122 protein-coding genes, 1 other RNA gene, 1 pseudogene and 1 riboswitch (1 of these 125 running past the window's edge) are annotated in these 115,343 nt (G+C 37.7%); of the genes and pseudogenes, 22 read left to right on the top strand and 102 right to left on the bottom strand.

The window, feature by feature from the left end; translation table 11 throughout:
* From FXW34_RS08960 to FXW34_RS08995, 8 genes and pseudogenes are all read right to left on the bottom strand, one after another.
* A partial coding sequence (locus tag FXW34_RS08960) for a T7SS effector LXG polymorphic toxin (RefSeq protein WP_342780705.1) occupies positions 1 to 550 on the bottom strand: 550 nt, incomplete at its 3' end.
* Entirely contained in the window at positions 551 to 1,006 is a 456-nt protein-coding gene (locus FXW34_RS08965) for a hypothetical protein (protein ID WP_147533648.1), read from the bottom strand. It abuts the gene before it with no gap.
* A 152-nt stretch (positions 1,007 to 1,158) separates the two neighbouring features.
* Positions 1,159 to 1,460 (bottom strand): annotated as a pseudogene (locus FXW34_RS08970) (contact-dependent growth inhibition system immunity protein).
* Positions 1,461 to 1,478: 18 nt separating this feature from the next.
* Positions 1,479 to 1,778, bottom strand: coding sequence for an RNase A-like domain-containing protein (locus tag FXW34_RS08975; protein WP_187118898.1), 300 nt, complete (start codon positions 1,776 to 1,778; stop codon positions 1,479 to 1,481).
* A 271-nt stretch (positions 1,779 to 2,049) separates the two neighbouring features.
* The gene (locus FXW34_RS08980) at positions 2,050 to 2,502 is read right to left on the bottom strand and encodes a YrhA family protein (protein ID WP_147533649.1); all 453 of its coding nucleotides are present in this window, start codon (positions 2,500 to 2,502) and stop codon (positions 2,050 to 2,052) included.
* Positions 2,503 to 2,506: 4 nt separating this feature from the next.
* A complete protein-coding gene (locus tag FXW34_RS08985) occupies positions 2,507 to 4,483 on the bottom strand; it encodes a T7SS effector LXG polymorphic toxin (RefSeq protein WP_147533650.1) in 1,977 nt (658 codons plus the stop codon).
* A gap of 16 nt (positions 4,484 to 4,499) precedes the next feature.
* Positions 4,500 to 4,775 carry a YwqI/YxiC family protein gene (locus FXW34_RS08990; RefSeq protein ID WP_147533651.1) on the bottom strand — a complete coding sequence of 92 codons (276 nt, stop codon included), beginning with the start codon at positions 4,773 to 4,775 and terminating at the stop codon, positions 4,500 to 4,502.
* Complete coding sequence (locus FXW34_RS08995) at positions 4,775 to 5,203, bottom strand: hypothetical protein (RefSeq protein WP_147533652.1); 429 nt, start codon at positions 5,201 to 5,203, stop codon at positions 4,775 to 4,777. The genes FXW34_RS08990 and FXW34_RS08995 overlap by 1 nt, the downstream gene beginning before the upstream one ends.
* 320 nt (positions 5,204 to 5,523) lie before the next feature.
* Between FXW34_RS08995 and FXW34_RS09000 the strand changes: the two genes are divergently transcribed.
* On the top strand, positions 5,524 to 5,715 hold the full coding sequence (locus FXW34_RS09000) for a hypothetical protein (RefSeq protein WP_147533653.1): 192 nt from the start codon (positions 5,524 to 5,526) through the stop codon (positions 5,713 to 5,715).
* Positions 5,716 to 6,398: 683 nt separating this feature from the next.
* Here FXW34_RS09000 and FXW34_RS09005 read toward each other — a convergent pair.
* The 25 genes from FXW34_RS09005 to FXW34_RS09120 all read right to left on the bottom strand — a co-directional run bounded on the left by FXW34_RS09005 (position 6,399) and on the right by FXW34_RS09120 (position 26,966).
* On the bottom strand, positions 6,399 to 6,836 hold the full coding sequence (locus tag FXW34_RS09005; protein ID WP_147533654.1) for a DUF5085 family protein: 438 nt from the start codon (positions 6,834 to 6,836) through the stop codon (positions 6,399 to 6,401).
* A 1-nt stretch (position 6,837) separates the two neighbouring features.
* Positions 6,838 to 7,287 carry a DUF5085 family protein gene (locus FXW34_RS09010; protein WP_147533655.1) on the bottom strand — a complete coding sequence of 150 codons (450 nt, stop codon included), beginning with the start codon at positions 7,285 to 7,287 and terminating at the stop codon, positions 6,838 to 6,840.
* 5 nt (positions 7,288 to 7,292) lie between these two features.
* Positions 7,293 to 8,150: a hypothetical protein gene (locus FXW34_RS09015; protein WP_147533656.1), complete on the bottom strand. Its 858-nt coding sequence runs from the start codon at positions 8,148 to 8,150 to the stop codon at positions 7,293 to 7,295.
* A 15-nt stretch (positions 8,151 to 8,165) separates the two neighbouring features.
* Positions 8,166 to 9,677: an LXG domain-containing protein gene (locus tag FXW34_RS09020; RefSeq protein WP_187118899.1), complete on the bottom strand. Its 1,512-nt coding sequence runs from the start codon at positions 9,675 to 9,677 to the stop codon at positions 8,166 to 8,168.
* A gap of 11 nt (positions 9,678 to 9,688) precedes the next feature.
* Positions 9,689 to 9,961, bottom strand: a complete 273-nt coding sequence (locus FXW34_RS09025; RefSeq protein ID WP_147533658.1) for a DUF5344 family protein — start codon at positions 9,959 to 9,961, stop codon at positions 9,689 to 9,691.
* 13 nt (positions 9,962 to 9,974) lie between these two features.
* The gene (locus tag FXW34_RS09030) at positions 9,975 to 10,364 is read right to left on the bottom strand and encodes a YwqH-like family protein (protein WP_147533659.1); all 390 of its coding nucleotides are present in this window, start codon (positions 10,362 to 10,364) and stop codon (positions 9,975 to 9,977) included.
* An 830-nt stretch (positions 10,365 to 11,194) separates the two neighbouring features.
* Complete coding sequence (locus FXW34_RS09035) at positions 11,195 to 11,482, bottom strand: hypothetical protein (protein WP_147533660.1); 288 nt, start codon at positions 11,480 to 11,482, stop codon at positions 11,195 to 11,197.
* 15 nt (positions 11,483 to 11,497) lie between these two features.
* Positions 11,498 to 12,637 carry a T7SS effector LXG polymorphic toxin gene (locus FXW34_RS23155; RefSeq protein ID WP_222705322.1) on the bottom strand — a complete coding sequence of 380 codons (1,140 nt, stop codon included), beginning with the start codon at positions 12,635 to 12,637 and terminating at the stop codon, positions 11,498 to 11,500.
* Positions 12,638 to 12,934: 297 nt separating this feature from the next.
* Positions 12,935 to 13,252, bottom strand: a complete 318-nt coding sequence (locus FXW34_RS09045; RefSeq protein WP_147533662.1) for a hypothetical protein — start codon at positions 13,250 to 13,252, stop codon at positions 12,935 to 12,937.
* Positions 13,253 to 13,273: 21 nt separating this feature from the next.
* Positions 13,274 to 14,344 carry a hypothetical protein gene (locus FXW34_RS23325; RefSeq protein WP_246140949.1) on the bottom strand — a complete coding sequence of 357 codons (1,071 nt, stop codon included), beginning with the start codon at positions 14,342 to 14,344 and terminating at the stop codon, positions 13,274 to 13,276.
* Entirely contained in the window at positions 14,341 to 14,787 is a 447-nt protein-coding gene (locus FXW34_RS09055) for a T7SS effector LXG polymorphic toxin (RefSeq protein ID WP_147533663.1), read from the bottom strand. Before FXW34_RS09055 ends, FXW34_RS23325 begins: the two co-directional genes overlap by 4 nt.
* Before the next feature lie 16 nt (positions 14,788 to 14,803).
* The gene (locus FXW34_RS09060) at positions 14,804 to 15,079 is read right to left on the bottom strand and encodes a YwqI/YxiC family protein (RefSeq protein ID WP_147533664.1); all 276 of its coding nucleotides are present in this window, start codon (positions 15,077 to 15,079) and stop codon (positions 14,804 to 14,806) included.
* The gene (locus FXW34_RS09065; protein ID WP_147533665.1) at positions 15,079 to 15,279 is read right to left on the bottom strand and encodes a hypothetical protein; all 201 of its coding nucleotides are present in this window, start codon (positions 15,277 to 15,279) and stop codon (positions 15,079 to 15,081) included. The genes FXW34_RS09060 and FXW34_RS09065 overlap by 1 nt, the downstream gene beginning before the upstream one ends.
* Before the next feature lie 77 nt (positions 15,280 to 15,356).
* Positions 15,357 to 15,506 (bottom strand): hypothetical protein, encoded by a 150-nt coding sequence (locus tag FXW34_RS22890; protein WP_187118900.1) that lies wholly within the window; start codon positions 15,504 to 15,506, stop codon positions 15,357 to 15,359.
* Positions 15,507 to 15,664: 158 nt separating this feature from the next.
* Positions 15,665 to 15,946 (bottom strand): YokU family protein, encoded by a 282-nt coding sequence (locus tag FXW34_RS09070; RefSeq protein ID WP_147533666.1) that lies wholly within the window; start codon positions 15,944 to 15,946, stop codon positions 15,665 to 15,667.
* Between the two features lie 10 nt (positions 15,947 to 15,956).
* The gene (gene kamA / locus FXW34_RS09075) at positions 15,957 to 17,375 is read right to left on the bottom strand and encodes a lysine 2,3-aminomutase (RefSeq protein ID WP_147533667.1); all 1,419 of its coding nucleotides are present in this window, start codon (positions 17,373 to 17,375) and stop codon (positions 15,957 to 15,959) included.
* Positions 17,376 to 17,494: 119 nt separating this feature from the next.
* Positions 17,495 to 18,877, bottom strand: a complete 1,383-nt coding sequence (locus tag FXW34_RS09080) for a sigma-54 interaction domain-containing protein (protein ID WP_147533668.1) — start codon at positions 18,875 to 18,877, stop codon at positions 17,495 to 17,497.
* 165 nt (positions 18,878 to 19,042) lie between these two features.
* Positions 19,043 to 19,894, bottom strand: a complete 852-nt coding sequence (ablB, locus tag FXW34_RS09085; protein WP_147533669.1) for a putative beta-lysine N-acetyltransferase — start codon at positions 19,892 to 19,894, stop codon at positions 19,043 to 19,045.
* Positions 19,895 to 19,948: 54 nt separating this feature from the next.
* Positions 19,949 to 21,217, bottom strand: coding sequence for a peptidase (locus FXW34_RS09090; protein ID WP_147533670.1), 1,269 nt, complete (start codon positions 21,215 to 21,217; stop codon positions 19,949 to 19,951).
* A gap of 15 nt (positions 21,218 to 21,232) precedes the next feature.
* Positions 21,233 to 21,895 carry a 3-oxoacid CoA-transferase subunit B gene (locus FXW34_RS09095; RefSeq protein WP_147533671.1) on the bottom strand — a complete coding sequence of 221 codons (663 nt, stop codon included), beginning with the start codon at positions 21,893 to 21,895 and terminating at the stop codon, positions 21,233 to 21,235.
* Positions 21,865 to 22,572 (bottom strand): CoA transferase subunit A, encoded by a 708-nt coding sequence (locus FXW34_RS09100; RefSeq protein WP_147533672.1) that lies wholly within the window; start codon positions 22,570 to 22,572, stop codon positions 21,865 to 21,867. The genes FXW34_RS09095 and FXW34_RS09100 overlap by 31 nt, the downstream gene beginning before the upstream one ends.
* Complete coding sequence (locus FXW34_RS09105; RefSeq protein ID WP_147533673.1) at positions 22,573 to 23,934, bottom strand: aspartate aminotransferase family protein; 1,362 nt, start codon at positions 23,932 to 23,934, stop codon at positions 22,573 to 22,575.
* A 144-nt stretch (positions 23,935 to 24,078) separates the two neighbouring features.
* Entirely contained in the window at positions 24,079 to 25,062 is a 984-nt protein-coding gene (locus FXW34_RS09110) for a S66 family peptidase (RefSeq protein ID WP_147533674.1), read from the bottom strand.
* Between the two features lie 100 nt (positions 25,063 to 25,162).
* On the bottom strand, positions 25,163 to 26,632 hold the full coding sequence (locus FXW34_RS09115) for an NAD(P)/FAD-dependent oxidoreductase (RefSeq protein WP_147533675.1): 1,470 nt from the start codon (positions 26,630 to 26,632) through the stop codon (positions 25,163 to 25,165).
* 175 nt (positions 26,633 to 26,807) lie between these two features.
* Entirely contained in the window at positions 26,808 to 26,966 is a 159-nt protein-coding gene (locus FXW34_RS09120; RefSeq protein ID WP_281292927.1) for a YjcZ family sporulation protein, read from the bottom strand.
* Positions 26,967 to 27,173: 207 nt separating this feature from the next.
* On the opposite strand from FXW34_RS09120, the gene FXW34_RS09125 reads away from it, so the two are divergent.
* The gene (locus FXW34_RS09125) at positions 27,174 to 27,746 is read left to right on the top strand and encodes a DUF502 domain-containing protein (protein WP_147533676.1); all 573 of its coding nucleotides are present in this window, start codon (positions 27,174 to 27,176) and stop codon (positions 27,744 to 27,746) included.
* A 269-nt stretch (positions 27,747 to 28,015) separates the two neighbouring features.
* Here FXW34_RS09125 and msrB read toward each other — a convergent pair whose 3' ends face one another.
* Positions 28,016 to 28,453 (bottom strand): peptide-methionine (R)-S-oxide reductase MsrB, encoded by a 438-nt coding sequence (gene msrB, locus FXW34_RS09130; protein WP_147533677.1) that lies wholly within the window; start codon positions 28,451 to 28,453, stop codon positions 28,016 to 28,018.
* Positions 28,443 to 28,985: a peptide-methionine (S)-S-oxide reductase MsrA gene (gene msrA, locus FXW34_RS09135; protein WP_147533678.1), complete on the bottom strand. Its 543-nt coding sequence runs from the start codon at positions 28,983 to 28,985 to the stop codon at positions 28,443 to 28,445. Before msrA ends, msrB begins: the two co-directional genes overlap by 11 nt.
* Before the next feature lie 146 nt (positions 28,986 to 29,131).
* On the opposite strand from msrA, the gene FXW34_RS09140 reads away from it, so the two are divergent.
* Positions 29,132 to 29,896, top strand: a complete 765-nt coding sequence (locus FXW34_RS09140) for a DUF4397 domain-containing protein (protein WP_147533679.1) — start codon at positions 29,132 to 29,134, stop codon at positions 29,894 to 29,896.
* Positions 29,897 to 30,014: 118 nt separating this feature from the next.
* Here the strand turns inward: FXW34_RS09140 and FXW34_RS09145 are convergent, their stop codons facing one another.
* The 3 genes from FXW34_RS09145 to FXW34_RS09155 all read right to left on the bottom strand — a co-directional run bounded on the left by FXW34_RS09145 (position 30,015) and on the right by FXW34_RS09155 (position 32,213).
* Positions 30,015 to 30,599 (bottom strand): YpmS family protein, encoded by a 585-nt coding sequence (locus FXW34_RS09145; protein ID WP_147533680.1) that lies wholly within the window; start codon positions 30,597 to 30,599, stop codon positions 30,015 to 30,017.
* A gap of 76 nt (positions 30,600 to 30,675) precedes the next feature.
* A complete protein-coding gene (locus tag FXW34_RS09150; protein WP_147533681.1) occupies positions 30,676 to 31,260 on the bottom strand; it encodes an SCO family protein in 585 nt (194 codons plus the stop codon).
* Positions 31,261 to 31,370: 110 nt separating this feature from the next.
* On the bottom strand, positions 31,371 to 32,213 hold the full coding sequence (locus tag FXW34_RS09155; RefSeq protein ID WP_147533682.1) for a DegV family protein: 843 nt from the start codon (positions 32,211 to 32,213) through the stop codon (positions 31,371 to 31,373).
* Between the two features lie 210 nt (positions 32,214 to 32,423).
* Here FXW34_RS09155 and FXW34_RS09160 point away from each other — a divergent pair, with 210 nt between their 5' ends.
* A complete protein-coding gene (locus tag FXW34_RS09160) occupies positions 32,424 to 32,984 on the top strand; it encodes a class D sortase (RefSeq protein WP_147533683.1) in 561 nt (186 codons plus the stop codon).
* A gap of 53 nt (positions 32,985 to 33,037) precedes the next feature.
* Here the strand turns inward: FXW34_RS09160 and hypE are convergent, their stop codons facing one another.
* The 14 genes from hypE to ilvA all read right to left on the bottom strand — a co-directional run bounded on the left by hypE (position 33,038) and on the right by ilvA (position 45,986).
* Positions 33,038 to 34,039, bottom strand: coding sequence for a hydrogenase expression/formation protein HypE (gene hypE / locus FXW34_RS09165; protein ID WP_147533684.1), 1,002 nt, complete (start codon positions 34,037 to 34,039; stop codon positions 33,038 to 33,040).
* Positions 34,039 to 35,151, bottom strand: coding sequence for a hydrogenase formation protein HypD (gene hypD / locus FXW34_RS09170; protein ID WP_147533685.1), 1,113 nt, complete (start codon positions 35,149 to 35,151; stop codon positions 34,039 to 34,041). The genes hypE and hypD overlap by 1 nt, the downstream gene beginning before the upstream one ends.
* A complete protein-coding gene (locus tag FXW34_RS09175) occupies positions 35,123 to 35,359 on the bottom strand; it encodes a HypC/HybG/HupF family hydrogenase formation chaperone (protein ID WP_147533686.1) in 237 nt (78 codons plus the stop codon). Before FXW34_RS09175 ends, hypD begins: the two co-directional genes overlap by 29 nt.
* On the bottom strand, positions 35,350 to 37,644 hold the full coding sequence (hypF, locus tag FXW34_RS09180) for a carbamoyltransferase HypF (protein ID WP_147533687.1): 2,295 nt from the start codon (positions 37,642 to 37,644) through the stop codon (positions 35,350 to 35,352). Before hypF ends, FXW34_RS09175 begins: the two co-directional genes overlap by 10 nt.
* Positions 37,616 to 38,287: a hydrogenase nickel incorporation protein HypB gene (gene hypB, locus FXW34_RS09185; RefSeq protein WP_147533688.1), complete on the bottom strand. Its 672-nt coding sequence runs from the start codon at positions 38,285 to 38,287 to the stop codon at positions 37,616 to 37,618. Before hypB ends, hypF begins: the two co-directional genes overlap by 29 nt.
* A gap of 5 nt (positions 38,288 to 38,292) precedes the next feature.
* Entirely contained in the window at positions 38,293 to 38,643 is a 351-nt protein-coding gene (locus FXW34_RS09190; RefSeq protein ID WP_147533689.1) for a hydrogenase maturation nickel metallochaperone HypA/HybF, read from the bottom strand.
* Positions 38,644 to 38,679: 36 nt separating this feature from the next.
* Positions 38,680 to 39,090 (bottom strand): hypothetical protein, encoded by a 411-nt coding sequence (locus FXW34_RS09195; protein WP_147533690.1) that lies wholly within the window; start codon positions 39,088 to 39,090, stop codon positions 38,680 to 38,682.
* Positions 39,087 to 39,575: a HyaD/HybD family hydrogenase maturation endopeptidase gene (locus tag FXW34_RS09200; RefSeq protein WP_147533691.1), complete on the bottom strand. Its 489-nt coding sequence runs from the start codon at positions 39,573 to 39,575 to the stop codon at positions 39,087 to 39,089. Before FXW34_RS09200 ends, FXW34_RS09195 begins: the two co-directional genes overlap by 4 nt.
* Positions 39,565 to 40,359 carry a Ni/Fe-hydrogenase, b-type cytochrome subunit gene (gene cybH / locus FXW34_RS09205; protein ID WP_147533692.1) on the bottom strand — a complete coding sequence of 265 codons (795 nt, stop codon included), beginning with the start codon at positions 40,357 to 40,359 and terminating at the stop codon, positions 39,565 to 39,567. The genes FXW34_RS09200 and cybH overlap by 11 nt, the downstream gene beginning before the upstream one ends.
* Before the next feature lie 12 nt (positions 40,360 to 40,371).
* A complete protein-coding gene (locus FXW34_RS09210) occupies positions 40,372 to 42,093 on the bottom strand; it encodes a nickel-dependent hydrogenase large subunit (RefSeq protein WP_147533693.1) in 1,722 nt (573 codons plus the stop codon).
* Entirely contained in the window at positions 42,090 to 43,163 is a 1,074-nt protein-coding gene (locus tag FXW34_RS09215) for a hydrogenase small subunit (RefSeq protein WP_147533694.1), read from the bottom strand. The genes FXW34_RS09210 and FXW34_RS09215 overlap by 4 nt, the downstream gene beginning before the upstream one ends.
* A 255-nt stretch (positions 43,164 to 43,418) precedes the next feature.
* A complete protein-coding gene (gene tatC / locus FXW34_RS09220; RefSeq protein WP_147533695.1) occupies positions 43,419 to 44,216 on the bottom strand; it encodes a twin-arginine translocase subunit TatC in 798 nt (265 codons plus the stop codon).
* A 133-nt stretch (positions 44,217 to 44,349) separates the two neighbouring features.
* Positions 44,350 to 44,544, bottom strand: a complete 195-nt coding sequence (locus FXW34_RS09225; RefSeq protein ID WP_147533696.1) for a twin-arginine translocase TatA/TatE family subunit — start codon at positions 44,542 to 44,544, stop codon at positions 44,350 to 44,352.
* 173 nt (positions 44,545 to 44,717) lie between these two features.
* Entirely contained in the window at positions 44,718 to 45,986 is a 1,269-nt protein-coding gene (gene ilvA / locus FXW34_RS09230; protein WP_147533697.1) for a threonine ammonia-lyase IlvA, read from the bottom strand.
* A 170-nt stretch (positions 45,987 to 46,156) separates the two neighbouring features.
* On the opposite strand from ilvA, the gene FXW34_RS09235 reads away from it, so the two are divergent.
* Positions 46,157 to 46,399 (top strand): hypothetical protein, encoded by a 243-nt coding sequence (locus tag FXW34_RS09235; RefSeq protein ID WP_147533698.1) that lies wholly within the window; start codon positions 46,157 to 46,159, stop codon positions 46,397 to 46,399.
* A 308-nt stretch (positions 46,400 to 46,707) separates the two neighbouring features.
* On the opposite strand, the gene FXW34_RS09240 is transcribed toward FXW34_RS09235, so the two are convergent.
* From FXW34_RS09240 to FXW34_RS09255, 4 genes are all read right to left on the bottom strand, one after another.
* Positions 46,708 to 47,424: a lysophospholipid acyltransferase family protein gene (locus tag FXW34_RS09240; RefSeq protein ID WP_147533699.1), complete on the bottom strand. Its 717-nt coding sequence runs from the start codon at positions 47,422 to 47,424 to the stop codon at positions 46,708 to 46,710.
* A gap of 140 nt (positions 47,425 to 47,564) precedes the next feature.
* The gene (locus tag FXW34_RS09245) at positions 47,565 to 48,053 is read right to left on the bottom strand and encodes a dihydrofolate reductase (RefSeq protein WP_147533700.1); all 489 of its coding nucleotides are present in this window, start codon (positions 48,051 to 48,053) and stop codon (positions 47,565 to 47,567) included.
* A complete protein-coding gene (locus FXW34_RS09250) occupies positions 48,050 to 48,844 on the bottom strand; it encodes a thymidylate synthase (protein WP_147533701.1) in 795 nt (264 codons plus the stop codon). Before FXW34_RS09250 ends, FXW34_RS09245 begins: the two co-directional genes overlap by 4 nt.
* A 78-nt stretch (positions 48,845 to 48,922) precedes the next feature.
* Complete coding sequence (locus FXW34_RS09255; protein ID WP_147533702.1) at positions 48,923 to 49,624, bottom strand: anthrax toxin lethal factor-related metalloendopeptidase; 702 nt, start codon at positions 49,622 to 49,624, stop codon at positions 48,923 to 48,925.
* 34 nt (positions 49,625 to 49,658) lie between these two features.
* On the opposite strand from FXW34_RS09255, the gene FXW34_RS09260 reads away from it, so the two are divergent.
* Complete coding sequence (locus FXW34_RS09260) at positions 49,659 to 50,063, top strand: GIY-YIG nuclease family protein (protein WP_147533703.1); 405 nt, start codon at positions 49,659 to 49,661, stop codon at positions 50,061 to 50,063.
* 34 nt (positions 50,064 to 50,097) lie between these two features.
* Here the strand turns inward: FXW34_RS09260 and FXW34_RS09265 are convergent, their stop codons facing one another.
* From FXW34_RS09265 to FXW34_RS09310, 10 genes are all read right to left on the bottom strand, one after another.
* Positions 50,098 to 50,862 carry a TerC family protein gene (locus FXW34_RS09265; RefSeq protein ID WP_147533704.1) on the bottom strand — a complete coding sequence of 255 codons (765 nt, stop codon included), beginning with the start codon at positions 50,860 to 50,862 and terminating at the stop codon, positions 50,098 to 50,100.
* A 95-nt stretch (positions 50,863 to 50,957) separates the two neighbouring features.
* Entirely contained in the window at positions 50,958 to 51,584 is a 627-nt protein-coding gene (locus tag FXW34_RS09270; RefSeq protein WP_147533705.1) for a YpjP family protein, read from the bottom strand.
* A gap of 30 nt (positions 51,585 to 51,614) precedes the next feature.
* A complete protein-coding gene (locus tag FXW34_RS09275; RefSeq protein ID WP_147533706.1) occupies positions 51,615 to 52,787 on the bottom strand; it encodes an LL-diaminopimelate aminotransferase in 1,173 nt (390 codons plus the stop codon).
* Between the two features lie 89 nt (positions 52,788 to 52,876).
* A complete protein-coding gene (locus FXW34_RS09280) occupies positions 52,877 to 53,650 on the bottom strand; it encodes a class I SAM-dependent methyltransferase (protein WP_147533707.1) in 774 nt (257 codons plus the stop codon).
* A gap of 52 nt (positions 53,651 to 53,702) precedes the next feature.
* Positions 53,703 to 54,137, bottom strand: coding sequence for a BrxA/BrxB family bacilliredoxin (locus tag FXW34_RS09285; RefSeq protein WP_147533708.1), 435 nt, complete (start codon positions 54,135 to 54,137; stop codon positions 53,703 to 53,705).
* A gap of 129 nt (positions 54,138 to 54,266) precedes the next feature.
* On the bottom strand, positions 54,267 to 55,406 hold the full coding sequence (locus FXW34_RS09290; RefSeq protein ID WP_147533709.1) for a conserved virulence factor C family protein: 1,140 nt from the start codon (positions 55,404 to 55,406) through the stop codon (positions 54,267 to 54,269).
* Between the two features lie 127 nt (positions 55,407 to 55,533).
* Positions 55,534 to 57,423, bottom strand: coding sequence for an ABC-F family ATP-binding cassette domain-containing protein (locus tag FXW34_RS09295; protein WP_147533710.1), 1,890 nt, complete (start codon positions 57,421 to 57,423; stop codon positions 55,534 to 55,536).
* Entirely contained in the window at positions 57,420 to 58,070 is a 651-nt protein-coding gene (locus FXW34_RS09300; RefSeq protein ID WP_147533711.1) for an HD domain-containing protein, read from the bottom strand. Before FXW34_RS09300 ends, FXW34_RS09295 begins: the two co-directional genes overlap by 4 nt.
* 93 nt (positions 58,071 to 58,163) lie before the next feature.
* Positions 58,164 to 58,694 carry a hypothetical protein gene (locus FXW34_RS09305; RefSeq protein WP_147533712.1) on the bottom strand — a complete coding sequence of 177 codons (531 nt, stop codon included), beginning with the start codon at positions 58,692 to 58,694 and terminating at the stop codon, positions 58,164 to 58,166.
* A 43-nt stretch (positions 58,695 to 58,737) separates the two neighbouring features.
* Positions 58,738 to 60,435 carry a formate--tetrahydrofolate ligase gene (locus FXW34_RS09310; protein WP_147533713.1) on the bottom strand — a complete coding sequence of 566 codons (1,698 nt, stop codon included), beginning with the start codon at positions 60,433 to 60,435 and terminating at the stop codon, positions 58,738 to 58,740.
* Between the two features lie 171 nt (positions 60,436 to 60,606).
* Here FXW34_RS09310 and metA point away from each other — a divergent pair, with 171 nt between their 5' ends.
* Positions 60,607 to 61,512 (top strand): homoserine O-acetyltransferase MetA, encoded by a 906-nt coding sequence (metA, locus tag FXW34_RS09315; protein ID WP_147533714.1) that lies wholly within the window; start codon positions 60,607 to 60,609, stop codon positions 61,510 to 61,512.
* Positions 61,513 to 61,655: 143 nt separating this feature from the next.
* On the opposite strand, the gene FXW34_RS09320 is transcribed toward metA, so the two are convergent.
* From FXW34_RS09320 to FXW34_RS09335, 4 genes are all read right to left on the bottom strand, one after another.
* Positions 61,656 to 62,336, bottom strand: coding sequence for a class I SAM-dependent methyltransferase (locus tag FXW34_RS09320; RefSeq protein WP_147533715.1), 681 nt, complete (start codon positions 62,334 to 62,336; stop codon positions 61,656 to 61,658).
* Between the two features lie 137 nt (positions 62,337 to 62,473).
* Positions 62,474 to 62,908, bottom strand: a complete 435-nt coding sequence (gene mntR / locus FXW34_RS09325; protein WP_147533716.1) for a transcriptional regulator MntR — start codon at positions 62,906 to 62,908, stop codon at positions 62,474 to 62,476.
* 81 nt (positions 62,909 to 62,989) lie between these two features.
* Positions 62,990 to 65,155, bottom strand: coding sequence for a DNA topoisomerase III (locus tag FXW34_RS09330; RefSeq protein WP_147533717.1), 2,166 nt, complete (start codon positions 65,153 to 65,155; stop codon positions 62,990 to 62,992).
* A 141-nt stretch (positions 65,156 to 65,296) separates the two neighbouring features.
* Positions 65,297 to 65,593, bottom strand: a complete 297-nt coding sequence (locus tag FXW34_RS09335) for a hypothetical protein (RefSeq protein WP_147533718.1) — start codon at positions 65,591 to 65,593, stop codon at positions 65,297 to 65,299.
* A 383-nt stretch (positions 65,594 to 65,976) separates the two neighbouring features.
* Between FXW34_RS09335 and cspD the strand changes: the two genes are divergently transcribed.
* Entirely contained in the window at positions 65,977 to 66,177 is a 201-nt protein-coding gene (gene cspD, locus FXW34_RS09340; RefSeq protein WP_147533719.1) for a cold-shock protein CspD, read from the top strand.
* A 73-nt stretch (positions 66,178 to 66,250) separates the two neighbouring features.
* Here the strand turns inward: cspD and FXW34_RS09345 are convergent, their stop codons facing one another.
* A complete protein-coding gene (locus FXW34_RS09345) occupies positions 66,251 to 66,424 on the bottom strand; it encodes a zinc-finger domain-containing protein (RefSeq protein WP_147533720.1) in 174 nt (57 codons plus the stop codon).
* Positions 66,425 to 66,451: 27 nt separating this feature from the next.
* The gene (locus FXW34_RS09350; RefSeq protein ID WP_147533721.1) at positions 66,452 to 67,108 is read right to left on the bottom strand and encodes a reverse transcriptase-like protein; all 657 of its coding nucleotides are present in this window, start codon (positions 67,106 to 67,108) and stop codon (positions 66,452 to 66,454) included.
* 121 nt (positions 67,109 to 67,229) lie between these two features.
* Between FXW34_RS09350 and FXW34_RS09355 the strand changes: the two genes are divergently transcribed.
* Both FXW34_RS09355 and FXW34_RS09360 read left to right on the top strand, forming a co-directional pair.
* A complete protein-coding gene (locus tag FXW34_RS09355) occupies positions 67,230 to 67,625 on the top strand; it encodes a reverse transcriptase-like protein (protein ID WP_147533722.1) in 396 nt (131 codons plus the stop codon).
* Between the two features lie 45 nt (positions 67,626 to 67,670).
* The gene (locus tag FXW34_RS09360) at positions 67,671 to 68,588 is read left to right on the top strand and encodes a DMT family transporter (RefSeq protein WP_147533723.1); all 918 of its coding nucleotides are present in this window, start codon (positions 67,671 to 67,673) and stop codon (positions 68,586 to 68,588) included.
* A 59-nt stretch (positions 68,589 to 68,647) separates the two neighbouring features.
* Here FXW34_RS09360 and FXW34_RS09365 read toward each other — a convergent pair whose 3' ends face one another.
* Positions 68,648 to 68,917, bottom strand: a complete 270-nt coding sequence (locus FXW34_RS09365) for a DUF6123 family protein (RefSeq protein ID WP_147533954.1) — start codon at positions 68,915 to 68,917, stop codon at positions 68,648 to 68,650.
* A 38-nt stretch (positions 68,918 to 68,955) separates the two neighbouring features.
* A complete protein-coding gene (locus FXW34_RS09370) occupies positions 68,956 to 69,444 on the bottom strand; it encodes a divergent PAP2 family protein (RefSeq protein ID WP_147533724.1) in 489 nt (162 codons plus the stop codon).
* A gap of 110 nt (positions 69,445 to 69,554) precedes the next feature.
* On the opposite strand from FXW34_RS09370, the gene sspL reads away from it, so the two are divergent.
* Positions 69,555 to 69,695 carry a small, acid-soluble spore protein L gene (sspL, locus tag FXW34_RS09375; RefSeq protein ID WP_147533725.1) on the top strand — a complete coding sequence of 47 codons (141 nt, stop codon included), beginning with the start codon at positions 69,555 to 69,557 and terminating at the stop codon, positions 69,693 to 69,695.
* Positions 69,696 to 69,760: 65 nt separating this feature from the next.
* On the opposite strand, the gene FXW34_RS09380 is transcribed toward sspL, so the two are convergent.
* Both FXW34_RS09380 and FXW34_RS09385 read right to left on the bottom strand, forming a co-directional pair.
* A complete protein-coding gene (locus tag FXW34_RS09380; protein WP_147533726.1) occupies positions 69,761 to 71,074 on the bottom strand; it encodes an alpha/beta hydrolase family protein in 1,314 nt (437 codons plus the stop codon).
* A 194-nt stretch (positions 71,075 to 71,268) separates the two neighbouring features.
* Positions 71,269 to 72,153: a cupin domain-containing protein gene (locus FXW34_RS09385; protein WP_147533727.1), complete on the bottom strand. Its 885-nt coding sequence runs from the start codon at positions 72,151 to 72,153 to the stop codon at positions 71,269 to 71,271.
* 255 nt (positions 72,154 to 72,408) lie between these two features.
* Here FXW34_RS09385 and srtB point away from each other — a divergent pair, with 255 nt between their 5' ends.
* Positions 72,409 to 73,092, top strand: coding sequence for a class B sortase (gene srtB / locus FXW34_RS09390; protein ID WP_281292930.1), 684 nt, complete (start codon positions 72,409 to 72,411; stop codon positions 73,090 to 73,092).
* Positions 73,093 to 73,102: 10 nt separating this feature from the next.
* Entirely contained in the window at positions 73,103 to 74,560 is a 1,458-nt protein-coding gene (locus FXW34_RS09395) for a carboxypeptidase regulatory-like domain-containing protein (RefSeq protein ID WP_147533729.1), read from the top strand.
* Positions 74,561 to 74,656: 96 nt separating this feature from the next.
* Here the strand turns inward: FXW34_RS09395 and FXW34_RS09400 are convergent, their stop codons facing one another.
* The 4 genes from FXW34_RS09400 to FXW34_RS09420 form a co-directional block, all read right to left on the bottom strand.
* Positions 74,657 to 75,556, bottom strand: coding sequence for a 5'-3' exonuclease (locus FXW34_RS09400; protein WP_147533730.1), 900 nt, complete (start codon positions 75,554 to 75,556; stop codon positions 74,657 to 74,659).
* A gap of 478 nt (positions 75,557 to 76,034) precedes the next feature.
* Positions 76,035 to 79,691 (bottom strand): dynamin family protein, encoded by a 3,657-nt coding sequence (locus FXW34_RS09410; RefSeq protein WP_147533732.1) that lies wholly within the window; start codon positions 79,689 to 79,691, stop codon positions 76,035 to 76,037.
* A 727-nt stretch (positions 79,692 to 80,418) separates the two neighbouring features.
* Positions 80,419 to 81,732 carry a nucleobase:cation symporter-2 family protein gene (locus FXW34_RS09415; RefSeq protein WP_147533733.1) on the bottom strand — a complete coding sequence of 438 codons (1,314 nt, stop codon included), beginning with the start codon at positions 81,730 to 81,732 and terminating at the stop codon, positions 80,419 to 80,421.
* Positions 81,729 to 82,325 carry a xanthine phosphoribosyltransferase gene (locus FXW34_RS09420; RefSeq protein WP_147533734.1) on the bottom strand — a complete coding sequence of 199 codons (597 nt, stop codon included), beginning with the start codon at positions 82,323 to 82,325 and terminating at the stop codon, positions 81,729 to 81,731. The genes FXW34_RS09415 and FXW34_RS09420 overlap by 4 nt, the downstream gene beginning before the upstream one ends.
* A 131-nt stretch (positions 82,326 to 82,456) precedes the next feature.
* A riboswitch (purine riboswitch) is annotated at positions 82,457 to 82,558 on the bottom strand.
* Positions 82,559 to 83,021: 463 nt separating this feature from the next.
* Here FXW34_RS09420 and FXW34_RS09425 point away from each other — a divergent pair.
* The 3 genes from FXW34_RS09425 to FXW34_RS09435 are packed head-to-tail and all read left to right on the top strand — an operon-like array spanning position 83,022 to position 85,333.
* The gene (locus FXW34_RS09425; protein ID WP_147533735.1) at positions 83,022 to 83,177 is read left to right on the top strand and encodes a cytochrome c oxidase subunit 2A; all 156 of its coding nucleotides are present in this window, start codon (positions 83,022 to 83,024) and stop codon (positions 83,175 to 83,177) included.
* A 27-nt stretch (positions 83,178 to 83,204) separates the two neighbouring features.
* A complete protein-coding gene (locus FXW34_RS09430; RefSeq protein WP_147533736.1) occupies positions 83,205 to 83,681 on the top strand; it encodes a cytochrome c oxidase subunit II in 477 nt (158 codons plus the stop codon).
* Complete coding sequence (locus FXW34_RS09435; RefSeq protein WP_187118901.1) at positions 83,681 to 85,333, top strand: b(o/a)3-type cytochrome-c oxidase subunit 1; 1,653 nt, start codon at positions 83,681 to 83,683, stop codon at positions 85,331 to 85,333. The genes FXW34_RS09430 and FXW34_RS09435 overlap by 1 nt, the downstream gene beginning before the upstream one ends.
* Before the next feature lie 49 nt (positions 85,334 to 85,382).
* Here the strand turns inward: FXW34_RS09435 and FXW34_RS09440 are convergent, their stop codons facing one another.
* Positions 85,383 to 86,888, bottom strand: coding sequence for a carboxypeptidase M32 (locus FXW34_RS09440; RefSeq protein WP_147533738.1), 1,506 nt, complete (start codon positions 86,886 to 86,888; stop codon positions 85,383 to 85,385).
* 334 nt (positions 86,889 to 87,222) lie between these two features.
* A complete protein-coding gene (locus FXW34_RS09445) occupies positions 87,223 to 89,571 on the bottom strand; it encodes a nitric-oxide reductase large subunit (protein WP_147533739.1) in 2,349 nt (782 codons plus the stop codon).
* 244 nt (positions 89,572 to 89,815) lie between these two features.
* Here FXW34_RS09445 and FXW34_RS09450 point away from each other — a divergent pair, with 244 nt between their 5' ends.
* Positions 89,816 to 90,046: a DUF2249 domain-containing protein gene (locus FXW34_RS09450; protein ID WP_147533740.1), complete on the top strand. Its 231-nt coding sequence runs from the start codon at positions 89,816 to 89,818 to the stop codon at positions 90,044 to 90,046.
* Between the two features lie 74 nt (positions 90,047 to 90,120).
* Here the strand turns inward: FXW34_RS09450 and FXW34_RS09455 are convergent, their stop codons facing one another.
* The 8 genes from FXW34_RS09455 to FXW34_RS09490 form a co-directional block, all read right to left on the bottom strand.
* Positions 90,121 to 92,046, bottom strand: a complete 1,926-nt coding sequence (locus FXW34_RS09455) for an ATP-dependent DNA helicase (RefSeq protein ID WP_147533741.1) — start codon at positions 92,044 to 92,046, stop codon at positions 90,121 to 90,123.
* 105 nt (positions 92,047 to 92,151) lie between these two features.
* Positions 92,152 to 93,294, bottom strand: coding sequence for a THUMP domain-containing class I SAM-dependent RNA methyltransferase (locus FXW34_RS09460; RefSeq protein ID WP_147533742.1), 1,143 nt, complete (start codon positions 93,292 to 93,294; stop codon positions 92,152 to 92,154).
* A gap of 158 nt (positions 93,295 to 93,452) precedes the next feature.
* Positions 93,453 to 93,847, bottom strand: an RNA gene (gene rnpB, locus FXW34_RS09465) — RNase P RNA component class B.
* 79 nt (positions 93,848 to 93,926) lie between these two features.
* Positions 93,927 to 94,232 (bottom strand): cell division regulator GpsB, encoded by a 306-nt coding sequence (gene gpsB / locus FXW34_RS09470; protein ID WP_147533743.1) that lies wholly within the window; start codon positions 94,230 to 94,232, stop codon positions 93,927 to 93,929.
* An 81-nt stretch (positions 94,233 to 94,313) separates the two neighbouring features.
* Complete coding sequence (locus FXW34_RS09475; RefSeq protein WP_147533744.1) at positions 94,314 to 94,868, bottom strand: SLOG family protein; 555 nt, start codon at positions 94,866 to 94,868, stop codon at positions 94,314 to 94,316.
* 137 nt (positions 94,869 to 95,005) lie between these two features.
* Positions 95,006 to 95,311 (bottom strand): CotD family spore coat protein, encoded by a 306-nt coding sequence (locus FXW34_RS09480; protein WP_425457417.1) that lies wholly within the window; start codon positions 95,309 to 95,311, stop codon positions 95,006 to 95,008.
* A 407-nt stretch (positions 95,312 to 95,718) separates the two neighbouring features.
* Positions 95,719 to 96,981 (bottom strand): ribonuclease H-like domain-containing protein, encoded by a 1,263-nt coding sequence (locus FXW34_RS09485; RefSeq protein WP_147533745.1) that lies wholly within the window; start codon positions 96,979 to 96,981, stop codon positions 95,719 to 95,721.
* 15 nt (positions 96,982 to 96,996) lie between these two features.
* A complete protein-coding gene (locus FXW34_RS09490) occupies positions 96,997 to 99,276 on the bottom strand; it encodes a DEAD/DEAH box helicase (protein ID WP_147533746.1) in 2,280 nt (759 codons plus the stop codon).
* Between the two features lie 209 nt (positions 99,277 to 99,485).
* Between FXW34_RS09490 and FXW34_RS09495 the strand changes: the two genes are divergently transcribed.
* Entirely contained in the window at positions 99,486 to 100,178 is a 693-nt protein-coding gene (locus tag FXW34_RS09495; RefSeq protein ID WP_147533747.1) for a Crp/Fnr family transcriptional regulator, read from the top strand.
* 55 nt (positions 100,179 to 100,233) lie between these two features.
* Here the strand turns inward: FXW34_RS09495 and hcp are convergent, their stop codons facing one another.
* A complete protein-coding gene (hcp, locus tag FXW34_RS09500; RefSeq protein WP_147533748.1) occupies positions 100,234 to 101,523 on the bottom strand; it encodes a hydroxylamine reductase in 1,290 nt (429 codons plus the stop codon).
* Between the two features lie 205 nt (positions 101,524 to 101,728).
* Here hcp and FXW34_RS09505 point away from each other — a divergent pair, with 205 nt between their 5' ends.
* Entirely contained in the window at positions 101,729 to 102,202 is a 474-nt protein-coding gene (locus FXW34_RS09505; protein ID WP_147533749.1) for an Hsp20/alpha crystallin family protein, read from the top strand.
* Positions 102,203 to 102,348: 146 nt separating this feature from the next.
* On the opposite strand, the gene FXW34_RS09510 is transcribed toward FXW34_RS09505, so the two are convergent.
* On the bottom strand, positions 102,349 to 102,921 hold the full coding sequence (locus tag FXW34_RS09510; protein ID WP_246140954.1) for a YppG family protein: 573 nt from the start codon (positions 102,919 to 102,921) through the stop codon (positions 102,349 to 102,351).
* A 221-nt stretch (positions 102,922 to 103,142) separates the two neighbouring features.
* Between FXW34_RS09510 and FXW34_RS09515 the strand changes: the two genes are divergently transcribed.
* Complete coding sequence (locus FXW34_RS09515; protein WP_147533750.1) at positions 103,143 to 103,355, top strand: YppF family protein; 213 nt, start codon at positions 103,143 to 103,145, stop codon at positions 103,353 to 103,355.
* A 143-nt stretch (positions 103,356 to 103,498) separates the two neighbouring features.
* Here the strand turns inward: FXW34_RS09515 and FXW34_RS09520 are convergent, their stop codons facing one another.
* Both FXW34_RS09520 and FXW34_RS09525 read right to left on the bottom strand, forming a co-directional pair.
* The gene (locus FXW34_RS09520) at positions 103,499 to 103,774 is read right to left on the bottom strand and encodes a hypothetical protein (RefSeq protein ID WP_147533751.1); all 276 of its coding nucleotides are present in this window, start codon (positions 103,772 to 103,774) and stop codon (positions 103,499 to 103,501) included.
* Positions 103,775 to 104,161: 387 nt separating this feature from the next.
* Positions 104,162 to 105,154, bottom strand: coding sequence for a DUF2515 domain-containing protein (locus tag FXW34_RS09525; protein WP_147533752.1), 993 nt, complete (start codon positions 105,152 to 105,154; stop codon positions 104,162 to 104,164).
* A 111-nt stretch (positions 105,155 to 105,265) separates the two neighbouring features.
* Between FXW34_RS09525 and recU the strand changes: the two genes are divergently transcribed.
* Together recU and FXW34_RS09535 are read left to right on the top strand one after the other, a co-directional pair.
* Positions 105,266 to 105,877 (top strand): Holliday junction resolvase RecU, encoded by a 612-nt coding sequence (recU, locus tag FXW34_RS09530; RefSeq protein WP_147533753.1) that lies wholly within the window; start codon positions 105,266 to 105,268, stop codon positions 105,875 to 105,877.
* A 45-nt stretch (positions 105,878 to 105,922) separates the two neighbouring features.
* Positions 105,923 to 108,526: a penicillin-binding protein 1A gene (locus tag FXW34_RS09535; protein WP_147533754.1), complete on the top strand. Its 2,604-nt coding sequence runs from the start codon at positions 105,923 to 105,925 to the stop codon at positions 108,524 to 108,526.
* A gap of 69 nt (positions 108,527 to 108,595) precedes the next feature.
* On the opposite strand, the gene FXW34_RS09540 is transcribed toward FXW34_RS09535, so the two are convergent.
* The 8 genes from FXW34_RS09540 to dinG form a co-directional block, all read right to left on the bottom strand.
* A complete protein-coding gene (locus FXW34_RS09540; protein WP_147533755.1) occupies positions 108,596 to 108,970 on the bottom strand; it encodes a YpoC family protein in 375 nt (124 codons plus the stop codon).
* A complete protein-coding gene (gene nth / locus FXW34_RS09545) occupies positions 108,957 to 109,628 on the bottom strand; it encodes an endonuclease III (RefSeq protein ID WP_147533756.1) in 672 nt (223 codons plus the stop codon). The genes FXW34_RS09540 and nth overlap by 14 nt, the downstream gene beginning before the upstream one ends.
* A gap of 62 nt (positions 109,629 to 109,690) precedes the next feature.
* Positions 109,691 to 110,386 (bottom strand): DnaD domain-containing protein, encoded by a 696-nt coding sequence (locus FXW34_RS09550; RefSeq protein WP_147533757.1) that lies wholly within the window; start codon positions 110,384 to 110,386, stop codon positions 109,691 to 109,693.
* A gap of 139 nt (positions 110,387 to 110,525) precedes the next feature.
* Positions 110,526 to 111,818, bottom strand: a complete 1,293-nt coding sequence (asnS, locus tag FXW34_RS09555) for an asparagine--tRNA ligase (RefSeq protein WP_187118907.1) — start codon at positions 111,816 to 111,818, stop codon at positions 110,526 to 110,528.
* Positions 111,819 to 111,969: 151 nt separating this feature from the next.
* On the bottom strand, positions 111,970 to 113,154 hold the full coding sequence (locus FXW34_RS09560) for a pyridoxal phosphate-dependent aminotransferase (RefSeq protein WP_147533957.1): 1,185 nt from the start codon (positions 113,152 to 113,154) through the stop codon (positions 111,970 to 111,972).
* 30 nt (positions 113,155 to 113,184) lie between these two features.
* Positions 113,185 to 113,658 (bottom strand): cell wall elongation regulator TseB-like domain-containing protein, encoded by a 474-nt coding sequence (locus FXW34_RS09565; RefSeq protein ID WP_147533759.1) that lies wholly within the window; start codon positions 113,656 to 113,658, stop codon positions 113,185 to 113,187.
* A 188-nt stretch (positions 113,659 to 113,846) separates the two neighbouring features.
* Positions 113,847 to 114,680, bottom strand: a complete 834-nt coding sequence (locus tag FXW34_RS09570; protein ID WP_147533760.1) for a ComEC/Rec2 family competence protein — start codon at positions 114,678 to 114,680, stop codon at positions 113,847 to 113,849.
* Between the two features lie 77 nt (positions 114,681 to 114,757).
* Positions 114,758 to 115,343, bottom strand: partial view of an ATP-dependent DNA helicase DinG gene (gene dinG / locus FXW34_RS09575; protein WP_147533761.1) — the end only. Its footprint extends 2,219 nt past the window's final position; the window shows 586 of its 2,805 coding nt (coding positions 2,220–2,805); the start codon falls outside the window, past its right edge; it ends in the stop codon at positions 114,758 to 114,760.

Raw genomic sequence — 115,343 nt, forward strand, 5'->3', positions numbered from 1 at the left:
AACCTAACTCTTTCACATTTCTGGTTCGATCTTTTTTGGGGATCTTCTCAACAATTTCATATTGGGTAACGAACTTCCCATTAATCCTAGCAGTATATTTCCTGACAATCTGCCCATTGTCAAAAACATAAAAATCTCCACCATATTCCCCATACTCATCAATGATTTGAACTTGGTAGGCTAATTTATGCTGGATGTTTTCAAACTCTTCTTTACTAATTGACCGCGGCTTTTTCGCCCGATAGATTTCGCTACTGTGATAGGCATTTGTATTAAAATGAATCGGTGATATGATGCCGTTTTTCGTTGATGACTGTAATAACTGTTGAAATAACAATTTCGCATAGGATTCGGCGGGTTGGGACTTTTGGTATTGATTGACAAGATCATAGTCCAGTTCATGAACCTTCTCAAGTGTATCCTTTCGCTCTTTTTCTGCTAGGTACATTTGATAATCAAATTCGGCACTCGAGAATACATCTAAAGAAATAATATCATCAATGTAATCAACGTTTTGGATATTGCTGGTTGTAATATCTTTAACGGGGATTTACCGTTTTTTATGGGATTGCGTTAGCAAAATGTTAGCAATTTCAAGCAGATAGACTTTACCGTTGTTCGAGTTTAATACATTTTTGCTATTGCTCAAAGTCTTTGCATTTTGAACCGCTTGAACAGCTTGTTTTAATGTAATTTGGACTGGCTTGTTTTTAAAAAATTGAACAATCTTTGCTTTTTGATTGCTGAAATTTGTTTTTACTTTATTATAGATGAAACCCTTTAAGCCAATAATCGAAACAGATGCATAGGAGAAAAACTCGCTTCGGCTGCGGGCATTTCCATTTATCACATCCCGTTTCCAGGCCGTTTCAATTCCGTTCCACAGATATTTAGCGGTGTCAATCGGGTGAGTTACTGCATTCATAATTCCTTTGAAAAAATCTACCGGGTTAGTGATTAATGATATGGCAAGATCAGTTAGCCCTTTAAAAATATCAACAACCACTTTCCACTCCCACGCTTATTCTAAAGTAATATCACCTGCAGGTTTGGTCTTTTTATAAAATTATCTTGATTTGTTTGTTTACTTATTATTGTGTTAGAACAATAAAAACCCTGAGAGGTATATAGCCAATCAAGGTTTTCTTAATAAGAATTCTATTTTGTTTTAACAGCTTCTTTTATATGTTCAATTAGTTCATAGAGCCACTGAAGTGGATCTAAACCAAGTTCGGGAAAGTACACACCATCTGCACAAGATTGAATGTATTCACTTTTTTCGAAATCTGAATACTCACTTCGAATAAAATCTGATAAAAAGGCAATAGCGGATTCCAGATACTCTTTACTTTCCTCTGCTAATAATTCTTCTAATGCTTCTTCTGGAGAATCAATATCCTGATGAAAAGTTCAGCCAAGAACTGAAATACAGGTTCATCTAATTTGTTCGAAGACAACATAATATCTCACCCTTTAATTTAATTTGGATAACCAGTTAGAATGTAATTCCCTTCTCTATCCTTTTTCAACACAATTCTAGCATTTGTCATATTTTCAACAGTTTTAGAACCTCTTTTTACACCTCGTCCAATGACTTCGGTTCCTTCATAAATCAAGACTAAGTTTGACTTGCTTTTGGGATTACTTAGCCAAGATTCAATCGCTTTTTTATTATTTATATCGTTTAAGACCTTACTAGCAACTTTCTCAGCAATAGACCTATCTTTAAATGTTGAAGAGGCGTTAATTCTAGGATTATTTCTAATTCTATCTAACAATTCCTCATCTTTACAACTTCATCCGTACCATTATTAGTGGTCGTTATATCATTTTTAATTGCTGTATTAAAATCAAATTTAGGCGTTGATGTTCCTTGGTAATTTGATTTGGTTGTGTTACTTCATATTACAAAAAAGCCGTCACCTGCAAAATGCAAGCAACAGCTTCAACATTTCCCCCATACTTTTTCAAGTGTCCAAACCACAGGGGAATTGCAAATTTGCATGTATTTGTCCGTAGGTATAAATCCATTTGTAATAAGTAAATTAATTATAATAATGAATCAGATAATATCTTATCAAGCATTTCATAAAGTTCTTTGAATACAACCATTTCTCGTCCTGATGGATTATCTAGTTCAATATATCGCTCATTATTTGTATCATATACATACCAGCTAATGTTACTTTCACCAATAAATAAATACTTTTCCTGGTCTTCATTTTCATACCATATTTGATTATTAGATATTAATCCATGAATTTTTTGATTCGGTTTTTTTTCTAAAAATACTTCATCTATTCCGTACAAAATAAACCCGTTAAACTCTAAACCATTTACCTTTTTCAAAACATTACTATATTCTGATGGTAAATCTTTTTGTAACTCCTTCTTAATACTTTTTTTAAATTTAACTAACTCAACTTCACTAGCACCCAAATTTATTTGCTCATTATATAAATTTTTTTCCTTTATTATTTCTTCTAATTTGATTTTCCACATATTTTTAACCTCCTAATGTTTTTTCGGGATATAATTTCCCTTCAGGAATTGGCCAATTAACTATTTGTTTTTCATCTGGAGCTAGTTGCTTAGCAAAGCTATTTTGAAAATTTGTTATTACTTTATGATAAGGTTCATTTTGGATTAATATTAGGTTATCAAAACTATTTGTTCCACTATCATCTATTGGTACTTTATGATGAACTTGCCAACCATCAGGAACTCTGCCTTTTTGTAATTTTAAAATATCAGTATCAGAAAAACCTGCATCTTTTAGATTCTCTGTATTTTTTGATATGTCAATCAAAAATTGTTTTCTTATAGAATTATCAAACTCTTTTCTTAAATTTTCTAATTCCTTTCTATCTCGTTTTACATAGATTATTTCTTTTGTTTTTATTCCTTCTAGAGTAACATTTACACCTCGTAGTTTTCCTGTAAAATCAGCCTTTGTTTCTCCTTGGTTAACATCACCCGTACCCTTAATTCCATTAGTATTTATATCTCTTTGTTCTTGTTTCACACTAAACTTCTGAACTATGTCTTTAAGCGGGGCACTTTCTGTAGAAACATTTATAAAATTGAATCCACCCGAAATCTCAACTTGATTTATCTTGAAACTCGTTGGAACCTTGACTTCACCAATTTTCTGATTAATGGCTGCCTTTGTTTTTTTCAGTGGGCTTTTAATAACATCTCGATATGTATTTTCAAAAACGTTTTTGAGTGCATTTGAGTTTAATACATTTTTGATAGTGCTCAATGTCTTTGCATTTTGAACAGCTCGAACAGCTTGATTTAAGGTGATTTGGACGGGTTTGTTTTTAAAAAATTGAACAATCTTTTCTTTTTGAGTGCTGAAATTTGTTTTTACTTTATTATAGATGAAACCCTTCAGTTTCTCTGTGTTTAGAACATTATATGGAAGAGTAGGTTTGGCCTTGGAAACCTTGTCCAGTTTGCTTAGCTTGCCGACTTTATCGAATCCCTTTAAGCCAATAATCGAAACAGCTGCATAGGAGAAAAACTCACTTCGGCTCCGGGCATTTCCATTTACCACATCCCGTTTCCAAGCCGTTTCAATTCCGTTCCACATATACTTGGCAGTATCAATCGGATGAGTTACTGCATTCATAATTCCTTTGAAAAAGTTTACCGGGTCAGTGACTAAAGAAATGGCAAGATCGATTAGACCTTTAAAAATATCAACAACCGCTTTCCACGCACCCTCGACGATACCAAGTGAAATATCTCCAACCATTTTGTACCAGGATGAACTTGGCTCTTTTTTGGCTTTCGACCCTTTCTCTAATTCAGCTTTTTTCGTCCGATAAATTTCACTGTTATGATAGGCTTTCGTATTAAAATGAATCGGTGAAATACTGCCGTTTTTCGTTGATGACTGTAATAACTGCTGAAATAGCATTTTCGCATAGGATTCGGCGGGTTGGGAATTTTGGTATCGATTGACTAGATCATAGTCCAGTTCATGAACCTTCTCAAGTGTATCCTTTCGCTCTTTCTCAGCTAGGTACATTTGATGGTCAAATTCGGCACTCGAGAATACATCCAAAGCAATAATATCATCAATATTACGAAAAATCCTTTTTAGTTCTCTTTCCTTTTCGGAAACAATCTCGTTAGATTTCTGCGCTGCTTTCGTTAAAGTTTCTTCTAAGAATGGTACATGAACAAGCGTGTTTCCGGATAAGTTCCGATCATCCACAGAGCCCTCTATACTTGTTAAGAATGACAGATGTTGCTCACTAAAATCTTCCCAGGCATTGACGACATCTATTTGGGCACGATAAAAGCCTTTGATTGCCTCAGAAGCCTTCCCTTTAAAATCAGACAGTTGGACAATTTCTAGAAAAGCTCCCTTTAAATCTTCCAATTGTTTCTGTAAATTTTGATAGTCCTTAATCCGTTCACTTATAGACGATAGCAAAGTGCTTGCTTCATAGATTTTTAGATATGACATTCTTCTAATTCCTTCTTTATTTTGGTGTACTGTTTGCAATTGCTTCGTCTTGTTGTTTAATAGAATCTATATTTGATCGGGTATCTTCAATATTTTTCGTTACAATTTCTATGTATGAGGCAATGTCAGATGAAATAGTACTCTCCCTTGTTTTCCACTGGTCTGTAAAATCAAGCTTATTATTGCCCATTACCTGTTCGTTAGGATTGGGAAGGTTCAGAGCAGCTAAAGCTTCTTTGACCTTTGTTAATCGTTTCATGACTTCATCATGTTTTACTTGGATCGTACTCATTAAGACAATTGCCTCCTGATTTGCTTGATTTTACGTTGCAAGTCTTCTGTTCCCTCTTCACCCTTTGTCAAAAGTCGTTCTGCTTCGCGGGTTAAGCTTTGGGCAAAGGATAATCCTGATTTTTCCTGTTCCAAAATATAAAGTTTTGAATCTATCTTTTCAATATATCTGTCGTATTCAGAATGAAAAATATGTTGCATTTCACTTTGTGCACGAGAACGGGATTCATCGAATGTCATAGCTCGATTTCCTTCCCAATAAGCTTGAAGATTTAGGGTTAGATTGGTATTCCACTCTGCCAGAGCATTGTTTTGTTCCCTTCTAATTTCCTGTTTTGCTTGTTCAAGCCTGTGTATTTGATCTGCTAGATTAGTAGATTGATGGTTTATGTATGAGGAAAGTTGCGTCAATATAGTTGAAAACCCCATCCTTTTCCCCCTCCTCACATGCAATAAGTTCCATATTGTTAATTATAAGTCGAATTGTGGTAGCTGCTAAATAAGTAGTTATACCTATTTTAAATACATTAGAAGAAGGAGAAAGTTCAGAGATTTATGGTATTTAATTAGATTCAGAATTGTGAAAATCATAAATTATGTTAATATTTAACAGGTGGGAATTCCTTTGAAACTTATAATTCGTGAATCCTATAACACGTTTTATCAAAGCTTGGAAGACAAATCTTTGAAAATTTTGGAAATAGTTTTGACTTTTAATAATTTATTAAACTAAAGGAGGATGGACTAAAATGCAGGCGTTTAAAGTTGGGAAATTTGTTACATTCGTTGCAATAATTGTACTTTTATTAATTGCATTAATATCTCCTTATAACTTACCGAAAAAGATATATTTTATAATTTGTGTTCTTATGCTTGGCGTAATTTCATTAGGCATAAACAAAATATTTGCACGAGTGTACAGTAAATTTAACAAAAATTGATATCCTCTTTTCCTAAGGTATTATCTATTATCTCATTTGTAAATTTAGAAAGTGCGGAACTAATCATAAAGGTTTTCGAGCGATGGAATCTTCCCGAACGAGATTAAATTTTTTATCATTCATAACTGCGAATATATCAACTTTGGATCGATACTTTTTTTCCTCACTCTGTCCAGCTCTGTACCACTAACAATAGTTAAAAATTTACTTAGACTCAACCCTCGAAAATCATGATTTGACTCGCCATTCAGATTTCCAATAAATTAAAAATTCCGGCTGCCTTCTTGTTACTCAAGATAAAAAAAGAGGCTTCCCAAAAGTTTATTCAACTAATGAGAAACCTCTTTTATATATCTGATGTTAGCATTTTGTTAGCAACAAGGACATAAACCCTTATGTATCAAGGGTTTCGTCAGCTATCACATCATGCCGCCCCTATGGTGAGAGTGTGTAATATCTTTAATGTTGTGTGCAGGAAGTGCGTTATATCAAGGTTTTGCTAATTTTTGGCTGTAACACCTTTAATGAGAATTTATTGGGTTTCACAGAATAGCGTTAGCAAAATGTTAGCATTTCCAGGCAGATTGACTATTATCATTGTTCTATCACTTCACATGGCTTGAGTGGTGATTGCAGATATATACCGACGTGTTGCTAACATAGCGCCCATGGCTATTGCCGTTTTAGAAAACACCTACTTTAATAAAAATATATTGTAAACTTTCATCGCCTGTTATGATATGAAAGAACGGTGTAGTTTGATTCAATCCATTTCGCTCCATATAATCCAGCAACATATGATAGGCTATTTCTGTATCGCGTTCAAAATGGTCAAATAAACAAATCGAGAGCATATCCTCAATGTCATAATAACTATGAAAATAGTAGTCTTTCATTACTTCAACACTATCTTCTTCAATTGGCATGAAGAAATCGGCTTCTACCATTTCATCCATGGGGACATTGTTAATGGAATAGAATAATGGTCCCTTAATCGTTGCCTTTTGCTGAATCACTTCATTCAAAAACTGCTTCATGATACTATCAATATCTATATAATGGAAACGAAAGTTCTTGGATAAAACATTGGTATAACGGATCGCATCATTGGGATTGATCATCTTATCCCTCCTTTACGATGGGAGCGTAAATATCAATGATTCCTTCCCCATACACATCTAGGTAAATATGATAAAACGATTCCTCTAATTCAAATTTATTAGCTTTGGCAGCAGCCTGAAGTAATTCATAAGACACTTCCAAGTCATCGTCTAAATCCGCATGTCTAAACGCTAAACCATCATCAAATTTCCACAATTCATAAAAACAATATTTATCGTTATCTTCCATTTCTAAAGGAGTATTAATCGGTATATAAAATGTGTAATCTGCTTCATTCAAAGACTCGTCAAAATGAGAGATTTTATAAATAATCGGACCGGTGCTGTATAATCCATTTTTAATAATGGCATTTCTGAACTCCCTAGCCGTAATATGCCATTCATTTGTCTTGCATCTTGTTGAGGTACTTATCACATTTTGAAAAATAATCGGGCAACGTTTGATTTTCATTTGTGTCATCCCCTAGCTTTCTTTCGTTTTTGTTTCTTCTTATGATTATTATGGCTGTTCACCGGGGCTGTTTGTTTTTTCTGCGGCTTCCTGCGCTTGGCAGTATATTTATCTTCTAATGGGCGCCTTGGCATTGGAATGATGAACGATTCAAATCTGAATTTACAATAAGTGAACAAGAAGAACTCCGGCCAGGCGAAGGCAATGGTGTATTGCAGAGCAACCGCAATGAAAAGAAAAAAGAATAACTCAAGAAATGGTGCAAAATAAACAGATGAATCAGATATTGTTCTTACAATGGTCCCTGAAATCATAGTCACCCCAAAAACAATAGGTAAGCTAACGTGTCCTTTTGATTTAGCAAAATTGTTTAAGCCTTCACCATCTTTGCGGAATTTCCCTTTTGCCAATTTATTAATTGCTCTTATGGTGGAATAAATTAAATATATTAGCCCGCCTATTAATAGATATACTGCCGCATGAATCATATAACTTGGTGCTGATCGGTCTACAGACGATAAAAAAAATATCGGATACATATCCAATGACAATTTAATTGAAAAAATACTTAAGAATATAGATTGTACCCTTTGAAATTTATAACAATTTTTTTGAAAACTAAAGAAAAGAGCAACAATAAGCTGAATAGCTAAAAAGATCTTGCTAATGTTCACAAGAGTTTGCCAAATTGGTTGAGTGGAGGCCTGAATACTCTTACCTGCTCCAAAAATAAAAATTGCCGTCATCACGCCACTAATTATAAATGTGCTCCAAAAAAATCCAGAAAGATTATCAGGGCGTAATCGCCCCGATGAGACTGATTCTATTTCATAGAAGTCATCTTCATTATATTTTTTTAACATACAAAACTCCTTTCTTCACCAAAAAATCTTACCCAACGTTTTTCCTACACTTTCAATACATCCTCCAACTTTATAAACGGTTTTATTAGCTATACTTTTTGTTGCATCTACAATACTTTCAGGTGGATTTCCTATAAACTTTAAATTTGCACCTGCGAAAATACCTGCTCCTACCACTGCTCCAACTACTGTACCAGCTGGAGGTAAGAAAAAAGAACCTGCAGCCGCTCCGGCAGCCATTGCCCCTGCTCCGGTAGCTAAGTCAACCGTTGTATCTACTGCAAATTTTTGAATTTGTTTTCCACCTGTGTACTCCCATTTACCAGTTTTTGAGTTATAGAAGTTCCCAACAGCATCATCGTAGACTGTAAGACCAATACCTAATGCTCCGGCCCCCTTGCCAAGTTTGGTTAATGTAGAGGCTTCCTTCCACCCTATAAAGCTTCCCCAGATTTTCATTTCGTCTTTAAAGGTCTTCCCAGCAACTTCATGGAAAGGTTGGTCTAGTCTTTTCACATAATTGCCTAAATCTGAGAATTGACTATTGATAAATTTGTTACTATTGTTTCTCATTCTCAATATGCTTTTTTCATCATATAAGGAAATACCACCATTAACGAGCTCAGTTACCAACTTACGATCCCATTTCCACTTACCACCTAGGCTTTCTACCAATAATTTGCGGTACCTTTCGTAATCACGAAGACTTTTCAGTTCTTCCCCTTTAATCTTTATTAAAATATTTCCATTTTCACGAAACATCTTAAATCTCAAGTTGCCAATTTGCAGCAGTTTCCCTGAGTTCATTATGGCAGAGCCAAAACTTACCGCTGTGTTTCTAAATAACATGACAAGTCCATATTCCTCAATCATTTTTCGGAGTGTATCTCCACTAAGCGCTTTACCAGCTTCACCAGCTTCTGTTTCACTCAGGGCAATGCCGTTCTTAGTACAGTTTTTTATTTTTTCAGAAAATTGATGGATATCACGCAATTTTTCTGAGGATGGTTTCAGCTTTGATGTACTGTTATGATCAAACTGATTTAAATCTTCAATCATTTTACGAAGATGTGCCTTAGCATCGCTAATATGTATATCAAATGACCTTGTACTCAGAGGTGAAGCTTCAACCAAATCATCGACCGAACTCAAATGAGCATTAATATTTTGGACGATGCTGTGTGTCGTCTGCTCTGCTTTTATGAGTCCGCGGGTGACATCCTGCTCAATAAAGTCTTCACGAACAAGTCCAGTTTGTGATTCATATTGTCCTACGATATCTATAATTCTTTGCAATTCCTCAATATAACGATCGAGAAATTCCTCAAATAACAATAAAGTCGGGATGTGGAGGATTAGGAAATTCTCCCGAATGGCATTTCCCCCCTTCCCTTTTAAGGCATCCTCTAATCCAATCACTTTTTTCATTGCATTACGAATGGCAAACAGCTGCTTTTTTTCCACCTTCTTTTTCAAAATGATACTTTCAATTGCTTGATTCATCTCAGATACTTTCAACACTTTCATCATACTGTCTCCTATTTAAAGGTACTTTCAGCTAATTTTTTCTCCGCTTCAATAAACTCTTCTATCGCAGTCCATACTTGATCTTCTGTTGCTAACAAAAGATTCTTATACATATTAAGGAGATTATAATAACGTTGTTCAATATCCTGGATTTTATTGACTAAGCTAAGGGAGGAAATGGAGAAATCCGGGTTTGTTTGAGTTGAATCCAGCCTGCCCGTTACAGCCTTTAATTCTCGAATAACAGATTCTATTTCACTTTTTACTACTTTAATCTCCGGCATTGCTTTCCCCTTTCTACTGATTCTGCAATCTTATTATTTCTTTTCTTTTCGTGCCAATAGAGCTCATCAGATGATAATTTTCACTTTCTAATTTTCGAATCTTCCATTCTATAGCATCAAGTATCACATCAACCTGGTAATTTGCTATCTGTTTATAACTTTGGACTGTGCTATCAATTATGTTTAAGTGTATAGCAGCATGCTTTCCTGCCCATGTGAAGGATGAAAAATCCGGCTTATATAAATCTCTTTGATATTGAAAAAGGTCTTCCCGATCATTTTCAATATTGTTTTTTGCTTTCCGCAACCGATTTAATTTCATTTCATTTTCATAATTCAAATCAGAAAGTCTGGAAATATCCTGATATAAAATGTTAACAGCCCTTTTATTGGAATTTACCATTCCTTCACCCCCATTAATCAAAGGGATAGTTTAATGCCTATCTTCATGTATGACAGAAGATAAAAAGAATACTCCCCCTGCTATCCATCGACATATTCATCATCTCTATTAACACATTTTAACAAATTTGTCGAAATACTAGGAGAGTCCTTTGTGCCCAGGACTTTTAAACTAGATGAAAGCGAGGTGGCAGGAGGGAAGACTGCGGAGTTGAACAGACTAATTTCATAATCGAGTAGAAGGCAAATCATTATTTGATTAGCCGACCTCTCACACCACCGTGCGTACGGTCCCGGAGTAACACAAGGTCGGTTCTTGTGAATCAAAAAAATACGCAAGAACTATTTGCCCCTTCTAACACAAAAAGAAAAGGGCCTTCTAGCAGTTATAAAACTGAAGGAAGGCCTTCTCTCTTAATACTATTTATGTCATTTATGCGGACAATCGAAACAATTCTTTGCTAAAGAGTTGATATAATAAGGTTTTTTCTCTATTACATCATGCCGCCCCTAAGGCGAGAGTGTGTAATATCGTTAACAAGAGGTGCAAAAAACGCAGTAAATCAACGTTTTGGATATTGCTGACTGTAATATCTTTAACGGTGATTTACCGTTTTTTACGGGATTGCGTTAGCAAAATGTTAGCAATTCCAAGCAGATATACTTTTTCCGTTGTTCACGCACTCAACGTGGCTTGAATGTTGGTCGCAGACATAAATAGGATTATTCAGAAATTCACCCTATGGGGGTACACTCATGAAAGTTTACTAAAGCAGGTTACTCTTTTCAATGAGACTACGTTTTCGAACTGTATTCATTTCTTAGTAACTACTAATTTACATCAATTACTTGTAATCCTTTAACCTGAGCACAGTCATTTATCTCTTTGATTAAATTGTTTCTATAAACTGATATCGCTCCGTGTATTTCTCTTTCACCATCTGTATCTACATATTCCGGAAATAAAATAAAATTGGTTTGATCCATTTTTTTTATTATATATTCATTTCCTTCAAATTCTCCACATCTGATATGATATGAAGTTATAAAAGACATTATATCTTCATATAATTCCTGTGTATTAATTTCTGCCTGCAAAAATCCTTCTAAAACATTCATAATAATCTCACCTTTCTATTTTATTGGGTAAGCAGATAACATGCCTCCATCTTCTGATAATACAACTTTAATTAAGTTTTCTCCTTTTGTTCCTATAGTTTTGCCAGCGTCAATTATTACTGAATAACTCTGTATTCCCATTTTAGTTAATCCATTATCTGTTATTGACTGGACTGTTCCATTTTTCATTGAATCCTTCAATATTTGTTCGGAAGCACCTTTAGAATCTCCTAAAAACTTTGCCCTATTACCTTTAGTTGTTGATAAATGCTTTGGTTTGATATATGCGTCATCAAGATTAAATTTATCAACTACCTTTTTGCCTTGTTTAAAAATATCATCAGCTACACTGGCTCCCTTAGTATCATCTCTTAAACCACCCACACCTTTATTCACTACACGGCTACTTACTTCATCAGATTTCTTAATATGTAGAAAGTTTTCGCCATAACCACTATGTGCCCAGGCATTGGATAGTTCGGGTTTTTCCAATTTGATGGACAGGCGTTCTCCAATGTCATTCACGCCTTTACCAAATAGTTTTTTCCCACCCTTAATCGCTAACGATTTAGGATTGACCAAGTATTCTAAAGGTTCAAGTGGAGTTCCCTCATATGAAGAACCTAACTCATTCATCCCACCAGTTCGATCCTTTTTTGGGATTTTTTCAACAATCTCATAACGGGTAACGAACTTCCCTTTAACCCTAGCTGAATATTTCCTGACAATCTGCCCATTGTCAAATACATAAAAATCTCCACCATATTCCTCATACTCATCGATGATTTGAACTTTGTAGGCTAATTTATGCTGAATGTTTTCAAACTCGTCTTTACTAATTGACCGAGGCTTTTTTGCCCGATATATTTCGCTGCTGTGATAGGCCTTAGTATTAAAATGAATCGGTGAAATGATGCCGTTTTTCGTTGATGACTGTAATAACTGTTGAAAAAGCAATTTCGCATAGGACTCAGCTGGTTGGGTCTTTTGGTATAGATTGACAAAATCAATGTCCAGTTCATGAACTTTCTCAAGTGTATCCTTTCGCTCTTTTTCTGCTAGGTACATTTGATGGTCAAATTCGGCACTCGAAAATACATCTAAAGAAATAATATCATCTATGTTACGGAAAATCCTATTTATGTACCAGTGTATTTCCTACACCCACCACGAGCTATGGTTCTCTTGCGCAAATATAATTCGTATAATACTTGTGGTCCTTTTTATTTAATGTCATTGCAACCATTCTCGTTAGATTGTTAACCATCATGAGTTTTTGATACAAAAGTCACATTGGTTTTTACCACAAAGGTCTTAATATTAAAAAACCTTGAAAGGCATATAGCCATTCAAGGTATGACAACAATAACATTATCTTTATAAGGATTTACTGCTACTCCTACTGATTTCGGTGATAATATCATGTGTTTTTTCTTATAGAATAAGGCTATATTAAAGTAACTCCACTCCAACTTGTTTATAAAATTTTACTTTAAGTCTCTCTTCTTCCCCCACAAACATTACCATAGCTTTGTCATCTTTTTTTATACTTGTTACATTATAAAAATCACCTGTAAATACTATAGAATCATTAAATGTAATACTTAGACTACTAGTTTGTTTATATACATCTAAAGTTAAAATCACCTTGAAATTTTGCTCATCTTTATAAATATAAATTAATTCTCCATCATCTATATTGCCTGTTATACTCATTGGCTCACTTTGAAAAAGTTCTAATAGATCATATTCATCAAACTTTATAAACATTGGTTTTCATCCTTTTGTTAATTATTTTGGTATAACTGTGATAACATCGCCTGCTTCATTTATTATTACTTTGACATCCTGTGTTTCATGAACAAACGTTCCGTTTCTATTACCTGGTATCTTTTTCGTATTAATTATAGCGTCTTCAATAACTAAAGGTGGTATATCTCTTGGATCAACATATTTTTTGATAAAGTCACTAAATTCCTTTGTTTGTGGTTTAAACCCTAAATCTTCAGCTCGTTTAATTGCTCTATTTGTTAAAGTAGCTCTTACTTCAGGTATGTCAGGCGCCATTCTTTCCAAAGCATGCTGAGAATACTTTCTTCCATTTATTCTTCCTCCACCTTTTGATATACTCCAACCAATTTCACCCGTACCCTTAGCAACATCTCTTACATCATCCACACCTTTTTTCACTACAGGGCTACTTACTTCCGCAGATTTTTTTATATGTACAAAGTTTTCACTATTACCATTATGTGCCCATGCATTGGATAATTCCTGTTTTTCTAATTTAATGGACAGGCGCTCTCCAATATTATTCAAGCCTTTGCCAAATAGCTTTTTTCCACCGTTTAACGCTAACGATTTGGGATTGACCACGTATTCTAGTGGTTCAAGTGGAGTTTCCTCAAATGAAGAACCTAACTCTTTCACATTTCCAGTTCGATCTTTTTGGGGGATTTTCTCAACAATTTCATATCGGGTAACGCACTTTCCATTAACCCTAGCTGTATATTTCCTGACAATCTGCCCATTGTCAAAAACGTAAAAATCTCCACCATATTCCTCATACTCATCGATGATTTGAACTTGGTAGGCTAATTTATGCTGGATGTTTTCAAACTCTTCTTTACTAATTGACCGCGGCTTTTTCACCCGATAGATTTCGCTACTGTGATAGGCTTTTGTATTAAAATGAATCGGTGATATAGCACCGTTTTTCGTTGATGACTGTAATAACTGGTGAAACAGAAGTTTCGCATAGGATTCAGCTGGTTGGGACTTTTGGTATTGATTGACAAGATTATAGTCCAGTTCATGAACCTTCTCAAGTGTATCCTTTCGCTCTTTTTCAGCTAGGTTCATTTGCTGGTCAAAATCGGCACTCGAGAATACATCTTAGGAATAATATCATCAATATTACGAAAAATTCTTTTTAGTTCCCTTTCTTTCTCGGAAACAATTTCATTAGATTTTTGTGCTGCTTTCGTTAGGGTTTCATCTAAAAATGGGACATGAACAAGCGTGTTTCCAGATAAATTAAGTTCTGAGACGGAACCTTCAACACTTTTTAAAAATGAAAGATGTTGATCAATAAAATCTTCCCAGGCATTGACAACATCTATTTGAGAACGATAAAAGCCTTTGATTGCCTCAGCTGCCTTCCCTTTAAAATCAGACAGCTGGACGATTTCTTGAAAAGCTCCCTTTAAATCTTCCAATTGTTCCTGTAAGTTTTGATAGTCTTTAATTCTTTCATTTATAGACGAAAGCAATGTGCTTACTTCAAAGATTTTTAGATATGACATTCTTCTATTTCCTTCTTTATTTTGGTGTACCGTTTGCAATTGCTTCGTCTTGTTGTTTAATAGAACCTACATTTGAGCGGGTGTCTTCAATATTTTTTGCGACAATTTCAATGTATGAAGCAATGTCAGAAGAAATAGTACTCTCCCTTGTTTTCCACTGGTCTGTAAAATTAAGCTTATTATTACCAAGTACTTGTTCGTTGGGATTGGGAAGGGTCAAAGCAGCTAAAGCTTCTTTGACCTTTGTTAATCGTTTCATGACTTCATCATGTTTTACTTGGATCGTACTCATTAAGACAATTGCCTCCTGATTTGCTTGATTTTACGTTGCAATTCTTCTGTTGCCTCTTCACCTTTTTTCAAAAGTCGTTCCGCTTCACGGGTTAAGCCTTTAGCAAAGGATAATCCTGATTTTTCTTGTTCCAAAATATTCAGCCTTGAATCTATCTTTTCAATATATCGATCGTACTCAGAATGAAAAATATTTTGCATTTCACTATGTGCACGAGAACGGGATTCATCGAATGACTTTGCACGATTACCTTCCCAATAAGCTTGAAGATTTGGGGTTAGATTGGTATTCCACTCTGCCAGGGCATTTTTTGTTCCTTTTTAATTTCCTGTTTTGCTTGTTCTAGCCTGTTAATTTGGTCTTCTAGATTAGCAGATTGATGGTTTATGTATGAGGAAAGTTGTGCCAACACCTCTGTAAAACTCATTCTTTTCTCCCTCCTCACATGAAATTATTTCCATATTTTTTATTATATGTCGAATTATGGTAGCTGCTAAATAAGAAAATATACCTATTTAAGTTATGGGTGATTTACTTCAAAAATAAATAGCACCCATTTTTTAGGGTGCCATTATGAAGTGCAACCTATGAAGAAAAATCAAAATAATTCCTCTTCAACAATCTTGGTAAGTCCATAAGTTCCTTAAAGGTTATCGAACTATCGATTTTTTTATTATCAACCAAAAACAATTGATCTTCAATTTCTTTAATAATGTTATCTGTCTGATACACCATGTCACATTCCTGACAGATAACCGCAGGTGTCATCGAAATTTCAATTGCCCTTGACCCATCAGGTAGCTCCCAGTAAACCGTGTTCTCACCGTTGCTTGCGTTTCCTCCACACCACTCACATTTAAACTCCAACACGAATCACCTACTCATTTTCAGATGGTTTGGATTCACCTATATCAATTGATTTTTGCTGCGCTTTAAATTTCTTTTCCTTTAATTCGTCCCGCTTTTCACGTTTATCCTTTAAAGAAGAATGGGTTGGGTCTTGCTGATACTTTTGCCTTCTATCCAGGCGCTGAAGGTCTTCCGGAACGAGATTAAATTTTTTATCATTCATGACAGCTGAGATGCCCACATTGGATCGATACTTCTCATAATCCGGATATACACCTTTAAAATAATCTTCCGCTGTACCTGGTTTATAATTCTGAGGTTCTGGGTAGGTTGTTATTACACCTTCAAAATTCCTCAACACCACTTTTTCCGCACTTTGTGAAATCAAATAATTCGGCTGTAACGAGATTTTCCCTCCTCCACCAGGAGCGTCGCAAACGAAGGTCGGGACGGCATATCCCGAAGTGTGTCCTCTTAAGCCTTCAATAATTTCAAGTCCCTTTGAAATCGGAGCACGAAAATGACCGATACCTTCAGAGAGGTCGCATTGATAAATATAATATGGTCTGACTCGGATTTTAACGAGGTCATGCATGAGCTTCTTCATGATTGGCACACTGTCGTTAATTCCTGCTAATATAACAGATTGATTTCCAATTGGAACACCGGCATTTGCCAGCATTTCACAAGCACGTTTTGACTCTTCGGTGATTTCGATTGAGGTATTAAAATGGGTATTTAACCAGATCGGATGATATTTCTTTAAAATATTACACAAGTTCTCGGTAATCCGCTGCGGGAATACGACAGGTGCTCTTGTGCCAATTCGGATTATTTCAACATGATCAATTTCACGAAGTTTCTTTAGGATATACTCTAGAATATTGTCATTGATTAATAGACCATCTCCTCCTGAGAGAAGTACATCCCGGATGACTGGAGTTTGGGCAATATAAGCAATGGCCCCATCAATTTGCTTTTTCGGAACCCCCATCCCGATTTGACCTGAGAATCTTCGTCTTGTACAGTAACGGCAATACATTGAGCACTGATTTGTGACGAGGAACAATACACGATCTGGATAACGGTGCGTTAAGCCTGGGACAGGAGAGTCCTCATCTTCATGGAGAGGGTCCTCTAGGTCGTATTTCGTTTTGTGAATTTCCTTTGAAATAGGAACAGACTGCATGCGGATTGGGCAGCGGTGATCATCCGGGTTCATTAAGGATGCATAATAGGGGGTAATGTTTAAAGGAATTGTTTTGGTTGAAATGCGAACTCCTTCTTCCTCATCTTTCGTCAAACTTATTACCTTTTTTAAATCATCGAGAGTTCTTATCGTATTGGTAAGCTGCCATAGCCAATCATTCCATTGATCCTCACTTACATCTTTCCATAATTCTATATCCTTCCAGTGCCGAGTTGGTTTATATAAAAAAGATTTCATATTCATTCCTCCCACCCTATTACATGCAAAAATCATGCCAAAGGTGAAAGCTGTACGCGAACCTAAGTGGGTGTGCAGAAACAAGCTAATTCTGGTTGTATAACAAAAAAACGTGCCGATTATTCGGCACGGTATTTTTTGAGTTTATATTGTAGCGTTTGTCTAGGAATTTCAAGTAAGCTAGCAGCCTGTTTTATATTCCCTTTCGCTAATGTAAGTGCCTGTGTAATGAGATCCTTCTCCAGTACCTCGACATTTTCCTTTAATGCCAAACTTGCTAGAGAATTCTCCCTCAACTGTTGTTTTTTTTGCAAAAAAATCGGCAAATCCGCTTCATTTAACATGGAACATTCAGAAACATTCATCATATATTCAATACAATGCTTTAATTCTCGAACATTACCTGGCCAATGATAAGCTAGAAATAGCTTTTCGGTATTTGTATCTAATCCAACAATTTGCTTGTGAAATAAATGATTATAATACGAAATAAAATGTTGCGAAAGAAAAAGAATATCCTCCTTTCGTTCACGAAGGGGTGACAGCTCAAACGAGAGGACATTGAGGCGGTAAAATAAATCATGGCGAAGCTTTTGTTCCTCCACTGCAGTTAACGGATTCACATTCATCGCAGCAATGACGCGGACATTTACGACAACATCTTTCACTCCGCCAATCCTCCGAACAATTCCATCCTCTAATACTCTTAAGAGTTTTGCTTGAAGTTCAATTGGCATCGCATGGAGTTCATCTAAAAATAGTGTACCACCATTTGCCAATTCAAATAATCCTGGACGATCCAGAGCCCCGGTATAGCTCCCTTTTGCAGTCCCGAACAGTATGCTTTCGAGCAAATTTGCCGGGATTGCTGCACAATTTTGTGCTATAAACGGGGCATCCCGTCGTGCCGATGCATGGTGTATTCCTTGAACAAAAAGTTCTTTTCCGGTTCCGCTTTCGCCGTAAACAATTATCGGTGAGGTGGAACGAGCCAATTTTTCAGCAACAGCTTTCATCCTTTGAAATGTTGGATTAACTGACAAAAGATCATCCAATGTATAACGGACTTTCTTTTTATTCTGCGCACCAGCTTTTTTTCCTGTTTTTATATCTAGCAATCTTTCATAAAGTTGCCTAATACGAGAATAATCCTTACCAATTTCAACAGCACCAACAATTCTTTCCTGATCAAAAATCGGCAATGTCGTGTTCAATGTCTCGATGATTTTCCCATGCAAATTCATATAGGACTGGGGCTGATTGATAATAGGTTGTTGTGTTGATAAAACCTTAAGAAGGGTACTGGTTCTTTCCGTTAGGGAGGGAAATACCGTGAGAATCGATTTACCGAGAACTTCATTCATTTCTAGGCCATCATGCCTTGCTGCTACTTCATTGTAAAATACCGTAATTCCCTCAATATTTACTACATGGATTGCTTCGTCAATACTTTTTAATATGGAAGCAAGTACTTCCTTCGTTAATTGATTATATAAAAGCATCCAAATTCACCATCCCATAACCAATATATGAAATGGTGCTCAAATTCTGTCATGAACATGCAAAAAAATTGGCATAAAGAGATTTTCTTAATTGTGGATGCATTGTTTTCAACATGGTTATAGATCTTGCCCATAAAACCACGTGATCTGGCCCCTTGGAGTAAGTCAGTTGGAAAGATCCTTCACCCAGAGATTCATGTTTTCAATTTGGTCGTATATATAACAGTTATTTAATAACCTTCCTCGATAGTCATAGCCAAGCTGGTAAAAGGCTGCGTTCATTCCGAAAGATTGTGCCCGCGATAATGAGTAGGCACAATAAATATTTTTCGACTTTAATTCTTCCTCCAGCTTTTGTAATAAAAGCTTCACATATCCATGCTTACGGTAGTTCATTAAAGTGGCACAGTCCGTTAATTCCGCATTTTTATAAACCGCGTTTACTTCTGCCGAAGCAGCACTGATGATTTCACCTTCCTGTTCAAGCAAATAATAAATCGTTCCTTCACTAAAAGTCTTCTCAACATAGTTTGGGTCATGTAGTGGAGTAGGATACACTTGAAATACTTCACGATATAGCTTTGCCAAGCCCCTACCATCACCATTAACAGCTTTTCTTAGTGTCACAGAAGCTGGTGGGATACTTCCTTTGCTATGTCGTTGAAGTAAATAGACATTTTTGATGATTTGATCCTCGAAAATCCACTGATCATTTTCTAACCGTTCTGATTGAAAATATTTACAAAAAAAATAAGCATCTGAACCGAGGAAATATCCGTCTAGTTTTGCTTCGCAAATATAGCCTCGTTCAATAAAATCAGTAAAATGCTCCTGTCTCACTTTACAAATTAATTTTTCAGCCGAAATTTTTTCACTAACCCTTTCAGCTGTTTCAATGACTTTTTTGAGATTCCCACGATAGTCATCAATCCGTACTCGTTTATTGAATGGGTCAACATATACTTCAATCGTATAGGAATCTCCGGAAATAGTTTTTGTTTGCGCCTGTTGTATCACGATGTTCCCCTCAATTCATTTCTTAAATTCATTCTTATTTTATCTCGGAAATTTTCAATTCGCTACTTCACACCATCGAAGAATGGAAATGGCGATAATTTCCGCAGCAAGATGCACATCCTTTAAGTGGATATATTCATTGGCATCATGTGCTACTTCGGTTACCCCGGGTCCAAATACAAGTACTGGTATGTGTCCTACCTGGGATAAGATCCCGCCATCCGTTCCCCACGGCGAGGCTTCAATCTTTGCCTCTTTTTTCACAACAGAACGATAAGCGCTTGCTACCGCTTCGACGAATGGGTGTTCAATATCCAGATCACCTGGTAACCACCTTCCACCAAACCATTCAATTGTTGGGGGATGTTCCTTAAACCATGGATCAACAGCTTTTAGCTCCTCTAGTATACTCTCCATTTCCTTTTCAGCAGCCTCCATCGTTTCATTTGGAGCGACGCCCATTCTCCCTTCAATAATGGCAAGGTCGGGGACCGATGAAGGCCAAGTACCACTATTGATTTTTCCAATATTTATCGGTATCGGTATCTTTATTTTTTCATATAAAGGATCATTCATTCGTTCATTTCTTATTTTTTCCAGCTGATGGATCTTTTGGATAATTTGATACGCCTTATCGATAGCGCTTGTTCCCTCATATCTTGTACCACCATGTGCCGATTTTCCATGAACATTAATACGGAACCACATAGAACCTTGCTGCTTCGGGAAAAACTTCAGATTCGTTGGCTCAGGAATCAACGCAGCATCAGCTGTATATCCTCTTAAAAGACAAGCAAGCGTTCCGGCACCACCGCTTTCCTCTTCAATCACACTTTCGAAAATGACATTGCCTTTTAATTTGATTTGAGTAGCTTGAATCGCTTCGATTGCAAGTAAAAGAGCAGCGGTTCCTCCCTTCATATCTGTCGAACCCCTGCCAAAAAGCTTTCCATTTTTTATTAATCCACTAAATGGATCCTCCTCCCATTTTTCAAGGTCGCCTTCGGGTACTACATCAATATGGCTATTGAGGATGATTGATTTTCCTCCTCCTGTTCCTTGTAAAATTCCAACAACATTTGGGTTACCTACAAAACTAGTACGATCAGAGCAAAATTTCGGATGCTGCCGTAACTCCTCATCGCCAATTTCCCATATATCAAGGTTTAACCCTAGTTCACGGCATTTTTCAATGACAACCGCTTGTGCACTACTTTCCCTACCACGTACACTACCTTCCTGTACTAATTTTCTTAGCAAAGACGTCCCTTTTGTTTTATTACTTTGCAGCCATTCTCTCGCTTTTTTTACAAATTGTTCCATCCTATCACTCCTATCCTAAAACGTATGGATGTCAATGTTGTCTGCTAACGAAAAATTACATCCAGTTTTCTCCTGTACATCCTTGATAGTATAGGGTGCGAATATTTCACTTAACTGTAACCTTTGATTTCGCACATGAAATACAGCTATATCCGTGATAATCATATCTACGCAATTAGTGGCAGTTAACGGAAGCTGACATTGTTCAACAATCTTTGGATTTCCCGCCTTATCTGTATGATTCATAAGCACTATCACTTTTTTTGCCTTTTGCGCAAGTTCCATTGCACCGCCCATTCCCGGCACTTTTTTACCGGGAACAATCCAATTGGCTAAATCCCCTTTACTACTTACCTGTAATGCCCCTAAGATTGTCATATCAATTTTCCCAGTCCTAATCATCGCAAAAGCTGTAGCACTATCACAGTAAGAAGTCCCTTTTACGATTGTCACTGGGAACCCGCCTGCGTTACAGAGATTTTCATCCTCCTCCCCTAGCCTTGGGCTCGGTCCCATGCCAAGTATTCCATTTTCCGCTTGAAACATGACATTACTCGCCTCTAAAAAATTTGGAACTAAAGATGGTATTCCGATCCCGAGATTCACAACCATTCCTGAGGTTATTTCCTTTGCTGCCCGTTTCGCCATTATTTCTCTACTGTTTTCTCCCACGCCCACTTCCAATCCACCCCTTTCGTGTGAACCATTTTCGAAACAAAGATTCCAGGGGTCACTATTTCTTCAGGATTGAGGCTTCCAAGTGGTACAAATTCTTCAACTTCAGCAATTGTAATCTTTCCAGCCATTGCAACAAGTGGATTCGTATTTCGAGCACTTTTGTCGTAAACAAGGTTTCCAAATGGGTCAGCTTTTTTTGCATAGATAATGGAAACATCTGCAGTTAACGCTGGTTCAACAATATATGTTTGACCATTTACACGGAGTTGCGATTTATTTGCAGTAACAATGTCATTCTCCAAACCAATATCACTTAATATTCCACCTAACCCTACACCACCTGCTCGAATCCGTTCTGCTAATATTCCTTGAGGTGAAAATTCCACTTCAAGTTCACCAGTAGTCATTAATTGACCGGCAATCGGATTAGAACCAATATGTGAGGCAATCACCTTTTTGGCGCGCCCCTTGCTGACCAGTTTTCCGATTCCGATATCAGGAAACCCAGTATCATTTCCCACTAATGTTAAATTTTTTATTCCTTTTTGAAGGATTCCATCAATGAGTGTTGGCGGTGAGCCAACCCCTCCAAAGCCTCCAAACATTAGAGTCATTTCATCGTAAAAATATTCCATGGCTGCCTCTAACGGAATGATTTTTCCGTATATATTGTCCATCTAGCCTTCTCCTTCACAATTGTAAGTAGATTGGAGTAACTGATTAAACTGAGTAAAGGTCGTAGTTAATAATCGAACCAGCTCTTCAATTTCTCTTTTCGTGATTGTTAATGGCGGGGCTATGATTATTGCATCACCATTTATTCCGTCCAATCCTGCATTTGCAGGATAAATAAGCAAGCCGTTTTTCTGTGCCAACTCAATTATCGTTTTTGTGACCTGTAGCTTTCTTGCAAAGGGCTGTTTAGAGACTTTATTTTCAACCAATTCGATTCCTAACAATAACCCTTTTCCCCTCACATCTCCTATGAAGGAAAATTGATTACTGAGCTTATTCAGCTTATTTCGCAAAAAGGTCCCCTTTGAATCAACATTTGAAATGATTTGTTCTTTTTCCAAATACTCTAAGACTGCTAAAGAAACCGCACAAGCTTGTGGATTTGCACTTAACGTATGCCCACTCATGATAAGCTTTGAACCAGTTAAGATGGGGGCCATCACTTCATCGCTAACTAAGGTAGCTGCGATGGTCGCATAGCCTGCCCCCATCCCTTTCCCTAATGCCACGATATCTGGTTTAACCTCCCAATGCTCGCAAGCAAGAACCTTACCTGTTCGACCAAAACCAGTCATGACCTCGTCAGCTATAAAAAGTATCTCGTTTTTTTCACATATATCTTTTATATCTCGATAGTAGTCCTTTGGAGGAGTAATTGCGCCACCTGCCGCACCAATCACCGGCTCTGCGATAAATGCAGCAATATGGTCTTTGCCAATTCGTTGAATGACTGTTTCAAGTTCTTTGGCACATCGATTTTGGCATTCTGGAGCTTGAAGTTGATACGGGCAACGGTAACAATATGGCGGATGAATGGAGGGACAATCTTCAAGGTGTGGAATAAATCTAGCTCTTCTTCCTGGATGACCTGACATTGACAATGCGCCCATAGTTATCCCGTGATAGCTGACCCAGCGTGAGAGGATTTTCGTTTTCGTTCCCTTTCCCTGCTCCTGCCAATATTGAATCGCAATTTTCATTGCAGTCTCGGTCGCCTCAGAACCGCTATTTACAAAAAAGGACCAATTTAGGTCATGACCTGCTAAAGTAGCAATTTTTTGCGCCAGTGCCTCCCCGGGCTGACTGGTGAATTGAGAACGATAGACAAAAGAAACTTTATTTGCCTGGTTTTGCATCGCTTGTATGATTTCAGACACACCGTGACCAATATTCGCAGTTACTGCGCCAGATGAACCATCCAAATATCTTTTTCCAGCTTGATCAAATAAATATATGCCCTTTCCGTAATCAACCATTGGATACTTCGCATCCAATATAGGCTTGATTAAGTACGATTGCTCCATACAATCACTCCGTTTCTCATCGGAAGCCATTAAAGCTATAGAAAAATATTTCTATTAAAATTGTATGAACTAAACAATTTTAAAATGAAAAAAACAGACGCGATAATCGTGTCTGTTTTTTGTAAACTGTTCACCAGTAAAAATTTAATATTCCGTTTGCTCAATAAAAATTTCTGTTTCGATCCCTTTGGCATATATTGTTGCCGTCGCACCAATTGGCAGGGTTGCAAAAGGTTGTACATGACCGATATTAACATTTGCAATAACAGGAATATCCTTTAACTCCTGCTTAGTGAGAATAATATGCTTAAGCGCTGCTTCTGTCATATTGGAATCAGCTTGAAACCGCCCAATTAATATTGCCCTTAGTTCAGCCGCTTGAGGGATTTGCAACAATGCTTGAAGCTCCCGGTCAAACCGATGCGGATGTGTTTCCAAATCATCCTCGATAAAAAGAACAGCATCCTTTAATGGTGGCATATATTCTGTTCCCTTTAATAAATTAAGCGTGGATAAATTACCGCCGATGATACGCCCTTCAGCTTTGCCCTCTTGAATTACAAAATAATGCTTTTGCTCATGATAGGTTCGACTATCTTGTTCTAAATGCCAAGGGTCCTCACTCCAAAAACTTGATGGATTGATTTCAAATGGAGAATCATTTGTAACAGCATCCAAAAATGATTGTAACGTATAATCTACCCCTTCCTTCACACCAAAACTTGCTAAGTCAGGTCCCACAAACGTTACCAATCCAGTTTTTTGATAGAATGCAAAACTTAAAGCTGTGATATCTCCATAGCCGCAAAATATTTTTGGATTATCTTTAATGAGTCCATAATCTATGTATTGCAATAATTGATTTGCACTATACCCACCAATTGCAGCTAATATCCCTTTTACGTTCGTATCACGGAAGGCATCGTGTAGATCTTCAATTCTTTCTTCAATTGATGAACTGTATAGTGCATCGTGTGAATAAACATTTTTTCCATAAGTAATGGTAAATCCCAACGCTTTAAGTCGTTCAACAGCAATTTCAATTTGTTTTTCTTTAATCATTAGCATGCTTGTTGAAGGTGCTATGACCCTAATTTCATCTCCAGGCTGAAGCTTTTCTGCCCACATACAATCCCCTCCGATTCTTGCTAATACTAAATTTTATCATAAAAAAAAGTTCTGTTGAAATAAAACAAGCCTAGAGGAAAAGATTCCTCTAGGCTCAATATTACTTCACTATTACCTTTTTGTCTGATTTGCTTGATTGCACCTTTTCAATAATATCTCTAGCTATCCAGACGCCACATGCGCTAGCTTGAGCAAGGCCACGCGTGATACCTGCCCCGTCTCCACCTACATACAGACCGCTTATTTCAGTTTCGAAACGGTCGTTTAGCTTCGGACGAGCTGAATAAAATTTCGCTTCAACGCCATAAAATAGTGTATGCTCTGATGCTAAACCAGGCGTAACATGGTTTAAGGCTTCTGTCATTTCTATTAAACTTTTCATCGTATTATAAGGAAGTACAAGACCTAAATCTCCCGGAACTGCTTCCTTTAACGTAGGTTCAACGAAGCTTTCCTTAATCCGCTTCACCGTTGAACGTCTACCCTTTAATATATCCCCATATTTTTGGACAATTAATCCGCCGTTTGATAACACATTTGCCAACCGCGAAATTACATGTGCATATTCATTTGGCTGGTCAAAAGGCTCTGAGAAAGTGTGGGACACAAGCAACGCAAAATTTGTATTAGGGCTTCCCAATTTCGGATCACGATAGGCGTGTCCATTGGCAAGCATCGTACCAGAATGATTTTCTACCACAACATGACCGGAAGGATTGCTGCAGAAGGTACGCACTCTCGTTCCAACAGAGGTATTATAAACGAACTTCCCCTCATACAAATGCTCATTAATCTCTTGCATCACTATATTAGAAGTTTCCACACGAACCCCGATATCTACTTGATTATTAATCATTCCCATGCGGCGTGCCTTTAATATATCAGCTAACCATGTCGAGCCATCACGACCTGGTGTTATGACCACTTTTTCGGCATGAAGAGCTTCCCCATTTTTCAATTGAATTCCGCACACCTTTATGCCATCGCTTGTTTTTTCCGTAATCAAATCTTCAACTTCCGTTTTAAATGCCATATCGATTTTTTCGTTTAAATACTCAAATATACTCGCCATAATTTGCAGATTTTGTTCGGTACCTAAATGACGAACTTGGGCACGAAGCAATTTCAATCCAACCGCATAACCGCGTTTTTCAATTTCCTTAACCTTATCGGTCAACGGGTCTGTGATGCTTTCAGTTGCCCCGTGGGACAAATTGATGTTATCTACATATTTTATTAAATCAATAACGGTGGACTCTGGAAGATAATCCGTCATCCATCCACCAAATTCGCTCGTAATATTGAATTTCCCATCGGAGTATGCTCCAGCACCACCAAATCCATTTGTAATCGAACAAGCTGGAAGACAGCCGGCAAATTCCTTTCTACCTGCTGCAGGAGGACACTTTTCGATTTTCTTTTGTAAAATAGGACAATTTCGTTTATAAATATCATGGCCTTTATCCACGAGTAATACTTTAGCATTAGGCATTTTTAAAGTTAATTCATAGCACGTAAAAATTCCAGCTGGTCCTGCACCAACTACAATCACATCATAATTCGATCTCATTAAGACTTCCCCCAGACGTAAGTGATCTTCGTATATTTCGTTATCCCATCCGTAAATATAACAGAATCTACTGGGCTAGTCAAACAAAACACGAACATTATATGAGTATCGCATAAAATCATTCGTAATAACAAAAACTCACGGATGTTATCCGTGAGTCACATTCTCAATTCATTTACTTACCGTAGCAGCTTGCTCCGATAATAATTAACAAGATAAATAGTACTACGATTAATGCAAACCAATTCCCGTACCCATAGCCATACCCATAACCACAGCTTGTATACATTGGTGCGGTTACGCCACAGCCAAAGCCGCCATGACCAAAATGCATACCTCATCACTCCTCTTTGTTGTTCAGTGTACATTGATAAGGTATGTTGTAGGTTCTTGTCTCGCATGTGTTTTCGCCTAAACTTTTTTATATCAACTAATTACATCAGTGAAAATTCTTATCGTTCAACTAAAAATTACACGATTTACTAAATTTTTGATACACTAAATTGATGTATTATTTTATTTCGTTGGAGGATATCAACAGGTGAGAAATTTAATCAAAAGCTTTATAAATGGTATTTTGACAATTGTCCCAATTATTTTAGTAGTATATGTATGTTATAAAACCTTTATGTTTCTTGATAGTATTCTTGGGAATCTACTTAAGCCTTATTTAAAGGATGATTACATTCCTGGAATTGGGTTATTGCTCACACTCGGACTCATTACTTTACTAGGATGGTTATCCACGAAATTTATTACTGGTAGAGTCATCCGGATTATTGACCGAATTTTAGAGAATATCCCTTTAGTTAAGACGGTGTATTCAGTCATAAAAGATACGATTCATTCCTTCCTTGGTGAAAAAAAGTCATTTTCCAAAGTTGCTTTAGTTACCATCCCAGGAACGGGGATGAAGAGCATGGGCTTTGTTACTGCAGAGGAACTGGATAAATTTTATCAAGGACTAGAAGATTACATCGCCGTCTATGTTCCACAAACGTTCCAGGTTGCAGGTTTTACATTTCTCATCCCAAAAGAACAGGTTGAAATCATCGATGTTAAGCCAGAAGATGCGATGAAATTCATTTTATCGGGTGGAATGACGAATAAATAAAGAGTACCATTTTAGCTTAAACGGGCGAGGTAAATTAGGGAGCATGTAGGAGTTCTATATTACCTTTTAAGGATTTCTAATTAGGTTTGGGCACATACAAACGCTTAACGTTACCATTTTCTGGTTTCTCGTCCAGGTTTAGGCACATAAACGCACTATACGTTACCACTCTCGAGTTTTCAGCACAGATTTGGGCACGTAATCGCATTATAAGTTACCATTCTCGGGTTTTCAGCCTAGGTTTAGACATGAAAACCCGTTCTACATATTTACTTATGAAACATTTCCAACCAGTTCCCGTACCCTTCCTTTTCTAGCTCTTCTTTTGGTATAAATCTAAGTGAGGCTGAATTGATACAATAACGCAAACCCGTTGGGTCAGGGCCATCATTAAATACATGTCCTAAATGCGAATTTGCGGTTTTACTGCGCACTTCTGTCCGAATCATAAAATGAGTATAATCTTGTTTCTCCTCGATTTCATCCTCTTCTAGGGGTTTCGTGAAGCTTGGCCAACCGCAGCCTGCATCAAATTTATCCTTTGAGCTAAATAAAGGCTTACCAGATACGATATCTACATAAATACCTTCTCTTGTTTCATTCCAATAATCATTTCGGAAAGGTGGTTCTGTCCCATTATTTTGTGTAACTTCAAATTGAATTGGTGTTAATTTTTTCTTCAATTCATCCATATCTTTACTTTTCATGCTGTTCACCCCAATGCATCCGAATAAAGGCATCCCGTCCAGATCCGATGCGGTACCGCTCATAATGTGGGGGGTTCTTTTTATAATAATCCTGATGATATTCCTCAGCAGGATAAAACGTGCTAACAGGAAGAATTTTCGTAGCTATAGGTTTGGTAAATCGTCCGCTTTCCGCCAGTTCCTTTTTAGAAGTTTCTGCTATATGTTTTTGGTCATCATTATGATAGAAAATCACTGTTTGATACGAGGTCCCCCGATTATAGAATTGTCCCCCAGCATCGGTCGGATCAATTTGCTGCCAAAACAGCTGTAATAATTTCTCATATGGAAATATTTCGGGATTATAGGTTATTTGCACCGCTTCATAATGCCCCGTTGTTTCTGAACAAACCTGTTGATAAGTAGGATTTTCAACATGACCTCCCGTGTATCCTGAAACAACTTTTATGATGCCTGGCTGTTCATCGAACGGCTTAACCATACACCAGAAACAGCCTCCAGCAAAGGTAGCTTTTTTCAATTGTCCTTCCATCTTTTACCTCCAAATTATCACTTCATTATTACTATAATCACTATTTTAACTTCTTTATATCAAATTGAGAAATACATAGCACATACACCACCCTCGCCCAAAGCGCATATGTTATCGAAGAAGCCTTAAGGATAGGAGCGATGCATATGCCACAAAAAAGAAATGGGCAGGATTATTTTGAAAAAGCAGCTTCATATGATGTGATGGCTAATTATTATAAATACTTGGACCCAAGCTTACACATCCATTATTACCAAAAGCATTTACGGGCGCTGTCAAAAGCATTCCAAGCAGCAATTGCTGAACAAAGACAAATAGAACCAAGGAATCAATCTCACGGAATTATTCGTGTTTTGCACGGTTCAAGCGACACACCAAACGTAGATGTATATATTAATGCCATCCGCGTTTTTCGAAATCTCCCTTATAAACAAGTAAGCAATTATTTATCCATGCCGAGCGGCAAATATCATCTTGATATTTATCCTGCTGAAGATCAAGTTAACAGTATATTAAACAAACGGATAACCGTGGAAGCTGGGAAAATTTATACATTACCGTTGATAGGAGTTGAAAAGAAGCTGCGCATGCTCACTCTACAGGATCAACTCGACGTACCAACTGGGGAAAGCAAATTCCGATTTATTCACCTTTCACCGGATACCCCTCCATTAGATGTCGCTGTCGTTAAAGGGGATGTGGTCTTCCCTAAAGTATCCTACAAAGAAGCGACACCTTATTTAGGATTAACACCGATGACGGTTGACCTTGAAATCAGGACCGCCGGGACTAAAGAGGTACTATTACCACTTCATGAATTACAGTTTAACCCAAATGAAGTGTATTCAATAATTGCAACAAGTTCACATCAAAATGAGCGATCCTTTGAGACATTCGTTATAAGAGGCTAGACGACCGGAGGACTGGTCGTTTTCATTTTATGTAAATTGAAAATTAACAATTAAGATTAATGTCATAAGCAAGTTGTCGGACTGACCTCATTCGTAGAGGACAGTCCATTTTATTCTTTTACTTTGACTGCTCTTTTACCGGAACTAAAAGCGTAAAGATTATTTGATCCTGCTTTAAATCGAATTGATTTGCAACGATTTGAACATCACTTTTTAATTTTAATGACTGAAGATCAACATACACTTGTTCCTCATTTGGCTGTATCGTAACCCACTCTGGAAATTTATAAAAGCTGTCAACAATCCTTAAAACAGTTGCTGATGGAAGGTTTAATTTCCCAATCGATATTTGCCTTTCCTGTAAAATAAGATCACCATTTTCCAATGCCTTGGGTTCAAACACTAGCTTCATATCAATATTTTGATTTAGAAAAGGAAATGTTCCAAATAAATTTACATAATCATCTAATTGAATGCTATAATCAATCACTCCATCATTTTGCTCTTTTAAATATTGATTAATAACCGTATTAACGTCCTTTTTTTTTCCTTGAATTAGAAAGGATACCGCATTTATGTCAGGTGAAGTATTTTCTAATGGTTTATTTTCCGCAGGAGAAGTTAAAAATATGATCAATATAGTCACTAGTAATATGTTTAAGGAAAGTAATATTAAAAATAAGCTTTTCCATATATTCTTCATCTTTATGTAATCTCCTATTTTTTGTTTCTGCATAATTATCCCCTCTATGAATAAGAAAAAAACCCTCCGAAGAAGGTTATTTTTGTAATGTTTTTATATCTTTTATGATTTGTTTATATGGGATTTCATCAAGACCATCGTAATATGCAACAATTTTACCGTCTTGATCCATTAAATAAAAATCAATCCCATGAATAACTTGATCTTCATTTTCAGGTTTTTTCACGACTGCTTTAAAATCCTTTAATGCCTTTTGTTCAATTTCTTCCTGAGTATAGCCAGTTAGGAAATGCCAATTACTATAATCAGCATTAAAGTTATCAGCAAACATTTTTAAACGATCTGGAGTATCTACTGCTGGATCAACACTAAACGAGACAAGCTCAACATCTTCGATTCCTTCATCTTTCAGCATTTGTTGCAGCTTAGCCATATTGGCTGTCATTGGTAAGCATACATCAGCACAGGAGGTGAAGATGAAATCAGAAACCCATACCTTCCCCTTTAAGTCTGATAAACCAAATGACTTACCCTCTTGGTCAGTATATGTAAAATCCTTAACTGGCCAATTTTTTGCATTTTTAATCTCATTTTGTCCACATGCAGAAATAATAATAGAAAGAATGATAACGATTACAAACATACTCGCTTTTTTAAACATTGCTCCCACCCACTTTATTCTAATATATCTGAAATTTATTCTAACAAACCTTTTGAAAAGAAAAAAGGAAAAGATGTCGAAATACCAACCTTTCCCTTTTTTCTTGTCGTTTATTCACAATAATACATAAATCCAATCGCTCCTACACCAGTGTGGGTTCCTATTACAGGAGTGGTATAGCGAATGTCAACATCAGCATATCCTGTTAACTCATAAATAGCATCTTTTAGCTTATTGGCTAAATCAAGACCTTCTACATGTACAATCCCTACACCATGGATTGTTTTCCCCTTCGTCTCTTCAACAAACTGCTTCGCTAAATATTTCACAACTTGCGAGTGGCTTCTAACTTTGGCAACAGGTGTATATACACCACCATCAAGGGTAGCAATTGGCTTTATATTTAACAAAGATCCAATCATTCCTTGCCCTTTACCAATTCTCCCACCTTTTATCAAGTTCTCCAATGTATCTACTACGACAAAAAGCGTTGTTTGTTCACGAACTTTTTCAACAGCCGCTAGTATTTCTTCTGCAGTTTTTCCAGCCTGAGCTAGCTTTGCTGCTTCAATCACTTGAAAAGCTAGTGCAGTTGATATGTACTTGGAATCCACTACATGAACCTTCGCCTTTGTCATTTGTGTTGCGCTAGCAGCAGACTGAACAGTCCCACTCATCCCACCTGTCATGTGAATGGAAATCACTTCATAGCCCTCATCTGCAAGTCGATCATAGACTTCAGCAAATTTGCCAACTGCAGGCTGTGAACTTTTGGGAAGTTCAGGTGATTCTTTCATTTTTCTAATAAACTCAACCGGAGTAATGTCAACTCGATCAATAAAAGTATCTCCGTTAATATGAATAGATAGTGGCACAACCTCTAAGTTATATTGACTTATTTCCTCATCCGTTAAATCTACAGTGGAATCGGTTACAATCTTGATTTTACTCAATTCTTCACTTCCTAACTTTAGGCACTTAATTCTTATTATACAGATTCATTTTTGACAATGAAACCTATTCTAATAACTTTTATCCAGATACACAATTTTCCGACATTAATGGAAGATGATTCACTTTTTTCTACACTGTTTCTATAAAACTACGGTTGTTCGACAACTTGAAATATTATAAAGTAATAGGTGAAGAGATGGAGGGGTATCATGATTCGCAAATTTTCCTTTTTATTAATCAGTGTAGGCCTATTGATTGTTGGTTATAGTGCTTATCAGATTTTTAAAACTAAAACAGTACAAACGAATAATTTAGAAAAAGCCCATGAAATATTACAAAGGCCTGAAATCGATCTCGAAGAATTCTCGCCTTTTACAGGAGATGTTGTTGGAATCCTGTCTATTCCAAGAATTGAAGCTGAGCTTCCGATTGTTGAAGGCACAGATGCGGATGATTTAGAAAAGGGCGTTGGGCACTATAAAGGAACTGCATGGCCATTAGGAAATGATCAAATTGTATTATCAGGTCATCGTGATACTGTATTTCGAAGAATGGGTGAGCTCGAAATTGGTGATGAGCTTATTGTAAAGGTTCCATTTGGAGAATTCACATACAAAATCGAAGGGACAAGAGTAGTCTCTGCGGATGATTTAACAGTCATAAAACCAACTGCACCCAATGAGGTTTTAACTGTTACAACATGCTATCCATTTAGGTATGTAGGTAATGCACCAGATCGATATATTATAACAGCAATTCCTGTAAAATAGAGAAAAGCTGACAACCTAGTCAGCTTTTCTCTATTTTTTCTATTATATTAAAATTAACAAATCCTCGGTAGCATCGTTCCTGTTAATCTCGATAACATCCTTTTTGATCCAAGCGGTGTTTGCAGTAGTAATTGACTTTTTTCTTTACCAGAAACATGGCCTATAATCGCTGCATCCTTTCCGATTGGGTCCTGCTTAATGATTTCTAAAACCTTTTGCGATTCTTGTTTTGAAACGATAATGATCGCTTTTCCCTCATTTGCTAAATATAAAGGATCAAAACCAAGCAAATCACATGCTCCGTGAACCTCATCCCTAATCGGTATCTTTTCTTCTTCGATAACGAGAGTAAGCGAGAAATCTTCAGCAATCTCGACCAAGGTTGTCGCAAGTCCTCCGCGAGTTGGATCTCTCATGATTCGCACTTCATCACATTCCTTCATCACATTCCCCAGCATATGATTTAAAGATGCACAATCACTCAATAACGGCACAGAAATTCCTAAGTTTTCCCGTGAAGTAAACACGGCCATACCATGATCACCAATCGTTCCTGTGATAATGATTTGGTCATTTTCGTTAAAAATTAATTCCGGGTTTAGTTTTTTCTCGATTATGCCAATCCCTGTTGTGTTGATGAAGACTCCATCCGCACTTCCTCTTTCAACCACCTTTGTATCCCCGGCAATGATGGCTACACCTGTTTTCTTCGCTTCATTAGCCATATCAAGGACTATTTTTTTTAAATCATTAATCGGAAAGCCCTCTTCAATCACAAAGCCACAAGTTAAATATAAAGGCTTTGCTCCGCTTACTGTTAAATCATTCACCGTACCGGCTACCGCTAGTTTCCCGATTGTCCCCCCTGGAAAAAATACTGGTTTGATTACAAATGAATCAGTTGTTACAGCAATCTCTGAAGTTGGTAAACTCAATTGAGTGGCATCAAACATCGATTCCTCTCGGTTTCCAAATGCTTCAACAAAAAGTTCCTGGATTAATTGGTGGCTCAATTCTCCACCATCACCATGGGCTAAACTGATGATTTGTCCCATTAAAAACTCTCCCTCATGTAATGGTAGTAGGCAGAACAGCTTCCTTCTTGGGATACCATGCAAGGTCCAACCGGATTCATTGGCCGACATGCTTTCGCAAATAACGGGCATTCATTAGGTGAAATAATGCCTCTAATTACTTCTCCACAACGACATTTTGTTTTTCTTGGGCTGCCAAGCTTAATTTCAAAACGTTTTTTGGCATTGAAGCGATCAAACTCAGGCTTTAAGTCCAAACCACTATTAGGAATGATACCAATTCCGCGCCATGATTCGTCACAAACTGTGAAATAAGTATCCATCCATTGTTTTGCGATTTGATTTCCTTCCTTAGACACGATTGAACGATGGTCATTTATGATTTTTGGTTCATTTTTTAATGCAAGGTCAATCAATCTATATATTCCGCTAAGCAATTCGGCTGGTTCAAATCCTGAAATGACTCCTGACACGTCATATTCTTTCGCTAAATAATGATAAGAATCTTCCCCTAATACAATGGAAACATGCCCTGGGAGTAAGAATCCATCAAGATTGACTTCTCCTGCTTCCAATAATGAGCGAAGAATCGGTTCAACAAGCTTTGTTGTCATCCATAATGAAAAATTAGGGAGCTTCAGTTTATCAGCTTGTCCAACAAGTAGCGCTAAAATCGGGATGGTCGTTTCAAAACCAATTCCTAGAAAGATGACTTGTTTATCTGTATTTTCTTGAGCTATCGTGATTGCATCCATCGGAGAATATAAAACACGGACATCCTTTCCTTCTGTTTTGGATTGTAACAAGGTTTTGTTAGAACCCGGAACCCGTACCATATCTCCAAATGTACAAATAATCCGATTATCGCCTTCTGCAAGAGCAATCATCGCATCAATCGAATGCTGGTCTGTTACACAGACGGGACAGCCAGGACCTGAAATAAGGTTCACATATCCTAGTAGCGACTGTTTTACCCCAGTTTTAGCTAAGGCCATCGTATGAGATCCACAAACTTCCATAAAAGCGGGTTTTCTGCCCATTGCTAAATGAAATTCTTCTGCTTTATCTTTTACAGCAGATAATAAAGCTCTACAAATATCAGGATTAGAGGATTGTTTTAGAATCTCGAGCATGGGTTATTTTCCTCCACTCTTCTAAACTGACTTTGGCATATTCTTCATCGACAATCGACATCGCTTGACCTGCATGGACAATTACAAAATCACCGATTTCCACTTCTGGTACAAAAATTATTCCAACAGTTGTTTGTGAACCCATCACATCAACGATAGCTGAGTATTCGTATTTTTCGATTACTTTAGCAGGCACACCTACACACATGTTCTCGCCCCCCTAATTGCTGCTGCTACTAATAGTTGTCCATATGATAAACCACCATCATTACATGGAACCTTTTGATGGTTATATACTGAAAATCCGAGTTTGCTAAGTTCAACTGTAAGTCGCTCACGTAAGTAACGGTTGTGAAAGCTACCACCTGATAGAACAACCTGGTTATTACGTGAAGGATACTTTACTTTCATCATATGCATCACTTCAACCAGAGCTCTAACAATAGTTTCATGAAATCTACTACTAATATTTTCTAGCGATGCTTGATTTAGGACATCTTCGGCAATCTCTTTTAACATTTTGCTAAAATCAAAGATTAGTACTTGATTCGATTTAATAAGTTGATAGGAATAAGGATGAATGGATTCCTTATGTACTGCCTTTTCACTCAATTTTATTGCAGCTTCACCATCATACGTGGCTAGGTGACAAATTCCGGACATTGCACTGACAGCATCAAATAGTCTTCCACATGTTCCAGCTAGGATTGTATTAATGTTTTTAGTCATCATCGTTTGAAGAACGGTCAATTGGGTTTCCCTATCAGGGAATAATTGATTGGCAAACCAAAAGCCTTCTTCTCCTAGCAAACTCATTAACATAGCCGCTGCATTTCTCCACGGTTCTTTAATAGCCTTTTCGATTCCTGGTAATGGTGTATAAGTTAAATGAGCTTGCCGTTCAAATTTGCCATAATCACCATATAGTATTTCAAAACCCCAAATATGACCATCAGAACCGTAACCGGTTCCATCGAGAATAATGCCATAAGCTTCACTATCTATTTCATTCTCACCCATACACGCAGCCATATGGGCGTGATGATGCTGAATTTCCATTAGCTCATCAAAATGATAGTCCTTTGCAATTTCTCTAGACATATAACTTGGATGGGCATCGATTACAGCAGTGGTTTTCGGTATATCAATCCATTTTAATAAATGGTTTAATTCTTGTTTATAGTGATTGATTGTTTCGATATTTTCTAAATCACCTATATGGGGACCAACAAAGATTTGTTCATTCCTCCCAATGGAAAAGGTTGTTTTTTGTTGTCCACCAAAGGCAACAATACCGGTTACATCTCGATTTATGGGTAAGGGATCTGGAACGTACCCTCTTGATCGCCTCAAAAAGTCTTGATTTTCACTGTTCAATTGAACGACTGAATCATCAACAGGATGCAAGATAACTCGATTATGAATTAAATAATAATCGCAAATCCCCTTTAAATAATGGAAAACTTGATCTTCAGTGTAGATCATTGGCAAACCAGACGGATTGGCACTGGTCATAACGAGACACTTTGCTTTAGAATTTTCAAATAGCAAATGGTGCAGCGGCGTATACGGAAGCATTACACCTATGGTACTCATGCCAGGTGCTATGCTGTCTGCAAGTTCCTTCTTGTGATTTTTCTGAAGAACCACTATCGGGCTTTCCGGGCTTTTAAGAATCTCTTCTTCTTGACTGCTAACAGCTGCAAACTTTTTAGCCTCATCAATTGATGCCGCCATCACAGCAAGAGGCCTTACTTTTCGATTTTTTCTAATTCGTAAGCTTTGAATGGCTTCCTCGTTTCTCGCATCACAGCATAAGTGATATCCACCAATCCCTTTAACCGCAATAATTGCACCTTTTTCTAACAATCTAATAGTCTCTGAAATCGGATCATTGATTTCAAGCAACTCTCCTTTTGAATCGAATAACAACACATGTGGACCACATTTTGGACACGCAATTGGCTGCGCATGGTGGCGGCGATTTAATGGATCCCCATATTCTTTTTGACAGTCAGGACACATGGTAAAAGGACCCATTGTCGTATAAGGTCGGTCGTAAGGAAGTTCTTGAATAATCGTGTATCTGGGTCCGCATTGAGTGCAGTTAATAAACGGATAACGGTAACGAAAGTCATCTGGATTTCGCATTTCTTCAATACAGTCGTCACATACAGCCGAGTCAATCGGAATCACCAGCATCGAGGTACCACTACGTTCACTTTTTATAATTGTAAAATCACAATGATGTTCTATTTCAGCATCGTTTACAATAATAGAATCAATCTTCGACAATCTTGGTGCTTTATTTTTAAGGTCTTCTAAAAATGAACAAAGCTGTTCACTTTCTCCTTCTAGATGAATCTTAACTCCATCCATATTGTTTTGAACGGTGCCTTTCATTTCATACTTATCTGCAAGAGCGAATACAAACGGACGAAATCCTACCCCCTGAACTCTTCCTCTAACTGATATTTTCTTTGCTGAAATCATAACCCATTGCACCTTCAATCCAAGAAAGCCAATTTTCCAATCCTTCTTTCGTTGTTGCTGATATCGGGATTAATTTTGATTCAGGATTTATCGCTTGTAAATCTACTTTGGCTTGCTCGACATCGAAGTTCAAATATGGCAACAGGTCAATCTTATTAACGAGTACTAACTCTGTGCGCATAAACATTTGCGGATATTTCGGAATTTTATCATTTCCTTCAGGCACACTTAACACGGCGATTTTTTTGTGCTGTCCTAAATCGTAGCCTGATGGACATACTAAATTTCCTACGTTCTCGATAAACAACAAATCTATCTCATCCAAATCCAATTCTGCTAAGGCTGCGGCAATCATTCTTGCATCGAGGTGACAACCCCCATGTGTGTTAATTTGAACAGCCTTAGCCCCCATCGCCCGAATGCGATCTGCGTCTCGCTCTGTAGCCAAGTCTCCTTCTATAACTGCAATTCGATAACGATCGGATAAAGCTCGTACTGTTTCTTCAAGCAACGTTGTTTTGCCTGCCCCTGGGGAACTCATCATATTAATGACAAAAGTATTAGTTTCAGAGAATAGTTCCCTATTAAATTCTGCTGCTTTGTTGTTATTAGTTAATACATCTGTCCTTAACGTTACCTTCATATTCGTTATCTCCCCTCGTATGATAAGACTTGAAACGCTTCACCTGATGTTACTTTTCCAGACGGCATCTGACATTTTGGGCATAGAGCAATACGTTGGTCCGGCTGATAAACACTACCACAAAGCACACATTCGGCTCTTGCTGCTTCAATATGAATCTCTAGTATTGCGGATGAATCAATAAAGTGTGGATTTTGTTCTTTAAAAATCTCAAAGGCCATTCTCAAGGCATCTGGTAACACATTACTAATCTCACCAACAACCAACTCAACCTTTTGTAGTATTTTAACTCCCTTTGAATCGGCATCGTCTTGAATAATGTTCAATATATCTCCCATCAATGACATTTCATGCATGGAATCATCCCTTATTTAGGTTGTAGATTATAACTGCTAAAGCCCAACATAATAGCCGTCACTTTTTTCGATTAACGGCAGCTCCGTTATATCTAAATTTCCAATATTCGTTTGAAAATTATAATCTTTCTCGCAATTCAAACATTTACAAGTTAATAATAGGTTTGATAGATTAAGAAGATTGGAACACGAAGGGCAAATACCGCTCATTGCCCTCATGTTCCCATTCATTTGAATAATATAAATAGGTTTTCCATGGATAAAATATTCATTTACCTTGGTAAACTCTGTATCCTTTTGACAAACGAACACCCAGCGAATCCCAAGCATAGAGTCGGCGGTCTTTTCTAGCTTCTCAAGTTCCTCGTCAACAAAAGGTTCATAGACCGTTCTTATAGTGCTAAATAACCCCTTCCTCATTTCTTTAAGAAAATCCTGTCTGTTCACATTGCTTCTCTCCAAACTTGTATTTGGTGTTGAACAGCTTTAGCAAGATCAGTTAATTTTGCTTGATTTACAGGGGATAATTGGACACCGAGATCTAAACAAGATGGTTGCATTCCCACCATGGTGATATTCTTTGGATATCTTTCCCTCAGCTTTGCTGCAAACAATACTTCTTGAAAACCTAATTGGTGAATTGACATTTTAATACCGAAATAAGCTGGAATCTCCTCACCTTTTAATACAATAATCTCACCGCCTGATTTACCGGCATTTATCGCATCGATGACCAGTAAATAATCAGTATCCTCGACCGGACCTAACAGCTTCATCCCATCTGTCGAACCCTCGATTATTTCGATTGACTGATCATCTTTATACAGTTCTTCTAATAAGGGTAGTATGTGAACGCCAACCCCTTCATCAGAAAAAATACTATTGCCAATTCCTAATATCGTGATTTTATTTTCTGAGCTGCTATTTCTCATCTTTTCCTCCAATCGCCTTTTTAGGCTCCACTTTATAGCCTGTACCAATTGAAGATAGTGTTCCATTTCTTTCAAGATAATCGTCACGCCAAGCTAAGTATATATGAATCACTGAAAATACCATAAACGCCCAAGCGATTAAATGGTGCCAAGAGCGAATCGAATAGCTGTCTCCAAAAATACTCGGTACCCATGCAAACAAGTTTGCGAAAAATGAGCCATGCTGCGGTTCAAAGTAAAGATAAAAACCAGTTAAAATGATCCCGATTGAGCCAATTCCGATAAACACAATATAGCTCATAATCGCCAATGGATTATGACCAACATAATGCGGTTTTTTATGTTTCATAAATAGGTAGAATTTTATAGTTTCAAACATTTCCTTCCAATAAATGAGTCGGAAAATATTTTGTGATGAATATTTATTACCTGCAAAAATCCAGTAAAAGCGATAGATTGAGTTAATCGTAAATACGAATGCAGCGAAGAAATGAATATATCGCATCCACCCCATTAAATTGGAATAATATGCTTCCTCAGGAATGGTAGCAGCAGCAAACGGTTTACCTATATAAATACCCGTCACCATTAAAAAAAGAATCGCGATGGCATTCACCCAATGCCAAATCCGAACCGGTAGCTCCCAAACATAGACTTTAACAACATCATTGCCAATCGGTTTAATAATTGGCGGACGATTTCGTCTGAAACTGGTTTCGCTGTTTTCACCGGGTAGAAGCGGTATCGATCCCTTTTTTCGGTTGATAATTTTTGGATTAGGCATAACGCACTCCTCCTATCCGATTCGAATTTCCGTGGATTGTTGATTTTCCAAATCGGTCAAATGAACAGCACATGCTAAACAAGGATCAAAGGAGTGAATAATTCTTAAAATTTCTAGTGGTTTTTCCTTGTCTAATAATGGAGTACCTTTAAGAGCTGCTTCATATGCACCAATTTTCCCTTTATTATCCTTTGGTGAAGCATTCCAGGTAGTTGGTACAACTGCTTGGTAATTCTTCGTTTTACCATCTTCAATTTGAATCCAGTGTCCTAGTGCTCCACGAGGTGCTTCCATCCAGCCCACACCTTGTGCTTTTTCAGGCCAGCTTTCTGGTTCCCATTTTGAACGGTCAAAAGTAACTTGATTACCATTTTTCACATTCTTAAATAATTCATCCATATCGTTTCTCATCCAATCAGCAATGAGAACAGCTTCGAGACCTCGGGCAACCGTGCGGCCAAGTGCTGATTGCAGTGCAGTGATTGGCAATCCAAGTTTGGCAAGCGTACTATCAACGATATTTACAATCTCTTCTTTGCCAGAGGCATATCCAACCATCATCCGAGCAAGCGGACCAGTTTCCATTGGATTTCCCTTCCAACGAGGTGCTTTTAACCAGCTATATTTTTCATCCGTATTTAACTCTTTAAACGGAGCTTTTGGACCAGTATATTTAAGTGTTGTTTCTCCATCCCATGGATGTTTACCTACTCCGCCTTCCTTGCCATCATAGGTGTACCAAGAGTGATCGATAAACTCTTGAACATGTTCTGGATTTTTGAGATCAACTTCCAACACTTCATTCACATTTCCATTTAATATAATTCCACGTGGCATTCGGTACAACTTAGGATCGTTTATACTACCCGTTGAGAAGTCTCCATAGCATAAATAGTTATTCAAACCACCACCGTGTGTCCAGTCCTTGTAGAAGGAACCTATTGCGAGTAGGTCTGGAATATATACTTGATTAACAAACTCTTTTGCTTCATCAATTAACTGAGAAACCCGCATTAGTCTTTCGGCATGGATTCCGTTATCGCTATTAATATCAAGCGGTGTTGCCATACCACCAACAACATAGTGAGGATGTGGATTTTTTCCACCAAAAATTGTATGAATTTGAACAATTTCCTTTTGCCATTCTAATGCCTCGAGATAGTGTGCTACTGCAAGTAAATTTACTTCCGGTGGCAATTTATAAGCCTCATGTCCCCAATATCCTTTTGCAAATATACCTAATTGACCACTTTCCACAATCTTTTTTACCTTATTTTGAACATCTTTAAAATATCCAGGAGATGATTTCGGCCAAGTTGATATCGACTGTGCCAATTTTGAAGTTTCATCTGGATTTGCATTTAGTGCACTTACCACATCAACCCAGTCTAAAGCATGAAGATGATAAAAATGGACAACATGGTCATGTAAGAATAACGTTTCATTCATTATTTCACGGATTAAATGTGCATTACGTGGAATTTCTATTTTCAAGGCATCTTCAACTGACCGAATCGATGCCAAGGCATGTACCGTCGTACATACACCACAAATACGTTGCACAAAAGCCCATACATCTCGTGGATCCCGGTCCCGAACAATGAGCTCTAATCCACGAACAGCAGTCCCCGAACTATAAGCATTTTTTATTACCCCAGCATCATCAATATCCGCTTCAATCCGTAAATGTCCCTCAATTCTGGTGATCGGATCAACAACTATTCGCTCGCTCATTCATCTTCCCCCCGCTTTTCATCATGTTTCTTTTTCATCACAGTAAGACCTGCATGGGCAAGAACTCCGGCTGTGGTAAGCCCGACTGCCGTTGCACCTATTTGATCTGGGTTAATGGTTGTTTGAGTTCCTGGAATTTTTGCACGGCGAACAAAGAATGGGCCATTATCCCAAAAACCTTCCTCCGAACAACCAATACATGGATTTCCGGATTGAATTGGATAACTCACACCACCATTCCAACGCATTTCTGCACATGAATTATATGTAGTAGGTCCTTTACACCCCACTTTATAAAGACAATATCCTTGCTTTGCACCTTCGTCATCGAAGGACTCGACAAACAACCCAGCATCAAAGTATGCTCGGCGGTTACACTTATCATGAATTCTATGTCTGTAAAATGCTTTCGGACGACCTAAATGATCGGTTTCCGGAAGCGAACCAAAAGTAATAAAATGAGCAATTACTCCTGTCATAACCTCAGCAATAGGAGGACAACCAGGAACTAATATAACTGGTTTACCTGATACGAATGCGGTAATTGGTTTTGCGCCAGTAGGATTCGGCTTTGCAGCAGCTATACCTCCCCAAGACGCACAACTTCCATATGAAATAATGGCTGCAGCTCCTCCTGCAACCTTCTTAAAGGTCTCCTTGGCAGCGTGTCCAGCAACACTCAAATATGCATCATCATCTGGGATGCTACCTTCACAGGCCAAGATATATTTACCATCATAATCTTTTAACACTTGTTCCATTGCCGCATCTACTTGATGACCAGAAGCTGCGGATAAAACCTCAGAATATTCAAGTGAAATCATATTAAATAAAACGCTTTCAACCTTTGGATGGGCACTTCTGATAAATGATTCTGAACAACCTGTACAATCTTGAAATTGCAACCAAATGACAGGAACACGAGATTTTGTCTCCATTGCCTGGACGACCTTATCAGATTGGGAAAAATCCAATCCAATCGCAGCTGATATTGCAGTACACATTTTCAAAAAGTCACGTCTGGAATAACCTTGTTCTAAAGCTGATTCATAAATCGTCTTCTTTTTCATCTTCGTTCCCCCCTCTTTAAATTATTGAAAAAAACAATGATTTCAGAAAAATTATATCGTACAAATGAAAAAAATATCCAAATGTTACATTATTGACACAAATTGTCCTTAACTATATTAACACTATGTTTTTCAGGGTAAATCAGAATATGAATTCGTTCCCTGCATAAAACTACAACCATTTCACAGCAAATAATATAGAAACAAAAAAAGCTGTCGAATTGATCGACAGCCCTTCATTATTACATTAATATATTAATTTGCTTCAGAATTGGAGGAATCATCATTGTCATCTATATTATCCTCGTTTTCTTCATCACCATATTTCTCTTCCCATTCTTTTTCCTTTTTCAGTTTACGCTTATACACAATTTTAGAGAGATTTATACTGATCTCGTATAAGAACAATAATGGAACCGTTACTAGGAAATCAGACATAAAGTCCGGTGGTGTAATTAAAATCGCAATAAACACCAAAACAAAATAAGCATATTTTCGAAGCTTTGTTAACACAAACGGATTAATAATCCCTAATGAGGTTAAAAACATAACGACTACTGGTAGTTCAAATAACACACCAAATGGTATTGTCATATTCATGACAAAACGGAAATACTTCTCCGCTGTGAAATTCGTGACAAACATTTCTCCGCCCAGTTCTATTAAGAAACCTAATACTGTTGGAAAAATCACAAAATACCCAAATGCAATTCCAACAACAAATAGGATAAACAGAGCTGGAATATATGCTAAAGTTACTTTTATTTCATTCTTTCTTAATGCAGGTTTTACAAAAAGCCAAATTTGAGTTGCCAACACAGGTATTGTTAATGCAATGGCTATTACCGATGCCAACATTAAATAAACCCAAACAATATCACTTGGCCCTAGAACGATTAGTTTAACATCCAAATCACGAACTAACCATTCGTAAACTTCTTGTACATACATAAATCCTACAATAAAAAACAGAATAAATGCAGCAACAGTAATGATTAATCGTTTTCGTAATTCATCTAAGTGTTCAATCAAATTCAACTCTTTATCTTCCATATTCAAACCCCTGCCAATAAAAATCTCATCGATGTAATCATATAAAGCTCCATCATAATGTATGGTTGCTTCTAACTAACTACAAATTACTATCTCTTTTCAAAAAAAGGGGTGTAAGATAAATCTTACACCTTTATTTTGTAGCTTTTTTCTTATCTTCTTCGAATTCTTCCATAACATCACTAGTAAGTTCGCGAGTAGATTTCTTGAATTCGCGTAATGTTTGACCAAAGGCACGACCGATCTCTGGTAATTTTTTTGGTCCAAAAATAATTAGGGCAAGAACAAGGATTAAAATTAACCCAGGTACACCAATATTTGAAAGCATGAGTACATCCCCTATCATTGAGTTAATATAATGCTACCATGATTATAGTATTAAAACGCTTATTTGTATTGTTTGAAGAATAATGTTCACAATTTGTTCAAAAAAAGTAAGAATACTTCGTGATGTGTGACTTTTGATATTTATATTCTTTACTTATTTTGGCTCAGATATTACTATACAAGCAGATTAAATAAATGCTCGTTTTTATTAAGCTCTGTGAACGGGAAGCCTTTCTTTTGCATCCGCGTAATCAGCGCTTCATAATCATATGGATATTTCAATTCAATTCCAACTAACGCTGGACCATTTTCTTTATTATTTTTCTTTGTAAATTCAAACCGTACGATATCATCAGTTGGTCCTAAAACCTCATCAAGAAACTCTCTTAATGCTCCGGCACGTTGTGGGAAATTCACAATAAAATAATGTAATAATCCTTCATATTGCAGAGAACGTTCTTTAATTTCCTGCATTCTTGAAATATCATTATTCCCACCACTAATTACACATACGACCGTTTTGCCCTTAATTTCCTCTCGGTAAAAATCGAGGGCAGCAATTGGAATCGCTCCAGCTGGTTCCGCTACGATAGCATGTTCATTATAAAGCTCTAAAATGGTTGTACAAACTTTTCCTTCAGGAACTGCAATGATATCATCCACCAAGCTTTGACAAATATCAAATGTCTTTTGACCTACACATTTTACCGCAGCTCCGTCGACGAAGCTGTCAATTTCATGTAACGTCGTTACTGCATTATTATTTAACGAATACTTCATGGAGGCAGCACCTTCTGGTTCGACCCCAATCATTTTCGTTTGTGGTGAAACACTTTTTGTATAGGTAGCTAGTCCAGCCATTAAGCCGCCCCCACCGATAGTCCCGAAGATAAAGTCGATTGGGTCTTCAGAGTCCTGGAGGATTTCTACTGCGACTGTTCCTTGACCTGAGATAACTCTTTCATCATCAAACGGATGGACAAACTGACGATTCTCCCGTTCTGAACAGGCTCTTGCTTCATTATAGGAGTCATCAAACGTGTCCCCTACTAAAATGATTTCAACAAAATCTCTACCAAACATTTCAACTTGGCTGATTTTTTGTCTTGGCGTCGTGGTTGGCATATAGATTTTTCCGTGGACTTCTAATTGTCTGCATGCAAAAGCTACGCCTTGAGCATGATTACCGGCGCTTGCACAAACTACACCATTGGCCAATTCCTCTTCAGTTAAAGTTTTCATCATATAATAAGCGCCACGTAATTTGAATGATCGGACATGCTGTAAATCTTCACGCTTTAAATAAACATTACAATTGTATTTTTCGGATAACCGCTCATTTTTTTGTAATGGAGTATGGGCAACGATATCCTTAAGTTTCTGGTTTGCAATGAGAATGTCTTCTACCTGCACCCATTTCTTTTTGACTACCTTTTGTTCCATATCTTACCCTTCTTCCTTTTTTACCTTTATTAATATTCGTAAATTATACCACTTTGAAAGTTGATTTCAATGCTATTTTTTAAAAATTATAATTTTTACAACCATTTTTCGCGGATATAACGCATGGCTATCAACATATACTAGTGAAAACGAAAATTGGGGTGAAAATATTGGAATTCTCATTATGCAGCTTGGATAGTGCCTTGCCGGTAGAAATTACAATTGATGAAGATAATGGAAGATTTATGATTCGAAAAAGTGATACAAGCGGTGAGGTGTTTAACAGTCCAAGAGAGCTTATTGAATGGGTTAAAAAAAACCTCCGAGAAGATGAATTTTGCGATAGCCGTGAGTTTAAAGGGATGATGAGGAAGCTTGATTCGTACGATACTAGCTCCAGTCTTTTCGGATGAGTTTAATTGTTTTTCTCCCGATACCAATATGTTACCCCAAATGACAATTTTATAAAGGGTCATCCATTGGTGTCATCAATTCACATATTGGTGACACTTTTTTTATGATATTCGCCTATCGTTACCGCTAACCTCTTTTTTCCTCCGTGACGTGCACGATAGATTGTCTATCGTTACCGCGCTAAGCTTTTTTCACCTCTGACGGGCACGATAGATCGTCTATCGTGTGATGGGCACAATAGCTCGCCCAAGCATACAAAACCAAGTTAAAAAAAGACTGTCCCGACTAATGGACAGTCTATCTCATATTATTTAGGTAAATGAGCTAAAATAACTTGCTTCGTTTCTTCTGCCAAGTCTTTTATTGACATTTGTTCAACAAGATGTGAGTCAATTGGTTTGGCAATCTTTAGCGTGATGGTGGCAGGTCGAACTAGATAATTATTCTTTTCAAATACGTCCGCTGTTCCGATGATGGCAATCGGTACAATTGGTACTTGACCATCCATTGCAATACGGAAGCCTCCCGTTTTAAATTCACCTATAGGGCCACCCTTGCTTCTTGTTCCTTCTGGGAATAACACAAGCGAGTGACCCGATTTAACCGTTTCAATGGCTGCCTTTATCGTTTTTATTGCTTGTCTGCGGTCGGCACGGTCAAGAAACACGCAGTTCATTACCCTCATCCAATCTGACAGAACAGGAACCTTACTTACTTCTATTTTTGAAATAAAACCAAATGGTTTATCGATGGACGATAAAAGAACAGGAATATCAAAATCACCTACATGGTTGCATACAATAACAACTGGGCCGTCTGGAAGATTCTCCTTCCCCTCTACGATAATTTTTGACCCGGTTATTTTCATTATCGTACTTGACCACCGCTGCGGAATTTTATGAATGATTGCATCCCTTTTTGCAGCTGGTACAGTCGGGTCTATCTTTTTCATTTTTGACAAAGTGGGGATACTGTATATTAAGAATCCAACAAAATAACTAAAAAAAGCAATTAATCGAAGCATATGACCAACCTCCTAAATGTGCAACCTCCATTATAAAGCAAAATGAGGTATCACCTGAGTGACAAAAATCTGAAAGTTTATAAGACCACAAAAAACCAGGGTAGCTAAAATAGCCGCCCTGATTTGGTTTATCTCTTCGTCTACTTTCGTTCGTAAATGCAAAATTCATAATCGAATGGATTTTTGTCATCCTTTATGCCTGGTTCTTGGAATATAGCCTTCCATTCTTCCATATTAATTTCCGGAAAATACGTGTCGCCAGGGAATGTATGATGAATCATTGTAATATAAAGACGGTCCGCATATGGAAATACTGCCGAAAAGATTTCCGCACCGCCAATAACGAAAACTTCACCATCAGCAAACTGTTTTGAATAGTTGATGAAGTCTTCTACGGAATGTAGCACAGTGCAGCCTTCACTTGTAAAATCAAGGCTTCTGGTTATGATGATATTTTCTCTTCCTGGCAATGGTCGTCCGATTGATTCATGGGTTTTTCGTCCCATTGCAATTGGGCGCCCCATCGTAGTCCGCTTAAAAAACTTCAAATCCTCTGGTAAATGCCAAGGCAACTGATTATCCTTGCCTATTACACGGTTTTCATCCATCGCCCAAATTAATGAAATCATACGCTCACAACTCCCTTAATATGAGGATGTGGATCATAACCCTCTAAGGAAAAATCTTCATATTCAAAGCTAAAAATATCCTTTACATCAGGATTTAGTTTCATGATCGGCAATTGACGCGGTTCTCTAGTAAGTTGGAGTTTAACTTGTTCAAGGTGATTCAAATAAATATGTGCATCACCAAAAGTATGAACAAACTCCCCAAGCTCAAGATCACAAACCTGTGCAATCATCATTGTAAGCAGTGCATATGAAGCAATATTAAACGGCACCCCTAGGAATACGTCGGCCGAACGTTGATAAAGCTGGCATGACAACTTGCCATCCGCAACGTAAAACTGGAACATGCAATGACATGGGGGCAACGCCATCTTTGGTACTTCAGCAACATTCCACGCATTAACGATTAATCGTCGTGAATCTGGATTATTTTTCAATTGGTTGATTAAGTCAGTAATTTGGTCAACAGTTTGACCATCCGCACCAGTCCAAGACCGCCATTGATGTCCATACACCGGGCCAAGGTTGCCTTGTTCGTCAGCCCATTCATTCCAAATTCTAACACCATTGTCATTTAAATATTTAATATTGGTATCACCATTTAAAAACCAAATCAATTCATGGATAATTGATTTTAAATGTAGCTTTTTTGTTGTTAATACCGGAAATCCTTTTTGTAGGTCAAATCTCATTTGGTGACCAAAAATACTAATCGTTCCAGTACCTGTACGATCTTCCTTTTTCACGCCATTGTTTAATATTTCCGTACACAATTGTAAATATTGTTCCATTTAAAACACACCTTTTCTGACGAATCATTGTATGAAAACACATATAGTTTTTATTTTAGCGTTAACGGAGAATAAAAACTAGGATAAGCTCTCAAAAAAAGTGAACGTTTTCGGAGCTTTCTTTTTTAGTAGTTGCTTGGAGGATTCCCCCAAATAATACATTGCAAACGTTTCGGCAAAGTACTCCTCTGGAAACGATAAATAATATGATTTCCCTGGGAACAACTTGTTTTTTTCTTGATTCCAAATATCTAAAAATACTGGATTGGAGCGCATTTCATCATAGACATAACGGTCGATTGAATGCGCTAATTCGTGAAGCTCTAAATTAATGGATCCATGACCGTTCCCTTTTTCACTCGCACCAATTTTAACCAAAACCGTTTTACTCCCGCCAACTCCAGGTACTTCATCCCATGTCTTTTTACTGGAATAACCTCTTGGGATTACCCCTTTAAGATGGGTAGCAGTTGGTTGATCAGTAAGTTTCCCCTCAAATAAATGAACCTGTATCCCTGCTTGATTTATTTTTGCTAAAATAGGACTAGGAAGCTTGTCCAAGCGTGTTACAATGGCTTGAGCCTCCTTGATGTTAAAGCCGTCCTCTGGTAGGTAAATGATTTCACCTAGTAAGTCAGCAGAACGCAGCCTCATTATTTGAGTTTCTGGTAAAGTTTGATTAAAATTCTTGAGGGAAACTCCAGTTTCACCAGCCTGAATATGACCAAATAAGGGAATGGAGAAAGCAATAATCAGGATGATAAGAAGAAATTTACGCATATGCTTCTCCTTTCAATAATATTGGAGGTTTTAGATGATTGAGAGAATAGACGAAGAGCACGTATTGTACGCAGTCCATCTTCAGTTAGAACAGGATCACCTCATCACTGTTGGCAAACTAGGAACCTATCAGTTTAAAAAAGGGACATATATTTATGTCGGCAGTGCAAAACGAGCGATTCGTGCTCGCTTGAATCGACATAAAAAGAAGGAGAAGGTAACCCGATGGCATATTGATTATTTGCGCCCTTTTTGCGAGATTACTAAAATTATAACATACGAGCTTGGTGACGGAGAGTGTAGCCTTGCTGAGAAAATAAGGAAAACCTATAACGGCACGTTTCCAATCCAGAGATTTGGAGCATCTGATTGCAAGTGCCCATCACATTTGATTTACTTATGTGATGGGGAAAATAAAAAAGAGCAGCCACAACCATAATGGTTGTGGCTGCTCTTATGATTAAAGCGGGATATTAACTACCAGGCTGACTGCTTGTCTTTTTTTTCTTCGTAAAATGAATCACAAAAGTAGCACCAAAGGTAATTAACAGAATGACAAAGAAATAAATATGGTCAATATGAAGACCAAAAACACCTAGAAGCATTTTGACTGCGATAATTAATATCAGGATATATGCTGTTGCTTCAAGCTCAGGTATGCGGTCTATAAGCTTTAGAAAAACACCGGCAACTCCCCTCATCATGAGGACACCTAAGATTCCACCCATTAATAATACCCATACCTCGGTGCTAATACCGAATGCAGCAAGTACGCTGTCTACAGAAAAGGCAATATCCATTAATTCGACTGATACCACCGTACCCCAGAAAGTACCAAAGAGTCTAAACAGTAAGCCGTTTTGATTTAAGCCTTCGACCTCTTCTTCCACATGGACATCCTTTTTCCTATCAATAAAATATTTGATGGCTAACCAGGCTAGATAGCCTGCTCCAAGTACCTTAACCCACCAAAGCTTGATTAAATATACGCCAACACCAATGGCGATGAAGCGGAAGGTATATGCCCCTAACAAGCCATAAAACAATGCTTTCCGACGTTGTTTTTCAGGCAAATGTTTAACCATAACTGCGAGTACAAGAGCGTTATCTGCAGATAAGAGTCCTTCGAGAACAACTAATGTACCGATAAGTCCCCAGCTCACTGGATCAGTTAATACCTGTATCCACATATTCAAATCAAAAAATTGAGCATATGTGTCTAAAAAGCCTTGAATCATTTATAAAGCTCCCCAATCATTACTATCTATTGTGTACGAAGTTCTAGTTGTATCATAGTTTTTTCATTACATTTATAATGCCATTTTCGAGTGTATTAACTCATCCAATTTGGAGGGGTATTTTTTGCCCAGTAAATCGAACCTAAATCGTGATGGGTTTGATAATCATCATGATGGGTGTGGTAATGGAAATTAAACCAATATCCCTCATGCGGCGGTTGGTCACGACGCACATGGAATCGGATCACATCTTCACCTGTTTTTTCATCTTTTATATGGAAAATCTTTTCTGATTTCCCTTTTCCAGGTTCCTCCGAAATTGCTAAATGGACTAGATCCTCTTCAGGGTATTGCTCTGCGACAATCCCTATTACCTTCTCGATATTAGGTAAAATGAAATCTTCAAATTCATTTTCAATTTTTGGCTTAATTCGCTCACCAAATTTTTGAAAGGAAAGCTCTTTTGCATCCTTTACACGTAATTGTACCCATTTTTGCCTGTTTGACTGCAGATTTTCTTCACTTTCAATTAACAAACCTTCTTGAAGTTCATCTACAAGAGCGATGGATACCGTATCAGCGCTATTTTGCTCATAAGTATCGCGCTCTAAAGTTTTCTGAGCGCCAGCTTTATCAATTAAAAGCGATTGCGGTGGAGCAACAAGTCCAAATGTAAGCACAGAAATTAATACGACGAGCGACTTTTGCAACCATTTTGGCATGGACTAATAGCTCCTTTCATAGCTGTTTGTTCACTTGAGTTTTAATATTCCACTGCTCTCGATATTTTGTAATGCTTTTATTATTTCAGAATTTGGCTGTACGAGAGCAATTCGAACATAGCCTTCTCCCCAACGACCAAAAGCATTTCCTGGTGTTACCACCACATTTGCCTTTTCAATCAACTGCATCGTAAATTCCATTGACGTAAAACCTTTCGGGATTTTCGCCCAAATAAACATAGATGCTTTAGGACTTTCTATTTCCCAACCAAGCTGCTTCAAGCCATTTACTAATAAATCTCGACGTTGTTTATATATGTTTCGATTATGGTCAAGATAGTCAGAAGTATCAGTTAATGCAAGACACGCAGCTGCTTGAACAGGTAAAAATACCCCGTAATCTAAATTCGTCTTTAGTTGATTTAGCATGCTTACGAGTTTAGGATTACCGACTGCATAAGCAATTCGACAACCGGCCATAGAAAAGCTTTTTGATAGTGAATTCATTTCAATACCAACTTCCTTGGCTCCAGGAGTTGATAAAAAGCTAATCGGCTTTTCGTCAAAATAAAGCTCAGAATAAGCAAAATCATGAAGGACAATGATATTATGCTGCTTTGCAAACGCAACAACTTGCTTAAAAAATTCTGGTGTGGCCATTGCTGGAACCGGATTGCCTGGAAAATTTAGTATCATCAACTTAGTTTTGCAAAGAACCTCTTCAGGAATTGCCGTCAAATCAGGCAAAAAGTCATTTTCTGCTAGCAAAGGCATTGGATAAATTTCCGCCTCCGCCAATTTCGCTCCCGCAAAATAAGCGGTGTAACCTGGATCTGGGACGAGAATATAATCCCCTCGGTTACATAATACTAACGGTAAATGGACCAAGCCGTCTTGTGAGCCCATCAGCATGACTACTTCATCATTTGAATTGATATCAACAGAAAAGCTTCGCTGATAATATTGTGCAACCGCCTGATGAAACTCAACAGTACCTGCCAAGGAATAAGCATAAGCGTTCTCATTGGTGACCAATTGCGCTAATTTTTGTTGGACAAAATCGGGAGGGGGAAGATCTGGACTCCCAATACTTAAATCAATTACTTGATAGCCTAAAGAAAGCTGTCTTTTTTTCAATTGTGTTAATTCTGCAAATACACTTTGTGTAAAGGCATTCATCCGCTCAGCGGAATGGATTTTCATTTCCGTTCCTCCAATAAATGTTTGAACTCTAGTAATTTTATTATCTATTATACTCCTTTTTCACCTGAAAGAAATAGGGTCCTCTGGAATCATTTTTCTAGTATACCAAAATGAAATTTAGCCGTCTTCCGTTTTATTACATCAAACCCATATTTTTCAAACCGACTACTGCGAAAATGATCCTTTAATACAACTCGCTTCCTAGCAACCCTTAATGCATCCATGAGCATTTCCTCTTTTAAATCCTCATGTAGCGCAAAGCGACTTAGTGCTTTAATGCCATCTGATTCAATAACTGGTTCTTCAAACATCGGATCGAAATAAACAACATCAAAGCTCTGATCCTGTTGTGATTTCAAAAACTCGGCACTATGAGCTTGACAAAGCTCTATCCGTTTCATCGCGTCATTCATTTGCGTTATTCCTGAATCCCATTCGTTCAAGCCATTTTTTACGATAAATGCCAAAAATGGATTTGCCTCGATACCGACTACTTGTCCGGTTTCCCCTACCGCAAAACTTGCCACGATACTATCTGCGGCAAGTCCTAATGTGCAATCAAGCACCGTCATGCCAGCTTCAAGCTCTGTTGCCTGAAGAAAAGGATCATGTTCTCCTTTTATAAGCCGCTTTATCCGGAACATCGCCGAATTGGGATGAAAGAAAAATGGCTCACTCTCCCCAAATGGATATAATTCAAGCCGATTTTTTCCAACGACGATGCAATCATCTTTTAAGACGTCCTGCATCGCTAATACGGATTGTTTATTTCGATGAAAATAGAAAATCGAGAGTTGCTTTGCCATATGTTTTGCGATATTTATCATATGTGTATCCGTTCTTCCGGCAGTAGTGATAAACATAGTATCCCTCATTTATCTTGTAATCGAAAAAAGGATGCCGCAGCATCCTTTTTTAGCAATTGTTTTCAAATGCATTTAGAAGATTTTCCATAATGGCTTCCATTGGCTGTCCTTCAATTTCATAACGTGGAATAAAATGAACAACCTCATTTCCTTTTAATAGAGCCATTGAAGGTGATGATGGCTCATAGCCTGTAAAATATTCGCGCATTTTTGCAGTAGCATCTTTTTCCTGTCCCGCAAAAACAGTGACTAAATGATTTGGTTTTTTAACTGACTTTAAAAGCGCCTGTGTTACTGCTGGTCGAGCCAGACCTGCCGCACACCCACAAACTGAATTCACCACAACTAATGTAGTACCTTCAGCATCCTTCATGAATTGTTCGACCTCTTCAGGTGTTAAGAGCTCTTGAAAACCTGCAGCCACTAACTCTTCACGCATTGGTTTAACCATTTGTTTCATATATTCTTCATATGCCATTGACATGTAAAATTCCTCCTTATTGTTCATACCATATGTTTGTAACCATATTATTGAAGTGTATCATACACGCTTCCATGCAAACAATGAATTTAACTCCCCATAACATTCAAGGTTGGTTACGACATTTGATTATTATTTGTTTTTATTTCTTGCTTCAGTCATTTGTTTCCATACCGAGCCTTTCGCTTCAGTGCCTCCTTCAATTCGTTCAATTGCCATGTTTATTTGGAGGCTAACTTCAAACTCCGGATCATTCTTTGCCGCCTTTAAAGCCGGTAAAGCCCGCTTGTCACCAACTTCATATAAAAACATCGCTGCACGCCAGCGTACTAGTTTACTGTCATCCTTTAATGCCTGAAGCATTGCATCCACAGCGGCGGGAAAGCCTAAATCGGACAAGCAATCTCCAGCAGTTCTTCTCACTGTAACGGTTTTATCCTTTAACGCCTGATATAAAAACGGCAACACACGCTCATCCTTAATCATTCCCAAATATACCGTAGCTAATCTTCGAATCGATGCTTTTTCGTCATGAAGTGCTTTTTCAAGTACAGAGAGGTCGGCCAACTCAGGATCATCCATTTGTTCTAATAAGCGATATCGAATCCGCCAATCAGCTATGTCTAAGTCTGATGGTGTTAATTTTAATCGTTTAGGCAATTTTTGCTTTCGATTGTGATCATCGACCGAGTTGTTTTCCCCCTTAACAATGTCCTTTAAACGCTCCTCCGGGTAAGCCGCAAGCAGCTCTTCGACTACATCATGCCCGATTTGCTCGATTTCACCATAGCGCACTCCATATTCCTTCCATTTGCGCATCACAACCACATTATCATCCGGTTTCTGAACCTCGCCAACCTTTTTTACAAATAATTCCGGAAGACCGAAACGCTTTTCCTCAATGCCATCAGACAGCTTAACCTGCATCGGTATACCTTTGAAAAATTGAACCTGTACCGTAATCTCGCCAAAATGCTTATCATGCATCGGCCTGTTCACGCTGTCCGGCTCGCTTTCCTCGCCAAATGCTTTACGAACGAGCGGTAAGATGTCTTTCCAGTCATACTTGGCATTTCTTTCGATTGCCAGAAAATCAGCTACATGATATACGCCTTTTACACCATCTAACAATAATATATCTTGAATAACAGTTGGTGCACCTTGGATTGTATCTTTTTTATAATTATTGCTTTTTCCCATTGGCAGCTCTTCATCCAGAATAATTTTCATTGTATTTGGACTTGGAGTGGGCTCAATTGAGACTATTTTCATTTCCATCACCCTTTGCACTATTGCACTAGTGTTAATTGAACTCATTTTAGCATAAGGACGAGAGGAATTTCATGATTCTTGCTTAGAGCTATTGCCGGTTAGATTTCTTGCAATGATTTTCTTTCCATTACTCTGTTTCAGCTATTTCAGATAGATAGCTCCATCTTTCAATTAATTGTTCTAGCTGATCATTCAGTTTGTTTTCCTCTTCCATTAGTGCATGGGCTTTTTCAAAATCACTACCTGTATTGGCAATTTCTGAAATAATTTCTTCAATACGAGCTTCGACCGCTGCAATCTTCTCGTCAATTTCTTCCCACTCTTTTTTCTCCATGTATGTCATTTTTTTCTTTTTTTGCTTATCTATTTCATTTGTTTTAGCTTGAGATTGAGTTGGTTTTTCTAACGGTTTTGCAGAATGAGCTTGCGTTTCCAAGTAATCTGTATAGGCGCCATAATAGCTATCTATCTTTCCAGCTCCTTCTAAAATTAAGAGCTGTTCTGCCACTTTATCTAAGAAATAGCGATCATGAGATACAGTAATAACTACACCCGGAAAATCTTCTAAATAATCCTCCAATACCGTTAAAGTTTGCGTATCTAAATCATTCGTCGGCTCATCGAGAAGTAACACATTTGGGGCTGTTAACAATAATTTTAATAAATAAAGTCGGCGCTTTTCTCCTCCGGATAATTTTCGAATCGGTGTACCATGAGTGTTTAAAGGAAATAGAAAGCGTTCAAGCATCTGCGCAGCTGAAATGGTCTTTCCGTCAGATGTGTGAATGATTTCAGCTGTTTCTTTAACGTATTCAATCATCCGCATATTTTCATCCATATCTTCGTTTTCCTGAGTATAATATGCCAATTTGACTGTTTGACCGATGATTCTTTCTCCGGAATCTAGCTGAATTCTTCCGGCTAATATATTGAGAACTGTTGATTTCCCTGTACCATTCCTACCAATAATTCCGATCCTATCACCAGGTTTAATTAATAAATCAAAATCTTTTAATATCGTTAAATTGCCGTAATGCTTTGAAGCTCCCTTCAGTTCAAAGACTTGCTTTCCTAAGCGACTGCCATTTAATGATAAATCCAACTTCTCAGCGCTCTTTACTGAAGCAAGGTGATCATCAAGCTTTTCAAATCGTTGTATCCGTGCTTTTTGCTTCGTGCTACGCGCTTGCGCTCCCCGTCTAATCCACTCGAGTTCGCGACGATATAAATTTCGTTGTTTCTCAAGCGTGGCCGCTTCATTTTCTTCACGAACAGCCTTTGCCTCAAGAAATGCAGCATAATTCCCTTTGTAGCTATACAAGTTCCCTTTATCCAATTCAAAAATGCGATTCGTTACTCGGTCAAGGAAATACCGATCATGAGTAACAAGCAATAATGCTCCCTGGTACCGACTCAAATAGTCCTCAAGCCACTTAATGGAATCAAAATCCAAATGATTAGTCGGTTCATCTAAAATCAATAAATCTGGTGCTTGGATTAACACTTGTGCAAGCGCCACCCTTTTTTTCTGCCCGCCTGATAATAATTCAATTTTTTTCTGAAATTCGCTAATTCCAAGCTTTGTTAAAATCGATTTTGCGTTAGCGCTAGCGTCCCAGGCATTTTCTGCATCCATTTTTTTCTGCACTTCAAAGAGACGCTCTTGAACTGCGGTATTCTCAGGATTTTCATTTAGGTCTAGCAAGGACTGTTCATAGTCCCGCAGATGCTTTAAGATTGGCGCATCCCCTTTAAACACCTGCTCTAATACCGTTAAATCACCACTTAAATCTGGCTGTTGTGATAAGTATGAAATTCGATAATCCTTCGCTTTAATGATGTCACCACTATCAGCTAAATCTAGACCGGCGACGATTTTTAATAGCGATGATTTACCTGTTCCGTTAACACCGATTAAACCAACTCGTTCCTTTTCAGTAATGGTAAACTCGATGTTATTAAATAATTGTTTTTCTCCGTATGTCTTAGAGACATTTTCTATAGAAATCATTTTCATGCTTGACCATTCCATTCGTTATAAAATACTTGTAAAAACTTTACCATATATTGATGACGCTTTTCTGCAATTTGCTTGGCCGAATATGTATGTAATCCATCCTTCAGCTTTAATAATTTTTCATAAAAATGATTAATCGATGTCGAACGTCCGTTACGATACTGTTCATTCGTCATTTCATTTCGAACCTCTATACATGGTTCGTATATTGTCTGTCCCTTCTTACCACCGTATGCAAACGCACGCGCAATACCGATAGCACCAAGCGCATCAAGGCGGTCTGCGTCTTGAACAATTTTTGCTTCCAAGGACTGCAGTTCAAGCTTTCTTCCGCCCTTGAAGGAAATCGTAGTGGTAATCTCGATAATCTGTTGTTTAATGGTTTCTTCTAAATTGAGGCGATCCAAAAACGTCTGTAATTTTAACAAACCAGCTGCTTCTGATTCATTCAATTTTTCATCTGGAATATCGTGGAGCAATGCGGCCATTTCAATGATAAATGGGTCTGCATTCAAGTGGTCCTTCTCCCATATGTATAAGGCCATTTTTCGCACACGATTAATATGATGCCAATCATGACCTGTTGCATCCTGACCAAGTTCGGCTTTCACAAACGCTTCGACTTTTTTGATGCATTCTGTTTTCATTGCTGCACCTTCTTTCAGTCCGTCATCTATTTTAACATGAACAAGCTCTTTGGCAGAAAAAAAGTGCCCTTTGCTAGAGCACCTTCGTTCATCTTACTGAAACAACTTTTTTAACTCCCTAATCGAGGTAATCATAAAATCAACTAGACTTATGATATCAGAACTTTGATCCTCATAAATGAGACGGTTGAATTGAATCGTAATTTCATTAGTAATATCATTTTTTAAATCAAAAGGATTCAAAAGGATTCTTTGTTCAATCCTTCGGCTATTTCCCCAAATTTCTTTTAAGATACTATCAATTTTTTGATAAGTACTAAGATCATTCGGATGTATACATTGAAATTTCACTCCGACATGACAGCCGGCATGCTTTTCAGATAAAGCAGCTGGGAGTAATTCAGCTGCAAGATTCTCGATTTTTGCCTCCAAAATCAAAATCGCTGTAACGCGATGATCCTTACTACTTTGGTCAATAAACGAAATCTCGAAGTTTCGTCCCAACCTAGCCAAATTAACGATATCATGACGATCCGTTACGAGAATTTCCCCGCTTAAATCTCTATCATATACAGCACCTTCAACGACTACTTTTAAATTTTCGAAAGCTGTCGGATCGAACATCACATCAACTCCTTAGATTGAAAAGGTTAAGCACAATTATTGTTTAAAACAATCCTATTGCATTTCCGTGCTGATCCACGTCCATGTTCATGGCTGCAGGTTGTTTTGGCAATCCAGGCATCGTCATAACATCACCCGTTAACACGACAATGAATCCTGCACCAATACTTGGCTTTAACTCTCTGATATGTACGACGAAATCACTTGGTCGACCAAGCAGTTTCGGATTATCTGATAGTGAATATTGCGTTTTTGCCATACAAATCGGTAATTCACCCCAACCATTACTAGTGAATTCCTTTAGTTGAATCCTTGCTTTGGCCGAAAATTCCACGTCCTTACCACCATATACCTTCTGAACAACAGTACGAATTTTTTCTTCGAGTGGGTCCGAAAGGAAATATAACGGACGGAAACTTGCTTCATTTTCTTCTAAAACCTTTAATAGGGTTTGAGCCAGTTCAACTCCACCTTCTCCACCTTTTTCCCACACCTCTGTTAACGCGACAGGAATATTTTCATTATCACAATAAGATTGTAGCGCTGCGATTTCCGCTTCGCTATCGTCAACAAATCGATTGATAGCCACCACAAACGGCAATCCAAAGCTTTTTATCGAATCGACATGCTTTTGTAAATTCGCAAGTCCGTCAGAAAGAGCTTTGATGTTTTCGAGATGGAGATCAGTTTTGGTAACTCCACCGTGCATCTTCAATGCCCGAATCGTTGCAACGATTACGACAGCAGCTGGTTCAATCCCAGCACTTCTTGTTTTAATATGTAAAAACTTCTCTGCTCCCAAGTCTGCACCAAAGCCTGCTTCAGTGATACAATAATCAGCCAACTTTGCTGCTGCTGTTGTGGCGATAATACTATTGCAGCCATGGGCAATATTGGCAAAAGGTCCGCCATGTATCAAAGCGGGAGTATGTTCCATCGTTTGGACTAAATTCGGTTTAACAGCATCCTTTAATAGAAGTGTTAAAACCCCTTCCACCTTTAAATCTCCAACGGTTACAGGCTGCTTATCGACATTGTATGCCACAACCATTTTAGCAAGCCTTTCCTTTAAATCGACTATATCCTTGGCAAGGCATAATACCGCCATAATTTCCGAAGCAACCGTGATATCAAAACCATCTTCTCGCGGCACACCATTCATAGGACCACCTAATCCAATCAATATATGACGGAGGGCGCGATCATTCATATCAATAGCACGTTTCCAAACAATACGGCGAGAATCAATGTTCAATTCATTCCCTTGCTGAAGATGATTATCAACGATTGCAGCTAGGGCATTGTTTGCTGTAGTGATCGCATGCAAATCTCCAGTAAAATGTAAATTGATATCCTCCATCGGTACAACCTGGGCATAACCCCCTCCGGTTGCACCTCCTTTTAGGCCTAAGGTCGGACCTAGTGAAGGCTCACGCATCGCGATTACAACCTTTTTACCAAGGGAATGAAGTGCATCACCAAGTCCAACAGTTACCGTGGACTTCCCCTCCCCAGCAGGTGTTGGATTGATAGAGGTTACTAAAATGACTTTTCCTGTTTCTTTTGTATGTAATTTTGCTAATCCATTGTTCGAAAGCTTTGCCTTATATTTTCCAAACAACTCAAGGTCATTTTCGTCAAGACCAAGACTTGCAGCTATTTCACTAATATGTTTCATTGATGCTTGTTGGGCAATTTCTATATCAGTTTTATGTTTTGTTTGTTTTGTATGTACTGTCATCGTCAATTCCCCCAGGATGGTGTCAAATATGTGCTATTATATTTTACCATTAATCACGAACTTCTATTGAAAAATTTCTACAACAATACCTTCAATATTAAATGATTGAAAAGTAGTTTATATTTTCTATATAATAGAACTAATTGAATTTTCGTACTAGGGGATGATCATTTGCCAATCACATTACCAAAGAAGCTTCCTGCCAGAGAAGTATTAGAGGCAGAAAATATTTTTGTTATGGATGATTACCGGGCTATGCAGCAAGATATTCGCCCACTTAATATACTAATTTTAAACTTAATGCCGGAAAAGGAAAGAACTGAGGCACAATTACTTCGTTTGATTGGAAATACTCCGTTACAAATTAATATTACCTTTTTAAAAACAGCCACTCATGTTTCGAAAAATACCAGTAAATATCACCTCGACCAATTTTATACTATTTTTTCAGAAATCAAGCATCGTAAATTTGATGGGATGATTATTACCGGTGCGCCGATTGAACATCTCTCCTTCGAAGATGTTAATTACTGGCAAGAATTAACTGAGATTATGGACTGGTCAAAAACGAATGTCACATCGACATTGCATATTTGCTGGGGAGCACAGGCGGCCCTTTACTATCATTTTGGGATTGGTAAATTTGAATTACCAGCCAAATGCACTGGAGTATTTACACATAAGGTTAACGATCGAACTGAAAAACTGTTGCGAGGCTTTGATGATGAATTTTTAGCTCCGCATTCCCGTTATACAGATGTATCACAGGCTGAAATAATCGACCATCCTGAATTAAAGCTATTATCTTATTCAGAAGAAGCTGGACCATTCATTGTTAGTGCCAACAACGGAAAACAAATCATGGTTACTGGTCATTTGGAATACGATACAGGTACACTCGCCGAGGAATACCAACGTGATCTTCAAAAAGGGCTATTGGTCAAGCCAAAGCACTATTTTCCAAACGATAATCCGGAAGAAATGCCTTTGAATCGCTGGAGATCTCATGCGCATTTACTATTTTCAAACTGGTTAAATTATTATGTATACCAAGAAACACCGTTCGAGTGGTCATGAAAGGGTAAGAAATTAAGCTCCGTCGAATAGACGGAGCTCTTTTTTGTTAGATGTGATAGTTTAAGTTGTTTATTTGCCGATTTCGCGTTTTATTTGCCAAAATCACTAGTTTATTTGACGTTTCCACATTTCTGACAAACTTACTAATCCAATTCAAGCATAAATACAGTCATGAAGGTTAAAGCTTGTCTAATTTCCTTCGTCAGAGAGCTCTTAGAAAGCTTTTCTGTATCACGTTTATATACTCCTAGTTCAGCAGTCTTTCTCCAGCCGTTTTCTTCAGCAAGTCGCTCAAATTCCCACGGCATAATCGTATTACATACAACGGGCGCACCATATAAACGCCGATAACTATTTTCCCTTGGCGCAGCAGTTGGACCTAAAATCCCTACACATGCTTTGCCTCCGGGTTTTACTACCCTTTTCATTTCCTCTAGCACCTGAAGCGGGCTTTCCGTCCATTCTAGTGAATTGATTGCAATAACAGCATCATAGTGATAATCTGGTACATCAATTTTTGCGATATCACCTTTAGTGAACTGAAGTAAATTAGGTTGAGCCAAGCTATTTGCTTTTTCTATCATTTCTTCAGAAACATCAATTCCTGTGACTGCATATCCCGCTTTTGCCAATTTATATGATCCATAGCCATCTCCACAGCCTAAATCGACTACACGAGCACCACGATTTACATACTGCTTAAAAAAAAGAACAATATCCTTTCGGCTCCCTGTTTCCCACATTTCCTTACTTTGGGAATGCCAGGAATTTGCTCTAGTATTCCATTCCTTTTCTGCTGCCTCAACCCAATAAAAATCCTTCATTTGAACCCTCATTTCCTTTTATTGAATATTTTGATTATTTAATAAATAATTCGCTAAAGCATAGTTATTTCCTTTTTTATTTATGAGGAGTATGAAGATATAAAAGAGGCTAACTCGAAATGAGTTAGCCCCAATGATTATTGATCACTTTCTGATTGTTGATTATGCTTTTGAATGTTTAGTAAATCACGTGTTCTTTTTTCGTCCTCTTCAAAAAATTGAACTAAATCACCGACACGCTCAATCGCATCCCAGCTCAAGTGATGTTCAATCCCCTCAACATCGTGATAGATATTTTCTTCCTTTACGCCGATAATCCGCAAGAACTGTTCAAGCAGTTCATGGCGGTAAAGTAGGCGTTGACCAGTTTTATGGCCTTTCTTCGTTAATACTAAACCTCTATATTTTTCGTAAATTAAATATTCATCCTTATCAAGCTTTTGAACCATTTTCGTTACAGAAGAAGGGTGGACAGAAAGCGCTTCAGCAATGTCAGAAACACGAGCGTAGCCTTTCTCTTCAATAAGCTTATAAATCTGTTCTATATAATCTTCCATACTTGGTGTCGGCATCCGATACCCTCCCCAATCACTCATCATGAAAAGTTTACTATAAGTGGTAAGGACTGACAAGGTACAGACCCTATATCCAGCTTATTCTTTCACCGTTTGTTCATCAAAAACAAAAATTAGCTTATGTTGTTTCTCATCATATGCAAGTTTGGCGTTAAAGACTTTTTCTTTTCCAGTAAAGCCTTCAATGACGTCGGTCAGACCATCCTTCAATAGTTTCTTCACGTGTTGCTGCGTAATGGTTTTACCGAGAAGTTTTTTTGATAATGTAAAATTACACTTCGTTTTACTGTAATTCGAACAACCGTAAAACGTCCCCTTATCAATAACAGATCCGTCACATTTTTTACATTGACCAAGCTTTGTCACACGCTTCTGCTTCATTTCTCGTGGGACAAACGCCTGTTGATCCTCATCAGTAAACAGCCAAGCTTGAGATTCACTTGCGCTAGATTGGATTAAATGACTGACCATTTTATTTGTTTGCTCCATAAACTGCTTTGGAGAGGCGGCTCCTTCTGAAATTTCCTTGAGCCGTTGCTCCCATTTAGCAGTCATTTCTGGAGAAGCTAAGATTTGTTTTCCAACAGCTGAAATTAGGATTTTTGCTTTCGCGGTTGCGTATACTAGGTTCTTTTTTATATCAATATATTTCCGGTCCTTCAGCATCGTAATAATACCGGCACGCGTTGCTTCTGTTCCTAAACCTTCTGTTTTCATCAGAACTTTTTCCAGCTCTTTATCCTCTATATGCTTCCCAGCGGTTTTCATTAAGGTGATTAATTGTCCTTCTGTATATCGTTTAGGTGGTTGCGTGGCACTTTCCTTTACAACAACCTTTTTTACAGTTCCTTGTTCGCCCTGCTGCAAATGCGGTAGCTCAGGTTCTCCATCCTTTTCCTTATGAGGAATCACCTTCTTCCAGCCTTGCTCAAGTTCAACCTTCCCTTTAGAGATAAACTCTGCCCGGCCATCGACTAGCGTTTTTACTGTTGTATATTCAGTGATTGCTTTGCCGTAGTGAGCTGCGATTAAACTGCGAACAACCATATCGTATAATAGCTTTTCATCAGGTGTTAACTTGTTCAAATTAGGAACCTGTTCAGTAGGAATAATGGCGTAGTGATCCGTTACCTTCTTATCGTTAACATAGCGTTTATTTTCAGCAATCGTCGCAATAGGTAGCGGAAAATACTCTCCATAATCCTGAGTCGCCCCAATTTTTCTCAACGTTTCAGGAAAGGTTTCAGCTTCTCCCTTAGTTACATACCTAGAATCAGACCTAGGGTATGAAACAATCCCTTTTTGATAAAGCTTTTGCAAAACATCCAATGTTTTTTTGGGTGGAAATTTATATTTGCGGTTTGCATCTGCTTGAAGAGCGGAAAGATTGTATAAAAGGGGGGGCATAAATTCTTTTTTCTCAGCCTTTACATCAGCGATTTCTGCTTGTTTATTTTGACAAAATGCAGCGATTTTTTCTGCCATCTCTTTTGTTTTAATCCGTGTTTCTCCATCCTTTTCCCATTTGCCAGTATATTTCTTTCCCTCTACAGCAAAATGTGCTTGGACTTCCCAAAACGGCTCGGACACAAAGTTTTCTATTTCGTGTTCTCTTTTCACGATTAAAGCGAGCGTAGGTGTTTGAACTCTTCCTACTGAAAACACATCTGAAAAACCCCGTTTTTGTAAAAGTAAGCTGTATAGTCGCGACGCATTCATTCCAACGACCCAATCTGCACAAGCTCTCGTATAAGCTTCGAAATAGAGATTGCGAGTGTCAGCTTCAGCTAACAATGACTGAAATCCATCCTTAATTGATTTAGGAGTCAATGACGAAATCCACAGCCTTTGCATCGGCTTACGACAATTAGTTAATCGTAAGATGTTGCGAATAATTAGTTCCCCTTCACGACCGGCGTCTCCTGCATGAATAATCGAACTAACTCTTGTGTCATTCACTAATTTCTTAATAATACCAAACTGTTTAGCTTTATCCTTTGTTACTTCATATTGAAATTGAGACGGAATAATCGGCAACGTGTCCAATGACCACTTTTTCCAAGTAGAATCATATTTTTCTGGTGAAACGAGTTGACATACATGCCCTACTGCCCAGGTGACAAATGCTCCATTAGTAAAAATATCATTCGGCAATATTTCAATAAAACCCTGCTGTTTTTTAATTTTAAATACGGAAGCCAACGTTAGCCCTTGATCTGGCTTTTCAGCGATTATGAGTTTCATCCCTGATACTCCTTAACTTCTAGATTCATATATTTTTTATTGTAAGGATATTTCTAAGTTTGCGCAAAAGAATTTTTCTTGGAAAGTAATTGAGAAGTAACAAAAAACCAGCACCTCCAATGCTGGCTTATGTTTTAATATTTAATTCCGCTGAGAATTGTACTTCATTATGGATTGGTTGTGTTGGACATACCAGTTTTCTTTTGGAACAACCGCCGAAATGATTAATATGAGCGAAGGAATTTTTTCTACCCTGCAAACAATCATGCCAATCTTTTCATTCATTATGACAAATGAATCTCCATGGCCAAATTTGTCCAGAGCATTTCCAATTTGTAGTAATGGAGCCACAATCGCTTCTCTTTCATCCTTGTCTATTGAAAGATGCGGAGAAAAGCGAACAATCCATTTTTCTTCTTCAATTGATATCCGATACATAATTCACCCTCACCCTCTTAGATCAATATCAAAGCTTTTGATCTTTTTCTAAATCTAGCTAACTATTATGAAAACGGTTGCACGATAACAGTTGCCATTTATCTGGAACAACCTTTCTGTTTTATTATTATACTATGCAAATCATAATTTTAATATCTGATTTTTCTTTATTTTCAGTAAATACTTTGTCCGATGTTGTCGGATAAGCTTTTAAAGCGTTTTCATCCCTTGACTGAAGCCATTTTCTCATGTATATTTAAAACATCATTAACAGAATTTATTACCGGTTTTGTAAAATAAAACCGTGGAATAATTCCGTTCTATGATAATATTTATCTAAGATACTATTTGGTGTCTTGACAGGCTTAGGAGGAAATCGAATTATGCAAAACGGTAAAGTTAAATGGTTCAACAATGAAAAAGGCTATGGATTTATCGAAGTTGAAGGTGGAGACGATGTTTTCGTTCACTATTCAGCTATTCAAGGTGAAGGCTATAAAGCTTTAGAAGAAGGCCAAGAAGTTTCTTTCGAAATCGTAGAAGGTAACCGTGGGCCACAAGCTGCAAATGTGGTAAAACTTTAAGTTAATAATCAAAAATAGATTAACACAGGCTGGCAAATTGCCAGCCTTTTCTTATTTCAAAATACAAACATCGTTAAGATAGCTTATTTCCATAGCCTTTGATTTTTTCACCCACCGTACATTCCGATATACAAAAACGATGTGCTTTCCTTCTCCCATGATTATTTTTTATATGCTTATGCAAAAAGCAGCCATCACAGTAGTGTTTCATTAGCTGCTCTAGCTCTTGGAATAGTTGCTTTCGCATCCGAGAATTCACACCTTTCAACGCTGTTTATATAATTTGCATTTTGCTTTGGACCATTTTGCCCTCTAGTGCTTGAGTCGCTAATTTATCCGCTTCTTTATTCTCATTTCTCGGAATCGGTGAATATTTTGGCTTAATCGCAAGTTTTTTCAACTTTTCCTCAATACGGTCAAGCCAACGATTAAGATTTTCCTCAAAACAAGGCCATTCTCCTTCTAACTGTTTTAAAACAACCTGTGAATCTCCTTTGAACTCACAAGGCAAGCGATAGACGCCCATTTCTTCTAAAATATTTAAAGCAAAATAAAATGCAGCATATTCTGCTTCATTATTATTTTCCATTTCATCAAATACCTCATTGACCCGTATCCGATATTTCTTTTTACCTTGATGATAGTATATCACCACTCCAAGCCCTGCTCGATTGCTTTCTTTTTGAAAACCTCCGTCAAAATATACCAAAATGTCATTTGCTTCCTCTTCGGCTTCAGCTAATAATTTGCGTAATTGCTTTAAATTCCAGTCTGTCCCCATTTCATCATAGAAAGTTATTTCGATAGCTTTTCCTGTTTTTTCTAACTCCTCTCCTATCTGAAGAGCAACCTCACCTGTCAACAGATCTGAATCAAATTGTACCGGAGGAATTCCTTTCCCCTTATATTTCCATTCAATTTTGTATTTCATAACTTATCCCCTCTTCATTTTTTATTGCAAAATAACAAATGATAATTCATTCCCTTTCATATAGGACATATTTTTATGTTAAACTTACCTTTAGTTTACGCTTAAATGGAGGAATATTACATTGTTTGAAATCTATATAGACGGAGCAAGTGCAGGTAATCCAGGACCCAGTGGTGCAGGAATTTTTATAAAAGGGAACGGTGTTGTTGAAAAGCATTCGATTCCTCTCGGAAGTATGAGTAATCATGAAGCTGAATATTATGCCTTTATTAAGGCGTTAGAAATTTGCATCTCAAATGGCTACAAGGTTGTGTCGTTCCGAACAGATTCAGAGCTAGTCAATCGAGCGGTCGAAAAGGAGTTCGTTAAGAACAAGCAATTCGCCCCTCTATTGGAGAAAGCCCTTGAGTTAACTAAGCAGTTCGATTTATTTTTTATGAAATGGATCCCTTCTGCACAAAATCGGCAAGCAGATGAGCTAGCTCGTGCTGCCATTAGACTGAATAATAAGGATTAATTCTTTTCCCCAGGCATATATGAAATCGATATTTAGAGGTGTTTCATGAAAAAATCTATTATTGCTGATTTTAGCTTAATGCTCGTAGCTCTCGTTTGGGGAGCAACCTTCGTATTAGTACAAAATGCCATATCATTTTTACCACCGTTAACCTTCAATGGTGTTCGCTTTTTAATGGCTTCAATTATTTTAGGAATAGTGCTTTTTGCATTCAAGAAAGATCAATTAGCCTACTATAATCACAAGCTTTTGGTTTCTGGAGTGATTATGGGCATGTGGCTCTTTTTTGGCTATGCTACTCAAACAATGGGATTATTGTATACAACCTCATCGAATGCCGGATTTATTACTGGTCTTTCTGTTGTACTAGTCCCTTTATTCTCTGTTGTTCTGTTAAAACAGCGTCCAGGAATGAACGCAATGATTGGCGTCTTTTTGGCGACAACCGGGTTGTATTTATTAACAATGACCGGTTCAACTAGTCTTAACCTTGGTGATTTTCTCGTACTCCTATGTGCAGTAAGCTTTGCATTACAAATCATTGTCACGGGAAAATATAGCTCTTCTTATCCTACTTTATTATTAACAGTGGTGCAAATTACCACAGTTTCCATTTTTTCACTTATTTCTGCGTTTTTATTCGAAGATTGGCCAAAAGCACTACAGCCAGATATTTTGTTTAAAAACGATGTTGTTGTCGCTTTGCTTGTCACTTCAATTTTCGCAACCGCGTTAGCGTTTTTTGCGCAGACAGCGTTTCAAAAGTATACGTCTGCAACCCATGTAGCGTTAATTTTTGCGCTTGAACCAGTGTTTGCTGCTATTACCGCATACTTCTGGGGAGGTGAACGCCTCTCTAGTGGTGCAATATTTGGCTGTGTATTCATTTTTATTGGGATGATTTTGGCTGAGTTACCAATGGGGAAATTTTTTAAGTGGGAAAAAAGAAATAAAGCAGCATAACAACAATCAAAAATAGCAAGCGATGAGAAACGTTTTCGTTTTCCCTCCGCTTGCTTATTTTATATGGAGATTAATTCCTTCTTTTTCACAAAAAGTATGGCTTCTTTTCGGGTCTTCACTTCATTTGCAGAAAATGTTTCCAACAGTGAGATAAAAAAACTGCCTTCAAACTGGCGTTGAGCTTTTAGTGTTAACTCAATTGCAGCAATCACTAATTCATCTGAGGAGTTCGTGTAAGTTTTTCCAAAATTTATAAAACCGATAGCATCCTCTTGAAATTGAAAACCCTTTCCTTGCAAAAAGCTAATGTACTCATTTACGGTTTGCACTGACTCGACCAACCCTCTCCCTACAACTAAATACCTATTTATAATATCTTAAATTTCGACATTTTTCTATCGTTTTTTCCGAGGAGATAGCCCATCGCTCCAGTTAAAACCCCAAATAACGCACCGCCAATCACTTCCTCAGGTTCGTGACCAAGGACTTCTTTAAGCTTTTTAGGTGGCTCTTCTTCGAAAGCTACACTTTCATCCTTGTTGATTTTTTCGACCAGCTCATGTAAATCATTAACCTTTAAAGTTAATTCACCCGCTTGTCTACGTACACCTTGGGCATCATACATCACAATGAGCCCATATATAAGTGATAGAGCAAAATCAATTGTCGGGAAACCTCTTTTTAAAGCAATATACGTTGTAAGTGAAGTCACGCCTGCTGAATGGGAACTAGGCATTCCGCCCGTTTGGAAGAATATTTCCGGCTTCCATTTCCCTGTTTTACGGTAATGAAGTGGTATTTTCATACCCTGGGCAAGTCCCATGCTAAGTAATGCAATGATTACCCCTTTATTCATCCTGTTCACCTCATGTTTAGTGTGAAGAAACATGAGTTGATTTATTCTGAAAGGGAACATTATAAATGTGGTTAGATATTACCAACCCCAAATATGGAGGTGATTCAAAAGTGGGCAGACAAAGACATAAGAACCGCGGCACTAAAGCTCCTGGTGTAAACCCACAGGGCTATGGCCAGGATGCAGAGTTCTCAGAAGAGCCAAAAAGCCAATTGGAGAATTTTGCGAAAAAATCGAATACAAAGAGGTAATGGTAAGTGCAGATGTTTTCTCACAAAAAAACTGCCGATTCATATTCGGCAGTTTTTCGATTTGATTATATTACTTTAAAAACTTGTTCCTTTTGAATTTTGATTTGTTCCGATTTTAAATATTTATCAAAAAACTGGAGAATTATATTATTAGTTGTCTGAATGCACTCTCTAGCATCAATAGAACCAGTTCCTAACATTCCTGCTAAAATGGGAGAGATAATAGGTAAATCCGTAAAATTCATATGGTCAGACCCTTCAATGACGACCTGATAGGAATCTATTGCATTTTTCATTGCAACTGTATTAGCATATTCCGAATCCTTTTTCGCCTCTTGATAATGACCTTCAGCGAATAAATTTAAGATAGGCTTTGGATAGGGTTCATTTGTTATGACGGTTTTACCATCCTTAAAGTCGATGATTTCCCCTAGCATTGTTCCGTCGATGACCACTACTGCATCGACATCTGCATCCTCACGGCCTATTTGCGCAGAGGTTGCACCACCTAATGAATGTCCAAAGGTACCAATATGGTCAAGATCAATCAAGCTATAGATTGTTTCATCATTGTCAGCTTTAACATGTTCCTTTACGTAATCTAAAACAAAAGCCATATCCCCTGTTCGTAGCTCCATCCAATCTTGTTCAAGCTGGTAAATTTCCTTCTCGGATAATTCTCCATTTTGTGCCATCATTGCATCATTCATAAAATCCATATTCGTAATAATTCTTTTTCCATCAGTTTGTTCAGTCATGAAAGCATGGTAGGTATGATCAATACTACATACGACATATCCGTTGCTTGCCAATTCTTGATAAGTGGAATAGTTACTACTTCGTAAACCAAAGGCACCATGGGAAAAAATCACTAATGGGAATGCTTCCGAATGAGCTTTCACATCAGGATACCAAAACTGTATTGTTACATTACGATTGTCATTTGCATCCTCAGTAAATTCTTCTTTTCTGGATAAATCCGTCAACGTGTAGTTTTTAGTTAAAACTTTGTAATCTCCTGTAGGTTCAATTTGATCATATTGGGGAAATAATTGTACTGGCAAGACTGCCATAACTATTAACATCACACGGCCGATAAAACCAACAACAATTCGTATAGGTTTCTTTGAAATATTTTCCTTCTTACACACCAGATTGTATATGCCAACCAATGCCTGAATTCCTAAAACTATGCCTATCATGTACCATGCAAAGCCCCAATCAATAAATGGAGTAAGTACTAGTATGAAAAAAAGTAGAAATAGCGTAATTTGCACTAACGATTTTTCCTTACTTAAGTTAGATTTCTTCCGTATTCCCCACACAACAAAAGCTATCTCAACAAAGATTAAGCCTAAAATAATTAAATTTCCAAGCATATGTATTTCCCTCCACAACGCACGAAAATTTGTTACCTGTTTCTCAAATGCAGAACCAAAAAACTCCCTTGTGAAAAATATTTTCGACAAAAGGAGTTTTTCATAAGCTGACAGCTTTAATATCCGATATATTCTGATTATGCTATAATCCTATCTTACCATTCTCATATATAATTACCAGTCAAACCCTAGCTTCAATGATTTGCTTCTGCAGCCATTGCTTCTGCTTTTGTTTTATGAACTGTGCCTCTTGGATGCTGTGGTGGAGCATAGATAGAATATAGCTTAAGGGGTATATTACCTGTGTTGGTTAAATTATGCCATGTACCAGCGGGCACGATAATCGCAAAATCATCGCTTACTTCTCTTTGAAATGTTAATTGATTTTGACGACTCCCCATTTTCACTAATCCTTGCCCTTGTTCTAATCGGAGAAATTGATCTAGATTGGGATGCATTTCAACACCAATATCCTCACCCACACCGATACTCATTAAAGTGACTTGTAAATGTCTACCTGTCCATAACGCCGTCCGGAACGTATTATTAGCTTCAGTAACATCATCGATATTTACAACAAATGGGTTTGGCCCAAAATCGGTTAATGGTTGTTGCCTCTCATCAATTGAGTAATGTAATAATTCTAATTGTTTAGCATGGTCAAGTTCATCAAGACATATTTGGTGAAACACTTCACTCACAGAAGAAGTTTGGGCTAATTGAGTTGCATTTCTGTCTCCTTGATAAGCTCTGAGTTTCTCCTGATATCCCTTTTCCAACCCTTCTTGGTATGTTTGAAAAGGAATAGTTGTATCAAGTTCATACGCAGGTTGCTTCCCAGTTAAAGTGAGATATTGGTCATTCAACTGGTGACAGTGAGCTTTTTCATCCTCTAAAATTAATAAAACTTCATTTTTATGACTTTGATTTGGCGCAATATTGGCAAGACGACTATAAAAATCAATAGCGCTTGCCTTTCTTTTTATAGCTTCAATAATCGTTTCAGTCAAATGTAGTTGTAAAGATGAATCGATGCAATCATTTTCATCAAGGACGCTGTTAGTTGAATTAGCATTCATTGAAATGTTCCCTCCATTAATTTGCTACAGGCATTTATATGCAGAACATAACAGTCTGTGCTTATTTTTCCAAATATAGGGAAAATCGTTTCAACTTTCCAAACATTTTCTATTATCTCTGAATAATACTTGTAATATCAAATGGTAGATTTATAATTAATACATAGGATTACCATTATTTGAGAGTAATTCTGTGAGTCAACTATAGGAGGTGATTTTATTATTAGAAAAGTATTTCTGGTTTTTTTAGTATTTATTGGTTTTGCTGGTGTTGCTTTTTCAATTTACAGCATTTCTCACCAACAAATTCAATACCAGGAATCAGCACGTAAGTATGATAAGCTCCGAATTATTTACGAAAAATCTACCAACGCTTCTGAACAAAAAAATCATCACGCTGAACTACTCAAGCTTAACAAAGATTATGTCGGATGGATTGACATTTCGGACACTACCATCAACTACCCCATCGTAAAGGGAGACGATAACAACTTCTATCTCAGCCATAATTTTTATCAAGACCCTGACTTTGCCGGGGCAATCTTCATGGATTCACAAAATTCTCTTAAAAACCTCGACAAAAATACCATCATTTATGGACACAACATGAAGGATAAAAGCATGTTTGGCAGCCTGAATAACTTCCTCGACCAAGACTTCTATGAAAATCATAAAAGGTTTACATTGGATACCCACCTCACTGAACATACATACACTTGGGATATATTTTCTGTATATGAAACAACCAATCTAAACTGGATGAAAACGAAATTCCAGAGTAATGATGATTTTTTATCCTTCTTAGATTCCATTAACAAAAGTTCTGACATAAAGACAAAAACACATATTAAGGAAGAAGATTATATTCTCACATTATCTACATGCACAAGGAGCAATAGCGATGAACGTTTAATAATCCATGCAAAATTAATAAAGTGAGGAAATTAATATGAAATTACAATCCAAATTATTAGTATTCTTCTCATTCCTATTTTGTTTTTTGATAACTCAAACAGTCTTCGCAGAAGATTCATCCTTACTCAAAATCGATGTTACAACAGATAAAGAAGCATACTCTGAAGGTGATGAAGTAACATATAAACTTAACATTTCAAATCTTTCCGATTTAATAGCGAAAAATGTTGTTGTGACGAGCACGATTCCCGAAGGTTTAACTTTGATAAACCAAGACCTCAAAGTAGAAGGTAACAAGATCATTTGGAATTTAGACAAAATCACCCCTGCCACTAATGTAAATTTAGAATTCAAAGCAAAACTTCCTGTTCCAACCACTCCTGTAACACCTCCACCGACTGAGGTGGATGATACAATTACTTTACCAGTTGTTACACCAGTTACTGTGAAACCTACTGCAACCGTAGCGCCAGAAACAGGTGATGACACCAATCTCGTTGGCTATTATATTCTGCTCGGATTATCAGCTGGAGTACTAACAATTGGGATTCGTGGACTCCGGAAAAAGAGTATTAAAAAAGAATTATTTGCCCTACTCGCTTTAGCATTACTACTTCCTTCAGCATCAGCGCCAAAAGCTGAAACCCAAGCTGAGCCACAGTTGGCGACCGCTTCTGTTTCCCATAAATTAGTAGTAAATAATAAAGAATTCGTTGTACAAGCAACAGTTGAAGCTACAATGGAAGAACCTCCAGCTCCTGGCACTATTTCTGGAACTATTACAAATGCAATTGATGGAGAAGGAGTCGAGGGGCTAACCCTAAAATTCCGTGAAGGTGAAAATAACACCACTGGAGAAGTTGTAGGTACAGTAACGACAAATGAAGAGGGTTCCTATGAAATTGAACTACTTGAAGGAACCTATACCATTGAAATTAGTGGAGATGGCTTCATTACTACCACAAAAGTAATCCAAGTAATTGGTAAACAGAGTATCGGGGATTTAAATGCTGCTGTTTCCCCTGTATTTGGTGAGGGACTTCGAATCGTATTGACTTGGGGAGGCAATCCTGAAGATTTAGATTCACACTTGAATGGTCCGACAGCTGATGGTGACCGCTTTGTTGTTTATTATAGTAATCAGAGCTATTCTGATGAATTGAATGAAATCATTCTTGATGAGGATGATACTGATTCATACGGACCAGAAACAGTGACAGTCATAAAACATATCAGTGATGGTATTTATGTTTATGGGGTTCATAAATATACAGATGAAGAGGAAAATGACCAAGTACTTTCCAATTCAGGCGCTAAGGTTGAGGTCTATAACGGGGAAAGCTTACTCAATACCTTTTATGTTCCAGCTAATCAGAACGGAAATCTATGGAAAGTTTTTGAAATTTACAACGGTGAAATTCACCCAATCAATCAAATCTATTTCCATGAAGATTTTGACAATGAGGTAGACCTATCGCCGACTCCTAGATAAAAGTTCTTAAAAAGACATTGGAAAGACATAATAAATTATTAAATAAGAAGGGCACCATCCAATCTTTCTTGGGTGGCGCCCTTCAATCTTTTTTATTTATCCTGCGAATTGTTCATCAAAATTTAAGAATCGTTGCAATCCACGCATTTCCACTTCTTCAAACTTTGAAAGTACTTTTTCTTGATCAAATTTCAATAATGCTTCGTCCATATTATGTGTAAGTGGAACGTCACACTTAATCTCAGCTAATTTTCGGCTTAAATATAGCATTTCCATATCCTGCTCAATTTTAGTTTTTTGTGTTTTAGTCAATTGATGGAGGTTAGCGACGATTCCATCAACATCCTGAAATTGAGTAAGCAGCTTTAATGCCGTTTTTTCACCTATACCTTTAACGCCAGGGTAATTATCGCTAGGATCTCCCATTAGCGCCTTTAAATCAATCATTTGACGTGGCGTTATTCCCTTTTCCTCGTAGAATGTATCCTTCGAATGAACAAGGTAATTTCCAAAGCCCTTTTTCAATAGAATGACATAAATATTTTCATCAATGAGCTGAAGGATATCTTGATCACCAGTTAATATATGAACATTTGCTTCTCCGCCAGTGCTTTTTGCAATAGTTCCAATGCAATCATCAGCTTCATATCCCGGTATCCCGATATTCGGGATATCAAATGACGCCACAACTTCCTTCACCAAATCAAATTGCGGGATCAGTTCAACCGGAGCATCTGAACGATTCGCTTTGTAATCAGGGAACATTTCAGTCCGAAACGTTTTACTGCCCATATCCCAGCAGACAGCAACGTGAGAAGGTTTAAATTTAGATACTGCAGTTAAGAAATGCTTAACAAAGCCATTCACCGCATTGGTTGGTATCCCTTTAGAATTAATCATAAATTGTCCTGTGACAGCCGTTGCAAAATAGGCTCTAAATAACAGGGCCATCCCATCGACAAGCATTAAGTTCGGTTTTTTATTGTCAGTTTGCATGTATATTGTACCTCCAAAAATGAGTAACAGTGACATTATAACACGTTTAAAGTTACAAACAGAATGGTAATGTTTATAAGTAGATATATTTGTAGATTGAGTTTCCTGGTTGGGTGGGCATTTCTTCAAAAACCTTTATGCAGCTTAAAATCTATTTCCTTTTGCCATCCAAAACTAAAAAAAAGCTGTGTGGCCCGCATTAATCATGCCACACAGCTCAATCCATAAAAATAACAATGCCATATTTTTTCCGCTTACTGCTTGCCTTCTTTTTTCATTAAGTGCTGAACATTTTCCTTTGGTGTCCAGCATTGAAATTGATACTTAGGCTGGGTGGTGTAACCCAGCCTACAACATAAGTAACTCATACCTGAACTAACTTTTACTGAACGGAAATGAACGCATGTAGCACATGCATGAAATCGATTTGCCATAAGCCCACCTGTTTCTAATTAAAACCTCTATTGTGAAAGCTAACTTAGTTAAAATCGCGAATTTGCTTTTCAATTTCAAGTAGCTCTTCAATAGGGAACTCATCGCTAAGTGAGGCAATGATTCCTTTGTAATACTCATCAACTTGCTCGGAAATATGACTGATTAATTTTGCTGTTTCCGCTTCAAGTGCGCCAAGATAGAACGCTTTTGCTTGTTCACCTTCTAATTGTAAATATTGTTCTGCCGGATCTTCTAGAACCTTTTCCAGTTCCTCTTGCATAAATTTCTTCTCATTTTTCTCAAAAAATGCTTTCGCATTTTTGTAATAAGAGAGTGCCTTTTGGAATTGCTTCATATCCAATGACTGAAATGCAAGTTCCACCTGTAAACCATCCAATTTTTCCGGTTCAAATGAGCTGAAAGTTAAATATTGATTCTTCTCCTTAAGCTCTGTTGCTAATTGCTCTGATCGCTCTTTGAGGAGCTTGTTAATATATGCCTCAAGTCTTAAAGTAGTCGCTCTTATTTCTTGTGTAAAATCATAACCAACAGACTCAATTAACTCATTCAAGCAATGCTGAAGGGTTTTCTTAATATTTCGTCCATCCTCCTTCAGAACAGCAGGATTAAAGGATTCTTTAAAGAAATCGCCAAAACGGAAGAATACTCTTTGTTTGATGTAGTAAAGAAGTTCATCCGCTTCCTGAACTAATCGTTTTTTCAGGAAGTCAGCATTTTGCAGCTCAATAAAGCTGTGGACTTCCTCATGTTCTGCAATTGCTGCCAAGCGTTTTCTTTCTTTAACCGACTTGTCTTCTTGTGCAGAAGCTATCATTTGATTAAGTATTTGCACGGTTCGAGAGTGCTCAGCTTTCGCTGCATCGACTACCATTTCCTTTAAGTCACCTGAAATAAAGTGGTAGAAGGCATTTTCGAATATATTTATCCGTGAATCTTTCGAATCAAGTTGACCCATTTTTTCTTGAATTGCTAGCAAACTTGAAATCGCAAACATGCTTGGTTTTCTGATTCCATAGCTAACTAATTGATCCTTAACATATTCAATAACTTGCGACATTTCTTCATCACTGCTTGCTAAATCAATCGCGTTGATGATAAAGAACATCTTGTCAAGCTCAAAGGTGTCCTTAACCCGTCCTAATTGAATCAAGAACTCACGGTCTGCCTTCGAGAATGCATGGTTATAATAGGTGACAAACAAGATCGCGTCAGATGATTTGATATATTCAAATGCAACATTCGTATGACGGGCATTGATAGAATCCGCTCCTGGAGTGTCAACCAATGTGATTCCTTCTTTAGTTAATGGACAATCGTAATAAACGTCAATCCATTCAACTAAACATGACTTTTCCTCCTGGGCAACGAAATCGCGAAATTCATTCAAATCGGTTTCAATGATTTGTCCTAAGCTTGCTTCATAGTTTGCGTATCCACTATTAAATGCACGTAGGAAAGCGTAATGAACCTTGCTGTATGCATCTAAATGTTCCTCTGTTCCTAACACCTTCACGATAGCTTTAAGGGCATCTGTAAAATCTCTAGCACCAAAATCAAACACTTCCAGTGAACGTCTTACATCATCAAGCAATGCATCTGGATTTTTCAATTTTACTAACACTGTTCCATGTGGATGCTTCGAATCGACTGGTTTAATCCTGTTAATCGCTGCTGTTGTTGGATTTGGTGATACCGGTAATATCTTCTCACCAATTAAAGCATTAGCAAAAGATGATTTTCCGGCACTGAAAGCACCAAATAATGCAACAGTAAATTGTTGACTTTCTAGTCGATCAGCACGATGCTTCAATTCTACTGATACCTTTTCTAACCCAGGAACTGCTTTAACTTTGTTAGCTGAGTGACGTAAATGGGAAACAATTCGCTCAACCTGTTCTTTGGAGATTACAGGTGCTGAATCAACATGATGCTCTTCCACGGCAATCTCAACCTCAAGCTTAGCTTCGTCTGTCGCACTTTCTATAAAAGAATCTCGAATAATTTCTACATCCTCTTCGAGAGCTTGAGCTAAGTTATCAGCCAACTCCTTATAGTTGCTGAAATCTAATTCTTCATTTAATGCTTGATTAATCGTTTTTTCTGTTTGCTCATGGCGATTGAAAATTGAATTTAATTGATCAATTGCTGTTTGCCATTCATTCAATTGCTCTAACTCATTTTTTACATCTTTCATTGCAATTGCATTTTTTCTTGTTAATTCTTGCAAATATAGCTCTTTCCACATTGAAATAGCATTTCTAGATAGCCTTTTAATGGAACCTGACACATCATTTGTATAGTTTAATACATACTCCCCAGATAGCATTGCCCCTGGTTTTAGATTATTTTCTAATAAATCATGAGAGATTGTCACTTGAATTGATTGTGCAGCTTCCATTAGTTCTGGCTTTTCTGCATTGTTTTCTTTTAATATCTTTAAGGCAAGCTGGCGCAAATGCCATTCAACCTGCGATTTGACTCTATCAGCTAGCTCAATAAATAAACTTTCGCGTCTTTGATTGCGCTCTTGTTCAGTTTTATTTTTTGAAAAGAAAAGTCCCACTTTAAAATTAGGTTGACAGGATTCAAGATATTGCTTTGCTAGTTCACGGGTTTGAAATGGCATAATATAAGCGTTATCAAGGATTTCATCAACTTCGTCGTTGATTTCCAAGCTTTTTTGCTCAACAGTTGCCTTTAACTCCTCAAGCATTTTTTCAATTTGATCAATTCGTTCTTTTAGGCCTAGTCGTTCAGACTCAGTTAGTTCTGTTAACTTACCTTCAAGTATATTAATTGATGTCTCATCTTGCTCTTTAATGATTTTCAAGTGGTCATTTGTTAATTTAATTAACGAATGTAAAATGGTTTCTGGCAAACTTTCTTCTCGTCGATTTATCTTTTCATGAAGCAATTGTTGCAATGCTTCAAATTGATTGTGAGAATTATCTGGAAATTTAAGTGATGTATACAGAATGTGCTCAGGTCTTACTCCCCATGACGCAAACGATTGTACAACACTATTTTGGAATCCTTCGTAACTCAGTTCTTCATCACGGTGCTTATCGATTTGATTGATAACTAAGCACAATTGTTTTCCAGCTTGAGTTAATTCTTTTGTAAAAAGGAAATTCACTTCGGATTGGACGTGATTATAATCCATTACATAAAAAATGAGATCGGCCAAATGTAGTGCAGACTCGGTTGCAATACGGTGGGCATCATCAGTGGAATCAATCCCCGGTGTATCCATGATGATGACATTGTTAGGAAGACTTGAATTTTGATGACTAATTTCGACCGCTTCGATTTCATCGCCATCTTTACAATACGTCTTTACTTTTTCGTAATCATACGGTGCTAAATAAACCCGTGGTTTCCCCTTTTTAAAAATAACCTTTGCATACTCCTCACCCGTTTTTACCTTTACTAGGTTTGCACTCGTTGGAATCGGGCTTGATGGCAGGAGATTTTCACCAACTAGTCGGTTAATCATCGTTGATTTACCAGCTGAAAAGTGTCCGCAAAATGCAATCGAAAATTCCTGCTTGCTTAGCTTTTTGGCGAGCTGCTCCGCTCTGTTAGCTGTTTGTTCATCTTGATTCTGTTTAAAAAGATCGTATAACACTGCAATCTTTCCAAGTAAAGATTGCTCCTTTTGTTCGATAATTTGTACCATAAAAATCCCCTTGTCCCCCATTTATTCTATATTCTTTTATTTTATCCGATTTTTCTAACTTTTCCTACAAAAATGTATTATCTTTGAAAAAACAAAAGCCCGAGTCTTTTATACTCAAGCTTTTGTTTTCATACTATTTTATTTGGGATGGCTTTGTAACATTATTAAGTATGTGCTTCATTAGAATGGAATAGCCAACAATTGTTGAACCGATTAGGACTGTTAACATATGTAGCACCACCTTTTGGTGAATGGTAATGATAATTATTTTCAATTATCATGATATCATAAATGATAACCATTTTCAATAAGGTTTTGATTTTAATAATATTATATGAAAAATACTCAACTTTGATGATGGTGCTAAAATCATCAAACAAAAAAACTTCCCTCATTAATGAAGGAAGCAAGGACGTTTTGAAGAAGTTGTTGTGCATTCTTATTATAAGCTTCAATACCGGTTTGGTCACGATGTAAACATTACCAATTTCTTAGGTAACTTTCTCACCAAATCATCTATGCTTATGATCTGATTGTTTTTGCACATCAATTAATATTTTATTTTCAGCCAACCCTCCACAAACATCACACGGTTTGACTTCATCATATAAGATTCTGCACAGATCACAATAATACTTTTCCATGCGTAAGCTTCACTTCCAGTCAAATAAACAGTTTGGTTAAGTATATTCAACTTATTCCAATCGGTGACAGTTGGAGCATGTTATTAAACTGCTTTATGTTTCGATAGCGACGTTACCTTGGATACAGATTTGTTTGATTTTAAGACATTAAAAACAATATTTAAGATGATGGCCATTAAACTTCCAGCAACAATACCGTTATCAGTTAAGATTTGAACGTTTTCGGGTAGCTTAGCAAACAAATCTGGGACAGCTGTTACGCCCAATCCAATTCCAACCGAGCATGCAATAATTAATAAATTTTCCTGGGATGCAAACTCAACTGTACTAAGCATCTTAATTCCATAGGCAATCACCATACCGAACATTGCTACCATAGCACCACCAAGGACCGGGGTAGGAATCACGGTTGTCAACGCACCAATTTTTGGTACTAAGCCTAATGCGATTAAAAATATACCAGCTACATATATGACGTTTTTTGTCTTAACCCCTGATAATTGTAATAATCCAACGTTTTGCGAATAGGTCGTATACGGGAAAGCATTAAATAATCCACCTAAAACAATCGCTAAGCCTTCTGCACGATACCCGTTTGCTAATTCATGGTCTGTTAATTCTTTTTTACAAATATCGGAAAGAGCAAAGTAAACCCCCGTTGATTCTACCAGACTGACAATCGCTACAAGTGTCATTGTTAATATTGGTGTTAGTTCGAAGGTAGGTGTTCCAAAGTAGAACATTCGTGGAAGGTGTACCCATGAAGCTTCACTAACTGAAGAGAAATCCACCATTCCTAAGAAATAGGCAATTGCAGTACCAAAAACCAGTCCAATAAGAATGGAAATTGACCGGATAAATCCCTTGGCAAATTTATATAGAAGTAAAATAAATCCAAGAGTACCAAATGACAAAACTAGATTCGCATAAGAACCAAAATCACTGCTCCCTTGGCCACCAGCCATATTATTCATCGCCACAGGTATGAGCGTGATTCCGATTATCATGACAACTGAGCCCGTCACAACTGGCGGGAAAAATCGGGCCAGTTTCCCAAAAAACGTCGCAATCAATACGACAATCAATCCTGATACTATAATTGAACCGTAGATAGCTGAGATCCCGTATTGACTTCCTATCGCTATCATCGGACCAACGGCAGTAAAAGTACAACCTAGCATAACCGGTAGCCCTATTCCAAAAAAGCGATTGCGCCAAACCTGAAGAATTGTTGCAATGCCACACATTAAAATATCAATTGAAACTAAATATGTTAATTGTTCTCCAGATAAACCGATTGCACCACCGACGATTAATGGGACGATTACAGCGCCTGCATACATGGCTAAAACGTGTTGAAGTGCCAGTGAAGCAATTTTTATTGGTTGATGTGTCATGTTAGAGTCTCCTCTTCTTTTTTCTTATTAAACAAAACCTGCCCATCCATGAGTGCTTGAATCTCTGCTAAGGACTCTACTTTATACCCCTGACTGCGTAATAGCTCGCCACCCTTTTGGAATGACTTCTCGATGACAATTCCAAAACCAACAACCTCCGCATTTGCTTTTTGGACAAGATCCGCCAAACCTAATGCTGCCTGACCATTGGCAAGAAAATCATCAATGATGAGTACTTTGTCCGCTTCCTTTAAATACTTCTTCGATACCGAAATTTCATTAGTTTCTTGTTTGGTAAAGGAGTGAACTTGACTTGAAAGTAAATCCTCCACCAGGGTTAACGATTTTCGTTTTCGAGCAAACACGAGTGGTACGTTCATTTTCAAAGCAGCCATCACTGCTGGTGCAATTCCGGATGATTCTATTGTTAATATTTTGGTAACAGCATCATTCCTAAAGCGTTCTGCAAACTCATTTCCGATTTCCATCATCAGTTGAGGATCAATTTGATGGTTTAAAAATGAATCCACCTTTAAAACTGATTCTGACAGAATGACTCCCTCATGTAATATTTTCTGTTTTAATAGTTCCACTTTCATCCTCCTGTTGTGATAGCAAATTTGTTAAATAACAAAAAACCTAAAGGTAAGACACTCATATCATGAGTGAGTCAATACCTTTAGGTTCATTTTCTAATACAAAAAGAAGACTAATAATTAATGTCCTAGTAAAGTGTCTCACTCATAGTCGGATTTTTTACGGAATTCCGGTAGAAACTTGCAGGCCATATCCCTGCGATTATATGAGTTTGTGAAATATTTGGTTGTATGGAGGTATTATATCGAGATAATTTACCTTTGTAAACCAAAAAACTTAACATTTACAAAAAAATAGAATTTATTGTTCGTGTTTAACCATAAAAAATTGTGAATTTGCTATAATGCGTAAATTTTTAATAGTAAACAGGTTTTTTCACTCATTACAAGTTCTTTAATCACATTTTTATTCTGGCAGAATTTTGAAATCAAGGAACCCCTTGAAAACATTTCACATTTTTCCAAAATAGGACAAGTTTTTCACCTTTAGTTCACATTTTATTCACACATTCTTCACGATTGAAGTGACTTTAATCACTTATATATCAATTTTACAACATAACCATAGTGTTTATTTTAGTATTGAACATTTTGTGAACTCGTTCAAAGTATATGGAATATTCTCTATTGTTCGGTATGATGTAAGTGTAATCATTAAATATTTCAAAATTGTGAAGAGAGGAGTGAGCGGATATGGCGAAAACGGAACTTGGAAATAAAACTAATGCTCCAATTAAGCATGAGGAGGAATCTCAATTAAAAGGTACATTAGTTTCCGTTTTCTTAGTCGCGTTAGTCCTAATCGGTACTTGGGCCGGAGTTTATTTCATGTATGTTGATCGTCTGTAGTAAAAGAGGGAGAGGGGGAATAAAGCCATGCATATCCATAAGTTTGAAAAGGTTTGGCTTACATTCGGTATTGCAATGTTAATTGTATTTTTATCAGTAATAGGAGTAAGTGCATTTTACTTGGGAAATCAACCACCAAGCTGCTTGAATACAATTGACCCAGCAAAAGTTGATACAACTAAGCCGTTTGATAAACCAGGATTACACAAAGTTGAAGGTAAAGAATGGGATTACGAATTAGTAATTGTCGCTTCTATGTTTAACTATAATCCAGGTGCAGTTCAAATTCCTAAAGGGTCAAAGGTTAAAGTAATGGTAACGACTAAGGACGTTATTCACGGTTTTGAAGTAGCAGGAACAAACGTCAACATGATGGTTGAGCCAGGGTTTATCAGTGAATATGTTTCAACATTTAACAAAACTGGTGAATTCCTAATTCTATGTAATGAATACTGTGGCTCAGGTCATCATATGATGACTTCTAAAATCGAGGTGGTTGAATAATGAATATTTCATCAGTGTTAAAAGTTGATCGTCAAGATGCAAAATTATCAATGGCTCACTTTTATGTAGCCTTTACAGCTTTAGCAATTGGTGGGCTTGCTGGTTTATTACAAGTTTTGGTTCGTTCAGGTAAATTCACTTTGCCTGCTGGTATTGGATATTATCAAGTATTAACTGTCCATGGTGTATTACTAGGACTAGTCTTAACAACATTCTTTATTATGGGCTTCCAACATGCTGCTACTAGTTATTCTTCTGGAGCATATTCTAAAGGAATTAGAAGAACTGCTTGGATCGGTTTCTGGGTAATGACAGCTGGTACAGCAATGGCTGCCGTAATGGTTTTATTAAATCAAGCTTCTGTACTATATACTTTCTATGCACCATTACAAGCTCATCCACTTTATTATCTTGGATTGACTCTTGTAGTTGTAGGTAGCTGGATTGACGGTGCTGCCATTTGTGCTACATATATTAAATGGCGTAAAGCTAATCCAGGAAAAACTAGTCCTTTAATGACTTATATGTCTCTTGTTAACACTATGCTATGGTATATTGCTACTATCGGTGTTGCTGCAACTGTACTTATTCAATTATTACCATGGTCATTAAACCTAGTTCCAACTGTTAACGTTTTAGTTAGCCGTACATTATTCTGGTATTTCGGTCACCCGCTTGTATATTTCTGGTTATTACCTGCATATATGGCTTGGTACACAGTTATTCCAAAAGTTATTGGTGCAAAAATTTTCTCAGACTCACTGGCTCGACTATCGTTTTTGCTCTTTATCCTATTCTCATTCCCAGTAGGGTTCCATCACCAATTGACTGAGCCTGGTATTGATCCAGCATGGAAATTCTTACAAGTAGTATTAACATTCTTAGTTGTTATTCCGTCTTTAATGACTGCATTCTCTTTATTCGCAACATTTGAAACATTCGGTCGTTCTAAAGGATCTAAAGGTTTATTCGGATGGGTGAAAAAGCTTCCTTGGGGAGACGCTCGTTTCATCATTCCATTTATCGGTATGTTAGTATTCATTCCAGCTGGTGCTGGTGGTATGGTTAACGCATCTCACCAAATGAACCAAGTAGTTCATAACACAGTTTGGGTAACTGGACACTTCCACTTAACTGTTGCAACAGCTGTTATGTTAACATTCTTTGGTGTTGCTTATTGGTTAGTACCACACTTAACTGGTCGCATATTAACTAAAGCAATGAATAAACTTTGTATTCTACAAGGTGTACTTTGGGCAATCGGTATGACATTTATGTCTGGTGGTATGCACGCAGCAGGTTTACTTGGTGCACCACGTCGTTCTGCATTCTCTGATTATGCAGGTTCTGCTCAAGCTGCTGAATGGATTCCTTACCAAATTGCACAAGCAGTTGGTGGTAGCATCCTATTCATCTCTGTAATCCTAATGGTTTACATTTTTATTAGACTAGCATTCTTTGCACCTAAAGGTGAACAAGAATTCCCAATGGGTGAAGTAAGCGAAAATGCAGATGAAACTCCTGCAATTTTCGAAAACTGGAAAATTTGGCTTGGTGTTGCTGCACTATTAATCATCTTTGCTTACACAGTGCCATTAACAGATATCATTCAAAACTCACCTCCAGGATCACCAGGATTCAAACCTTGGTAATCTGCGGTATAAAAAATGCCTTCGGAATTTTTCCGAAGGCATTTTTTATTTAATCTGAATAGATTTGATGATATTTCTCATTTAAATAGTCTATCAAATGCTGAGCATTCAAGCCTTCCCCGGTTACATCCTTAATGATTTCGAGCGGCTTTTTCATTTTTCCAAATTGATGGACATGTGCCGACATCCATTCCTTAATTGATGAAAGATGTCCATTTGCTAAAAGCTCATCAAAATTTGGAATATCCTTAATCAGTTGGTTCTTAAATTGGGCTGCGTACATATATCCTAAGGCGTAGGATGGAAAATAACCAAAGCTTCCCCCTGCCCAATGTACATCCTGAAGTACCCCTTCACCATCATGCTTTGGACGAATGCCTAAGTATTCTTCATATTTATCATTCCAAATTTGCGGTAAGTCTTTTACTTTGATTTCATCATTAAATAAACCTTTTTCAATTTCATAACGAATCATGATATGTAAAGGATAGGTTAGTTCATCCGCTTCAATTCTAATAAGTGAAGGTTTCGATTCATTGATTGCTCGGTAGAAATCAATCAAGCTTACCTGATCAAATTGTCCTGAAGCATATTGCTTTAGCAATGGATAATTATGTTTCCAGAAGGCAAAATTTCTACCTACAAAGTTTTCATAAAACAAGGACTGGGATTCATGAATTCCCATTGAAGTCCCATCACAAAGTGGCGTTCCAATCAATTCTTTAGAAATATTTTGTTCGTAAAGAGCATGACCGCCTTCATGAATGGTACCAAATACTGCAGTCCGAAAATCATTTTCATCATATTTCGTTGTTATTCGGACATCTCCAGGATTTAAACCTGTTGCAAAAGGATGAACAGCAACATCTAAACGGCCAGCATGAAAGTTATAACCCATTTGCTCTAAGATTCTTAGGCTAACTTCACGTTGTTTTTCTTTTGAAAAATACTTAAACAAGAAGTCAGTTTGAGGAGGATTTTTTGAAGCACCTATCTTTTTGACAAGTGGAATTATTTCCTTTCGTAAATCGCCAAAAACTTGATCTAATACCTCAACTGTCATTCCCGGCTCATAAAAATTTAGCAATGTATTGTACTTATTGCCCTCAAAGCCCCAATATTGAATAAAACGCTTATTTGTTTCAACAAGTTGCTCTAAATATGGTTGAAATTGAGCAAAATCTTTATTTGCTTTCGCTTCCTCCCAAACATTCTCGGCTTTCGATTGGAGAATCACATATTGTTTATATTCCTCGGCTGGGATTTTTTTGTTGCGATCATATTCCTTTTGACATTCTTCGAGGATCTTTTCCGTAATCTCTGATATATTTTGATTAGAAAGTGCTTCGATAAAATCCGCCATTTCCTTCGATGTAGACATCCCAAATAGTTCTGATGATAACATTCCAATCACTTCTGAACGTTGCTCAACGCCCTGCTTAGGAGCCCCTGTACGTAAATCCCAATAGATGAGGCCAAGCGCTTCGTTATATGCGCTCATTTTTTTCACATAATCAAGGAAGTCTTTTTCGATTTGTTTAATATTAGTTGTCAAGAAGAATTCCTCCCTTAGCATTTTCTTAACATTTTATCATAATGAAACCTAAAGTAGACTTATATTGATTGTACGGATTTTAAGAAGGCAAAAAAAGGACAACAGCATAAGCTGTTGCCGAGAGAAATTAGAGAGGTAAAAATGTTCCGGTAGAACATGATAGATAAAGTAACTAGACAACCTAGGGTGTGGACTTCTGGTAAGTCTCACTCCTTTCGTTTGTCTCATTAACAACTTCATTATAATATAAAGTTATGGGCTTGTGTGTGACAAAGTTAACAAAAACCTCCTTTCTTTTTAGCAAGAAAGGAGGTTTTTTCCTAAAATTGAAATGTTAATCTTCGTCAACCGCAAGATCCTTAACCGGAAGTGGCTCTTCTTCTTTATGTGTAACTTTACGGAGATTAAATAAAGCTTTCAAGCAGAAGATGACAAGAATGACGACCCCTACTAAGAAAACTGTATCCGGAATTGCACGAATCGTTAATAAATTTACTACTGTATCTTGCTGTAAGAAGGATGCAGCACGTGATGACGCATAACCATTATCATAAGCTGCTTTTAATTGCATAAATCCAACCGGAAGCAAGGAAATGAGAATCATACCGGCTAGTCCAACATTTAGTAAAACACATGAAATTTTAATGAATTTGTCGTTCCATTTTTCAGGCTTTACAATGTTTCTTAGAGAGAAGACAAGTACAGCACACGCAAACATACCGTACACACCCATCATTGCCCCATGACCGTGAGCGGGAGTTAAAAATTGACCGTGCTCTAAATAGCTGACTGCTGGTAAGTTAATAAGGAAACCAAGGACTCCTGCCCCAACTAGATTCCAAATCGCAACTGAAATTAAGAACCAGAATGTACCTTTATATGGGAAGTCCGCTCCACCATCACGCATCATTTTATACTGTTCATAAGCTTCTAAGATTAATAGAGTTAACGGGATAACCTCTAATGCTGAGAACACTGCACCTAGAGCAATCCAAGCTTCTGATGAGCCATTATAATAGTAATGGTGCCCAATTCCAATTACACCACTTCCAAGAAGTAAGATCAATTGGAAATACAATGCTTTAACTGTTGATTTCTTTGTAACAAGCTTCATTTGGACCATCAAGAATCCGATTACAACCACTGCAAATACTTCAAAAATTCCCTCTACCCAAAGGTGAATGATCCACCAGCGCCAGTAATCAGCGAAGGTAAAGTGTGTACCTGGATTGATTAAGAATGCGAAAAGATAGAAGAAAGGTACGGCAATTGCTGAGTAGAATAATAGATGGATTAAACCACCCTTGTCCGTTTCTCGTTTTAGTCCGCTCTTAATTCCGCGATAAACGATATACAGCCAAATTAACATACCAGCTGCAAGAATAAATTGCCAAATACGTCCTAATTCTAAATACTCCCAGCCTTGGTGGCCAAATAAGAACCAGTTATTACCTAAATAACCGTTTGCACCTAACCATTGACCAACCATACTTCCGCCTACAAGGACGACTAATGCCCAGAATAAAATATCAACTAGTAAGCCTTGACGCTTTGGCTCGTGACCACCAACTAATGGTGCAAGGAAAATCCCCATCCCTAACCATGCTGTGGCAATCCAGAAAATAGCCAACTGTAGGTGATAACCTTTGGCAATATTAAACGGTAATATATCATATACCCATTTCATCCCGAAGAAACTATCAGGCTCAATATAATAGTGTGCTAGCAATGCTCCAAACATAGCTTGAATAAAGAATAATACTGCAACAATTACAAAATATTTACCCGATTTTAACTGTGAATTTGTTACCGGTAGTTTAGCTATATCAATTTTTGGGAAGTTACCAGGCGTGTAAGCTTCCTGCATTCCAAGATGGTAACGATAGAAAACAAACAATATGATACCAACGAATAAAATTAACACAGTTACACTAACACCACTCCACCAAATCGCAGAGAATGACATTTCATTACCGGCATCTTCATAATATGGCCAGTTATTAGTGTAGGTAATATCGTCGTCTATTCTTTCAGTACTAGATAACCATGCTGTCCAGAAAAAGAAATCGGAAATCTGTTCAATTTGGTCACCGGAGGATACCCAAGAACGTTCACCATCTGGCATGTGTTCTTCTTTGATGAGATTAGCTTTTAAGCCCCAGCCATCTCCATTTGTGAATACATTATGGTAATGCTCTCTAACCTTTTCGACCCCAAACACTTGAGCATCGGTTAAAACAAGAGTATCTTTATTTTCTTCATAGCGGTTTTCTCGCATTTCTTCAATAACCGCTTCACGAATTAACGTCTTTTCGTCTTTTGCTACATCTTGATAATCTTTGCCATAAGTTTCATTTGCTTTAAAATCCTGCATTGCTTTAGTATAGACTTCCAAAGCTTCTGCCGTATAATCTGGACCCATATAAGAGCCATGGCCTAATACTGTTCCATAATCCATCAAACCATATTTTTGGAAGACAGCTTGTCCCCCCATAATCGATTCTTTAGATAGGATAACCTCTCCTTCGGCATCGGTAACCTCTAGTGGCCGTGGTGCCATATCTTTAAAGATCCAGAACCCTCCAACTAATAAAACTGTAAAGCTAAGTATACATGTTGTAATAAGAATGGATTTTAAGAGTGCGTTTTTTGGTTTTGTTGTTTTCCCTTTGTGATTTCCCATTCCATTCACTTCCTTTCTGTTATCTACTTGCCTTATTTTAGACACATTGATGTGACAACTTTGTGAGATGCCGCATCTTCGAGGTGTGATTTTTCACACAGGTAAACTATGGAAAATAAAGTCAAAGTCAATAACAGTAAGGTTTCTTAATAAAAAGATACTCAACAAAGTGATATACCTCACTCAGTCATCATTGGAAATAGCTTACGATTGGATTGTTAATAAAAGTTTAGGAGTGGATAAAATGGAAGGCACAATCTTAGAAATGGACGTACGCGAGGATTTAAAAAATAAGCAAGAGCCATTTCAAAAAATAATGGCTGCTATTGCCAATTTACAATCTAAGGATATTTTCTTGCTTCATGCGCCATTTGAACCTATTCCCCTATATGGCGTATTAGCTTCACAAGGATTTGAATATACAGCTGAAAAAGTTTCGGAAGACTATTGGAAAATCACTTTTACTAAAAAATAAAACTAAAAGCACAGCAAGGTTACAATACCTTTTGCTGTGCTTTTTTCACGTTTTATCGCATCTATTTAAGCGAATTACCCATTATTAACAGTTGTTGGTAATATCCCTTTTATTTTTTCAATGATAGAAGGATGAACGTCCTTATCAATTAATATATGAACAGCGCCCTTGTCAGTGCTGGTCCTTACTAGCCTGCCAACACCCTGACGCAGCCTCAACAGCATGTAAGGTAAATCCACTTCCAAAAACGGCTGGCTGCAACCTTCTCTTTTTGCTGTAAATACTGGATCGTTCGGAGGATATGGCAACGAAAAGAGGATAACGTTTCCTAAAGCATCTCCCGGAATATCCAATCCTTCCCATAAGTGAACGGCACATAGTATCGAGGATGGTTCATTTTGAAACAGAGAAACGAGCTTACTAATTTCTGCATCCCCTTCGAAGTAAATAGGCTTATTAATTTTTCCAGTCATGTATTCTTTAAAGAAATAAAGCTCTGCTTTATTTGAAAACAAGACTAGCGTACCGTTTTCTGCAGCGTTTAGCTCTCTAACACAATAAGCTGAACGCTCCTCCAAATTATACTTATCGAACTCTGGCATGAATATTGTCATATTTTCATCATAATCAAAAGGTGAATTTACCGAAAATGAGTAATAATCAGCAATTCCCAAGCTACCAGCAATATAATCAAATGATTTGTTTTCAGACATGGTAGCTGATGAGAAAATAAACGGCTTACGCTGAGCAAAGATCTCATCCTTTAATATATCTTTAACTAGACGTGGCATAATGACAAGTCTACGCTCATCATCGGTTTCTTCAAACCAAGTTATGCCATTGGTTTTTCCGATAAACAACGATAAAGAATATGTGATTTGCTCCAAATATTCTTCAACAATTTTTAAATCATAATCATTAATAACAAACAGTTCGCTTTCAAACACTAACTCTTCTTCTAACGAACTAAGCGTGTCGAAAAGCTGTTTCGCCATGGTGACAATTTGATTATTTTTGATTATCGTCTTTTTCTCCGAACCGATTGTATCCTCAGAGTATTTTGTTAACCCGTTAAAAAATTCCATGCTTTGCATAATCGCTGTTTCAATAATATAGAGTGTTTTTTCACGGATATCATTGCCTGCAATTTTTTCCAATAAGGTTTCAAGGGTTTTTTCGGTTAATTTATAAGTTAAAGCCTTCTGAGCGGCATATTCTAACAAGTGTCCTTCATCAAAAACGACACAGCAGCCTTCTGGGAGAAGTGGTAACTGGCCCTCACGTCTGCGCGACTCCCTTGTCCAAACATGCTCCATGAAAAAGTCCTGTGAGCAAATAATTAAATCTCCAGCACCTCGGTAATAGTCACGATGAAGGGTTTGACCACAACGATGGCGCTTATCACAGGAGAAACAGTCCTGGAGGGTGTCCCATGCGATACGCTCCCATTGTTCATCAGTTAATTCAGGATGGTCCTTACGATCGCCATATGGGGAAAACGATTGCATTGAAGAACCACTATGCACAAACGACGGTAGCGATTCATAAATATCACTAAATGTATTTGTAGTATCAGTTACCTGATTGGATTCTAGCTTATTTAAGCATAAATATTGATCGCGGGCCTTAGCGAGTCTGACATCCACGGTTAATCCTAGAGCTGCTTCCAGCCTCGCAATATCTCCCTCTTTTTTTACGATTTGCTCTATTAATGTTTCATCGGCACAAGCGATAATCGCTGGCTGATTCGTATACCTTGCATAACATAGGGCATACAGTAAATAAACGATTGTTTTTCCTGTACCAACCCCCGCCTCAGCAAACATTACCTTTTTATCTTTGAAGGCTTTTTCAAGCTGAAATGCCATATAAATTTGTTCATCTCTTAATTCAAACCCTGCCTCTGGTAAGTAGTCATAAAAAACATCACCAATCCAGTCATTTAAACGCTCATAAAAGGATTCAGTTTTCGTTAATGTAAATGGTAAACGACTTTGCATATTAGCCTCCAAAAAAATAGGGGCTACCCACTATTGGGCTAGTCCCTCTTTATGTCTTGTAATTGAATAACGTAACATTCTATATTATGTTAAGGAAAAATAATCCTATTCTTGCGGACGCGGTGGACGTTTTCCCCAATACTGATAATAATCTGTTCTGATAAAACCGTTAAAAAGCTTGCGTTTTTTCGTTGCTGGTTTACCGTAAAGACTCTCGAACTCCGGATGTGACGTTAACATGTAAATTGACCAAGTGTCTAACGGTACAAAGGCTTTTCCCATTTCTCGGTACATTTGTTCAACGGCTGGTTTATCACCGAGCCGTTCACCATAAGGTGGATTCCCTACAATCACACCATAATCTTGCTTGACGGTAAGGTCCTGCACCCTCATCTGTTTAAAGGTGATTAAATCGCCTAAGCCTGCCTCAAACGCATTCTCTTCGGCAATTTTAACCATCCTATGATCGATATCAGAACCGGTAATGATTAAAGGTTGATCATAATTTGCTAAATCCTCTGCTTCATTCCTCGCCTGCTCCCAAACTGATGTTGGGATAATCGGCCAATCCTCTGAGATAAACTCTCGATTGAAGCCCGGTGCAATATTTTGACCAATCAGTGCAGCTTCTATCGGGATTGTGCCTGAACCACAAAATGGATCAATGAACGGACGGTCCGCTGTCCAATTCGTGAGTAAGACCAGGGCAGCGGCTAACGTTTCTTTTAATGGCGCTTCCCCCTGATCAGCCCGGTAACCTCGTTTATGTAATCCTGCTCCACTAGTATCAATTGTGATTGTAGCGACATCCTTTAATAAGGCTACTTCAATCTTATATTTAGGTCCATTTTCTTCAAACCAAGTTGTCCGCTTATAATGGTTTTGTAATCGAGCAACAATTGCTTTTTTAACTATCGCTTGACAGTCTGATACACTGAATAGCTTGGACTTTACCGACTTCCCTGATACGGGAAATTCTGCATTTTCCGGCAGAAAATCTTCCCATGGTAAAGCCTTTGTTTTTTCAAATAGTTCATCAAAACTCGTAGCCCGAAACTCGCCCACTTTTATTTTGATGCGGTCAGCTGTTCTTAACCAGAGATTGCTACGGGCAATCGCCGTGCCATCCCCTTTAAAGGAAATGCGACCATTCTCCACATTGCAATCATATCCTAAATCGCGGACTTCCTTGGCAACAATCGCCTCAAGTCCCATCGCCGATGTAGCAATTAAATCATATTTTTTCATTTTCCCACCCTACTTAATCCAACATAATAATTACTGTCTTTTATGACTAACTTTTGTGACACTTTAAGACGCTTTCACTTTTATCATTATACACAAAGAAAGCTCTCCATAAAAGGAGAGCCAATTATCCATACACTCATACAAAGACTTTAATAACGTTCTGTAAGCCATGTTCTGTGCCATCGTACTGCAAACGACCTAAGTCTCGTACTCCGGTGGTAATCATCTATCTACAGATTGGTTCCAATCTGTCCTTCTCCTTGTTGAATTCCTCAGAGAAAGTGCCCCTACCATTATTTGGGTTTCTCGCTCGTGGGGTTTACCCGTTCCACCCTCACCATTTCTGATGAGGCTACGTCACTGTGGCACTTTTATAGGTACTCATGCCATATCTAATGAGGACTTAGGCATTTTTCCGGCCGTCAGCCGAGGCAATCTCGACTGCCCTAGCTTATTGATTGGCTAGGCACGAACACTACGAGCATCTCAGCTCGTGCGAGCATGGACTTTCCTCTACAGGTTGCATAGCTTCCTGCAGCGATTACCCGAACGTTATTAAAGAGTACATTGCTTATTATATGGAATATTACATTGAATCGCAATGGTAATTACAAGAAAAACTGATATTCTTATTAATCGTATAGCTTACTTCCAAACACATGCTTTTCTAAATTTGACAATCGTTTTAGGATATCAAAATTAGTGGTCCCAACCGCTGCTTGAGGTTGAGTATTTTGACGACGTGTTGATTCTTCTAATTGCTTTTTAAGCTTAACAACTTCCTGTTGTAGCTCCTCGATTTCCTGATGAAAGGCTTCATAATCTTTAATGATAAGATCAAGAAATTTATCAACATCTTCCTGTTTATAGCCACGCATTGCTGTTTTAAACTCTTTTTCTAAAATATCTTTCGCAGTTAATTTAAATTTATCTGACAATTCATATTCACCTCAAGTATCCCCTATCATCACATTATATTGTTCCAAAAATGTACACTTTTGTCAATTTCCTTTCGAAAATTAATATTGATCCTGCTGGGATTCCTCCACGATAATTTGCAAATCATAAAATCCAAACAAACGAAGATCATAGGGATGATTTTCTTTATATTTTTGAGCCGTTTCGTAAAGATACTTCGGCCCGCCCTCTTTTTCGTGATCATAAAATAGAATTAAAGCATCGCTTTTCTCCAAAAAGAACTGGTTTTTTAAACGAAATTGCCATGGTCCCTCATACTTTTTTTTCGTGATAGAATCTACAAAATCAGCTCCGATTAAAACCGATTCGTATAATTCCTTATTTTGCTCATTCCAATTTTCTTCTTGATTTAAGAAAGGAGTAATTAAACCAAGCTGAAGTTCAGGATGCAGCTGTTGTAATTCAAATACCACTTCCGCTGCCCATAGTTCTGTTCCAAGCTGGCCACTTATAATAACCCACTCTAGGCCTTCCTCCAAAAAACGCTCCAGTTCCCTGCGTATCGCTAGCTTGATAAAGCTTATGGCAGGATGATTTTTCTGAAACAAACCAAGTTCAGAGGGTTTATAACCAGATATTGCAACCACCTTAGCCATACCTATTAAACCCCTTTAACTATCTGTTAACTTTTATGTAATCACATTATTTCATATTTTATATTCTTTTATTTTAGGCTAGAAACCGCAAACAAACAAGGGCTTCAAGATAGGAAGCCCTTGTTTTCAATAAATAATTATCTCCAAAAAGGTCTAACCCCAGGGAAAGGTCGAGGTACTTGACCTTGAAAACCGCCTTGGAATCCTCCTGGAATCGGTCCAGGGCCAGCATTAAAATGTTGATGTGTCACTTCATTTACTACTGATTGAGTTTGTGGGAAGTAGTGTTGGTGTGCATAGAACTCATGGTTTACAGTAGTTGTGTGTTGTGGGTGAATATGAGGTACCACATAATTTTGACATGTGTGATTAACACAGCATTTTGTAGGATGTACAATCGCTGGTAATACACAAGTTGGACACTTACAATTCATCGGATGCATAAGAGATCCTCCTTTCTCTTTGACTATCTTTACATTACTAGCCTATGTTGAAGGAGGATATCTTGTACTAATGAAAATACCTATTTATAGTGAAAATAGGCCAGAAACGACAAAATCGCACTTATATAGCGCTTTTACCTACATTTCCGCCTAACCTATTGTTTTTACTTATAACATTGTATAAAAACTATCTTTTAAACTTGTAAATAAAATGGCAGTCAAACATACAACAACAAAAAACAAGAACAAAATTGCCTTATACACTTTACCAGCTCCAAATAAGTTCTCCTATGGATTCATTCCATACAAGATAACATTTTACTCTGCACACCATTACGTTTCAATATGGAATGACTGGATTATTGATATGAATTTGTGAATATTTTGTTACAGAGCTTAGCACCTTGTTAGTTCCCATCTTTAGCCAGCTTAATTGTTAACCTTAGCATACGTTTGTCACTGTCATTTGCGTATTTCATTAATTTTTTTTTGTCTGTAATTTTTGAGCAGGACTGTTTTGCTCTCTCGCAATATGTGTAGGCCATTTCAATATTTTTGATCCGATGCTCATAGATTTTTGCTAATTCAATACATGCCTCAACTTGCAGTAAAAGAGGCCCATCTTCCGCTACCTTTTTCCAAAGCTCTTCTGCCTTCAGCCACTTACATTCCCGCTTATATTCAAAGGCTAAAGCGTTCATCGCTTGATAGTCCACATCATCTACTCCCGATAGGAGGTCACTGAAAGCCTGCTTCGCCTGAACCGATTGACCTAACGAAGCATACCAACGACCCACTTCATAAGTTTCCTTAGCCGTTTGCTGCCCGTCGAGTCGAAGTAACTGAAATGATAGATGAATGTACAGGGAAATTAACGAGAGAATATCCATCTCATTATGCTTTATCACACCCAATAAACCTTCGGGATTTTTCCGTTCGATAAAATCAAAATAAATAATAGGTGCTAAAAATCCAGGAATATCATCCTTTCTTTCAAAACCGAGCACTTCATTCTCAACCCTAGAAAGCTTAAGCTTATCGAGCTTGTGCTTCCACATTCGCCGTGCAGCGTGGTACAAATCGAAGTGACCAAATGCCGGAAGCTTCGGCACATGGTCACGGATTAGTGTATGTCGAGTTTTAACCTGTGGCCAGTCAAATGCCTTGCCATTATAGGTTACCAGCGTCTTATAATCCACGCTTTCCAAAAAGCTTTGATACAACGGAATCTCTGCTCCTGGATGCGGAAGAATATGTTGTTTAAGGGTAACATGAGTTTCACTAACACTTGCGTGACCAAGTAAGAAAATCGTATTTCCTGCCCCTCCACCTAAGCCAGTCGTCTCGGTGTCGAAGAAAAATAGCTCATTTGGATTGTGCCCTTCAGCAGATAATGGATGCTTAATATTTGTATTGTTCCACGCCTGTACTACTGTAAATAAATCTTTAAAGCAATACTTACCATGTTGATGAGTTAGCGGGTAGGTTACCTCCCGAATTAAGCAATAGCTATTGTCAAAATAATAGGGCCTTACATTAGCCTTTGTCCACTCTTCAATATACGGAATTTCTTGTTCTTTATTAGTTAATAAAGCCTTCTGGACCTCATTTTTCTTTTCAGAAACTACAAGGTGCGGCTTTAAGCGATTTAATTTGTTTTTTAATGACATTCCGCACCTTCCCCCCTAGGCATTTCCTACATCAATAAATAATTTCAATATTTTTAGGACATCCTTTTTTGCGTTTGGATTTAGTGTATCTGTCCCAATGCATGAAGGACACCCTTGCTCACATTGACAGTGCTCAATCATTGTTTTTGTCTCGGTTAAAACAAATTCAATACCACTGTAAATTTTTTCACTTAAGCCTATTCCACCTGGATACCGATCATAAAAGAAAATGGTCGGCTTTTCATTATGTGCTGCTTTCACCTGAGGAACAACGTGAATATCCTGTGGATCGCACATCACAAATAGTGGCACGATTGATTTTAGCGCATGGGCAGTGCCGATTAACCCCTGCTCAAGCCTGTCCTCACTAAATAGTTGCAATTCCTTTTGCAAAGAAATCCACGCTGAGCTTGTGTGGAGTTCCTCTTCAGGTAAGTGGATTGGACCGGAACCAATATTTTCATGGGTTTCGAACTTGATTTTTTTAAAAATAGTGGCCATTGCTCTTACGCTAACGTCCCCAAAGCCTAGCTCCCAAGTTGTGGTTGACCGTTGTTTATCTACGTCTAGAACCTTAAGTTCTACTGCGAGGTTTGCATCAGTAAAATAATCTACTTCCACCTCACGAACAAAAGCTTTCTTTTCTTCCCAGTCAAGTGTTTCCACTTGAAATTGAATTCCCTGATGCAGATAAATCGCTTCTTCATGCAGCAGTGTCATTGCTGAGAAACGATCCATTTCACCAATCACCCTTGCTCTACCCGTCTCAGACTGATCAATGATGACGATATTTTCCTGTGAAGCGGAGCGAAGACTTATGTTATGAGCAGGAAAGGAATCATTCATCCAATACCATTTATCACCATTTTGATAGAGAATTCTTTCTTCTGTTAGATATTCCAGTAATTCCTCTGTCTCAACATTACCAAACTGATCCCCCTGTTTAAAAGGAAGTTCATATGCAGCGCATTTCATATGATCTATGAGAATAATTAAATTATCAGGATTGATGCGAGCAGTTTCTGGACTTCTTTTAAAGAAATAATCTGGATGCTGGATCACATATTGATCAAGCGGACTCGAGCTTGCAACTAATATAACAAGCGACTCATCATGGCGTCGTCCTGCTCTTCCCGCCTGCTGCCAAGCGCTTGCAATCGAGCCCGGATAACCGGTCATAATGCAAACCTGAAGCTGACCAATGTCAACACCAAGTTCAAGGGCATTTGTGCTGACCACGCCATAAATTTCACCTGCTCGCAGTCCTTTTTCTATTTCACGACGTTCCGTTGGTAAATATCCACCTCGATAGCCTCGAATTGATTTTGGCCCCAATTGATATTTGACCAACTCCTTTAAGTAGGTTAATAAAATTTCGACTCTGACTCTACTCCGGGCAAAGACGATGGTTTGGATTTTATTTTTCAAAAGCACACCAGCAAGGCGTCTAGCTTCGAGTGTAGCGCTTCTACGTATATTTAACGGCTTGTTAATGATAGGTGGATTATAAAAAAGAAAATGCTTTCTACCGCTTGGTGCGCCATTGTTATCAATTAATGTCATATTTGTTTCGGTTAACCGTTCTGCTAATTCCAATGGGTTGGCGATAGTAGCGGACGTACAAATAAACACAGGATTGCTGCCGTAGTATTGGCAAATCCTTTTTAGACGGCGAATCACATTAGCTACATGGCTTCCGAATACGCCACGATATATATGGAGTTCATCAATGACGACATATTTTAGGTTTTCAAACAGCGCCACCCATTTCGTATGATGCGGCAAGATTGCTGAATGGAGCATATCAGGATTGGTTATGACGATATGACCAGCCCTGCGAACCTTTTGGCGAATATTCGCGGCCGTATCGCCATCATATGTATAACAATTCAAGTCAAGCTCTCCCCCTTGAATCAGTTCATTTAACTCGCTTTTTTGATCTTGTGCTAACGCTTTCGTCGGAAACATATAAAGCGCTCGTGCACTTGAATCATTCAATAGTGTTTGCAAGACAGGAAGGTTGTAACAAAGCGTTTTTCCGGAAGCGGTTGGTGTAACCGCAACAATGCTTTTCTTAGCTGAAACAGCCTCATACGCTGATCCTTGATGGGTATATAATTGTCCAATCCCACGCTGTTTTAATGCTGTAGCTAACTTGGAATGAAGCATTTTTGGTAATGGAACTGTGACCGCTTCTTTTTCTTCAATTGTATGCCAATATTCGATGCACTGCTTCGTTTTCTGATCCTCATTAAACAGACCAATAATCTCTTGTAGACTTTTTCTAACCTTCAACGTACTCACCTCTATTCTTACATTTTACCGAATCTACGTTCGCAAAAAAAGACTGAATGTAAAATTTTCGTTTTCTGGTATTCATTCATCTCTACCAAATTAGTCCACATTAAATTTTCCCAGAATAATTTTATTGGAATTTGAATGACTTCTACTGATTATTTGTTACAATAAGGAAAGTAAAGGCTATCATTTGTAGAGGTGCTAACATGAAAAAAGAACAAATCAAGAAAGTATTATCGCAATTCTCTTTATTTCGAGAATTGGATGAGCAAGAAATTTCAAAAATAGTAGAAATTTCAATTGCTAGAGAATTAAAGAAAAACAACCATGTTTTCCTACAGGGTGATCCGATATCCAATGTTTATTTTATTGTAGAGGGAAAAGTAAAAATATACAAAAGTGATTCGAGCGGTCGTGAACAAATCGTTAATATCGTTAAGGCTGGCGATATGTTCCCTCACGTAGGTTTTTTCCGAAAGGGTGAATACCCTGCATTTGCAGAAATCATTGAACACGCTAAGCTTGTAGTAGTTCCCATCGACCAATTCGAAAAGGTCCTCATTGATAATCCCTATTTGTGTATTAAGGTTTTTAATGTTCTTGCCGAAAAAATTATTGACCTTCAAGATCGCCTGGAAGAACAAATTTTAAATAACACTTACGAGCAAATTATTAAATTATTAGTGCGACTTTCCGAAAAGCATGGCTCAACTTTAGACGATGGAAAGGTGTTACTTAAATCAGAATTTACGAACAAGGACTTGGCCAATATGATTGGTACCACAAGAGAGACAGTAAGCCGTACGCTAACGAAAATGAAAAAAGAAGGCTTAATCGAAGTAAATAGCTCAGGAGATATGGTCTTTGACCCAGAAGTTATGTTAGACGAGATATTTTAAAGACAAAAAAGAACCAACCGCAGAGAGGTAAAAAGGCGGTTGGTTTTTTGATTTTTTATGAATTAAGCATTGCTTCCATGTCTTCTTGCGCGTTTCCAATTAACTTAAGGTTAAATGTTTCTTGGAGTACGTTTAAGACACCTTCTGAAATAAATTCAGGCGGCTTTGGCCCAATGCGAATATCTTGAATCCCTAAGCTGAATAAACCTAAAAGGATTGCTACAGCTTTTTGTTCAAACCAAGAAAGTACGATACTTACTGGTAGCTCATTTACACTGCAGCCAAATGCGTCTGCTAAGGCAAGGGCAATTTTCACTGTTGATCCTGAGTTGTTACATTGTCCTAAGTCGATGTAACGAGGAATTTCTGTACCCGGCACTACTCCGTAATCAACATCGTTGAAACGGAACTTACCACAGGAAGTTGTTAAAATAACTGTTTCAGGAGGTAGTGAAGTTGCTAATTCACGGTAATATTCTCCGCCTTTTCCAGGTGCATCACAGCCAGCGATAACAAAGAAACGCTTGATTTTCCCTTCTTTAACAGCAGCGATAACTTCTGGAGCTAAACCAAGAACTGTCTCGTGGTGGAAACCAGTTAATAATGTTTCGTCAGAATCGATATTAGCTTCAGGTAATTCTAAAGCGCGATTAATTAGTGGTGAGAAATCATCGTTAACAATTTTTTGAACGTTTTCTAAACCTGCTACTTCATAAGAGAACATACGGTCAGCATATGAGCCCTTGATTGGCATTACGCAGTTAGTAGTCGCCAAAATAGCTCCTGGGAATTTTTCAAATAAACGACGTTGATCATACCATGCTTTACCGATATTACCTTTTAAGTGAGAGTATTTTTTTAATGCTGGATAGCCATGAGCTGGTAGCATTTCTGAGTGAGTATAAATGTTGATGCCTTTACCTTCTGTTTGTTTCAACAATTCTTCAAGAGCAAATAAATTGTGTCCAGATACTACAATCGCTTTGCCTTCAATTTTGTTTTGTGAAACACGGATTGGTTGTGGAATACCAAGGCGTTTTGTGTGAGCCTCATCCAACACTTCCATGATACGAACGGCTGCCTGTCCAACCTGCATCGCCATGTTGATGTGTTCTTGAACGTTAAAGTTAGAGTTTGTTAGCGTCATATATAGTGCTTCTTGTGTTGTTCTATCTACGAAGTCGTCTGTAAATCCTAGTTGATTAGCGTGGGTTCTGTAAGCTGCAATTCCTTTTAAGCCAAAAATGATTGTGTCCTGTAGGCTTGCAATCGTTTCATCTTTGCCGCACACGCCTACGACTGTACAGCCTCCAGTTGGAGTTTGTTCACATTGGTAACAAAACATTTCTATTCCTCACCTTCATACATTTTCTACTGTTAAAGCATAACAGTTGTAGTTCACCCAAAAACGTGATGCACATCACACCCTATTCAACAGTCATAAAATGTTCAAATTTTGGTAACCATTGGAAATGAACCCCCAAATAAAAAAATGCATAGAATAAACACAAAAACAACTATTTTTTCTCATGGAAAGGAGCTACGGAGTTATGTCTAGCAAACTACCATTTGACCCAAAGAAGCACGAGCCATTTGGCGATATTTTTAAGCAAATGAATGAGTTTTTACATGATAATCGTCCAATTAGAGGAATCCTTCAAACGATTGATGATTTTTTCCGCACACCTTTTCCACACATGTCATTCCCAGTTGAGGTAACAGAAACAGACTACCATCATATTATTTTAGCTGAACTTGCCGGCGTGCAGAAAGATCAAATCCATATTGATGTTTTAGGGAATTCCGTCACTATTACCGTAAAAAATGATGAGGAGTTGTCCGAGGAAGACGATACAAAACAGCGGTATCGAAAAAGAAAAACGATGTCTCGCACGAGTAGAACAATCACCCTGCCTTTTCTTATCAATGAAAAGACCGTCAAAGCTTCATATAAAAACGGCTTATTAGAAATTGCTATTCCAAAAAACAAAGGTAAAAAAGTCATTATTGACTATAATGAATAATAAAAGAGGCGACTAATGTCCGCCTCTTTCCATTTGTTTCCTATTTGTTTTCATTATACTACTAAAAACTTTTCGACAATTCGACTTTGAAACTTTATTTCACAAAACTTTTCGACGAATTTCATATTCTTCATAGCCACAATTTCCTATACCTTTAACATCCCACCAATTCCTTGTACCATCGATTTCACTTGAGAAAGAGCATTAATCATTTGTCCTGCAGTGTTGACCATCTTATTAATATCCATTGATCCATCCTGTGATTTGAACGAGTTCATGATATTAGACATCCCCCCCGATTGTTTCGGCATCATTGCAGGATTAGGGTATTGATTAATAGTTGCTGGACCCGCCTGCATTTGCTGCTGATAATACGGTGGATAGGGTTCATCAGGCACTTGTAACGGATTTTGTAACACCGTTTGTGAAAAACCTTGATTCATCAAATATGGATGTCCTGCATATGAATTAGTACTAGTCATATTATTTTGATAGGAATTTGGATACTGATTCATTTGCATCGGATAAGGGTATGGGGTGTTGCTCCAATTAGTGGCACCATATTGAGCTTGGAATGGTGTTGGATAGGGTGATGTAGCTTGCTGCCCCTGCTGCCGTAATGGAAAATCCTGATAAACATATGGCTCTATATATCTACTTGATTGGTTTCCCCCAGGCGGATAAAAAAAATAGGATTGTATTTTTTTTCGACCAAACATGGGCGAACATCCTCCTCAACTTTCATTACGACATTTTATGAAGATACGTTTAAAAAGGTGTAAATTGAAAGTGCTTTCAAATAGAGAAAATTAGGATTTTTCCGATATTAACGCTTTTTGTCAAACAGTGAAGAAAATTGTCTGAAGTCTCAATTTTCACAAAATGGCGAAAATGGCGTTTTCCATGTTAGGATAGTAAAAAAGACGAAGGAGGAATTTATATGCAAGTTCACGAACTCAAAAGAAAATTTATTCAATTTCGAGAGTATGAACCAGAAACCGTAAATGCACTATTAGATTTCGCCAAAAGAGTTTATATCTATAATGAAATTTCAATTAGTGATTATCGGAACCTTGTTCGTGAGCTCGAGTCTCTAGGGGCAGCTATCCCTTGTGACAATATAGATCAATCCCTCATCGAGAATTCATTTTAGTTTGGGGAGATTACCAGATCACCGAAGAATAAATGAATGCGTTAATATGTATAGTAATTTAGGAAATAAAAACAAATCTTTACCAACATAAAAGAGGGTGCCTAAAAAAGGCACCCTCTTAAAATTTTATTCACGGTTTAAAGTTAAACCAAATTCAGACTAATACTTGCTGAGCTTTTACATTGATGAGTAATAATTGGTTTATGTTGAGTATTATCTACAACTTGTTGATCGATTGTATTTTCTAATGTTGTCATTCTACTTAAGCAATGATCAACCCGATCCTCTTGTAGATGATGTACATATTCCTGATGCTCAATGAAGGAGGAGTGAATTACGTCTTCTAATTTTTCCAATTGACAATAAATCTCGTTTAATCTTGTTAAAAGTTCCGGCTTATAAATCAATGGTTCATTCATTTTAGAATCCTCCTTTTAATTGAAATCCTACAAACTAATCAACCGACGTCTTTTAGTTAGTCTCGATAGTATAATTCTAATTCGCTATTTTCTTGCTGCTTCCTTCACCAAAGACAAAACTAGTAATGATTCGGCAAAGAAAGTTATATTTTATGTTTTGCTCATCTTTTTTTCGACAGTTATCATCTAATTGGAATGGAAGCATCTATTCTGGAACAAAATAAACTCGGAGGTGTTTCCATATGAATAACAATAAAAAACAGAACAAGGTCCAGCCAAAGCAGTTAAAGGAGCAAAAAACAGGGTATGGTGATAAAAAACTTGAAGGACCAGACAGACCGTCAACGTAATATTAAAGGAAAAAAGCAGGTATTGACCTGCTTTTTTCTATTTAAACATTTCTTCTATTCCTATTAATGTACGCATTTGTTTTTGTTTTTCAATGTACCAATCAGTCAGAAAAATCGGTCGTTTATGATGAATTGGTTTATACCATGCTTTTTTTATTTTTCTAAATTCACTCCAGTCTTGATGCTCATGGATATGATGAGAAATAACTGGGTAGGTTGTACGCAGAAAAGGTGTATCACGAAGATGCTTTTGTTTCAAGTAACGCTCATAATCAACTCTCGAACCCGTATGCTCGGTTTGCTTTGCAAATTGATAAAAACGGTGATATAGCTCAGGTGAAAGTAAAATATCCGCTAATCGCTTACCAAGATCAATTCGATTCGATAGCTTAGTAAAGCCACTAACACTAGCACCATATAAATCCCCATCAAGCGTAGGAAAAATGACCGAACTGAAATGAAACCAGTCCTGAAAATTATAAGGAAAAGAATGGAATACTTTTTTCTTAAACACCGGTTGCTCGATGACAGGGTGTTGAATCACATTTTGCTCATTTATAATCAACGAGGTCATTAACCTCTTGCCATCCCGTTTCCTCCAATAATTATTCCACTCTGCTTCCATAAAACCGGAAACATAAAAAAAACGCAAAAGGTGAAACATTGGTTGTCCCATTTTCGTCGAATAATGGTAAAGTAGCAATTGAGGAAAAGCATCTTGAAAAATTAACCAGTTAGCACGTTCAAATGTCAAAAACATTAAAGTCCGAAGCTTTTTTGGCAAAGCTCGTGGGAACCATTTCCCTTCCAAATCACACATATTCCAGCCGCCGTTTCGGGAAACCATACTCGCCAGAAAAGCCCAGTTAATATCAGGATGAGTTTCAAAAAAAACAAAATAAGCTCTCGTTCTGGAAATATTGTCAACATTCTTTTTTTCAGTAGCCTCTTTGATTTTGCGAAGACAAAACTCTTCCTCATATGAGAGTTTATAGCTTGATAGCGGTATATTGTTTAGTCTCAATGTCATCATCCTTATTTTTAGCCTATAGGTTTAGCTTTAGACAAATAGTTCTTTTTATTCAGCCATTACGTATAGATATTTGGTATGATAGTAGGGAGTTTGAGAGGTGCATTTTAAATGAATTTTCATTATCCTAACGGTAAACGCTATGTACAGCCTAAGAAACAACCATCAGCCGTTGCTAAAGTGGAAAAAAAGCAGACCTACAGTAATCGTGGCATGACTCTAGAGGATGATTTAAATGAAACGAACCGCTTTTATTTAGAAAACAACATCGCTGTTATTCATAAAAAGCCGACTCCGGTTCAAATTGTCAATGTTGATTATCCGAAACGAAGTGCCGCAGTTATACGGGAGGCGTATTTTAAACAGGCATCAACAACTGATTATAATGGAATATACCGAGGAAAGTATCTGGATTTTGAAGCGAAGGAAACGAAATTTTCAACGTCCTTTCCCTTAAAAAATTTCCATGAACATCAAATCAACCATATGAGGGCAGTAATAGAGCACGGTGGAATTTGTTTCGTTATTTTACGATTTTCAAGCAATGAATCCTTGTATTTTCTTCCGGCAGAGCATCTATTAACCTATTGGAACCGAATGAAGGACGGTGGAAGAAAGTCAATTACGATGGAGGAAATTAACCTACATGGCCACCCTCTTCCACTTGGGTACAGGCCAAGAATTGACTATATTAAAATAATAGATTATCTTTATACCTTCTAAATGAATTTATTCATGTTTGCTTGAAAAGAAAGGAAGCGTTGAATTATGTCAGAGAAATATCAAACGAGAGAGGAGCGCAAAAAGCAACAACAGACCGGGAAGAATACTCCGAAAGCGAAAAAGAAGAAATCAAAAAAAGGTACTCTAAATAAAATTTTCCTTATTTTAGTCGCCCTTGGAATTATTGGGATACTAACCGGTGTTGCCACTTTCGCTTATATGGTAAAAGATGCGCCAAAGCTCGAGGAATCTGCCTTAAAAGATCCGATTCCATCTGAAATATATGATAAAGACGGAAATCCGATTGCCGAAGTTGGCACAGTTAATCGTGACTATGTAGAATATGAAGAAATACCTAAACTCGTCGAAGATGCCGTATTAGCAACAGAAGATGTTCGATTTTACAAGCATAATGGTGTGGATCTCATTCGATTAGGTGGAGCTGTCATTGCCAATGTCACAAGAGGCTTTGGCTCTGAAGGAGCAAGTACGATTACACAACAGGTAGTCAAAAACTCGTTCTTAACGCCAGAAAAAACAATTTCGCGTAAGGTTCAGGAAGCTTGGCTTTCCTATCAGCTGGAGCGAAAATATACAAAGCATGAAATCTTCGAAATGTATGTAAATAAAGTATGGATGTCTGAAGGAGCACACGGCATTAAAACCGCCGCAAAAATTTACTATAACAAATCACTAGATCAGCTTGAGCTTCATGAGGCTGCATTGCTCGCTGGTATGCCGCAAAGTCCAGAAAACTATAATCCATTTAATTATCCTGACCGCGCAGAGAAACGAAGAAATATCGTTCTATCACTGATGAATCAGCACGGCTTCATTTCAAAGGAAGAAATGGAACAAGCCCAAGCTATTCCGGTTGAGTCAACATTGTTACCTGTGGAGCAGCGTGCTAAAAAGGAACAGCCATTTGACTCCTTTGTTGACCGTGTGATTGATGAAGTTGAAAAGAAATATGGTAAAGATTTAAACGTCTTTACAGATGGATTAAAAATCTATACAACGCTTGATCCGAATGCCCAAACATATGTTGAAACGATGCTAAATACAAACGACATCGTCGCATTTCCTGATGATCAATTTCAAGCTGGTATTGTCTTATTAGACACAAAAACTGGGGAAATTAGAGCAATTGGAGGAGGTAGAAACCAAAAGGTTAAACGTGGTTTTAACTATGCTACTGATATTAAGCGCCAACCTGGTTCGACGATTAAGCCAGTTCTTGACTACGGCCCAGCAATTGAATATTTAAAATGGGGTACTTATCAGCCGCTTGATGATGCACCGATGAAATACTCTGATGGTACACCTGTAAATAACTGGGATAATAAACATCTTGGAACTATGACTATGCGTGTCGCACTCGGTATGTCTAGAAACATACCAGCGATTAAAGCCTTGCAAGAGGTGGGATTAGATCGCGCTAAAGACTTTGCTGAAGGATTAGGAATCCATCTATCTGAGATATATGAATCTTATGCAATTGGCGGAATGGAAGATGGTGTATCGCCAATGCAAATGGCCGGTGCTTACAGTGCATTTGGTAATAACGGTATTTACACTGAACCATACTCAGTGAAGGAAATCGAATTGCGAGACGGTACAAAAATCAAAACGGCTCCTGAATCAACCGTTGCGATGAAGGATTACACAGCCTTTATGATTACTGACATGTTAAAGAGTGTCGTCAGAGAATCATACGGTACAGGAAGAACAGCAGCCGTTCCAGGACTACAAGTTGCAGGGAAAACCGGTACGACAAACTATGATGATGCAACAAGAAGAAAGAACAACATTCCTAGTAGCGCAGTTCCGGATGCATGGTTTGCAGGCTATACGTCAAACTATACAGCAGCTGTTTGGACTGGTTATGATAACCGCAATACTTATATTCCATCAGGTGACGGTCAAAGAATAGCCCAGAAACTGTTTAAAAATTTAATGGCTCATGTGTCAAAGGGCATAGATACGCCTGACTTCCCTGTTCCAAAAACGGTACAAAAGGTTTCAATTGAAAAGGGTACTACGAAGCTTGCCAGCCCACACACACCAAGTGATCAAGTAGTTACTGAATATGCAGTTAAAGGTAGCGCTCCAACTGAAGTATCAGATAAATATAATAAACTTGGAGCACCGAGTGGAGTTAATGCTAAATATGATCAGGCTGCAAATAACATCTTGTTAACGTGGGATTATCCAGCCGAGAACAGCGAAGGAATTCAATACGCAGTATCGGTTTCAATTAACGGTGGAGCCTCACAACAGCTGCAAACGACCGCAGAAAAGGGGATAAACGTTGTAAAACCGACTCCAGGCGCTACCTATTCCTTTAGTGTTACCGCCATCCGTGGCGAACAGAGAAGTGATCCAGCTGGAGTCACAATCGTAATACCAGCTAAAAATAACAATCAAAATGATGATGATCATGATGATGATACTGACAATCAAGATAACCAAAATAATGATGGCAATAACGATAATCAAAACAATAATGATAACAATGGTGGTACCCAACCTGGGACACAGCCTGGGACACAACCACCAACACAACCTGGTACCAACCAAAATCAAACCTCAAGTAATATGAGCTCGCGCCTACCTGATGGAAGGAGCAATACGTTTACCAGAAACTAGCTTAATAATTTTTACAGCATAGGAAGAGGATGATTCATTAGAATCATCCTCTTTTCTTGTTATTGCCAATTACTTTCGTTTTGCCTCTTGAATAGCAAGAAATTTAGAGTATTGCTTTTCCTGCTCAGAAAACAATTCACATAATTGTATGAATGAAGGATACAAGTTGGGACGTTGCATGAGGAACTGAACTCGTTCAATGAAGTTGACCGGCTTAATCGATAAGCTGTCATCATCTATCTCTCCTAGCTTTCCCACAGGTAGTCCATTCGACCAAAACACAAAGGTTAACAGCAATTCAATTCCTTTCTTCATCGGGATTAATGCTTCTTTATTTTTCCGAACAGCATATAACTCTTTAATTTCTATTTCTAGTCCATTCCATTCTTGAAGTAACTGAGGAATATGATTAGCTGCCTCAAGCCATGGCTCAGTTTGCTCCATTCTTCACCACATCCTTTTTTTTCATCCGCTTTTGACCTTCTCGGCAAACATCAAGTAATGGACAGCTTGGACACTGTGGATTTTGGGCTTTACAATGGTATCTTCCAAAAAAAATCAACCTATGATGTGTCACAGACCATTCCTCTTTTGGGATTTTCTTCATCAGTGTATTTTCAACTTCAAGAACAGTATCCTTCCATCGACAAAAACCCAGCCGTTTACTTACCCGCTCCACATGAGTATCAACCGCTATCGCCGGTACCCCAAAAGCAACAGAAACAACAACATTAGCGGTTTTCCTCCCAACACCTGGCAGCTTCATTAATTCATCTCGATCATTTGGTACTATACCGCCATATTCTTCTAACAACATACTGCATAGTTTTTGAATGTTTTTCGCCTTATTACGATAAAGACCAATCGAACGAATATCCCCTTGCAATTCTTCCAATGAAACACCCAAATAATCCTCGGGTGTTTTATATTTTTGGAACAGATTTTTGGTCACTTTATTAACCAGTACATCGGTGCATTGAGCGGATAAGGCAACGGCGATAACCAGTTCAAATGGATTCGAGTGAACTAATTCGCAATGGGCCTCGGGAAACATCTCACCCATTTGATCTAAGCATAATCGAATCTGTTGTTTTGTTAGCATGAATCTCCCCTCCACTTTTACAAACAAATAGCGAGAGAATTGGATTCTCTCGCAACTTTATTCTATTGCTCAAGCCAATTGTAAAATGGTACGTTACTAGGCTTTTCCTGTGCGTCATCCCTTTGCCGATTTGGTAGCTGGTGCTGACGGAATTTCCGGGCATAATTTTTAGCCTGTTCTATCGTTTTAACCCCATTTTTCTTCCATTCAAATAGTATCCGATCTATATATCGAAAGTTTAATTTTCCGGAAATCACAGCCTCTCGAAGAGCAGCTTTTATGATCACAGAATCATGCTGGTCGTCGTCTAACCACATTGCCAAAGATTCGCATTCAAACGGCGATAATGGACGACCAAACTCAGTTTCAAAGCAGCTATATAAATCCGTTTCCTGTTTTTGCTGCTGTTCATTTTCTTGAAATGATTGCTGAAGCTTAAACTGATTAATGAGCTTTTCCCACAATGGATCTAAAGAGTACATCTCATATCGAATACCATCTTCAGAAAATCCTTCTTTAATATCGATATAACCCTTTTGAATCAACCTTCTTAAAATCATGGAGCAATCGCCCGTCATTCGCTCGGCCAATTGAACAGGTGTAGGAAAGAAGTTTCCCTTTTCTATAAAGGACAGTAAGTGCAGGATTAAGACAACTTCCTGGTCATCAAGATTAATCTTTTTATAATGAGTAAGTAGTGCGGTAGGAACCGATAGATTACCGCTTTTTATCCATGTCAACATGGTTGAATTGTTCATTTGTAGCACACCTCTTCACTAGTATAGCATGAACATCTTTGCCAAGTAAGACTCGCTAAAATAATCCCAAAAACTGCAATGGTTGGATTTATCAGAAAAAACAGGCTGTCGCTTCGACAACCTGTTTTTAATAAAATTATTAAGGATATAGTCGATTTAACAGACGTGGGAATGGAATCGTCTCACGAACATGCTCGACACCACTTATCCATGCAACAGTTCGTTCTAGACCAAGCCCGAAGCCTGAATGTGGGACAGATCCAAATTGCCGTAGCTCAAGATACCATTTGTAAGCATCAGGACTAAGCTCATGTTCCTTTAATCGTTTTTCTAGAAGTGAGAAATCGTGAATCCGCTCAGAGCCCCCGATAATCTCTCCGTAGCCCTCAGGAGCGATTAAATCTGCACACAGGACTACATCTTCACGTTCAGGATGCGGCTGCATATAGAACGGTTTGAGCGTTGTAGGATAGTGTGTGATAAATACAGGTTTATCATAGCTTTCTGCAATTGCAGTTTCATGTGGAGCTCCAAAGTCGTCACCCCACTCGATATCATCAAAGCCCTTTTCCTGCAAAAATTTCACTGCATCATCATAGGTGATTCTCGGGAAAGGTGCAGTAATTTGTTCTAGTTTTGACGTGTCACGACCTAGCGTTTTTAATTCCACGACACAATTTTTCAGAACTGATTGAACTATATATGAAACATACTGCTCTTGAACTTGTAGATTTTCTTCGAATTCAACAAATGCCATTTCTGGTTCAATCATCCAAAATTCAATTAAGTGACGGCGTGTTTTTGATTTTTCAGCACGGAAGGTTGGACCAAACGAGAACACTCGTCCTAAAGCCATTGCAGCTGCTTCCATATAGAGCTGACCGCTTTGTGAAAGATAGGCATCTTCATCAAAATATTTCGTAGCAAATAACTCTGTTGTTCCTTCTGGAGCACTTCCAGTCAATATAGGCGGATCTACTTTCGTAAATCCTTGGGTATTAAAAAATTCATATGTAGCCCGAATGATTTCGTTACGAATCTTCATAACTGCATGCTGACGACGTGAACGGAGCCATAAATGTCGATTATCCATCAAAAACTCCGTACCATGCTCTTTCGGCGTGATTGGGTAATCGACAGCCGCATGTAATACTTCTATTCCAGTAACCTGTAATTCAAATCCAATCGGAGAGCGTTCGTCTTTTGTTACTTTTCCCGTAACATACATGGATGTTTCCTGGGTGATTGCTTTTGCTTGCTGAAACATCTCTTCCGGAACTTCGCTTTTTACAACGACTCCTTGAATAAAGCCTGTACCATCGCGAAGCTGTAGGAAGGCAATTTTCCCACTTGAGCGCTTGTTAGCTAGCCAAGCACCGATTTTTACTTCCTGATCAACGTATTTATGGACCTCTGAAATGGTTGTTTTTATCATTATTATGTCCCTCCAAAACAATACGAAACTCGAAATATGTACCAAAGTTCATTATACCGTTTACTGCCTTTTATAATCAATATCCGAAACAAGAAGAAAATATGCAAAAACGAGACAGATTTCTCTGCCTCGTTTTAAGAAAAGATGTCTATTGCATTTTACTTTCAACAAATTTATGGATGCGGTCTACTGCTGCTTCCAATAGCTCTAATGAGGTCGCATAAGATAGGCGAAGATTGTCTGGTGCTCCAAAGCCTGAGCCTGGGACAACTGCTACTAATGCTTCTTCAAGCAGCGCTGTCGAGAAATCATCCACATTTGCATATCCTGTTAACTCAACTGCCTTTTTGACATTTGGGAATAAATAGAAAGCACCTTGTGGCTTAATACAAGTAAAGCCTGGGATTTCAATCAATTTTAAATAAATTGTATTTAAACGGCTTTCAAATGCTTTTCTCATTTCCTCAACTGGTTCCTGAGAACCTGCGTATGCGGCAATGGCACCGTATTGTGCTGTTGTAGTCGGATTTGATGTACTATGACTAGCTAAATTTGTCATTGCTCCAATTAATTCTTTATTCCCGGCAGCATATCCGATTCGCCAGCCTGTCATAGAATGAGACTTTGATACACCGTTGATAATAATCGTTTGTTCTTTAAGTTCTGGTGAAAGCTCGGCGATTGAAATATGTTTATTTTCGTCATATACGAGCTTTTCGTAAATTTCATCAGACACAATTAAGATGTCGTTTTGCAAACACACTTCACCTAGCGCTAATAGTTCAGCCTCAGTGTACAACATTCCTGTTGGATTACTTGGTGAGTTGATAATGACTGCTTTTGTTTTGTCAGTAATTGCTTGTTTCAATTGGTCTGGAGTGATTTTATATTCATTCTTCTCTAAGCCCTCAACATAGACAGGTACTCCATCTGCAAGTTTTACTTGTTCAGGGTAACTTACCCAGTAAGGTGTAGGGATGATGACTTCATCTCCCTCGTTTAGTAACGCTTGAAACAATGTATACAAAACATGTTTTGCACCACTACCAACAATAATTTGGTTTGCTAAGTAATCAATTCCTTGATCTTGTTTAAATTTTTTTATGATTTCATTTTTTAAAGCCGGTAAGCCTGCGGCTGGTGTGTACTTTGTTTGACCTTCATTCATTGATAATACTGCGGCATCAATGATATGTTGCGGGGTATTAAAATCAGGTTCCCCCGCGCCTAATCCAATCACATCTAACCCCTGTGATTTAAGTTCCTTAGCCTTTGCTGTAATAGCAAGAGTCGTTGATGGTGTTAACGTTTTGACCCTATTAGCTAATTGAATTCCCATTCTCCTAGCACTCCTTTTTTCTTTTTACATATTCTCGATTTTTCTCAGCCATTCACCTGTTTCAAAATCAACGTAATAATAATTTATCAGATTATTACGAGAAATGTAATATATTTCCCAACATTGTCGTTTTTTTATCATTGCTAATTTGACTGAAATAATTTCCTTCGGATCTTTTTCTTGCAATAATTTATTAACGGCTTGTTGTTGAGTTATTCCTTCTTTTGCTTTACGCACAATTACTTGATTATTTTTTTCTGATACCCAGACAATTACATCTTGTTTCTTATTGTCTTTTCCACGGAGTATATAATACGTTTCATTTCCGTTGAAAATTTGGACATCGTCAATTTTATTTAGCTTAACTTCCTTTTTTGCAGCAGCAATGGCTTTTTCTTCAGCATTTCCCAATGGTTTTACAGAGTGTAAATATACATATGAGAAAAACGCAATGACCAACACGATTATTCCAATCCCACTTAAAATCCATTTTTTCATCTTTTATCACTTCTTTATGTACGATATATATTTTTTGGCAATGATAGAATGAGTCATTTTGGGTAACATAACGATAAGATACTAACCTATTATAGCAGTCAGTGACTATTGAAGGATATTTTTCAGTTAATTTTACAATAAAATTTTTCTAGCCTACACACACATTTGGCTGCGCAATTAGTGCGCAGCTATTTTTTTTCATTGGATATCTTCAGTATTTCGTAATTTTTTTCGGTGAATTTGACCGTTATAGCTCCTATATCATGATTATGGTAAACACGAACCCAAGAATGTTGTAGCTGTTCCAATAAATCGTCGTTTATCTCTTGACGATTTTCAGGAAAAAAGAAAGCGATTTGCGGATCCAGTTCCTTCATTACTTCCTCGGAAACAAATTCCTTTGTTAACCGCCCTGGAAGCTTTACAATCGTTGTACCGACAGTTTCGTTATCCGGGAGATAAAGCTTTGGATCATGCTTAGGCTGATTCAACCATAAGATCCGCTTCTTGAGAAAGTTAATCTCAAGATCGATGCCATTATCGTCATGAATGGCTTCCACGATTACCCCTGGGAGAGGCTCGGCTTGTTCCCCTGCGCTAAACGTCTGTATATTAACATTCCCGCGCAAACTTTCAAGCCTCTGTAATTGCTCGGTGGCACTAACACCACTCATTAAATTTCGGACCGAATATTGATTAATAACCCACTCTAAATTATGCATACAACAGCTTTTATTACTAGTTAACAACACCGTATCAATCTGCTTGACATGATATAGTGCCAATAAATTTTTTAATTCCTGCTTCGTATTTTGACCACCAGAATTAATCAATACATTTTTTCCATTTGGATGCTGAATTAATGCTGCTTCACCATCCGTTAACGAGAAGAACGTCATCGCTAATTCTGTTTTCTTTAAATGTAAATCTATTGCTTCTATTTCAACCGGGTTAGCTGGAGATTCCAACGGGACGTAGTACCAATGCGAAAAAAGTATAAACGGCACCATTATCCACTTCATCTATATTCCTCCAATACAAACATTAGCTATATCGTGTGTTCATTTAAGGAATTTTATTACAAAGCAATGCAAATATTTTACAACCAGCCCTCAATCGCCTCCACCATATCCTCAAGTGAATATTTTTTTAAGGTGACGGTTGGGATCGACTGCAAAAATGCCCTTCCATATCTTGTGGTAATAATACGACGATCAAATACAATAATTACACCCTTGTCGGTAGACGTTCGAATCAATCTTCCAAAACCCTGTTTAAAACGGATTACCGCTTCAGGTAAACTGTAGTCAGAAAAAGGATTACCACCCTGATTTTTAATTATGTCACTTTTCGCTTCAGTTATTGGCTCATCTGGTGGTGAAAATGGGAGCCGCACGATGATAAGGCAGGATAAATCCTCACCAGGGATATCAACTCCTTCCCAAAAACTGCTCGTCCCTAAGAGTATTGCTTTCTCAAAGCGTTGAAAATTTCTGGTTAATCGAGAACGGCTCCCGCTCGTTATTCCTTGGGCCATGATTGCAAAATCAGACAGAAAACCGCTCTCACGCAATAAATCATATGTTCTTTTAAGCATGTCATGGGCAGTAAATAGGATTAGCATTCGTCCTTTGGTTGCCTCTGCTATGGAAATGATGTGTTCGGTAATCGCAATAACGTAATCT

The sequence above is a fragment of the Bacillus marasmi genome (assembly GCF_902168435.1).
Classification (GTDB): Bacteria; Bacillota; Bacilli; order Bacillales; family Cytobacillaceae; genus Bacillus_BU; species Bacillus_BU marasmi.

Excerpts from the sequence above, each read along its gene's own strand:
- FXW34_RS08980 (WP_147533649.1), bottom strand. The coding sequence starts at position 2,502 with ATGTGGAAAATCAAATTAGAAGAAATAATAAAGGAAAAAAATTTATAT.
- FXW34_RS08985 (WP_147533650.1), bottom strand. The coding sequence starts at position 4,483 with ATGTCATATCTAAAAATCTATGAAGCAAGCACTTTGCTATCGTCTATA.
- FXW34_RS08990 (WP_147533651.1), bottom strand. The coding sequence starts at position 4,775 with ATGAGTACGATCCAAGTAAAACATGATGAAGTCATGAAACGATTAACA.
- FXW34_RS08995 (WP_147533652.1), bottom strand. The coding sequence starts at position 5,203 with ATGGGGTTTTCAACTATATTGACGCAACTTTCCTCATACATAAACCAT.
- FXW34_RS09000 (WP_147533653.1), top strand. The coding sequence starts at position 5,524 with ATGCAGGCGTTTAAAGTTGGGAAATTTGTTACATTCGTTGCAATAATT.
- FXW34_RS09005 (WP_147533654.1), bottom strand. The coding sequence starts at position 6,836 with ATGATCAATCCCAATGATGCGATCCGTTATACCAATGTTTTATCCAAG.
- FXW34_RS09010 (WP_147533655.1), bottom strand. The coding sequence starts at position 7,287 with ATGAAAATCAAACGTTGCCCGATTATTTTTCAAAATGTGATAAGTACC.
- FXW34_RS09015 (WP_147533656.1), bottom strand. The coding sequence starts at position 8,150 with ATGTTAAAAAAATATAATGAAGATGACTTCTATGAAATAGAATCAGTC.
- FXW34_RS09020 (WP_187118899.1), bottom strand. The coding sequence starts at position 9,677 with ATGAAAGTGTTGAAAGTATCTGAGATGAATCAAGCAATTGAAAGTATC.
- FXW34_RS09025 (WP_147533658.1), bottom strand. The coding sequence starts at position 9,961 with ATGCCGGAGATTAAAGTAGTAAAAAGTGAAATAGAATCTGTTATTCGA.
- FXW34_RS09030 (WP_147533659.1), bottom strand. The coding sequence starts at position 10,364 with ATGGTAAATTCCAATAAAAGGGCTGTTAACATTTTATATCAGGATATT.
- FXW34_RS09035 (WP_147533660.1), bottom strand. The coding sequence starts at position 11,482 with ATGAATGTTTTAGAAGGATTTTTGCAGGCAGAAATTAATACACAGGAA.
- FXW34_RS09045 (WP_147533662.1), bottom strand. The coding sequence starts at position 13,252 with ATGTTTATAAAGTTTGATGAATATGATCTATTAGAACTTTTTCAAAGT.
- FXW34_RS23325 (WP_246140949.1), bottom strand. The coding sequence starts at position 14,344 with ATGAACCTAGCTGAAAAAGAGCGAAAGGATACACTTGAGAAGGTTCAT.
- FXW34_RS09055 (WP_147533663.1), bottom strand. The coding sequence starts at position 14,787 with ATGTCATATCTAAAAATCTTTGAAGTAAGCACATTGCTTTCGTCTATA.
- FXW34_RS09060 (WP_147533664.1), bottom strand. The coding sequence starts at position 15,079 with ATGAGTACGATCCAAGTAAAACATGATGAAGTCATGAAACGATTAACA.
- FXW34_RS09065 (WP_147533665.1), bottom strand. The coding sequence starts at position 15,279 with ATGCAAAATATTTTTCATTCTGAGTACGATCGATATATTGAAAAGATA.
- FXW34_RS22890 (WP_187118900.1), bottom strand. The coding sequence starts at position 15,506 with ATGAGTTTTACAGAGGTGTTGGCACAACTTTCCTCATACATAAACCAT.
- kamA (WP_147533667.1), bottom strand. The coding sequence starts at position 17,375 with ATGAAATCTTTTTTATATAAACCAACTCGGCACTGGAAGGATATAGAA.
- FXW34_RS09080 (WP_147533668.1), bottom strand. The coding sequence starts at position 18,877 with ATGCTTTTATATAATCAATTAACGAAGGAAGTACTTGCTTCCATATTA.
- FXW34_RS09090 (WP_147533670.1), bottom strand. The coding sequence starts at position 21,217 with ATGGAACAATTTGTAAAAAAAGCGAGAGAATGGCTGCAAAGTAATAAA.
- FXW34_RS09100 (WP_147533672.1), bottom strand. The coding sequence starts at position 22,572 with ATGGACAATATATACGGAAAAATCATTCCGTTAGAGGCAGCCATGGAA.
- FXW34_RS09105 (WP_147533673.1), bottom strand. The coding sequence starts at position 23,934 with ATGGAGCAATCGTACTTAATCAAGCCTATATTGGATGCGAAGTATCCA.
- FXW34_RS09110 (WP_147533674.1), bottom strand. The coding sequence starts at position 25,062 with ATGTGGGCAGAAAAGCTTCAGCCTGGAGATGAAATTAGGGTCATAGCA.
- FXW34_RS09115 (WP_147533675.1), bottom strand. The coding sequence starts at position 26,632 with ATGAGATCGAATTATGATGTGATTGTAGTTGGTGCAGGACCAGCTGGA.
- FXW34_RS09120 (WP_281292927.1), bottom strand. The coding sequence starts at position 26,966 with ATGCATTTTGGTCATGGCGGCTTTGGCTGTGGCGTAACCGCACCAATG.
- msrB (WP_147533677.1), bottom strand. The coding sequence starts at position 28,453 with ATGAAAAGTAAAGATATGGATGAATTGAAGAAAAAATTAACACCAATT.
- msrA (WP_147533678.1), bottom strand. The coding sequence starts at position 28,985 with ATGGAAGGACAATTGAAAAAAGCTACCTTTGCTGGAGGCTGTTTCTGG.
- FXW34_RS09140 (WP_147533679.1), top strand. The coding sequence starts at position 29,132 with ATGCCACAAAAAAGAAATGGGCAGGATTATTTTGAAAAAGCAGCTTCA.
- FXW34_RS09145 (WP_147533680.1), bottom strand. The coding sequence starts at position 30,599 with ATGAAGAATATATGGAAAAGCTTATTTTTAATATTACTTTCCTTAAAC.
- FXW34_RS09150 (WP_147533681.1), bottom strand. The coding sequence starts at position 31,260 with ATGTTTAAAAAAGCGAGTATGTTTGTAATCGTTATCATTCTTTCTATT.
- FXW34_RS09160 (WP_147533683.1), top strand. The coding sequence starts at position 32,424 with ATGATTCGCAAATTTTCCTTTTTATTAATCAGTGTAGGCCTATTGATT.
- hypE (WP_147533684.1), bottom strand. The coding sequence starts at position 34,039 with ATGGGACAAATCATCAGTTTAGCCCATGGTGATGGTGGAGAATTGAGC.
- hypD (WP_147533685.1), bottom strand. The coding sequence starts at position 35,151 with ATGCTCGAGATTCTAAAACAATCCTCTAATCCTGATATTTGTAGAGCT.
- FXW34_RS09175 (WP_147533686.1), bottom strand. The coding sequence starts at position 35,359 with ATGTGTGTAGGTGTGCCTGCTAAAGTAATCGAAAAATACGAATACTCA.
- hypF (WP_147533687.1), bottom strand. The coding sequence starts at position 37,644 with ATGATTTCAGCAAAGAAAATATCAGTTAGAGGAAGAGTTCAGGGGGTA.
- hypB (WP_147533688.1), bottom strand. The coding sequence starts at position 38,287 with ATGAAGGTAACGTTAAGGACAGATGTATTAACTAATAACAACAAAGCA.
- FXW34_RS09190 (WP_147533689.1), bottom strand. The coding sequence starts at position 38,643 with ATGCATGAAATGTCATTGATGGGAGATATATTGAACATTATTCAAGAC.
- FXW34_RS09200 (WP_147533691.1), bottom strand. The coding sequence starts at position 39,575 with ATGAGAAATAGCAGCTCAGAAAATAAAATCACGATATTAGGAATTGGC.
- cybH (WP_147533692.1), bottom strand. The coding sequence starts at position 40,359 with ATGCCTAATCCAAAAATTATCAACCGAAAAAAGGGATCGATACCGCTT.
- FXW34_RS09210 (WP_147533693.1), bottom strand. The coding sequence starts at position 42,093 with ATGAGCGAGCGAATAGTTGTTGATCCGATCACCAGAATTGAGGGACAT.
- FXW34_RS09215 (WP_147533694.1), bottom strand. The coding sequence starts at position 43,163 with ATGAAAAAGAAGACGATTTATGAATCAGCTTTAGAACAAGGTTATTCC.
- tatC (WP_147533695.1), bottom strand. The coding sequence starts at position 44,216 with ATGGAAGATAAAGAGTTGAATTTGATTGAACACTTAGATGAATTACGA.
- FXW34_RS09225 (WP_147533696.1), bottom strand. The coding sequence starts at position 44,544 with ATGCTTTCAAATATTGGTGTACCTGGGTTAATTTTAATCCTTGTTCTT.
- ilvA (WP_147533697.1), bottom strand. The coding sequence starts at position 45,986 with ATGGAACAAAAGGTAGTCAAAAAGAAATGGGTGCAGGTAGAAGACATT.
- FXW34_RS09240 (WP_147533699.1), bottom strand. The coding sequence starts at position 47,424 with ATGCTTCGATTAATTGCTTTTTTTAGTTATTTTGTTGGATTCTTAATA.
- FXW34_RS09245 (WP_147533700.1), bottom strand. The coding sequence starts at position 48,053 with ATGATTTCATTAATTTGGGCGATGGATGAAAACCGTGTAATAGGCAAG.
- FXW34_RS09250 (WP_147533701.1), bottom strand. The coding sequence starts at position 48,844 with ATGGAACAATATTTACAATTGTGTACGGAAATATTAAACAATGGCGTG.
- FXW34_RS09255 (WP_147533702.1), bottom strand. The coding sequence starts at position 49,624 with ATGCGTAAATTTCTTCTTATCATCCTGATTATTGCTTTCTCCATTCCC.
- FXW34_RS09260 (WP_147533703.1), top strand. The coding sequence starts at position 49,659 with ATGATTGAGAGAATAGACGAAGAGCACGTATTGTACGCAGTCCATCTT.
- FXW34_RS09265 (WP_147533704.1), bottom strand. The coding sequence starts at position 50,862 with ATGATTCAAGGCTTTTTAGACACATATGCTCAATTTTTTGATTTGAAT.
- FXW34_RS09270 (WP_147533705.1), bottom strand. The coding sequence starts at position 51,584 with ATGCCAAAATGGTTGCAAAAGTCGCTCGTCGTATTAATTTCTGTGCTT.
- FXW34_RS09275 (WP_147533706.1), bottom strand. The coding sequence starts at position 52,787 with ATGAAAATCCATTCCGCTGAGCGGATGAATGCCTTTACACAAAGTGTA.
- FXW34_RS09280 (WP_147533707.1), bottom strand. The coding sequence starts at position 53,650 with ATGTTTATCACTACTGCCGGAAGAACGGATACACATATGATAAATATC.
- FXW34_RS09285 (WP_147533708.1), bottom strand. The coding sequence starts at position 54,137 with ATGTCAATGGCATATGAAGAATATATGAAACAAATGGTTAAACCAATG.
- FXW34_RS09290 (WP_147533709.1), bottom strand. The coding sequence starts at position 55,406 with ATGAAAATAGTCTCAATTGAGCCCACTCCAAGTCCAAATACAATGAAA.
- FXW34_RS09295 (WP_147533710.1), bottom strand. The coding sequence starts at position 57,423 with ATGAAAATGATTTCTATAGAAAATGTCTCTAAGACATACGGAGAAAAA.
- FXW34_RS09300 (WP_147533711.1), bottom strand. The coding sequence starts at position 58,070 with ATGAAAACAGAATGCATCAAAAAAGTCGAAGCGTTTGTGAAAGCCGAA.
- FXW34_RS09305 (WP_147533712.1), bottom strand. The coding sequence starts at position 58,694 with ATGTTCGATCCGACAGCTTTCGAAAATTTAAAAGTAGTCGTTGAAGGT.
- FXW34_RS09310 (WP_147533713.1), bottom strand. The coding sequence starts at position 60,435 with ATGACAGTACATACAAAACAAACAAAACATAAAACTGATATAGAAATT.
- FXW34_RS09320 (WP_147533715.1), bottom strand. The coding sequence starts at position 62,336 with ATGAAGGATTTTTATTGGGTTGAGGCAGCAGAAAAGGAATGGAATACT.
- mntR (WP_147533716.1), bottom strand. The coding sequence starts at position 62,908 with ATGCCGACACCAAGTATGGAAGATTATATAGAACAGATTTATAAGCTT.
- FXW34_RS09330 (WP_147533717.1), bottom strand. The coding sequence starts at position 65,155 with ATGAAACTCATAATCGCTGAAAAGCCAGATCAAGGGCTAACGTTGGCT.
- FXW34_RS09335 (WP_147533718.1), bottom strand. The coding sequence starts at position 65,593 with ATGTATCGGATATCAATTGAAGAAGAAAAATGGATTGTTCGCTTTTCT.
- cspD (WP_147533719.1), top strand. The coding sequence starts at position 65,977 with ATGCAAAACGGTAAAGTTAAATGGTTCAACAATGAAAAAGGCTATGGA.
- FXW34_RS09345 (WP_147533720.1), bottom strand. The coding sequence starts at position 66,424 with ATGCGAAAGCAACTATTCCAAGAGCTAGAGCAGCTAATGAAACACTAC.
- FXW34_RS09350 (WP_147533721.1), bottom strand. The coding sequence starts at position 67,108 with ATGAAATACAAAATTGAATGGAAATATAAGGGGAAAGGAATTCCTCCG.
- FXW34_RS09360 (WP_147533723.1), top strand. The coding sequence starts at position 67,671 with ATGAAAAAATCTATTATTGCTGATTTTAGCTTAATGCTCGTAGCTCTC.
- FXW34_RS09370 (WP_147533724.1), bottom strand. The coding sequence starts at position 69,444 with ATGAATAAAGGGGTAATCATTGCATTACTTAGCATGGGACTTGCCCAG.
- FXW34_RS09380 (WP_147533726.1), bottom strand. The coding sequence starts at position 71,074 with ATGCTTGGAAATTTAATTATTTTAGGCTTAATCTTTGTTGAGATAGCT.
- FXW34_RS09385 (WP_147533727.1), bottom strand. The coding sequence starts at position 72,153 with ATGAATGCTAATTCAACTAACAGCGTCCTTGATGAAAATGATTGCATC.
- FXW34_RS09395 (WP_147533729.1), top strand. The coding sequence starts at position 73,103 with ATGAAATTACAATCCAAATTATTAGTATTCTTCTCATTCCTATTTTGT.
- FXW34_RS09400 (WP_147533730.1), bottom strand. The coding sequence starts at position 75,556 with ATGCAAACTGACAATAAAAAACCGAACTTAATGCTTGTCGATGGGATG.
- FXW34_RS09410 (WP_147533732.1), bottom strand. The coding sequence starts at position 79,691 with ATGGTACAAATTATCGAACAAAAGGAGCAATCTTTACTTGGAAAGATT.
- FXW34_RS09415 (WP_147533733.1), bottom strand. The coding sequence starts at position 81,732 with ATGACACATCAACCAATAAAAATTGCTTCACTGGCACTTCAACACGTT.
- FXW34_RS09425 (WP_147533735.1), top strand. The coding sequence starts at position 83,022 with ATGGCGAAAACGGAACTTGGAAATAAAACTAATGCTCCAATTAAGCAT.
- FXW34_RS09430 (WP_147533736.1), top strand. The coding sequence starts at position 83,205 with ATGCATATCCATAAGTTTGAAAAGGTTTGGCTTACATTCGGTATTGCA.
- FXW34_RS09435 (WP_187118901.1), top strand. The coding sequence starts at position 83,681 with ATGAATATTTCATCAGTGTTAAAAGTTGATCGTCAAGATGCAAAATTA.
- FXW34_RS09445 (WP_147533739.1), bottom strand. The coding sequence starts at position 89,571 with ATGGGAAATCACAAAGGGAAAACAACAAAACCAAAAAACGCACTCTTA.
- FXW34_RS09450 (WP_147533740.1), top strand. The coding sequence starts at position 89,816 with ATGGAAGGCACAATCTTAGAAATGGACGTACGCGAGGATTTAAAAAAT.
- FXW34_RS09455 (WP_147533741.1), bottom strand. The coding sequence starts at position 92,046 with ATGCAAAGTCGTTTACCATTTACATTAACGAAAACTGAATCCTTTTAT.
- FXW34_RS09460 (WP_147533742.1), bottom strand. The coding sequence starts at position 93,294 with ATGAAAAAATATGATTTAATTGCTACATCGGCGATGGGACTTGAGGCG.
- FXW34_RS09475 (WP_147533744.1), bottom strand. The coding sequence starts at position 94,868 with ATGGCTAAGGTGGTTGCAATATCTGGTTATAAACCCTCTGAACTTGGT.
- FXW34_RS09480 (WP_425457417.1), bottom strand. The coding sequence starts at position 95,311 with ATGCATCCGATGAATTGTAAGTGTCCAACTTGTGTATTACCAGCGATT.
- FXW34_RS09485 (WP_147533745.1), bottom strand. The coding sequence starts at position 96,981 with ATGTCATTAAAAAACAAATTAAATCGCTTAAAGCCGCACCTTGTAGTT.
- FXW34_RS09495 (WP_147533747.1), top strand. The coding sequence starts at position 99,486 with ATGAAAAAAGAACAAATCAAGAAAGTATTATCGCAATTCTCTTTATTT.
- hcp (WP_147533748.1), bottom strand. The coding sequence starts at position 101,523 with ATGTTTTGTTACCAATGTGAACAAACTCCAACTGGAGGCTGTACAGTC.
- FXW34_RS09505 (WP_147533749.1), top strand. The coding sequence starts at position 101,729 with ATGTCTAGCAAACTACCATTTGACCCAAAGAAGCACGAGCCATTTGGC.
- FXW34_RS09510 (WP_246140954.1), bottom strand. The coding sequence starts at position 102,921 with ATGTTTGGTCGAAAAAAAATACAATCCTATTTTTTTTATCCGCCTGGG.
- FXW34_RS09515 (WP_147533750.1), top strand. The coding sequence starts at position 103,143 with ATGCAAGTTCACGAACTCAAAAGAAAATTTATTCAATTTCGAGAGTAT.
- FXW34_RS09520 (WP_147533751.1), bottom strand. The coding sequence starts at position 103,774 with ATGAATGAACCATTGATTTATAAGCCGGAACTTTTAACAAGATTAAAC.
- FXW34_RS09525 (WP_147533752.1), bottom strand. The coding sequence starts at position 105,154 with ATGACATTGAGACTAAACAATATACCGCTATCAAGCTATAAACTCTCA.
- recU (WP_147533753.1), top strand. The coding sequence starts at position 105,266 with ATGAATTTTCATTATCCTAACGGTAAACGCTATGTACAGCCTAAGAAA.
- FXW34_RS09535 (WP_147533754.1), top strand. The coding sequence starts at position 105,923 with ATGTCAGAGAAATATCAAACGAGAGAGGAGCGCAAAAAGCAACAACAG.
- FXW34_RS09540 (WP_147533755.1), bottom strand. The coding sequence starts at position 108,970 with ATGGAGCAAACTGAGCCATGGCTTGAGGCAGCTAATCATATTCCTCAG.
- nth (WP_147533756.1), bottom strand. The coding sequence starts at position 109,628 with ATGCTAACAAAACAACAGATTCGATTATGCTTAGATCAAATGGGTGAG.
- FXW34_RS09550 (WP_147533757.1), bottom strand. The coding sequence starts at position 110,386 with ATGAACAATTCAACCATGTTGACATGGATAAAAAGCGGTAATCTATCG.
- FXW34_RS09565 (WP_147533759.1), bottom strand. The coding sequence starts at position 113,658 with ATGAAAAAATGGATTTTAAGTGGGATTGGAATAATCGTGTTGGTCATT.
- FXW34_RS09570 (WP_147533760.1), bottom strand. The coding sequence starts at position 114,680 with ATGAAGTGGATAATGGTGCCGTTTATACTTTTTTCGCATTGGTACTAC.